Origin of the sequence: Streptomyces sp. NPDC046716 (assembly GCF_040645755.1) — a bacterium.
Taxonomy (GTDB): Bacteria; Actinomycetota; Actinomycetes; order Streptomycetales; family Streptomycetaceae; genus Streptomyces.
On the sequence record NZ_JBEYYU010000016.1, the window covers coordinates 1 to 110,869 of the forward strand.

Below are 110,869 nucleotides of genomic sequence, written 5' to 3' on the forward strand. Positions count from 1 at the left end.
AGGAACGGACGCTTCCTTTGTACTCACCCTCTCGGGCTTTCCTCCGGGCGCTTCCCTTCGGTATTTCGTGTTTCCAACCTTACCAGATCCGTTTTTCGTTCCGTTTCCGGTCCGAATTTGTTTCCAGTGGCCGTTGGAGGGCCTTTGCCTTTCGGCGTGTTCACTACGTTAGCGGATTTTCTCGGTGACTCATAATCGAGTTCCGCGGGCTTGAATTCCTGCGTGCAGGCACGCCGAAAAGACCCCGCCGAGGGAAATCGTAGTAGTGGTTTGGCCGCTCTCGGGTGGTGGCTGAACGCCCTACCCGGGTCAAGCGGCTCGGGCTACATTACGGATCCCGCAAGGGCGCGTCAAGTTCGTCGGCGAGGGGTGTGCGGGCGATAAGGGCTCACCGTCGGGTCGTTGGGGATCCAGAAGCGCCACGGGTGGACTCCGCCGGGGCCCGAGACGCCGGTGCGCGGCCCGTTCGACACCTGGTCGGCGGGGGTGGCGGTGCCGTGCAGAACCGTCAGGGGCGCCCCGGGGCCTGCGCAGGCGTCGGTGCCGTTCAGGGAACGGTCCACGTCCAGGGCCGTGGCCAGCCGGGCCGGGCCCTTGGCCAGCTCCCTGTCGTTGCGGGCCGAGAGCCGGCGCTTGCGGGCGAGCTCGGCGCCGCGGGTGATCTCGCCGGCGCGGAGCAGCACGGCGCTCGCTCTGCCCTCCTCCCCGCAGACGAGGTTCATGCAGTGCCACATGCCATAGGTGAAGTAGACGTAGACGTGCCCGGGCTGACCGAACATCACGCTGTTGCGGGCGGTGCGGCCTCTGTAGGCGTGGGAGCCGGGGTCGATCGCACCGTCGTACGCCTCGACCTCCGTGAGACGGAGTTCGATCGGGCCGTCGGGGGTACGGCGTACCAGGACGCGTCCGAGGAGGTCGGGGGCGACGTCCAGGACAGGGCGATCGAAGAAGTCACGGGGCAGGGGCGTACGGTCAGGGGCCGCGATCATGCCGCCCGAGGGTAATGGAACCGGCGGAGTGGGCACGTGCGGAACCGGGCGCGGGTGTACCGCGTTTGTAGTCAGCAGTATTAAGCAGTGTCGTCGTCTAGCGCGCTCGTTCGCGTACGGAGGGAATCGGGACATGGGGTTCAAGCGGCTGTTGGCGAGTCTTGGGGCGGGCGGGGCTTCTGTGGAGACCGAGCTCATCGAGCCCAATGTCGTGCCCGGCGGTGTCGTGCAGGGTGAGGTGCGGATCCAGGGCGGGTCCGTCGATCAGGAGATCGAGGGTCTCTCGGTCGGGCTGCAGGCGCGGGTCGAGGTCGAGGGTGCGGACCAGGAGACCAAGCAGAACATCGAGTTCACCAAGACGCGACTGGGCGGTGCCTTCACCCTTCAGGCCAACGCCGTGCACGCGGTGCCGTTCGGTCTCGAGATCCCGTGGGAGACGCCGGTCACCACGATCGACGGACAGCAGCTGCGCGGCATGAACATCGGGGTGACCACCGAGCTGGCGATCGCGCGGGCCATCGACTCGGGCGACCTGGACCCGATCAATGTGCACCCGCTGCCGTCGCAGCAGGCCATCCTCGACGCGTTCATCGGGCTCGGGTTCCGCTTCAAGAGCGCCGACATGGAGCGCGGGCACATCCGCGGCACCCGGCAGAAGCTGCCCTTCTACCAGGAGATCGAGTTCTACCCGCCGCAGCAGTACCGGGGGCTCAACCAGGTCGAGCTGAGCTTCGTCGCCGACGACCGCGAGATGGACGTCGTCCTGGAGATGGACAAGAAGCCGGGGCTGTTCAGCGAGGGCAGCGACACCTTCCGGTCGTTCGTGGTCGGGCACCACGACTTCCAGGGCACCGACTGGTCGGCGTACCTCCACCAGTGGCTCTCCGAGGTCGGCAGCAAGCGGAACTGGTTCTAGGGTTTGTCTGTCTCTGCAGGCTTGTCCAACATGGAGGTGTCGTTGTGACCGAGCAGCCCGGGCGTGCTCCGCTGCCTCACGACTTTCATCCGCAGGTGCCGTCGTTCAGCGTGGTGAGCGAGGACTTCGAAGCGGGTGGGGTGCTCGACGATGCTCAGGTCTACGCGGCCGGGAACACCTCGCCGCAGCTGCGGTGGGAGGGTTTCCCCGCCGGGACCAAGAGCTTCGCCGTGTCGTGCTTCGACCCGGACGCGCCGACCGGCAGCGGGTTCTGGCACTGGTCCGTCTTCGACATCCCGGTCTCGGTGACCGAACTGCCGACGGGAGCGGGCACCGGCAAGTTCGAGGGGCTTCCCGAGGGCGCCGTACAGGTGCGCAACGACTACGGGACCAAGGACTTCGGCGGCGCCGCGCCGCCGGCCGGGGACCCCGCCCACCGGTACGTGTTCACGGTGTACGCCGTGGACCAGGAGAAGCTGGGGCCCGACTCCGACGGTTCGCCCGCCTTCGTGGGGTTCAATCTGCGGTTCCACACGCTCGCGCGCGCCCAGGTGGTCGCCGAGTACGCGGCTCCCGCCGGGAGTTAGCAAGAGTCAGCGTTCACGGAACGTTTGCCCGCCTCTGGTCTTGGAATTGATCAGGGGCGGGCATTTTTTATTGCGTTGTCCATCTCGGCGTGCACGGCCAGAGTTGACGCACGGACGCCGAGGGGTGATCCGGTGCGCACGGGAGGTGGGCAGGATGCGGGACACACTGGTGCTGAACGCGAGCTTCGAGCCGCTCTCGACGGTGACGCTCAACCGAGCAGTGGTGCTGGTGCTGACGGACAAGGCCGTCGTCGAGCAGGCCCATCCCGAACTGCGCATGCGCGGTGCCGCGATCGAGATGCCCGTACCGCGGGTGATCAGGCTGTGCAGGTACGTACGGGTGCCGTTCCGAAGACGCGCGCCGTGGTCGAGGCGGGGCGTGCTCGTGCGGGACCAGCACCGGTGCGCGTACTGCGGAAGGCGTGCGACGACCGTGGACCACGTCGTGCCGCGCTCGCGGGGTGGCGCGGACTCGTGGCTCAATACGGTGGCTTCCTGCGCCGAGGACAACCACCGGAAAGCGGACCGGACGCCCGAGCAGGCCGGAATGCCGCTGCTGCGGGAGCCTTTCGAGCCGACTCCCGCCGACGCGATGCTGCTGTCGCTCGGGTCGGGCGGTGACGTGCTGCCGGACTGGTTGAGCAGGGGCGCTGCCGCGTAGGCACTACGTGCGGAGGCGGGTCCATCGGCCTTGGGGTCGATGGGCCCGCCTTTTGTCTTGCGGTTCGCTGTGGTTGCTCGCGCAGTTCCCCGCGCCCCTGACGGGGCGCTCTAGTCGATCGGGGGCTGCTCGCGGCGCTCCTTGCTCATGGACGGGCTCGGGGCGCCCGCCATCGGGCCGAAGTTGCCCATCGCGCCGGACAGGCCCTTGAGGGCGTCGCCGATCTCGCTCGGGACGATCCAGAGCTTGTTCGCGTCGCCCTCGGCGATCTTCGGGAGCATCTGGAGGTACTGGTACGAGAGCAGCTTCTGGTCCGGGTCTCCGGCGTGGATGGCCTCGAAGACGGTACGGACCGCCTGCGCCTCACCCTCGGCGCGCAGGGCCGCCGCCTTCGCCTCACCTTCCGCGCGGAGGATCGCGGACTGCTTCTCACCTTCGGCGGTGAGGATCTGGGACTGCCGGATACCTTCGGCGGTGAGGATCGCGGCGCGCTTGTCACGGTCGGCGCGCATCTGCTTCTCCATCGAGTCCTGGATGGAGGTCGGCGGCTCGATCGCCTTCAGCTCGACGCGGTTGACGCGGATGCCCCACTTGCCGGTCGCCTCGTCGAGGACGCCGCGCAGGGCCGCGTTGATCTCCTCGCGGGAGGTGAGGGTCCGCTCCAGGTCCATGCCGCCGATGATGTTGCGGAGCGTGGTGACCGTGAGCTGTTCGATGGCCTGGATGTAGCTGGCCACTTCGTAGGTCGCGGCGCGGGCGTCCGTCACCTGGTAGTAGATGACCGTGTCGATGTTGACCACCAGGTTGTCCTGGGTGATCACCGGCTGGGGCGGGAACGGCACGACCTGCTCGCGCAGGTCGATGCGGTTGCGGATGGAGTCGATGAAGGGGACGACGATGTTCAGACCCGCGTTCAGCGTGCGGGTGTAGCGGCCGAAGCGCTCCACGATGGCCGCGCTGGCCTGCGGAATGACTTGGATGGTCTTGATCAGGGCGATGAAGACCAACACCACCAGAATGATCAGGACGATGATGATCGCTGACATCGCGTCTCCTGTGCCCTTCGTGCCGACTTCGTCCGGCGACGTCCCGCCGGAAGATCATGGGATCTTGCTCGTCGAGTCTGTCAGAACAGCCCTGGTGTCGTGGCTGGTTCCAGCCACATCGCGGTGTGCCGAGATGTTCACATGACGATCGCCGTGGCCCCTTCGATGTCGACGACGTCGACCTGCCGGCCGGGTTCGAACTCGGCGTCGCTGTCGAGCGCGCGGGCCGACCAGATCTCACCGCCGAGCTTGATCCGTCCGCCGCCGCCGTCGACCCGTTCGAGGACGACGGCCTGTTTGCCCTTCAAGGCGTCCACGCCGCTGGCGAGTTCGGGCTGCTGGGCGCGGTGACGTGCGGCGACGGGGCGTACGACGGCGATGAGCGCGCACGACACGACGGCGAAGACCACGACCTGGAGGATGACACCGCCGCCCAGGCCTGCCGTCACGGCGCCGGCGACGGCGCCCACGGACAGCATGCCGAATTCGGGCATGGCGGTGAGGACGAGCGGGATTCCCAGTGCGGCCGCTGCGATCAGCCACCACACCCATGCGTCGATGTCTGCCACATGGTCATGGTAGATCCGCTGATGGCCGTGCGGACAGGGGACGTCCGGCCCGCACGGCGGAGATGCGCGGTCAGCCGAGGGGCAGGCCGGTGGCGGTCCACCGGTCGTTCTTCTGCTCGACGACCAGTGGGAGGCCGAAGCACTTGGAGAGATTGCGGGAGGTGAGCTCCAGCTCCAGCGGTCCCGCGGCGAGGACCTTGCCCTGGCGGATCATCAGGACGTGGGTGAAGCCCGGGGCGATCTCCTCGACATGGTGCGTGACCATGATCATCGAGGGGGCGATCGGGTCGCGCGCGAGACGGCCGAGGCGGCGGACCAGGTCCTCGCGGCCGCCGAGGTCGAGGCCCGCGGCGGGCTCGTCCAGGAGCAGCAGCTCGGGGTCGGTCATCAGGGCGCGGGCGATCAGGGTGCGCTTGCGCTCGCCCTCGGAGAGGGTGCCGAACTTGCGGTCCAGGTAGTCGCTCATGCCGAGGCGGTCGAGGAAGGCGCGGGCGCGCTGCTCGTCGACGTCCTCGTACTCCTCCTGCCAGCCGGCGGTCATGCCGTACGCGGCCGTGAGGACGGTCTGCAGGACGGTCTGGCGCTTGGGCAGCTTCTCGGCGAGGCCGTTGCCGGCGACGCCGATGCGCGGGCGCAGTTCGAAGACGTCGGTGCCGGGCTTGCCGAGGGTCTCGCCGAGGATCGTGGCGGTGCCCGAGCTCGGGAAGAGATAGCTCGAGGCGATGTTCAGGAGGGTGGTCTTGCCCGCGCCGTTCGGTCCGAGGATGACCCAGCGCTCCCCCTCCTTCACCGACCAGGAGACCTGGTCCACCAGAGCCCGGCCCTCGCGGACCACGGATACGTCCTCCAGCTCCAGTACATCGCTCATGAGCGCGTTGTCTCCCATTGCAGTCTCGGCTGTCTCGTGCGTCCGCGGACGGTTCGGCTGATTCGCCACTGGACGCAGCCCCCAGATAAACCTACGCCACTGGTGCGACAGTCCTTTCCCGCGGCTGCGGTTTTCGCGTCACGGAGGGCTTCCCGGGGCTTCTAAGGTGGTGCGCATGTTGTCGGAACCACGGTCTGGGCGCCTGGCGTCCTGGGGAAATGCCCTGTTGGGCGGATTTGTCGGACCTGATGACGCGGCGCTCGCCATCGTGGGCGAGGACGCGGTGCACCGGGTGGAGGGGATTCCCGGGGAGGCCGGTCCGGTCGGACTGACGCTCGCGCTCGGCCGGCTGCGCGCGCTCGGGGCGACCGGGCTGCGGGTCGCGCTGCCCGCTCCGGGGCATCCACTGGGGCTGAGCGGGCCGCCCGAGTTCAACGCGCGGGCGTTGGAGGCCGAGGAGGCCGTCGTCTGTCAGGGGGCCGCCCTGGGGCTCGTACCGGAGGTGTACGAGGCCGGGCCGGACGGTGATGTGCATGTCGAGGTGATGTGGCACTGCCTGCCCGTGCGGGAGGCGCCGCCGGCCGATGTGCCGTCCCTGGGCGAGGCCGAGCGGGAGCTGGCGGAGGCGCTTCGGGAGGCGACCGAGGTGCTCACGCGGCTGGACGTGGCCGGGTCGGGTCCGGTGGCCGAGGCGGCCGTGGACGCGTACCGGGCCCGGGCCGAGCGGGGCCGGGAGGTGCTCGCTCCGGGGTATCCGCCGCGGGCCGTGCGGGTGCTGGAGCTGGCCCAGCGGGTCGGGCTGCTGATCTCCGTGGCGTACGGGAGCGGGCACGGCGGGGCTGTCAGCGCCTCCGAGATGGGGGCGCGGTCCGTGGCGCTGCGGCCGGTCGAGCGGACGGCCCGGCGGGCTCAGGTGGCCGCGTACAACGCGTTCGTGGAGGAGCGGGAGCGGGGCTGAGCGGCTGCGGCTCTTCCGGAACGGGCGAGCCCCCGCGGACCTGGTCCGCGGGGGCTCGCCGTGCCTGCTCGGTGTGAGCGTCAGACGTTCGACGCGACGTTGCCGAAGGCGGGGTTCAGGACGCCGATGACGTTGGCCGAGAGGCCCGAGACGTTCACCGGGACGTGGACCGGGACCTCGGCGTGGTTGCCGGAGGCGACGCCCGGGGACATGGCGGCCGCGCCCTCGGCGTTCGCGTCGGCGAAAGCCGCTCCGGCGGACGCGCCCGAGGCGATACCGGCGACGGCGACGGCCAGGGCGGCCTTCTTGGCGATGCTCATGAGAAAAATTCCTCCAGATGTACGGTTCGCCCCCGAACCGCGGAGGCGCACGCTGCGAAACGCGTGGGCCGCTCGGATGACACGGGGCCGGACCGCGATGCGCCCGATCTGGTCAATAAACGGACCATGACATCAATGCGTCCGGGCGGCGCGGGGCCGAAAAAAGGGAGCGGCCCCCCGGGGAGTACCCGGGGGGCCGCCGGTCCTGAGGACCTGGGGCCGCGTCAGCCGTTGAAGCCGTGGTTCCCGAAGGCCGGGTTGAGGGCACCGATGACGGACACGGTGTTGCCCACGGCGTTGACCGGGATGTGGACCGGGACCTGGACCAGGTTGCCCGAGCCGACGCCCGGGGACTTCACGGCCTTGCCGTCGGCGTGCGCACCGTCAGTGGCAGAGGCCAGACCGGCACCGGCGGCGACGAGCCCACCGGCGACGAGGGTGACAGCCGCGGCCTTCTTCAGGTTCTTCACTTCGAGTCCTCCTTGGGATCACCGCGGCCAGCCGCCGCAGCACGCACTGGAGAACGCGGCCGGGCTCGACGGGATGCGCCATTCGGATGACATCCACACGACGGTATGAATCTCACACCGGAGGGGAACCGTCCGCCTTGTGGAGCGTTGAGCCGTCCGGTAGTGCGCCGGAGCGCGTGTGGTCAGCCCGCCGCGCCGTGGCGTACGGCCCAGAGCGCGGCCTGGGTGCGGTCCGCGAGGTCGAGCTTCATCAGGATGTTCGACACGTGCGTCTTGACGGTCTTCTCGGAGAGGACCAGGGCGCGGGCGATCTCCCGGTTCGAGCGGCCGTCGGCGATCAGGCCGAGCACCTCGCGCTCGCGCTCGGTGAGGGAACCGCCCCTCCCCTGCCCGGTGCCGGTCTCCTCCTGGGAGAGCAGGGCGCCCGCCACCTCCGGCTGGAGCAGGATGTGGCCCGCGTGGACGGAGCGGATGGCGCCGGCCAGGGCGTCGGGGTCCACGTCCTTGTACACGTAACCGGCGGCTCCCGCGCGCAGCGCGGGGACGACCGTCCGCTGCTCGGTGAAGCTGGTGACGATCAGGACCTTGGCCGGGTTGGCCAGTTCGCGCAGCTTGCGCAGGGCCTCGACGCCGTCCATGCCCGGCATCTTGACGTCCATGAGCACGACGTCGGGCCGCAGGTCCTCGGCGCGGGCGACTCCTTCCGCGCCGTCGGCCGCCTCGCCGACGACCTCGATGTCGTCCTGGATCTCCAGGAACGTGCGCAGGCCACGGCGGACGACCTGGTGGTCGTCCACCAGCAGGACCTTGATCGCGTCAGCCACCGGGGACCTCCATCTCGACCGTGGTGCCCTTGCCGGGCTCCGATTCCACTGTGAGCCGGCCACCGGCTCCGCTCGCCCTGTCCCGCATGGAGACCAGGCCGAGATGGCGTCCCGCGCGGCGTATCCCCTGCGGGTCGAAGCCCGAGCCGTCGTCGGTGACGCGGAGCACCGCGCCGGCGCCGCGCTTGTGGAGCGTCACCTCGACCAGCTCGGCTCCCGAGTGGCGCAGGGCGTTGTGCAGGGCCTCCTGGGCGACGCGCAGCACCGCCTCCTCCTGGGCGGCCGGCAGGGCGCGGATGCCGCCGGTCGTGAAGGTGACGTGGGCGCCGTGGGCCCGGTCGAGGACCTGGATCTGGGTGCGGAGCGTGGCCACCAGGCCGTCCTCGTCGAGGGCGGCGGGGCGCAGCTCCACGACGGCCGCGCGCAGCTCGTCGGTCGCCTCCGCCGCCAGGTCCACGACGTGCCGCAGCTCTTCCTTGGCGCGGTCCGGGTCGCGGTCCACCAGCTTGGCCGCAGCCTGTGCCGTGAGGCGGAGCGAGAAGAGTTTCTGGCTGACGGCGTCGTGCAGTTCGTGGGCGAGGCGGGAGCGCTCCTCGGCGATGGTGAGCTCGCGGCTGCGCTCGTACAGGCGGGCGTTCGTGAGGGCGATCGCGGCGTGCTGGGCGAGGATGCCGAGCAGTTCCTCGTCCTCCTGGGTGAAGCCGCAGCCGCCCTGGGGCTTCGGGCACCTCTTGTTCGCCAGGAACAGGGCGCCGATCGTCTCGTCGCCGTCCTTGACGGGCAGGCCGAGGAAGTCGGACATGTCGGGGTGGGCGGCGGGCCAGCCCTCGAAGCGGGGGTCCTCGCGGACGTCGGCGAGGCGCTCGGTGCGGGCCTCGCGCAGCATCGCGGCGAGGATGCCGTGCTGGCGCGGGAGGGGGCCGATGGCCTTCCACTGCGCGTCGCTGACGCCGTCGACGACGAACTGGGCGAAGCCGCCGTGGTCGTCGGGCACGCCGAGCGCCGCGTACTCGGCGTCGAGCAGTTCGCGCGCCGAGGCGACGATCGTCTTGAGGACGTCGCGCACCTCGAGATGCCTGCTCATGGCCAGGAGCGCGGCGCTCACCGCGGCCAGGCCAGTCCGTGGACCGTGACTCATGCGCTCACCGTACCGGTGAGGTGTGACAGTCCGTATCGGTCCAGTGGCGGCCTTCGCCTAGGGCCCCGGGACTAGGGCGAAGGGCCCTGGGGCGTCGCGACCCGCGCCGGAGGTGCCTGGTCCCCCGCCGTTCCTACGTTGAGGACGTCGAAGGCGTTGATGGCAGAACGCAGGAATGCCGGAGCAAGGGGACGGTTGTCATGGCAGTAGCGATCATCACGGGGGCGTCGCGGGGGTTCGGCCGGGCGCTGGCGACCGTGCTGGCCGGGCGGGGCTGGGATCTCGTCCTGGACGCGCGGAACGCGGGACCGCTGGAGGAGACCGCGGCGCGGCTCGCGGGGCACGGTGGGAAGGTGCGGGCCGTGCCGGGCGATGTGACGGACGGCGGGCACCGGGCGGGGCTGGTCGCCGCGGCGCGGGAGCTGGGCGGGCTCGATCTGCTGGTGAACAACGCGGGTGTGCTCGGGGTGGAGCCGCTGGTGACGCTGGAGGAGCTGCCGGCCGACGCGTTCCGCCGGGCCCTCGAGGTCAATGTGGTGGCGCCGCTGGCGCTGGTCCAGGAGGCGCTGCCGCTGCTGCGGCGGGCGCCGGCCGGTGCCGTCGTGAACCTGACGTCGGACGCGGCCACGGAGGCGTACCGCACCTGGGGCGGCTACGGGGCGACGAAGGCGGCGCTCGACCAGGTGTCGGCGGTCCTCGCCGTGGAGGAGCCGGAGCTGCGGGTCTGGGCGGTCGATCCGGGCGGGATGCGGACGGACATGCTGGCGGCGGCGGAGCCGGACGAGGATCTCGGTGAGGTGCCGCGGCCCGAGGACGTGGTGCCCGCCTTCGTGCGGCTGCTCGACGAGCGGCCCGCCAGCGGCCGGTACGCGGCGCCCGCTCTGCTGGAGGTGCGATGACACTCGCGCTGCGGGTCCCGGAGGAGCTGCTGGCGCGGGTCCCGGCCGAGCAGCGGGGGCCCGGGCGGGACAGATCGTCGGTGCGGATGCTGGTGTCGCGCGGGACGGCGGTGGCCCATCACCGGTTCACGGAACTGCCGGACGTCCTGCGGGCCGGGGATCTGCTCGTCGTCAACACCTCCCCCACGCTGGCGGCCGCCGTGGACGGAACGCTCGGGCACGCGCGCGTGGTCGTGCATTTCTCGACGCGGGGCGACGGCGGGCGCTGGGCGGTCGAGCTGCGGGAGCCGGACGGGCGGGGCACCACACGCCCGCGCGCGGGCGGGCCGGAGGGTGCGGTCGTGGCGCTCCCCGACGGCGTACGCCTGGAGTACGAGGAGCCTCTCTCGGCGGACGGTGAACGGTTGTGGTGGGTCCGGGCGAGCGGGGACGTGCCGGCTCTGCTGCGGGCGCATGGGCGGCCGATCCGCTACTCCTACACGGAGCGGGACCAGCCGCTGTCGGCGTACCAGACCGTGTTCGCGCTGCCCTACGCGGACGGGGCGGGCAGTGCCGAGATGCCGAGTGCGGCGCGGCCGTTCACGGATCGCGTCGTGGCGCGGCTGGTGAGCCGGGGTGTGCAGTTCGCGCCGATCACGCTGCACACGGGGGTGGCGTCGGCGGAGTCGCACGAGCCGCCCTACGGGGAGCGGTTCGAGGTGCCCGAGGCGTCGGCCCGGCTCATCAACGCCGCGCGGGCCGGGGGCGGCCGGGTCGTGGCGGTGGGGACCACCGCGGTGCGCGCCGTGGAGTCGACCGTCGGCGGTGACGGGGTGGTGCGGGCGGCGCGCGGCTGGACGGAGCTGGTGGTGACGCCGGAGCGCGGGGTGCGGGTGGTGGACGGGCTGGTCACCGGGCTGCACGAGCCGGAGGCGTCCCATCTGCTGATGCTGGAGGCGATCGCGGGGCGGACGGCGGTGAGCCGTACGTACGAGGAGGCGCTGCGGGGGCTCTATCTGTGGCACGAGTTCGGGGACGTGCACCTCATCCTTCCGGAGGAGAAGCCTCACTCCGCGCGTTGCGGCAGCAACTTTCAGTGAGATGACAACCCTCCGGATGTGACCCCGCACATAGGGCACAGGTCACGTACGAAGGTCTTTAGTGGAACGGCCCGGGACTTAAGTCCCGTGGCCACGCGGGGGCTGGGGGTCGGGAGCGGCCTCCCGGCCCCCGTTTTCCGCGCCCCGGTCCACTACCCGGCTTCGTACGTCACACCTTTGCCACGGTTTTTTGCGGCCGCTAAGAATGGCCCCCGTCGCTCAGCGCCGCGGGGTTGTACCCGCGGCGTTCGTGTCCCAAACACGGCATCCGTATCCCGGACCTGTGGGCGGCTTCCGTTCTTCGAGAGGTCCCCGTCTCCATGTCCAGGCACCGCACCTTCGGTCATAGTCCGCTGACCCGCACCCACAAGCTCTCGGTGGCGGGTGTCGCCGCGCTCGGCGCCGCCGCGCTCGCGGCCACGCTGGTTCCGGGTCACGACACGCAGGCCTCGGCGCAGGACGAGACCGTGGCCGCCGCCCCGGTCGCCTTCACCTCGAACGCCGGCGCCCAGCAGATCAAGACCGTGCAGGCCGGTGTCGCCCACCAGCAGGCCACCGCCGACGCGCAGGCCAAGGCCGCCGCGAAGAAGGCTGCCGAGGACAAGGCGAAGGCCGACGCCGCCGCCAAGGCCAAGGCCAAGGCGGACGCCGAGGCGAAGGCCAAGAAGGAGCGCGAGGCGAAGGCGGCCGCGAGCCGGTCCACCCAGCGCACCGCCACGGCGACCCAGGCGGCCGCTCCGACGTACGCCAACAACCTCGACGGCTGGATCCGGCAGTCGCTGGACATCATGAAGTCCAAGGGCATCCCGGGCAGCTACGACGGCCTGTACCGCAACATCATGCGGGAGTCGACGGGCAACCCGAGCGCCGTGAACGGCTACGACGTCAACGCGCAGAACGGCACGCCGTCGATCGGCCTGCTCCAGGTCATCCAGCCGACGTTCTCCGCGTACCACGTGTCCGGTACGTCGACGAACATCTACGACCCGGTCGCCAACATCACGGCCGCCGCGAACTACGCGGCCGACAAGTACGGCTCGATCGACAACGTGAACAGCGCGTACTGAGACCCGTTGCCGGGACCTCCGGGTCCGGAACACGCTGACCCCCACGGCAGAGAAGGGCGGCACCCCCACGAGGGTGCCGCCCTTCTCTGTCGTTCCGGTCGTTCAGGGACCGGTCACTTGCGCATGACCTCGGGCTCGTGGCGGCGCAGCAGGCGCGCGACCGCGAAGCCGCAGATGATGCCGAGGACGATCAGGACCGTGAGGTCGATGCCCCACTGGGTGACCGAGTGCTCCCACAGCGGGTCGAGGTTGTTCGGGTTCTTCTCGTCCCAGGGCGGCATGACGTGCGACAGGTCGAGCGTGGCACCGGCGGCGCCGACCGCCCAGCGCGACGGCATCAGCCAGGCGAACTGCTCCAGGCCGATGGAGCCGTAGATCTGGAACAGCACACCGGTGAAGACGACCTGCACGATGGCGAACATGACGAGCAGCGGCATCGTCTTCTCGGAGGTCTTCACCAGCGAGGAGATGACCAGGCCGAACATCATCGAGGTGAAGCCGAGGGCGATGATCGAGACGGTCAGCTCGATCGCCGGCGGCATCAGCAGCCCCTCCTTGGGCAGCTTGCGCGGCGTGAAGGCGATGGCGCAGATGATGACGCCCTGGATGGCCGTGATGAAGCCGAGGACGATCACCTTGGACATCAGGTACGCGGAGCGGGACAGGCCGGTCGCCCGCTCCCGTTCGTAGATCACGCGTTCCTTGATCAGTTCACGGACCGAGTTGGCCGCGGCCGAGAAGCACATGCCGACCGCGACGATGAGCATGATGGTGCCCGCGTCGCTGTTGAACTTCTTCGGCGGCTCGGGCGGGCCCAGGCCGAAGTCGGCCGGGATGACCACGGAGACGATGCCGAGGACCGCGGGCAGGATCACCATCAGTCCCATGAAGCCCTTGTCGGACGCGATGACCGACACATAGCGGCGGATCAGCGTGATCAGCTGGGCGCCCCAGGGCTGTGGCTTGGGCGGCCGGACGGCCGCGGGCGGCGGCATCTGCACGGACTGCGGGGCGACGGCGTCGATGTCGGCGGCGTACATCTGGTAGTGCTGCGAGCCCTTCCAGCGGCCCGCCCAGTCGTAGTCGCGGTAGTTCTCGAAGGCGGAGAAGACATCGGCCCAGGTGTCGTAGCCGAAGAAGTTGAGGGCTTCCTCGGGCGGGCCGAAGTACGCGACCGAACCGCCCGGCGCCATCACGAGCAGCTTGTCGCACAGCGCCAGTTCGGCCACCGAGTGGGTGACGACCAGGACGGTGCGGCCGTCGTCGGACAGGCCGCGCAGCAGCTGCATGACGTCGCGGTCCATGCCCGGGTCGAGGCCCGACGTGGGCTCGTCCAGGAAGATCAGTGACGGCTTGGTGAGCAGCTCCAGGGCCACGGAGACGCGCTTGCGCTGGCCGCCGGAGAGGGAGGTGACCTTCTTCTCCTTGTGGATGTCCAGCTTGAGCTCGCGCAGCACCTCGTCGATGCGCTGCTGGCGCTCCTGCTCGCTGGTGTCCGCGGGGAAGCGCAGCTTGGCCGCGTACTTGAGCGCCTTCTTGACGGTCAGCTCCTTGTGCAGGATGTCGTCCTGCGGGACCAGACCGATGCGCTGGCGCAGCTCGGCGAACTGCTTGTAGAGATTGCGGTTGTCGTAGAGGACGTCGCCCTGATCGGCGGGCCGGTATCCGGTGAGCGCCTTGAGGAGCGTCGACTTACCGGATCCCGACGGGCCGATGACGGCTATCAGGGACTTCTCCGGGACGCCGAAGGAGACGTCCTTGAGGATCTGCTTGCCGCCGTCCACGGTGACGGTCAGGTGGCGCGCCGAGAAGGAGACGTCACCGGTGTCGACGAACTCCTCGAGCCGGTCGCCGACGAGGCGGAACGTGGAGTGGCCGACGCCGACGATGTCGTTCGGGCCCAGCAGGGCGGTGCCGCTCTTGGGGATCGGCTGGCCGTTGACGTACGTGCCGTTGTGCGAGCCGAGGTCGTGGATCTCGAAGCGGCCGTCGGGCGTCGCGTGGAACTCGGCGTGGTGGCGCGAGACCTGGAGGTCGGAGACGACCAGCTCGTTCTCCAGCGCGCGGCCGATGCGCATGACGCGGCCGAGGGAGAGCTGGTGGAAGGTGGTGGGGCTGCGGTCGCCGTAGACCGGCGGCGCCCCCGCGACTCCGCCGGGTCCCTGCTGCTGCGGCACCTGCTGCGCCGGCGGCTGCTGCCACTGCTGCTTCTGGGGCTGCTGTTGCTGTGGTGGCGCCTGCTGCGGTGTCTGCTGTTGCCAGGCGGGCTGCTGGTACTGCTGGGGCGGCGGCTGCTGGGCGAGGCCCGCGGCCTGCTGCTGTGCCTGGTGCGGTGCGGCCTGCGCGGCCTGCGCACCCTGTCCGGCCTGCGCCGGGACGGCGGCGGCCCGGGCGCTTCCCTGCACGTTCAGGCGCGGCCCGTCCGTGGAGTTGCCCAGATGCACCGACGAGCCGGGCCCGATCTCCATCTGATGGATCCGCTGGGCCTGCACGAAGGTGCCGTTGGTCGATCCGTGGTCCTCGATGACCCAACTGCGGCCGCCCCAGCTGATCGTGGCGTGCCGCCAGGACACCCGTGCGTCGTCCAGCACGATGTCTCCCCCCGGGTCGCGCCCGAGGGTGTACGACCGGGACGGATCGAGCGTCCAGGTCCTGCCATTCAGTTCCAGTACGAGTTCAGGCACTCCACGCCCCACTGAGTTGTCCCCCGAGTTTTCCCCCGACATGCGAAGTCTAGGGATGTCGAACATCGTGAGGAACTATTTCAGGAACGCCCCCGCGGCCGAAAGTTGGGCCCCGCACGAAGGGTGGTGAAGTCCCCTCCGCACCTCCTGCGGAGCGCCGGTGGCCGCCCCGTTGACGGGGTGCGGCCGACACCCGGAGAGTGGTGGGAGCCCACAGGGCGAAGCCGTAAGGATCGGGGGGTCCTGATGGAGAGCGGCCGGCAGGGGACACGGAGCGGCGCCGCGCCCGCGGTGCGGTGGGGCGATGTGGTGCTGTCCGCCGTCGCCGCGGTGAGCTGGGCGTTCATCGGGATGGCGGGGGTCGCGGCGCTCGGGCTCCATCTGCTGGACGCGGACGCGTCGGGCTCGCTGGGGCCCATGACGGCCGCGGTGGTGGCGGCCGGTGTCGGGGGGCGGGTGACGCCGTCCGGCGATGTCTCGGCGTTCGGTCTGGACAGTGCGCAGGCCCACACCTCGATCGACGTCGCGCCGCTGGGCGTGGGTCTGGTGGGGGCGCTGTTGCTGAGTTGGTTCTTCCTACGGTCCCTGCGGGCGGCGGGAGTTGAGATCTCGGCGGGCGAACTGCTCGCGCGCGTGGGTGCGGTGGTGGTGCTGTTCCTGGGGATGCTGGGCGGGCTCGTCTGGGCGGGTCACGACATCATCACGATTGACGGTTCGAAGCTGGGTCTCAACGACATTCCGGGCGCGGGGAGTCTGCCGGGCGGTATCGCGGACAAGCTCCCCGGCGGCATCGGGGACGCGCTGCCGGACCGGCTCGGCGATCTGGTGAAGGCCGAGGCGAAGGTCGGCTTCACGGTGCAGACGGGTGCGACGCTGCTCGGCGGCGCCGTGTTCGTGGTCGGCGTGCTGCTGATCGCGCTGCTCGCGTCCCGCCGTACGCCGTTGCCACCCGCTCTGGGAGCGGTCCACCGGGTGGTGCGGCCCGCCGTGTCGGCGCTGGTGACGGTGTTGCTCGTGGCGGTTCTCGCGGGGCTGGCCGCGGCGGTGTACGCGATGATCGGCGACGACCATCCCCGGCGGATCGCGGGCGCCGCCCTGCTGGGGGCGCCCAACGGGGTGTGGATCGGGGTCCCCCTCGGCCTGTTCGTGCCCTGGGACGGCTCGGCGACCGGGGCGCTGACCAAGGTGCTGCCGGATCCGCTGGACGATCTGCTGCGGGTGTCGTCGGACCGGCCCGTGACGCTGGGCCGGCTCGCCGAACTCGACGGCAGGGTCTGGCTGCTGGCCGTCGCCATGGCGCTGATGATGCTGTTCGCCGGGGTGCTGACGGCGGTGCGCTCGCCGGTGGTGCGGGCGCCCTGGGGCTTCGCCGGGCGCTGCGCGCTGCGGCTCGGGGTCGTCACCGCGCTCGCGCTGCCGCTGCTGGTGCGGCTGACGGACGTCTCGGCCGACGCCTCCCTGTCCGTCCTGGGCTTCGACGCGTTCGGCGCGGGCCTCGACCTGCACGGCAGTCTCGGCATGGCGCTGCTGCTCGGGGCGGCGTGGGGCGCGGGCGCGGGGGCGCTCGGGGCGCTGCTCGCGTGCGCGGCCGGGGCCGCGGGCAGCCGGGTGGCGCCCCTCGCCCTGCCGGCGCCGGAGCGGCCGGGCACGCCGACGGGCCCGTACCGGCCGAGCCGCCCGTACCGCCCGGCCAACCCGGACACGAACCCGTATCTGAAGAACCCCTTCGACCGGCGCGGCGGGGACGGTGTGGACGCCGCGCCGACGGTGGCGAGCCCGGTCAGGCCCGAGTCCCGCCCCCGCGGGCAGGGCCCGGACTGGCCGTCCCCTCCCCCACCCCCGCCCCCACCGGGCCCGACCAGGGACCGACGCCGGCCACCGGAGCAGCCGGGGGGCTGAGAGGCGGGGTGCGCGCGGCGTGTTCCGGCAGTCGGAACCGCCCCGGCGCCCCGCACACCGCCGTGCGGCCAAAGGCCCGGCCGTCACCCCTCCCCCGCTCGCCGCGGGGACCGGCAGCGACCGCCGCCGCACCTTCCCGGCGACCGAACGACGGGATGCGGGCCGCACACGGCACACAAACCACCCCGCCCACACCGGGAACCGGACGCGACGACCACCCCAACCACCCCGCGACCGAACGACGGGCACGAGGTATCGGCGGGGCCTGGTGTGTGCCGGGGATGGGGCGGCGGTTGGTTCTTTGGTGGCGCGGTGGTGAACACCAGCAACCGCCACCGCGCCCCCCGGCGGCCGAGGCGCGGGCGCGCGGTGTGTCCGGCAGTCGGACCACCCCCGCGGTTCCGGGCGGGGGCCGGATACCGTAAGGGCATCATGAGCGCCTCGCAGCCCCAGCACCTCGCTGATGCCCCGACCGACACCCCGACCGTGCCGGCCGACGTCCCGACTCTCCTCGTCAAGATCTTCGGCAAGGACCGGCCCGGCATCACCGCCGGCCTCTTCGACACCCTTGCCGCCTACTCCGTGGACGTCGTCGACATCGAGCAGGTCGTCACCCGGGGGCGCATCGTTCTGTGCGCCCTGGTGACCGAACCGCCGGCCGGTCTCGCAGGAGACCTGCGGGCCACCGTCCACAGCTGGGCGGAGTCCCTGAAGATGCAGGCCGAGATCATCTCCGGCATCGGTGACAACCGGCCGCGCGGCCTCGGCCGCTCCCTGGTCACCGTGCTCGGGCACCCGCTCACCGCGGAGTCGACCGCCGCGATCGCCGCGTCGATCACCGACACCGGCGGCAACATCGACCGTATCTTCCGGCTCGCCAAGTACCCCGTCACGGCGGTGGAGTTCGCGGTCTCCGGCACCGAGACGGAGGAACTGCGCACCGCGCTCGCCATAGAGGCGGCGAAGCAGGGCGTGGACGTGGCGGTCGTCGCGGCCGGGCTGCACCGGCGCGCGCAGCGGCTCGTCGTGATGGACGTCGACTCGACGCTGATCCAGGACGAGGTCATCGAGCTGTTCGCGGCGCACGCGGGCTGCGAGGACAAGGTCGCCGAGGTGACGGCGGCGGCGATGCGCGGCGAGCTGGACTTCGAGCAATCGCTGCACGCGCGCGTGGCGCTCCTCGAAGGGCTCGACGCGTCGGTCGTCGACAAGGTCAGGAGCGAGGTGCGGCTCACCCCCGGCGCCCGCACGCTGATCCGTACGCTCAAGCGCCTCGGCTACCAAGTGGGTGTGGTGTCGGGCGGGTTCACCCAGGTGACGGACGATCTGCGGGAGCGGCTCGGCCTTGACTTCGCGCAGGCCAACACGCTGGAGATCGTCGACGGGCGGCTGACCGGCCGGGTCACCGGCGAGATCGTGGACCGGGCGGGCAAGGCGCGGCTGCTGCGCCGGTTCGCCGAGGCGGCCGGGGTGCCGCTCGCGCAGACCGTGGCGATCGGCGACGGCGCCAACGATCTGGACATGCTGAACGCGGCGGGGCTCGGTGTCGCCTTCAACGCCAAGCCGGTGGTGCGCGAGGCGGCGCACACCGCGGTGAACGTGCCGTTCCTCGACACGGTCCTCTATCTGCTCGGCATCTCGCGCGAAGAGGTCGAGGCGGCGGACGCGCAGGGCGCGTAACCCCTCGTACGACGGAAAGAGGGGGCCCGGCGACAACGCCGGGCCCCCTCTTCGTGTCGGCGGGCGGCTACTCGCTCGGCGCCCAGTAGTCGACGAGCGTGGCCGTGCCGGGCTCCAGGCCCTTCCAGGGTCCGGAGAAGGTGAGCACGGAGAAGGCGGCCGTCGGGAACCCGCGCTGGTCGAGCCGCTTGCGCGCGTCGCCCTCGGCGTCCTTGGTGAGGATCTCGGTGAGGGCCTGCACTCCGGGGTTGTGGCCGATGAGCACGATGTTGTTCACGTCGTCCGGCGTCTCGTTCAGCACGGCGATCAGCTCGCCCGGCGACGCCTCGTAGATCCGCTCCTCGTACACGGTCTTCGGGCGATCGGGCAGCTCGGCGACGGCGAGCTTCCAGGTCTCACGGGTGCGGGCGGCGGTCGAGCAGAGGGCCAGGTCGAAGGGGACTCCCGAGTCGGCCAGCTTGCGGCCGGCGACCGGGGCGTCCCTGCGGCCCCGCTCGGCCAGCGGGCGCTCGTGGTCGGAGACCTGGGGCCAGTCCGCCTTGGCATGCCGGAAAAGGACAATCCTGCGGGGTTCTGCGACGCTCATGGTTCCCAGCTTCGCATGAAACCGGGCACGGGGCGCAGGGAGTTGACGGGCTCGCCCGGCAGGAGTGAACGGCCCTGTACACGGCCTACGGGAGCAGCAGCTCCTTGGCGCGGGACAGGAGGTGCGCGACGGACGGATCGCCCGCCGCGGCCTGCCCGTCGGCCGGGTTGAGGATCAGCAGGAGCAGCGTCACGAAGGCGATGGCCGGCAGCACGACGGCCCACCAGGGCAGCCGGATGTCGACGCCGCCCGTGGCTGCCGGGTGGGACCGGGTGTGCGAGGGGGCCGACATGAATGCCTCCGGGATCCGTGACGCCGTACGACCGTGCGACCCGGTCGTGGGCGTCTTCTTCGTCTGTCGCGTCGCCGTTCTCGGCGACACTTCGACGGTACGGACCGGACGGCCCCGGGCCCATCGGGTGATCCACCCAGTTGACCCTGAGCCTGGCCCCCTAGGGGATGGTGGAGTTAACCCCACCCCCGCCCGGCCATCGGGTCACCGGGTCACGGTGAGGCGAGGGTGGCGATGACGGCGACGACGACGGTGACGAGCAGCATCAGGCCGAGGACTCCGAGGAGCTTCTTCTGGCCGTTCTGCGGATTGGGTTCGAGCACTGGCGACATGCGGCAAGTGTCGCACCCGTCCCCGAACGTCAGGACGCGGGGGCCAGCTCGTCCTCGACCGTCCGGTTGCGGCCCGCGAAGACGCCGATCACGATCTGCGGCACCATCAGCGCGGCCATGAGCGCGATCGGCACGCCCCAGCCGCCGCTGTGCTGGTAGAGGACGCCGACGAGCAGCGGTCCCGGGATCGAGATCAGGTAGCCGGTGGACTGGGCGAACGCGGAGAGCTTGGCGACGCCGGCGCCGGTGCGGGCGCGCATGCCGACCATGGTGAGGGCCAGCGGGAAGGCGCAGTTGGAGATGCCGAGGAGGATCGCCCAGGCCCACGCGCCGGAGGCCGGGGCGAGGTAGAGGCCCGCGTATCCGGCCAGGCCGCACACGCCGAGGGCGATCACCATCGGGCCCTGGCTGGGCAGCCGGGCGGCGACGCGCGGGATGACGAAGCCGAGCGGCACGCCCATCACCATCGTGACGGCGAGCAGAATGCCGGCGGTCGACGCGGAGACGCCGGCGTCGCGGAAGATCTGCGCCATCCAGCCCATCGTGATGTACGCGGCCGTGGCCTGGAGCCCGAAGAAGACGGCGAGCGCCCAAGCGGTGCGGCTGCGGGTGATGCGCAGGCCGTCCTCCGCCGTGCCGCCCTGCGTGCGCGCGGGTTCCGCGGGGCCCCGGTCGCGCACGAGCGGGATCCACGCCAGCAGGGCGACGGCGCCGAGCGCGGCCCACACGGCGAGGCCGGTCTGCCAGTTGCCGCCGAGGCCGTCGGTCATGGGCACGGTCGCGGCGGCGGCGAGCGAGGTGCCGGCGGCGAGCGCCATCGAGTAGAGGCCGGTCATGGAGCCGACGCGGTCGGGGAACCAGCGCTTGACGATGACCGGCATCAGGACGTTGCTGACCGCGATGCCCATGAGCGCGAGGGCGCTGGCGACCAGAAAGCCGACGGTGTTGCCGGTGTACGGGCGGATGATCAGGCCCGCGGTGATCGCGGCCATGCCGAAGCAGACGACCGCGCCGGCGCCGAACCGCTTGGCGAACCGCGGTGCCATCACGCCGAAGACGGCGAAGCAGAGCGGCGGCACGGAGGTGAGCAGCCCGGCGAGGCTTCCGCTCATGCCGAGCCCGTCGCGGACCTCTTCGAGGAGGGCGCCGAGGCTGGTGATGGCCGGCCGCAGGTTCAGGGCGGCGAGGACGATGCCGACGGTGACGAGACGTATCGCCCACGCGCGCGGGGCGGCGCCTTCGTCCTTCTTTTGAAGAACGTCCTGTTCAGGTGCGTCGCGGGGGATCGGGGAATCGGTGCTCGGCGGCGCCATCGTCGGGGTGTCCTCACTAGCCATGAGACCCATCTTAGAATCATGGGATGATTGACTGTCCAATCGGTGCCGTCGGTTGTTCCGTCGGTTCGCTACTGTTCACAGTCCGTCCGCACGAAGGAACGCCATGCCGCTGACCTCTCCCAGGCGCTCGGCCCTCTCCGAGCAGGTCATCTCCGCCCTGCGCGCCCAGATCTCGTCGGGCGAGTGGCCGGTGGGCTCCCGGATCCCGACGGAGCCGGAGCTGGTGGAGCAGCTGGGTGTGGCGCGGAACACGGTGCGGGAGGCGGTGCGCGCCCTCGCGCACAACGGACTCCTCGACATCCGGCAGGGCTCGGGCACGTACGTCGTGGCGACGAGCGAGCTGGCCGGGGTGATGCAGCGCCGGTTCGCCGAGGCCGATCCGCGGCACATCGCCGAGCTGCGCTCCACGCTGGAGTCCAGCGCGGCGAAGCTGGCCGCGGTGCGGCGCACGGAGCGCGACGTGAAGCAGCTGGACGCACTGCTCGTACGCCGTGAGGAGGCGTGGGAGTCGGGCGACACGGAGGCGTTCGTGACGGCGGACGCGACCTTCCACATGGCCGTGGTGGCGGCGTCCCACAACGACGTGATGACGGCGATGTACGCGGACCTCGGCGAGGTGCTGCGGGACTGGCTGCGCGAGGACGTGGGCGAGCGGCTGACCGCGGAGAACCACATGGACCACGCGGGGCTGGTCGACGCGATCCGGGACGGGGACGCGGAGGCCGCGGCGACGGAGGCGGCGGGCTATCCGTTCCTGTGCCGTCCGGGGCGCCTCACCGGGCCACCTTTCGGTGGCTGACCCACACGTCCCGCACCTTCTTCCAGCACCGCCCGTCGAGCCGGACCGTCTCGGCGGGGTTCACCTCGCGCGGCGCCGAGTCGGTGTCGATGTCCCACCACGGGGCGCACTCGATGTGCAGGGCGACGGCGTCGACACCCGGGTACGGGTTGTGGCAGACGGCGCGCACGCGTGAGCCGTCGATCTGGGTGCGGCACTGGGCGCCGAACAGTTCACGCTCGGGTTTGCCGGGCTTTTCGTCGGACGCGGCGTCGTACGGGAGTACGGCGATCAGGAGTACGACGGCGAGGGCTGGGGTTATGCGTCGGGGCAGGCGCACAAAGGGACCTCCTCGCACCCAGGGTGCAAGAAGGTCCCTCGTGTGCGCCCGGCCGGTGGGCCGAACGGGGGTACGTGCTCAGGCGCCGATGGCGTGCAGCCCGCCGTCCACGTGGACGATCTCGCCGGTCGTCTTCGGGAACCAGTCGGACAGCAGGGCGACGATGGCCTTGCCGGCCGGCTCCGGGTCGTCCAGCTTCCACTCGAGCGGGGAGCGCGAGTCCCAGACCGCCGCGAGGTCGCTGAAGCCCGGGATGGACTTGGCGGCCATGGAGCCGAGCGGGCCCGCCGAGACCAGGTTGCTGCGGATGTCGTGCTTGCCGAGGTCGCGCGCCATGTAGCGGCTGGTGGCCTCCAGGGCGGCCTTGGCCGGGCCCATCCAGTCGTACTGCGGCCAGGCGAACTGGGCGTCGAAGGTGAGGCCGACGACGCTGCCGCCTTCAGTCATCAGGGGCAGCAGCGCCATCGTCAGCGACTTCAGGGAGAAGGCGGAGACGTGCATGGCGGTGGCCACGGACTCGAACGGCGTGTTCAGGAAGTTGCCGCCGAGCGCGTCCTGCGGCGCGAAGCCGATGGAGTGCACGACGCCGTCGAGACGGTCGCCCAGGTGCTCACGGACCTGGCCCTCCAGGCGCGCGAGGTGCTCGTCGTTCGAGACGTCGAGCTCCAGGACCTTGACCTTCTCCGGCTGGGGCAGCTTCTTGGCGATGCGCTCGGTCAGCGTCGGCCGCGGCCAGGCGGTGAGGATGATCTCCGCGCCCTGCTCCTGCGCCAGCTTCGCGGCGTGGAAGGCGATGGAGGACTCCATCAGCACACCGGTGATGAGGATGCGCTTGCCCTCGAGGATTCCGCCAGTACTAGTCATCGTTCTCAGTGACCCATGCCCAATCCGCCGTCAACCGGGATGACGGCTCCAGTGATGTACGAGGCGTCGTCGGAGGTCAGGAACTTCACCACTCCGGCGATCTCCTCGACCTGCGCGTACCGGCCGAGCGGCACCTGCGACACGATGCCGGCGCGCTGCTCGTCGGTCAGGGCCTGGGTCATGTCGGTGTCGACGAAACCCGGGGCGACGACGTTGAAAGTGATGTTGCGCGACCCCAGCTCACGGGCGAGGGAGCGCGCGAAACCGACCAGACCCGCCTTCGAGGCGGCGTAGTTCGCCTGCCCCGCGGAGCCGAGCAGGCCGACGACGGAGGAGATCAGCACGACGCGGCCCTTCTTGGCGCGCAGCATGCCGCGGTTGGCACGCTTCACGACCCGGAAGGTGCCGGTGAGGTTGGTGTCGAGGACGGACGTGAAGTCCTCCTCGGACATGCGCATGAGGAGCTGGTCCTTGGTGACGCCGGCGTTGGCGACGAGCACCTCGACGTTGCCGTGCTTCTCCTCGATCTCCTTGTAGGCCTGCTCCACCTGCTCGGTGACGGTGATGTCGCACTTCACGGCGAGCGCCCCGGCGTCGATGAGCTCCTTGGGCGGCTCGCCCGAGCGGTAGGTGAACGCGACCTTGTCGCCTGCCTCGACGAAAGCACGGGCGATGGCGAGGCCGATGCCCCGGTTTCCTCCGGTGACGAGAACCGAGCGGCTCAACGGATCACCCTTTCGATAGCGGTGGTGGTCTTCGAAACCTATCGGTACGACCCTTGGTACGGAGAATCGACCACCGACAGTGGCGTACGCGACTCACTGTGGGGTCCCTACAGAAAGGTCTGGCCGCGCACCCCTGTCCCGCGACATGATCAGAGCCCGCCCGAGGCGACGAACCGCGACGAACAGGGAGGCCTTGTGCCCCATACGATCGATGAAGCCTTCACGGCGCTGCCGCTGCGGGCCCTGGCCGACGCGGCGCTCGCCCGCGCCCGGGCCCTGGGCGCCGAGCACGCGGACTTCCGCTTCGAGCGGGTGCGCGGCGCCGCGGTCAGGCTGAGGGACGCCCGGCCGGCCGGCTCCTCCGACACCACGGACCTGGGGTACGCGGTGCGGGTGGTGCACGGCGGCACCTGGGGCTTCGCCTCCGGGGTCGACCTGACGATGGACGCCGCGGCGAAGGTCGCCTCGCAGGCCGTGCAGATGGCCAAGCTCAGCGCGCAGGTGATCAAGGCGGCCGGCTCCGACGAGCGCGTCGAACTGGCCGCCGAGCCGGTCCACGCCGAGAAGACCTGGGTCTCCGCGTACGAGATCGATCCCTTCTCGGTGCCCGAGCAGGAGCGGGCCGGGCTGCTCGCCGACTGGAGCGCGCGGCTGCTCGCGGCCGACGGGGTCAGCCATGTCGACGCCTCGCTCCTGGCCGTGCACGAGAACAAGTTCTACGCGGACACGGCGGGGACCGTGACGACCCAGCAGCGGGTCCGGCTGCACCCCCAGCTGACCGCGGTCGCCGTGGACGACTCCAGCGGCGAGTTCGACTCGATGCGCACCATCGCGCCGCCGGCCGGCCGGGGCTGGGAGTACCTGACGGGGACGGGCTGGGACTGGGAGGGAGAGCTGGCCGAGCTCCCCGGGCTGCTCGCCGAGAAGATGCGGGCGCCGAGTGTCAAGGCGGGCAGTTACGACCTGGTCGTGGACCCGTCCAATCTGTGGCTGACGATTCACGAGTCCATCGGGCACGCCACCGAGCTGGACCGCGCGCTGGGCTACGAGGCGGCGTACGCGGGCACCTCCTTCGCCACCTTCGACCAGCTCGGGAAGCTCAAGTACGGCTCCGAGATCATGAACGTGACGGGCGACAGGACCGCCGAGCACGGGCTCGCCACCATCGGCTACGACGACGAGGGCGTGGCCGGGCAGTCCTGGGACCTGGTGAAGGACGGCACGCTGGTCGGGTACCAGCTCGACCGCAGGATCGCCCGGCTCACGGGGTTCGAGCGGTCCAACGGCTGCGCGTACGCCGACTCCCCCGGGCACGTGCCGGTGCAGCGGATGGCGAACGTGTCGCTCCAGCCCGATCCGGGCGGTCTGTCGACCGAGGACCTGATCTCGGGCGTGGACAACGGCCTGTACCTGGTCGGCGACCGGTCCTGGTCCATCGACATGCAGCGGTACAACTTCCAGTTCACCGCGCAGCGGGCGTACGCGATCCGTGGCGGACGGCTCGCCGGTCAGGTGCGGGACTTCGCCTACCAGGCGACGACGACCGACTTCTGGGGTTCCATGGCGGCGGTCGGCGGCCCGCAGACCTATGTCCTGGGCGGCGCCTTCAACTGTGGCAAGGCCCAGCCCGGCCAGGTCGCGGCCGTCTCGCACGGCTGTCCCAGCGCGCTGTTCAAGGGCGTCAACATCCTCAACACGACGCAGGAGGCGGGTCGATGAGCCCTCGTAGCAGCAAGCCCCACGAGACCGTCGAGCGCGCCCTGGAGCTGTCGCGGGCCGACGGGTGCGTCGTCATCGCCGACGAGACCTCGACCGCCAATCTGCGCTGGGCGGGCAACGCGCTGACGACGAACGGGGTGACGCGGGGCCGCACGCTCACCGTCATCGCGACCGTCGACGGCAAGCAGGGCACGGCGACCGGTGTCGTGTCCCGGTCCGCCGTGACCGCCGCCGACCTCGAACCGCTGGTCCGCGCCGCCGAGGAGGCCGCCGCCGAGGCGGGCCCCGCCGAGGACGCCCAGCCGCTGGTCGACGGCGTACCGCAGGACCCCGGTTTCACGCAGGCGCCGGCCGAGACCTCGTCGGCGGTGTTCACGGAGTTCGCGCCCGCGCTCGGTGAGGCGTTCGCGCGGGCCAAGGCGGGCGGGCGCGAGCTCTACGGCTTCGCCAACCACGAGCTGACCTCCAGCTATGTCGGTACGTCGACGGGTGTGCGGCTGCGCCACGACCAGCCGAACGGGACGCTGGAGCTGAACGCCAAGTCGCCGGACCGCCGCCGCTCGGCGTGGGCGGGGCGCTCCACGCGGGACTTCAAGGACGTCGACCCGGCCGCGATGGACGCCGAGCTGGCCACCCGTCTCGGCTGGGCGGAGCGGCGGATCGACCTGCCCGCGGGCCGGTACGAGACGCTGCTGCCGCCGACCGCCGTCGCCGACCTGCTGATCTATCTCCTGTGGTCGGCGGGCGCGCGGGACGCCGCCGAGGGCAGGACCGTGTTCAGCAGGCCGGGTGGCGGCACCCGCGTCGGCGACCGGCTCAGCGAGCTGCCGCTGACGCTGCGCAGCGACCCGCACGCGCCGGGCCTGGAGTGCGCGCCGTTCGTCCTTGCCCACACCTCGGGCGACGACGCGTCCGTCTTCGACAACGGGCTGCCGGTCTCCGCCACGGAGTGGATCTCCGGCGGGGAGCTGAAGCACCTGACGACGACGCGGCACAGCGCCGCGCTGACCGGGCTGCCGGTCGCGCCCTCCGGGGACAACCTGATCCTCGACGGCGGCTCGGGCAGATCGCTCGATGAGATGGTCGCCGCCACGGAGCGCGGGCTGCTGCTCACCTGCCTCTGGTACATCCGCGAGGTCGATCCGGCGACGCTGCTGCTGACCGGGCTGACCCGCGACGGCGTGTACCTGGTGGAGAACGGCGAGGTCGTGGGCGAGGTGAACAACTTCCGGTTCAACGAGTCGCCGGTGGACCTGCTGCGGCGGGCCACCGAGGCCGGGCGCACGGAAAAGACGCTGCCGCGCGAGTGGGGCGACTGGTTCACTAGGGCTGCGATGCCGGCCCTGCGGGTGCCGGACTTCAACATGAGCTCGGTCAGCCAGGGCGTCTGAGCGCTTTCCGATCGCCCATAGACTGGTCGGGCCCCAATAGAACTGTGCAAGGAGACCCGGAACCGTGACGGACATCGTCGACGAGCTGAAGTGGCGCGGGCTGTGGGCCCAGTCCACTGACGAGGACGCACTGCGCAAGGCGCTCGCGGACGGTCCGATCACGTTCTATTGCGGTTTCGACCCGACCGCGGCCTCCCTGCACGTCGGCCACCTGGTGCAGGTGCTGACCATGCGCCGCCTCCAGCAGGCGGGCCTGCGCCCGCTGGCGCTGGTCGGCGGCGCCACGGGCCAGATCGGCGACCCGCGCCCGACGGCGGAGCGCACGCTGAACGACCCGGAGACGATCGCGAACTGGGTGACCCGGCTGCGCTCGCAGATCGAGCCCTTCCTCGACTTCGAGGGCGAGAACGCGGCGGTCATGGTGAACAACCTGGACTGGACCGCCGGGATGTCCGCGATCGAGTTCCTGCGCGACATCGGCAAGCACTTCCGGGTCAACAAGATGCTGACCAAGGACTCCGTGGCCCGGCGCCTGGAGTCGCAGGAGGGCATCAGCTACACGGAGTTCAGCTACCAGCTGCTCCAGGGCATGGACTTCCTGGAGCTGTACCGGCGCTACGGCTGCACGCTCCAGCAGGGCGGCTCCGACCAGTGGGGCAACCTCACGGCCGGTCTCGACCTGATCCACCGCCTGGAGCCGGAGGCGACGGCGCACTGCATCGCGACGCCGCTGATGGTCAAGGCCGACGGCACCAAGTTCGGCAAGACCGAGGGCGGCGCCGTCTGGCTCGACCCGGAGATGACGTCGCCGTACGCCTTCTACCAGTTCTGGCTGAACGTGGACGACCGCGACATCTCCACCTACATGCGGATCCTGTCCTTCCAGTCCCGCGAGGAGCTGGAGGCGCTGGAGGCGCAGACCGCGGAGCGCCCGCAGGCCCGTGCGGCGCAGCGCGCGCTGGCCGAGGAGCTGACGACGCTGGTGCACGGCGCCGACCAGACGGCCGCCGTGATCTCCGCGTCGAAGGCGCTGTTCGGTCAGGGCGACGGCAAGCTGGCGGACCTGGACGAGGCGACCCTCGCGGCCGCCCTGTCGGAGCTGCCGAAGGCCGAGGTCAGCGAGCTCGGCCCGGTCGTCGACCTGTTCGCCGAGGTCGGCCTCGTGGCCAGCAAGTCCGCCGCGCGGCGGACGGTGAAGGAGGGCGGGGCCTACGTGAACAACGTCAAGGTCGCCGCCGAGGACTTCGTGCCGGGCACGGAGGAGCTGCTGCACGGGCGCTGGCTGGTGCTGCGCCGCGGCAAGAAGAACCTGGCCGCCGTCGAGGTCAAGGGCGCCTGACGCCCCACTGCGACGCCCGAGGGTGCTGTTCACCCTCGGGCGTCCTGCTCTAGGCCCGCTTCTTGTTGCCCCTCAGTGCCGTCCACGCCATGTCGCCCACCGCGACGACCACGACGGCGCCGATCAGCTGGAGCAGATGGCGGATCCAGTCGATGCCCTTGGTGTCGTTGACGCCGAGGCCCGTGGCCGCCCAGTTGCCGAGCACGCTGCCGATGATGCCGAAGACCGTCGTCAGCCACAGCGGGATCTGCTGCTTGCCCGGCAGAATCGCCTTCGCGATCAGGCCCAGCACCAGACCCACGATGATCGCCCACAACCAACTCATGACATCGCCTCCTCAAGCGGCGCGGAGTGCGCGGCCTGCGCCACTCACGTGCGATCAGTCTCCGGCCGTACTCCGTACGGCGCATGTCGGGGCACCCCATACGTGGTACGGCGCAGGGTGCACGCCCAGGTCAGGGCTGCCCCGGTCTCGTAGCCGACGCAGCCCCGGCGTAACGTGGTTGCGGTCCGGTCCGGGGAGAGTCCGGCGAGCTGGCGGGTGGTGGAATGCGATGCGGAAGCACAGTGACAACGGCGGAGCACAGGTTTTCCGGATCACCGGAGCCCGGCAGGGGCTTGCCGAGGACGTGCGGGGGCGGCAGCGCCGGTACGTCATCTCGATGGCGATCCGCACACTCGCGGTGATCGCCACGGCGGTGCTGTGGGACATCGAGCGGCCCGTCGCCATCGTGACCCTGGTGCTGGGCGCCTTCCTTCCCTACGTGGCCGTGGTCATCGCCAACGCCGGCCGGGAGAACGCGCCGAACCTGCCGTCGACCTTCGTGCCGGCCCCCTCGCGTCCGATGATCGCTCCGACGCCCGCGGCGGGTCCCGCGGAATCCGTCCCGGAAGACCGGGCGTAGCCCTCGGCGGCGTCCACCGACGTCATCGGCCCGCGGTACGACTGGTCGATAAAGCTCAAGAAAAGCTCAGATCAATCATGTGGTTCCGGTGCCGGGTACGGGGTCGCGCGTGACATACTGCGTACGCGCTCCGCATCCCCCGTCGGAGCGACGGACCGACGCCGGGCAGCTCCCCCCGTGGCTGCTCGGCGTCGCCTTTTCCCGGGCCTTTCCGACGGGTTTTCCGGGCCGTTTAAGGTTGAGGCGTGAATCTCGCGAACCTGTCCGGACCGACCCCGTCGTCCCCCACGACCCCGCAGTGCTCGGCCAAGGGCTGCCGTGCCGACGCGGTGTGGGTGCTGGCGTGGAACAACCCGAAGCTGCACACGCCGGAGCGCCGCAAGACCTGGCTCGCGTGTGACGAGCACCGCGAGCATCTCTCCCAGTTCCTCGGCGTACGAGGGTTCCTGAAGGACGTCGTGACGCTGGCCGAGTGGGAGTCCGCCGAGCGGCAGGACTGACCCACCGGTCAGCAGGCGGTGCTCCGCCGGTCAGCCGCCGATCGCCGACATCGGGCGGTCGGGCTGCAGGAACGTCGGGTCGTCGAGGCCCGAGCCCGCCTTCTTGCCCCACATCGCGAGCTTCCAGATGCGGGCGATGGCCTCGTCGTCGCCCTCCGGACCGTCCGCGCGCAGGGCCGCGCGCAGATCCGTCTCCTCCCGGGCGAACAGGCAGGTGCGGACCTGGCCGTCGGCGGTGAGGCGGGTGCGGTCGCAGGCCGCGCAGAACGGGCGGGTCACCGAGGCGATGACGCCGACGCGGTGCGGTCCTCCGTCGACGGTCCAGCGCTCGGCCGGGGCGGAGCCGCGCTCCCCGGACTCCTCGGGGGTCAGCTCGAAGCGGGTGCGCAGGGAGGCCAGGATGTCACCGGCGGTGACCATGCCCTCGCGCTTCCAGCCGTGCTGGGCGTCCAGGGGCATCTGCTCGATGAAGCGCAGCTCGTAGTCGTGCTCGACGGCCCAGGCGAGGAGGTCGGGGGCCTCTTCCTCGTTCAGCCCCGGCATCAGGACCGAGTTGATCTTCACCGGGGTCAGGCCCGCCTCGTGGGCCGCGGCGAGGCCGTCGATGACGTCCTTGTGGCGGTCGCGGCGGGTCAGCGTCTTGAAGACGTCGGGGCGCAGCGTGTCCAGCGACACGTTCACCCGGTCCAGGCCCGCCTGCTTGAGTGCGGCGGCGGTGCGCTTCAGCCCGATGCCATTCGTCGTCAGGGACATCTGGGGGCGGGGCTCCAGGGCGGCGACCCGCTCGACGATGCCGACCAGGCCGGGCCGCAGCAAGGGCTCGCCGCCGGTGAAGCGGACCTCGGTGATGCCCAGGTGCGTGACGGCGATGCGGATGAGACGGACGATCTCGTCGTCGGTCAGCAGATCCGACTTGCCGAGCCACTGCAGTCCCTCTTCGGGCATGCAGTACGTGCACCGGAGATTGCAGCGGTCGGTCAGCGAGACCCGCAGGTCGGTGGCCACCCGGCCGTAGGTGTCGATGAGCACGTGGGCCCCCTCCCTCTTGTCGTGCGTGTAAGGCCTGACACTGACCGAGCCTACGTGACGGGTCCGACACCGACCCTCCGGTGATCCCACGAGCGTGCCGCGCCCCCGTCGTAGAGAGCTACCAGCCGACTGCGACGGGGGCACGGTACGAAGCGGGGTCAGTGGGCGCCGGTGCCCGTGAGGGAGCGCACCTCCAGCTCCGCGTACTTGCCCGCGTCGGCCTTGTCCTTGGCCAGGTAGGTGCCGATGATGCCGAGCAGGAATCCGACGGGGATCGAGATGAGGCCCGGGTTCTCCAGCGGGAACCAGTCGAAGTCGGCGTTCTTGAACATCGACGTCTCCTTGCCGGAGACGACCGGCGAGAAGAGCACCAGGAAGACGGCGGTGAACAGGCCGCCGTAGATCGACCACAGCGCGCCGTTGGTGTTGAAGCGCTTCCAGAAGAGGCTGTAGAGGATCGTCGGCAGGTTCGCGGAGGCGGCGACGGCGAAGGCCAGGGCGACCAGGCCCGCCACGTTCAGGTCGCGGGAGAGCGCGCCGAGGGCGATCGAGACGATGCCGATGAAGACCGTGGCCCAGCGGGCGGCCCGCATCTCCTGCTTCTCGGTCGCCTGGCCCTTCTTGATCACGTTGGCGTAGATGTCGTGCGCGAAGGACGACGACGAGGCCAGCGTCAGGCCCGCGACGACCGCGAGGATCGTGGCGAAGGCGACGGCCGAGATGGACGCCAGCAGGATCGCGCCCCAGCTGGAGTCGACGCCGCCCAGATGGAGGGCGAGCAGGGGTGCCGCGGTGTTGCCCGCCTTGTTCGAGGCGATGATCTCTTCCGGCTTGATGAGCGCGGCGGCGCCGAAGCCGAGGGCGAGGGTCATCAGGTAGAAGACGCCGATGATGCCGATGGCCCAGTTGACCGACTTACGGGCGGCCTTGGCGGTCGGCACCGTGTAGAAGCGGATCAGGATGTGCGGCAGGCCGGCGGTGCCGAGGACGAGCGCGATGCCCAGCGAGATGAAGTCGATCGTCGAGGTGGCCGTGACGCCGTACTTGAGACCCGGCTCCAGGAACGGCGTGCCCTTGCCGCTGTTCTCGGCGGCGGTGCCGAGCAGGTCCGAGATGTTGAAGTTGAACTTCAGCATGACCAGGAAGGTCAGCAGGACGGCGCCGGCGATGAGCAGCACCGCCTTGACCATCTGCACCCAGGTGGTGCCCTTCATGCCGCCGATGGTGACGTACACGATCATCAGGACGCCGACGAGAGCGACGATGCCGATCTTGCCCTCGTCCGAGGTGATGCCGAGCAGCAGCGAGACCAGGACGCCCGCGCCCGCCATCTGCGCGAGCAGATAGAAGATCGAGACGACGATGGTGGAGGTGCCGGCGGCGGTGCGCACCGGGCGCTGGCGCATCCGGTAGGCGAGCACGTCGCCCATCGTGTAGCGGCCGGAGTTGCGCAGCGGTTCGGCGACCAGGAGCAGGGCGACGAGCCAGGCGACCAGGAAGCCGATCGAGTACAGGAAGCCGTCGTAGCCGAAGAGGGCGATGGCGCCCGCGATACCGAGGAACGACGCGGCGGACATGTAGTCGCCGGAGACCGCGAGGCCGTTCTGGAAGGCGGTGAACTGCCGTCCGCCCGCGTAGAAGTCGGACGCGCTCTTGGTCTGGCGGCCCGCCCATACGGTGATGACCAAGGTGGCCACGACGAAGACCGAGAACAGGGTGATGATCAGCGGACGGTGGTCGCTCGCCTCGGCGGCGGCCAGGGTGATCTGTGACGTGACGGGGCTCATGCGCCGCCCTCCATACGGGACTTGATGGCCTCGGCCTTGGGGTCGAGCTTCGTCGCGGCGTGCCGCGAGTACCACCAGGCGATGAGGAACGTGGTGAGGAACTGGGCGAGACCGAGGACGAGGGCGACGTTGATGTTGCCGACGACCTTGGTGCCCATGAAGTCGCCCGCGTAGCTGGAGAGCAGGACGTACACGAGATACCAGGCGATGAACGCGATGGTGAGCGGGAAGGCGAACGAGCGGTGCGCGTGGCGCAGTTCGCCGAACTCCGCGCTCTGCTGCACCTCGGTGAACTCCTCGGTGGAGGGCAGCGCGCGGGGCTCGTCCGGACTGCCCTTCTGCGGTGGTGGTGCGTCGGTGGCCACGGAGTCTCCTCGTGGTGCGGGTACTTTCGGGGACTGATCAAGGGGAGTTGCTCGAGTCGCGGGCGACTCTGGCTGTGCGGGCATACGTGTTCTCGGACCTCATGGTGACGTGGATCACGTGGGCCGGGTCGCGATGGTAGAGCGAGCCGACGTGATCCGACAGGGGGGTGGATCGTGCTCCTTGCCCCCTGCACAACGGCACGGCGGCGCGTACGGAGCGGTTCAACTCCCTTGATTTCTTTCGGAACTCGTTGATGACCTGCGGCGACTAGAGATACGTTCGCACCGCACCACGCGTCATGTACCTGCCCGAGCACCACATGTGTTCGGGCTTTCCGCATATGCCCCCAGATATGCCCCCATTCGCCCTTGAACGACGGATGATGTGGAGATCCCATGGCTCATCTTCGTGCCAGACGACGTATGGCCCTCGCGCTGCCGATCGGCCTCGCGCTCACGGCGTCCTTCGGCTTCCTGCCGGCCGCGTCCGCCGCGCCGGCCGACTCCCCCGTGGTGAACGCCGGTTCGGCCTCCGACACCTCGCTCGCGTACGTCGTCAACACACGGAGCACGGACGCGCGCACGATCGCTTCCGTCCGCAAGGCGATATCCGCGTCCGGTGGTTCCGTCGTGGAGACGTACGCCAGGATCGGCGTCTTCGTGGTCCACTCGGCCAACCCGGACTTCGGCAAGCAGGTCCGCGCCACCAAGGGCGTGGCCTCGGCGGGCGCCACCCGCACCACGCCGCTCAGCGCGGCCGGCACCACCGACGAGGGGCGTGTCCAGAAGCTGACGGCGGCCGAGGTCAAGGCCGCCTCCGCGAAGGCGACTTCGGGCGAGGAGCCGCTGGAGGCCAACCAGTGGGACCTCAGGGCGATCGGCGCCGACAAGGCGGCGAAGATCGACCCGGGCAGCAGAAACGTCACGGTCGGGGTGATCGACACCGGCGTCGACGACACCCACCCGGATCTCACCGCGAACTTCTCCGCCTCCCAGTCGGCCAGTTGCGTCGGCGGCAAGGCGGACACCTCGTACGGCGCCTGGCGGCCCGCGACCCCGGACCACTACCACGGCACGCATGTCGCGGGTGAGATCGCAGCCGCCCGCAACGGAGTCGGCGTCGCGGGCGTCGCGCCCGGCGTGAAGGTGGCGGGCATCCGGGTGGCCGATCCGCAGACCGAGCTGTTCTACCCGGAGAGCGTCGTCTGCGCCTTCGTCTTCGCCGCCGACCATGGCGTCGAGGTCACCAACAGCAGCTACTACGTGGACCCGTGGCTGTACAACTGCCTCGACGACCCCGACCAGCGGGCCATCGTGGACGCGGTGAACCGGGCGCAGCTCTACGCCACCCACAAGGGCACCCTGAACCTGGCCTCGGCGGGCAACTCGTCGCACGACCTCGACTCGGACGCGATCGTCGACGACTCCAGTCCCGACGACTCGACGCCGGTCACCCGCACCATCGACCCGCACAAGTGCTTCGACGTGCCGACCCAGTTGCCGGGTGTCGTCACGGTCAGCGCCACGGGCGTGAACAAGGCCAAGTCGTACTACTCCAGCTACGGCAGGGGCGTCATCGACGTCGCGGCGCCGGGCGGCGACAAGCTCCAGATCCCGGGCACCCCGGACGCCAACGGCCGCATCCTGTCGACGCTGCCGGGCAACACGTACGGCTATCTCCAGGGCACCTCGATGGCGTCCCCGCACGCCGCCGGCGTCGCCGCGCTGCTGAAGTCCAGCCACCCGAGGGCGACTCCGGCCCAGTTGCAGGCGCTGCTCAAGGCGCAGGCGGACCCGCAGGCGTGCCCGGCCTCGTACGACCCCGACGGCACCGGCACGTACAAGGCGACCTGCACCGGCAGCGCGCGGAACAACAGCTTCTACGGCCACGGCATCGTCAATGCGCTCGACGCCGTCAAGTAGTGCCGCGTCCCGCGCCGTCGATCCCCACCATGACGTACGTCCTCGGCCCGACATCAGTCCGAACGGAGACTTCATGACGCCGCCCCACTCCCGCCCGCGTCCGCGCGGCGCCCGCCGCCCCTTGGCCCTGCCGCTCGGCATCGCGGCGGTCACCGCGCTGGCCTTTCTGCCGAACGCGACCGCGTCGGCGGCCGACACGGAGGGCAACACCCCGGCGAGCGCACCGGTCGCCACCGACGGGCCCGACCTCAGCTACGTCGTCAACGTCCGCCCCGGCAAGGGCGGTTCGGCGGCGGAGAAGGCCATCGGCAAGGCCGGCGGCACCGTCGTCATCGCGTACGACAAGATCGGTGTCATCGTCGCCCACTCCAAGAACCCGGACTTCGCGAAGACGATGCGCACCGTGCGCGGGGTCGAGTCGGCCGGGGCCACGCGCACCGCGCCGCTGGCCGCGCAGTCCAGCGACGACCTCGCCACCCGGCAGGTGCTGACCGCGGCGGAGGCGAAGAAGGCGGCCGCCTCGGCCACGGCGGACCAGGACCCGCTGGAGCCGTTGCAGTGGGACCTGCCCGCGATGAAGGCGGACAAGGCCCACAAGGTGTCCCTCGGCAGCCCGAAGGTGACGGTCGGCGTGCTCGACTCCGGCGTCGACGACACCCACCCGGACCTGGCCCCCAACTTCGACAAGAAGGCGTCGGCCAGCTGCCTGGGCGGGGTGCCCGTGCAGAAGGACAGCGCGTGGCGGCCGGTGGAGGGCGAGTCCGGGCACGGGACGCACGTCGCCGGTGAGATAGCCGCCGCCAAGAACGGCGTCGGCGTCACCGGGGTCGCGCCGGGCGTGAAGGTCGCGAGCCTGAAGGTGGCGGAGCCCGCCACCGGCATGTACTACACGGAGGCCGTGGTCTGCGGCTTCGTGTGGGCGGCCGACCACGGGGTGGACGTCACCAACTCCAGCTACTACACCGACCCCTGGCTGTTCAACTGCACGACGGACGCCGACCAGAAGGCGCTCGTCACGGCCGTCACCCGGGCCTCGCAGTACGCCGAGCGCAAGGGCGCGGTGAACGTCGCGGCGGCCGGCAACGCGGCCACCGACCTCGCCCAGGACGAGATCGTCGACGACTCCTCGCCGGACGACTCGACGCCGACGCACCGGGTCGTCAGGACCAAGGACTGCTTCGACATCCCGTCGCAGCTGCCCGGTGTGGTCACCGTCGCGGCGACCGGCGCCAAGGGCCTCAAGTCCTCGTTCTCGAACTACGGCAAGGGCGTCATCGACATCGCGGCCCCCGGCGGCGACAGCACCGCCTACCAGACGCCCGCTCCCCCGGCGACGAGCGGACTGATCCTGTCCACGGTGCCGGGCGGCAAGTGGCAGTACATGGCCGGTACGTCGATGGCGTCGCCGCACGTCGCGGGCGTCGCCGCGCTCATCAAGTCGACGCACCCGAAGGCCTCGGCGGCGCAGGTCAAGGCGCTGCTGTACAAGGAGGCCGACGCGACCGCGTGCACCGACCCGTACGACATCGACGGCGACGGCACGGTCGACGCGGTGTGCGTGGGCGGCAAGAACAAGAACAGTTTCTACGGTGCCGGTGCGGCGGACGCGCTGGACGCCGTGACCAAGTAGGGCGCTGAACGGTGGGGGCGGGGCCCGGCCGGGTCCCGCCCCCCACCGCTGCGGCACACTGCCCGCATGACCCACGCAACCGGCGCCTCCCCGGCCACCGCCGCCGCCTGGGACGCGCTCGGCGGAGACCCCGCCCTGCTGTCCCGCGTCTCGCACCTCACGCGCGCGGGCGCGCTGCCCGCCCGTCTCCCCGTACGCGAACTGGCCGCGGCCTGCGTCGGCGCGTGCTCCCTCGCGGCCGCGGAACTGGCCGCCACGCGCGCGGGGCGGGACGTGGGCGCCGTCCGGGTCGACGACGGCGCGGTGGCGACGGCCTTCACCAGCGAGCGGCATCTCCTCGTCGACGGGCGCGCCCCGGTCAGCTTCGCCCCGCTGTCGCGCTTCTGGCGCACCCGGGACGGCTGGCTGCGCACCCACGCGAACTACCCGCACCACCGGGCCCGGCTGCGCGCGGCGCTCGGGGCCGGTGCGGACGCGTCCGTGGCGGACGTGGCGGCGCTGCTCGCCGAGCGGTCGGCGTACGAGGTGGAGGAGACCGTGTACGCGGCCGGCGGCCTGGCCGTCGCGCTGCGCACCCCCGACCGGTGGGCCGCGCACCCGCAGGGAGCCCAGGTGGCCGCCCGCCAGCTCCTGACACGGGAACGGCTCGACGACGCGCCGCCCCGGGACCCGCGGCGGCCCCTGCGGGTCCTGGACCTGACCCGGGTCATCGCGGGCCCGGTCGCCACCCGCACCCTGGCGCTGCTCGGCGCGGACGTGCTGCGGGTGGACGCGCCGCAGTTGCCGGAGGACCCGGACGCGCACGCCGACACCGGCTTCGGCAAGCGCTCGACCCGGCTCGACCTGGGCGCCGGTGCGGACCGGCGCGTCTTCGAGGAGCTGCTGTCCGGCGCGGACGTGGTGGTCACGGGGTACCGGCCGGGCGCGCTCGACCGGTTCGGGCTCGCCCCCGAGGCGCTGGCGGAGCGACGTCCGGGCCTGGTGGTCGCGTCCCTCTCGGCCTGGGGCGGGTACGGGCCGTGGGGCGGGCGGCGCGGCTTCGACAGCCTCGTCCAGGTCGCCACGGGCATCGCGGGGATCGAGGGCGACGGCGCGGAGGGGGACTCGCCCGGGGCGCTGCCCGCGCAGGCGCTCGACCACGGCACGGGGTATCTGCTGGCGGCGGCCGTGCTGCGCTCGGTCACCGAGCAGGCGGCGGAGGGCGGTTCGCGGGTGGTCCGGCTCGCGCTCGCGCAGACGGCGCACTGGCTGGTGCACGGGGTGCGGCCGGAGCCCGCGGCCCCCGGCGGGGCACCGGATCCCGACGTCCGGCTCGCGGAGACGGACAGCCCGCTGGGGCGGCTGCGGTACGCGCTGCCCCCGGTGTCGTTCGAGGGCGGGCCCGCCGACTGGCGGCGGCCACCCGGGTGCTGGGGCACCGACGCGCCGGAGTGGCCGACACCGTGACGCCCCGGCGGTCCGGGCGAACCGGAGCCGCCGTCCGCGCGTCTTCCCGGCCATGGATGACCGTGTCCATCGGCCGGACCTGGACTTGCCCGCACACGGAACTGCTGGTCAAGATCCTTTGGTGAGTTCCATGCCGCCGACCACCGAACTGTCCGCTGCGGCGGACGTACCCGTCCGCAGACCCGGCGCCGGGCGCGCCGTCGCCGTCCTCGTGCTCGTCGCCGCGGCGGCCCTGATCCCGATGTTCGGGCCGCGGGCCGCCCTCGACGGCACGGGTGAGGCCGCCGCGCCCGGCACCGGCGGGATCGCGCTGCTGCGGACCGTGCTGTTCGCCGCGCTGTGCGTCCAGGCCGGCGAGATCTTCGCCGGGTTCCTCGCCCGCAGGGTCGAGCCCGCCGCGCGGCAGCCGCGCCGCTGGTCGCCGTACGCGCCGTGGGCGGGGTTCGCGGCGGCCCTGGGGCTCGCCTCCGTGGTGGCCTCCGGAAATCTGGTCCCGGACAGTCTCGCGGCGCTCGACATCGGCGGCCTGTACGGGACACGGGACGGCACGCTGGCCCTCGTCGAGGTGAACGCGTTCCTGGTGGCGGCGCTGTGCGCGCGGACCCGGCGCCCCGGCACGGCGCTGCTGCCGCTGGCCGCCGTGGCGGTCGCGGAGGCGCTGCGCGCCCACCCGCCGTCCGAGGACACCCCGCTCATCGGCGCGGGTCTGACCCTGGTCCACGTCACGAGCGCGGCTCTCTGGGTGGGCGGCCTGCTGTACGTACTGCGCACCACGCACGCGTGGCGGACCCCGGCTCCCGGGGCGGGCGCGGCGCTTCTGGGGCTCTACGCGCGCGTGGCCGCGGTGCTGCTCGCCGCGATCACGGCGACCGGGGTGTGCAGCACGCTGCGCCGGATGCCGGTGAGCACGGTGCTCGACCAGCTGACCTCGACGGCGTACGGGCGCACGCTCCTCGCGAAGGTGCTCCTCGTGGTGGTGGTCGCCGTGCTGGCGCTGGTGGCGCGGCTGCGGCTGTCCCGCGCGCGGGACCGTACGCGGGCGTACGTCCCCGCGCGCGCGGAGGTCGTGGTGCTGGGGGTCGTGGTCGCGGTGTCGGCGGTCCTGACGGCGCTGCCGCTGCCGATCCGCTGGAGCTGACCCCGGTTCCTTCGGGCGTCAGTTGGTGACGAGCACCTTCAGGGCGGTGCGCTCGTCCATCGCCTTGTAGCCGCCCGGGACGCCCTCCATGTCGACCGTCATGTCGAAGACGGGCGAGGGGTCGATCGTGCCGTCCAGGACGTCGGGCAGCAGGTCGGGGATGTAGCTGCGGACGGGGGCGACGCCGCCGCGCAGCGCGATGTTCCGGTTGAACATGACGCTCAGGTCGAGGCCGGTGCCGCTGCCGTGCGGGACGCCGACGAAGCCGATGGCGCCGCCGTCGCGGGTGATGTTCACCGCCGTCCGCATCGACTGCTCGGTGCCGACGGCCTCGATCACGGCGTGCGCGCCCTGGCCCCCGGTCAGCTCGCGGACGGCCGCCACGGCCGCTTCGCCGCGCTCGGCGACGACGTCGGTGGCGCCGAAGGTGCGGGCGATGTCGGTGCGGACCTGGTGGCGGCCGAGCGCGATGATCCGCTCGGCGCCGAGCCGCTTGGCCGCGAGGACGCCGCACAGGCCGACCGCGCCGTCACCGACGACGGCGACCGTGGCGCCCTTGCGGACGCCCGCGCCGAGGGCGGCGTGGTGGCCGGTGCCCATGACGTCGGAGAGCGTCAGGAGGGCGGACAGCAGGTGGTCGTCGGACGCGGCCTCGGCGGGCAGCTGAACGAGGGTGCCGTCGGCGTAGGGCACGCGGACGGCCTCGCCCTGTCCGCCGTCGTAGCCGACCGAGCCCCAGAAGCCGCCGTGCTCGCAGGAGGTGGTCAGGCCCTCGCGGCAGTAGTCGCACACGCCGTCGGACCACATGAAGGGCGCGACCACCAGGTCCCCGCGGCGGACGCCCGACACCTCGCCGCCGGTCTCCTCGACGATGCCGAGGAACTCGTGTCCGATGCGCTGCCCCGGCTGCCGCGCGGCCTCGCCGCGGTAGGCCCACAGGTCGCTGCCGCAGATGCAGGCGCGCAGGACGCGCACGACGGCGTCCGTGGGGAGCACGACGACGGGCTCGGGGACGTCCTCCACCCGCATGTCGTACGGGGCGTGGATGGTGGTGGCGCGCATAGGGGGGTGTTCCTTTGTGCAGGTCAGTGAGGGGTGCGCCGGGTTTCGGCGCTCTCTTCACGGTACGCCGCACGGGGCGCGGGGCGCGCATCGAGAACTCCCTGGGCCAGCAGGAACTGGGCGGCCACGTAGGTGAGCATGATCCAGAAGTCGGGGCGCGGCAGGGTCGGCCAGTCGGCGAGGCCCATGGCGATGAGCGAGTCGGACAGCAGGAACAGGGCGCCGCCGACGCCCGCGGTCGGACCGAGGCGCGAGGCGCCGTAGGCCATCGCGGTCAGCAGCAGGCTGTATCCGGCGACGGGTCCGCGCAGACCGGCGGGCAGGTCGGGCCAGAGCGCGCCGACCGTGGCGGCCAGGACGACGCCGTAGCCGAGCGCGAGCAGCCCACCACGCGCGCGTGCCGTTCCGTCCCGCTTGAAGAGCAGCAGGTAGCAGATGTGTCCGGCGGCGAAGCAGCCCATCCCCGCGAGGAACGCGGTGTCGTCGTCGAACAGCAGCAGGACGTCGCCGCCCCACCCCAGCAGCAGCGCGCCGCACAGCAGCCGGGGCCCGCCGCGCGCGACGACGTACGCGAGCAGGGCGGGTATGAGCAGCGGTTTGAGGACGATGTGGACGGTGTGCGCCCCGGCGAGGAGCGCGACGAGATCGGCGGCGCACACCGCGAGGAAGGCGGTGCGCAGGGCCCGGGGCAGGGTCACGCGGCGCCCTCGACGGCCTGCGGGGCGGGGGCGGGCTCCGGCGCCGGCTGCGGCGCGGGCTGCCAGCCGGGGCCGCGGAACAGCCGCCCGGCCCGCTCGCGCCAACCGGTCGCCGCCCTGAGGTCCCTGGCGATGGCGGCGTACTCGTGGGTGGCCACGCGCAGCGGGTTGTGCGTGCTGATGTTCTTGGTGAGGCCGAAGACGGGCCGCTCGACCTCCGCCACCCAGGAGCCGAAGAGGCGGTCCCAGACGATGAGGATGCCGCCGAAGTTGCGGTCCAGGTAGCCGCCCTGGGAGGCGTGGTGGACGCGGTGGTGGGAGGGCGTGTTGAAGACGAACTCGAAGGGCCGCCACATCTTGTCGATGCGTTCGGTGTGGATCCAGAACTGGTAGACGAGGTTGACCGACGAGCAGAACGCGAGCGCCGCCGGATGCACTCCGCAGGCGATGAGCGGCAGGTAGAAGGGCCACGAGGTGACGCTCGTCCAGGGCTGGCGCAGCGCCGTCGTCAGGTTGAACTTGCGGCTGGAGTGGTGCACCACGTGGCACGCCCACAGGATGCGGATGACGTGGTGGCCCCGGTGCGACCAGTAGTAGAAGAAGTCCTGCGCGAGCAGCATCAGCGGGATCGTCCACCAGAGCACGGGCACGCGCAGCGGCGTGAGTTCGTACACCGCCGTGTAGATCGCGACGATCGGGATCTTCCACAGGAAGTCGAAGACGAGGCTGCCGAGCCCCATGGTGACGCTGGTGGTCGCGTCCTTGGTGTCGTAACCGGCGGCGGCGCCCTCGTCATCGGGATGGAGCCGCACGCTCACGATCTCCACGATCGTGAGCAGCACGAAGGCGGGGATCGACCACAGCACGACATCGGGCAGGTTGGGCGTCGACATGCGTGCACCGTACGGGCGTGAACCGAGCCCCGGCTAGATGTTGTTACCGACAAGTATTACCGGGGGTAGAGGGTCAGACTCCGGCGGCTCCCAACAAAGATCCCGCCGCGTACGTCACCGCCATGGCCAGCGCGCCCCCGCACACGTTCCGCGCGATCGCCCGTCCCACCGCCGCGTTGCCCGTGCGCGCGCTGCTGTAGCCGGTGAGGGCGAGGGCGGCGAGGACCGAGACGACCGTGACGGGCAGCCGCAGGTCGGGGGGCGGGAGGACGATGGCGAGCAGGGGAAGCAGGGCGCCCACGGTGAACGCGAGGAAGCTGGCCCAGGCCGCGTGCCAGGGGTTGGTGAGGTCGTCGGGGTCGATGCCGAGCTCCACGCTCGCGTGGGCGCGCAGCGCGTCGCGCTCGGTGAGCTGTTCGGCGGCCTCGCGGGCCACGTCACGGCTGAGTCCGCGCGCCGCCAACAGGTCGGTCAGTTCCTGGAGTTCGGCCTCCGGCTGTTCCTTCAGCTCGCGCTTCTCCATGTCCAGCGCGGCCTTCTCGGAGTCGCGCTGGGTGGAGACGGAGACGTACTCGCCGGCCGCCATGGACATCGATCCGGCGAGCAGCCCCGCGAGTCCGGCCGTGAGCAGGGTGGAGCGGTCGTCGGTGGCGCCGGCGACGCCGACGACGAGGCCCGCGGTGGAGACCACGCCGTCGTTGGCGCCGAGGACGGCGGCGCGCAGCCAGTTGAGCCGCGAGCCGAGCGCGCCGCCGTGGGCCTCGTCATGGCCTGTCGTCGTGTCTGGTTCCGTCACGGGGTGAGCATGGCACCCCGCACCCTCACCAGACCCGGACCGACGCTCCGGGCGCGAAGACCGGGCTCGTGGCGTCCGCCGGGGGCTCCTTGAGGGGTTCGTCGATCTCGGCGACGGTGGGGCCCACGCGGGCCGCGATCGGATCGAGGAGGCCGAGGTCGAATCCGTAGACGCGGGCGGTGTTGCCGCCGACCATGGCGGCGATCTCGTCGCGCGGCAGTCCCGCGTAGGCGATGCGCAGCCCTTCGCGGGTGTACGGGTAGGTGCCCTCGTCGTGCGGGTAGTCGCTGCCCCACATGATCTTGTCGAGGCCGATGCGGTCGCGCAGCGGCACTTCGTGGGGGCGCATGAAACTCGCGCCCACGAAGCAGTTCTCCCGCCACACCGTGGAGGGGCCCTTGCCCATCGAATCGGCGAGCCCCGCGCCGAACTTGGACTCCGCGGTGTTCGCCTTCGTCGCGGCCCGCACGAGGCGCGCGTGGTAGTAGTCCAGCATGTCGAGGACGCCGGGTATCCAGCCGGAGCCCTGCTCGGTGAGGACGAGTTTCAGGTCGGGGTGCTTGCGGAAGGCGCCGCCGAAGACGAGGTGCCACAGGGCGCGGTGCGAGAACCAGGTCGTCTCGACCATGAACACCGCGCGGGCGGCGGGTTCGTCGCCGAGCGGCGGGGAGGCCGAGCCCGCGTGGTGGTTGACCGGCACGCCCAGTTCGGCGCAGACCCGCCAGATCGGGTCGTACGTCGCCGAGTACAGCTCCGGGAGGCCGGAGCCCGGCGGGGTGCCGGGCAGCAGCAGACCGCCCTTCAGGCCCGCGTCCGCCGCCCAGCGGATCTCCTTGACGGCCTCCTCCACGTCGTTGAGGAGGATCTGGAAGACGCCCGCGCGGCGGCCGGGGGCGGCGGCGCAGAAGTCCGCGAGCCAGCGGTTGTGGGCGCGCAGCCCCGCCCAGCGCCGCTCGAACTCCTCGCGCGTGGGCGCGGGTGCCATGAGCGACGCGGACGGGAAGAACGGCGGGATGGTGTTCGGGAAGACGACCTCGGCGACGATGCCGTCCCGCTCCAGCTCCTCGATACGGCGCTCGGAGTTCCAGTTGCGGTCGGCGGTGTCGGCGAGCAGGTCCGCGTAGGGGTTCACATAGGTGGCGGCCCAGGCGTCGAACGCGTCGTGGTGCCGGGACTCCAGATAGGGCCGGTAGTCCAGGAGGTCGGCGCCCGCGTGGCAGTCCGCCGAGATCACCGTGTACCGGTCCGCGGGAGTGGTCATGGGGTCGCCCCGATCGTCGGGAAGTCGTGGTCGGTCAGCCAGTGCCGGCCCACGTCGCGCGAGCGCGCCCAGGACGCCTCGACGGCGCTCTGGTCGGCGTCCTGGCCGAGGTCGGCCGGGGTCGGGCCGATGCGCCGGGCGAGCGGGGCGAGCTTGTCCGTGTCGAAGCCGAACACCTCGGCGGCGGCCAGGCCCAGCATCCGCCGGGTCTCGGCGACCGGGATGTCGTGGAAGGTCTTCTTCAGCCACGCGCGCGTGTCGGGCCACGTTCCCTCGGGGTGCGGGAAGTCGCTGCCCCACAGGATGTTGTCCACGCCGATCTCGTAGCGCTGGGCGAGTTCGCGGCGCTTGGTGTTGGTGGCGCAGACGAAGACCTGCCGGTCCAGGTACTCGTGCGGCGGGCGCTTCAGCTCGGCGAACGGCGACAGCTTCTTCCCGCCGTGGGCGCCCAGGTAGAGGCGGTCCATGAACCAGAGCAGGTTGGGCAGCCACCAGCAGCCCGACTCGGCGACGCCGAACTTCAGGCCGGGGTGCCGCTCGAAGACGCCGGACCACAGCAGGAACCAGAGCGGGCGGGCCGGCCACCAGGTCACCTCGCTGACATAGATGCCGAGGTGGTCGCCGTACTCGTGGCGCGGCGCGGCGCCCGAGTGCGTCACGACCGGCATCCCGCACTCGGCCGCCGCCGCCCACACGGGGTCGTAACGGCGCGCGTGGTACGGGTCCTTGTCGACCCACATGGAGGGGATCATCAGGGCGCCGAGCCCCGACTCCTTGGCCCGGTGCACCTCGGCGACGACCTTGTCCGGATCGGCCGTGATGGGCAACAGGGCGACACCGCAGTGCCGTTCGGGATTCTGTCCGACGAACTCGGCGAGCCAGCGGTTGTGCGCCTGGGCGCCGGCCATGCCGAGTTCGGGGTCCTGGTCGCCGGAGAGGCCGAGCCCGACGCCGAAGGGGGCCGCCGTCTGGCTGTCCACGGCGTCGGCGTCGGGGAAGACGACCTCGGCGGCCACCCCGTCGCCGTCGAGCTCCTTGAGTCGCTGCGCGGCGTCCCAGCCGCCGCGCAGGCCCTCTTCGTTGTCCTGGAACCACTTCGCCGCGAACGCGTCGTTGCGGATGCCCAGCCGCGTCGCCTCCTCGCGGCGCTTGTCCCGCTCGCCGAGGAAGTCGTCGAAGGCGCGGTGGAACCGGGAGTCCAGATAGGGCCGGTACTCCTCGGTGGGCAGTCCGGCGTGGCAGTCGGAGGAGATGATCAGGTAGGGGTCGTCCTGGTGGCTCATCGTGCGTCCCTCCTAGGAGGAGTCGTCGCAGGAGTCAGTCGAGAATGAAGCTCTCCAGATACGCCGGGTTCGCCCGGTCCAGCATCGACCGCGAGCGCGCCCGGATCTGCCGGTCGCTGTGCTCGCTCTCGGGCAGCAGCCAGAACCGGTCCGCCGCGATGCCCTCCGCGACGAGGTCGGCCACCTCCTCGACGGGCGTGAACGCGACCTCCTTGCCGGCCGCCTTCATCGCCGCCTCCCACTGGTCGAGGCTGCGGTACGGGGTCTTCCGCGGGCGCTCCTTGGCGAACCGGTCGGGCCGGTTGCGGTGCGACTCCCACAGCCCGGTGCGCAGCATGTGGGGGCCGGGGAAGAGCACGGAGGCGCCCACGCGCGCGTGCTCCGCCCTCAGATGCGCGTACAGCGACTCGGTCATCGTCACGACGGCGGCCTTGGTGACCGCGTAGACCGAGGCCGTCGGCAGCGGGGCGATGCCGCCGTCGCCGGAGGAGGTGTTGACCACGTGCCCCGGCTCGCCGCCCGCGATCATGCGGGGCAGGAACGCCTGGATGCCGTGGAAGACACCCCACACGTTGACGTCGAACGCCCACTTCCAGTCGTTGGGTTCGTGCTCCCACATGCGGCCCTCGGCGCCCGAGCCGACGCCCGCGTTGTTGCACAGCACATGGCAGCCGCCGAACGTGGCGTACGTGTCCTCGGCGAGCGCGACGACCTGCTCGCGCTCCCCGACGTCGACCACGCGCGCGTGCACGCTCGCCCCGTCCGCCCGCAGCTCGTCGGCGGCCGCTTCCAGGGCGCCCTTCTCGACGTCGGCGAGGACCACCTTCAGGCCGTCCGCCGCGAACCGTCGTGCCATCGCGAGCCCGATGCCGCTCGCCGCGCCCGTGACGACGGCGACCTGTCCCTCCCGCAGCTCCATGTCAGACGCTCCCCTCGGGCGGGCCGTCGAGGATCTGCTGGGGGTCGTCGTAGCGCTGGTGGATGTACGGGAGCAGGGCCTGGGCGCTGACCCGCTCGACGACCCTGCCCTTCTGGTCGGTGGTCTTCTCGCCGATGGTGATCTCGACCAGGGTGCGCACCGGGAGGTCGGCGACGGGGTCGTACATGGACTCGCGCAGGACGACGTCGCCGGTGATCCGCTCCAGCTTCCTGACCTTCTCGTTGCGCAGGCAGTGCACGAGCACCGGGTCCGCGTCGAAGCCCGAACCGTCCACGGCGGGCAGGAACTTGAAGTAGAAGTCCGTCTTCTGCGACGGCTCCGGCACCGGCAGGGTGCCGCTGACCGCGCCGCGCACCTCGACGAACGCGATGCCGTGCCGGGCGAGCGCGGCCCGCACCACCAGGCCGTCGCGCTCCACGGTGACCTCGCCGAGCTTCTTGGGTTCGCCGAAGACCTCGCGGCCCCCGATGAGGGCCCGCTCGTGCGTCATCGGCATGACGAGCGGATACCAGCCCCGCACTCCCCCGTGCTCGGCGGCGACGGCGACCGAGCCCGCGCCCAGCGGATAGCCCGGCAGGTCGACCTTGCTGATGTTGGCCCGCACCAGGGGCCGCTCGGCGGGCTTGAGCGGCGGCGGCAGGACCGCGGCCACCGCGTCCGGATCGGACTCCCACACGGCGACCACGCCGGTGGACCAGATGTCGGGGAGCTTGCTGCTCGCGGTGCGCGCTGCGGCGATCTCCGCCTCCGTGCGCGCTCCGTACCGTACGCGTGCCATGTCGTACCGCCCTTCGTCCGTGACGTGTCGGGGGTCGTTCGCTCGGCGCCTGTAACACAGTTACACCGGCGGCGATGAAGGGTAAAGACACGTGCACCGACGGGAGTTGAGGGGGCCGGGGCCATGGCACGCACACCGCTCACCCGGGACGAGGTGCTGTCCGTCGCGGCCGACCTGGTCAAGCAGCACGGTCCCGAGGCGCTGTCCATGCGCAAGCTGGCCGCCGAGCTCGGCACGGCCGTCACGTCGATCTACTGGCACGTCGGCAACCGCGAGTCGCTGCTCGACGCCCTCGTCCGGCGGACCGTCGCCGACCTCGGCACGATCCGGCCCCGCGGGAGCACCCCGCAGGAGCGGGTCGTGTCGATCGCCCGGACCCTGCGCCGGCAGCTGCGCGACCGTCCCCACCTGGTGGCGATGGTGCACGAGCGTGGCCTGACCGAGCACATGTTCCTGCCGGTGCAGCGGGCCCTGGTGCACGAGACGCACGCGGCGGGGCTGCGCGGGGGCGCCGCCGCCGAGGCCGTGCGGGCGGTGCTCTTCCAGGTGGTCGGGCACGTCCTGGTGGAGCGCAACAGGGAGCGCGCGCCGGTGCAGCGGCCCGGCGAGGAGGAGCTGTGGGCCGGGGGGAAGACGGAAGCCGCCGAGGACGACCCGGCGCTCGCCCGCGCGCTCGCCGCCCCGGTGGACCCGGAGCGGCTCTTCGACACATCGGTCCGCGCCCTGGTGAAGTCCTTGCTCGGTCCGGCCACTTGAGCCGGGGTGGGTCCGGCCGGTGTCCGGAAGGCGCGCGAGGGAGGACGGCGGCGACCGGAGTGTCAGTGAGGGCCCGTATCCTCAGGGACCATGCTCGAAGACCGACCGACCGCAGCGTCCGCAGCCCCCTGGCCGGCCGCGTATCCGCAGGGATACGCGGTCGTCGACGTGGAGACCACCGGCCTCTCCAGGGACGACCGGATAATCTCGGCCGCCGTCTACCGCCTGGACGCGCGCGGCGAGGTCGAGGACCACTGGTACACGCTGGTCAATCCGGAGCGGGACCCGGGCCCGGTCTGGATCCACGGCCTCACGACCGACGTGCTGGCGGGGGCGCCGCTCTTCCCGGAGATCGCCGAGGAGTTCGCCGCGCGCCTGGACGGCCGCGTCCTGGTCGCGCACAACGCGGTGTTCGACTGGTCGATGATCTCGCGCGAGTACGCGCGGGCGAAGTCGGCCGCGCCGGTCCGGCAGCGGCTGTGCACCATCGCGCTGTCCAAGGAGCTCGGGCTGCCGCTGCCCAACCACAAGCTGGAGTCGCTGGCCGCGCACTTCGGCGTCGTCCAGGAGCACGCGCACCACGCACTGGACGACGCGCGGGTGCTCGCGGAGGCGTTCCGCCCGAGCCTGACCGCGGCCGCCACGCGGAACATCCGGCTGCCGCTCCTGGAGTGCCGCCCGCTCACCGAGTGGGCCGAGCAGTCCGTGCCGCGCCAGCAGCAGTCCTCGTACCGCGGGGGCGGTGCCTCGGCCGGCTGGCGTCCCTCGCGCAAGCGGCCGGCGTGCCCGTACCCGAACCCGGGCCGCTACGAGCCGGGCAGCCCGCTCAAGCAGGGCATGCGGGTCGCGTTCTCCGGCGACACCTCGGTCGACCGGGAGCTTCTGGAGGACCGGGCGGTCGACGCGGGCCTGCACGTGGCGACGAGCCTGTCGCGGCTGACCAGCCTGCTGGTGACCAATGACCCGGACTCGTACACGTCGAAGGCCGTGAAGGCGAAGCAGTTCGGGACGCCGGTCGTGGACGAGGCGGCGTTCGGCCAGCTCCTCCAGGACGTGGCCGACGCGGACAAGCAGTAATTCCCGCAGACCACCTGCGGACCGCCCACAGGCAGTCCGCAGATCGTCCGTAAATCGGGGGAGATTGGCGACAGACGGGTGATTTCCGGGGCGAATCGCCCCGCACTCGCTCGCCCGCCGGGTCCCGCGCCCGCACCCTGTGGCGCATGGCACGTTGCGAGGTCTGCGGAAACGACTACGGCATGTCCTTCGAGGTGCACGCGCAGGGCGCGGTGCACGTCTTCGACTGCTTCTCCTGCGCCATCCACCGCATGGCGCCCATCTGCGAGCACTGCCGCTCGCGGATCATCGGGCAGGGCGTCGAGGTGGAGGGCCACTGGTACTGCGGGGGTCACTGCTCCCGCGCCGAGGGGCGGGTGGGCATCGTCGACAAGGTCTGAACCCCTACAGCATCCCGGCGCCCAAGCCGGGCACACCCCCCTGAAAGCACCCCATGGCCGAGCGGTACCGTCATGGGGTGTACCGCTTCCTGTTGACTCGGCAGTGGGTGATCCTCACGCTGGTCGCCCTCGTCCTCATCCCCACGATGATCCGGCTGGGCATCTGGCAGATGCACCGGCACGACGAGCGCGCCGCCCGCAACCAGCTGGTCACCGACGCCCTGAAGGCGAAGCCGGTCCCCGTCGAGGAGCTGGCGTCCGCCGGGCACACCGTCACCAGCAAGGAGCGCTACCGCACCGTCACGGCCACGGGCCGCTTCGACACCGACGACGAGATCGTCGTGCGCCGCCGCGTCAACTCCAACGACGAGGTCGGGTACCACGTCCTGACCCCGTTCGTCCTCAGGGACGGCAAGACCCTGCTGGTCAACCGGGGCTGGGTCCCCGACAGCGGCAGCCAGACCTCCTTCCCGAAGATCCCCGCGCCACCGGCCGGCGAGACCACCCTCCGGGGCCGGCTGATGCCCGACGAGACGACCGAGGCCAGCGGCATCAAGAACCTCGAGGGCCTGCCCGACCGGCAGGTCATGCTGATCAACAGCAAGCAGGAGGCGAAGCGCCTCGGCGGCGGCACCGAGGTACTCGGCGGGTACGTCGCCCAGACCTCGCCCCCTCCCGAGGGCGACGTCCCGGAGCAGCTCGGGCAGCCCGGCAAGGAGGACGCCGCGCTGAACCTCGCGTACGCCTACCAGTGGTGGCTGTTCGCCGCCGCGGTGCCCGTGGGCTGGGTGGTCCTGCTCCGCCGCGAGCTGCGCGAGCGGCGGCGCAAGGAGGAGGACGAGCCCGTGGACGAGGTCGCCCCGGCCGCCGTCTAGGGCCTGTCCGGTACGGCCCGCGCTCGGCCGCCTGGTTGATGCCCGTCGCGCGTACCGGTTGTGTGTGACCGTCCGCGCAGTTCCTCGTGCCCTCGACGGGGCAACCGCAACTCTATGCATCGACCCATCGAGGACTACGCGCTCGTCGGCGACGAACAGACCGCCGCCCTGGTCTCCCGGGGCGGTTCCGTCGACTGGCTGTGTCTGCCGCGCTTCGACTCCCCCGCCTGTTTCTCCGCGCTGCTCGGCGACGAGGAGAACGGGCACTGGCGGATCGCCCCGAAGGACGCCACCGGGGAGTGCACGCGGCGCGCCTACCGGCCCGGCTCCCTCGTGCTCGACACCGAGTGGGAGACCGACGACGGCAGCGTCCGGGTCACCGACTTCATGCCGCAGCGCGACCGGGCCCCCGACCTGATCCGCATCGTCGAGGGGATCGGCGGCCGGGTCACCGTCCACAGCGAACTGCGGCTGCGCTTCGACTACGGCTCCGTCGTGCCGTGGATGCGCCGCGTCGACGGACACCGGGTGGCCGTCGCGGGACCCGACTCGGCATGGCTGCGCAGCGAACCCGATGTGCACAGCTGGGGCGAGGACTTCGCCACCCACGCCGAGTTCACCGTGGAGGAGGGCGAGCGGGTCGCCTTCGTGCTGACCTGGCATCCCTCCCACGAGGAACGCCCGGCCCTGGTCGACCCCTACGAGTCCCTGGAGCACAGCCTGGAGGACTGGCGGGCGTGGGCCGACCACTGCCGCTACGACGGGCCGCACCGGGACGCCGTGCTGCGCTCCCTGCTGACGCTCAAGGCGCTGACGTACGCGCCGACCGGCGGCATCGTGGCCGCGCCCACCACCTCGCTGCCCGAGGAGATCGGCGGCGTCCGCAACTGGGACTACCGCTACTGCTGGCTTCGCGACTCCACCCTCACACTCGGCGCGCTGCTCTCCGCGGGCTATCTGGAGGAGGCCCAGGCCTGGCGCGACTGGCTGCTGCGGGCCGCCGCGGGCAACCCCGCCGACCTCCAGATCATGTACGGGCTCTCGGGCGAACGCCGGCTGCCCGAGCAGGAGCTGCACTGGCTGGACGGCTTCCGCGGCTCCCGTCCCGTACGCACCGGGAACGAGGCCGTACGGCAGTTGCAGCTCGACGTGTACGGCGAGGTGGTCGACTCGCTGGCGCTGGCCCGCCGCTCCGGTCTGGAGGCCGGACCGCACGCCTGGCGGCTGCAACTGGCGCTGCTCGACTTCCTCCAGGAGGCGTGGTCCGAGCCCGACGAGGGGCTGTGGGAGGTGCGCGGACCGCGCCGTCACTTCGTCCACTCGAAGGTGATGACGTGGGTCGCGGTCGACCGCACCGTGCGGTCGATGGAGGAGGACCCGGGGCTGCCGGGCGACGTCGACCGGCTGCGCAAACTGCGCGACACCATCCACCGCGACGTGTGCGAGCGCGGGTACGACGCCGAGCGGGGCACCTTCACGCAGTACTACGGATCCCGGGAACTCGACGCGGCCCTGCTGCTCCTGCCCCGGGTGGGGTTCCTGCCCGCGGACGATCCGCGGATCGTCGGTACGGTCGACGCGGTACGGGACGAGCTGTCGCACGACGGCCTGCTGCGCCGCTACAGCACGACGGGCTCGGAGGTCGACGGCCTGCCGGGCGACGAGGGCGCCTTCCTCGTCTGCTCGTTCTGGCTGGCCGACGCGCTGCACATGACCGGCCGTACGCAGGAGGCGCGGGAGCTGTTCGAGCGGCTGATGGCGCTGCGCAACGACGTGGGGCTGCTCGCCGAGGAGTACGACCCCGCGGCCGGCCGCCAGCTGGGCAACTTCCCGCAGGCGTTCAGCCACATCGGGCTCGTGAACACCGCGATGACCCTGTTCGCGCCCGCACCGGACGGAGAGGCAGGATAGATCCATGGATCTTGGACTGAAGGACCGTGTCTACGTAGTCACCGGCGCCACCCGCGGCCTCGGCAACGCCGCCGCGCGCCAGCTCGTCGGCGACGGCGCGAAGGTGGTCGTCACCGGGCGCGACGAGCAGAAGGTCAAGGACGCCGCGGCCGAGCTGGGCCCGAACGCGTACGGGGTCGCCGCCGACAACGCCGATCCGGCCGTCGCCGAGCGGGTCATCGGCGCCGCGCGCGAGCAGTTCGGCCGGTTCGACGGGATTCTCGTGAGCGTGGGCGGGCCCGCGCCCGGGTCCGCCGCGGACAACACGGACGAGCAGTGGGAGTCGGCGTTCGAGTCGGTGTTCATGGGCGCGGTGCGGATCGCGCGGACCGCGGCGGCCGAGCTCGGTGACGGCGGCGTCATCGGGTTCGTGCTCTCCGGGTCCGTGCACGAGCCGATCCCGGGGCTGACCATCTCGAACGGGCTGCGGCCCGGGCTCGCCGGGTTCGCCAAGTCGCTGGCGAACGAGCTGGGGCCGCGCGGCATCCGGGTCGTGGGGCTGCTGCCGGCCCGGATCGACACGGATCGCGTGCGCGAGCTGGACGGGTACTCGGCGGACCCGGTGGCGACCCGGACCGCCAACGAGTCGCGGATTCCGCTGCGGCGGTACGGGACGCCGGAGGAGTTCGGCAGGGCCGCGGCGTTCTTCCTTTCGCCGGCCGCGTCGTATCTGACCGGGGTCATGCTGCCGGTCGACGGTGGGTTCCGGCACGGGTTTTAGCCGGTGCGGGGGGGGTGGGGCACGGGGCTGCGCCCCGTCGATCGCCCTGCGGGCTCGTCCTCAAACGCCGGACGGGCTTGTTCTAGCTCACCCGTTCCGCACGGTGCTTGACCGCCTTCAGTCTGACCTCGGCCGGGAGTGACTTCAGGCCCGCCGATTCCCTCGCCTGGGTCAGGGCCTCCTCGCCGAGGCGGTCCAGGGTCGCGCCGGGGGCGGCGTGCGGGGCGAGGGTGAGGGACACCCTCGCCTGCGGGGCCGAGCGGCGGCCGGTCAGCATCGCGCCGGCCCGCTCCACGCCGTCCAGCGCCTCGGCGCCGCTCACCAGGACGCTCTCCAGGGCCCGGCCGCGCAGCAGCGCGCCCTCGCCGTCGCCCGTGTCGACCAGGATCTCCGCGAGCCGACGCCTGCGGAACTGGGCGACCAGCCACCACAGCGCGAGCAGGACGACGACGCCGAGCACGGCGATCACCACCGGCCACCACCAGCCGTCGTCGCGCCAGCGCTGCCGGTCGGCGACGCTCAGCAGGACGTCCTTCTTCCCGTCGTGGATCCACCAGGACGGCGGCTTCACCCCGAGCCCCACGGCGAGCACCGAGCCGCCGCCGACGACCAGGAGCAGGCCGAGCAGGCCGAGCACGATCCGGTTCACGGTCCTGAGCACGCCGTCATCCCTTCCGTCCGGGCCGGGCCACATGCACCGAGAGGCCGGGCGCGGAGCCGAGGCCGAGACCGGTGATGCCGTCGCTGAGCGCGCCGTCCAGGTCGGCCCGTACGTCGTCGAGTTCGCGGAAGTGCGAGACCGCCCGCACATCCACCTTGGACCGCTTCATCCGGACGCGTACGGACTGCACGCCCGCCACCTCCATGGCGCGGTCGCGCAGCACCATGGCGGCGGCGTCCCGGTGCAGGCCCGCACGGATGTCGCCGTGGGTGCGGCGCATCGGAAGGACCGCGCGCAGCCCCGGCGTCACCGCGAGGACGATCAGCCACAGGCCGAGCGCGGCGGCGACTCCGGCGCCGATCAGCACGGCGGTGTCGTCGAGCGGGCGGGTGGCGAGGTCGTCGGCGAGGGTGCGGCGCCACTGCATGGCGTCGCGTCCGGCCCGCACGGCGGCGATGTCGTACAGCAGCACGCCGACGCCGCCGAGCAGCACCAGGGCCGCGAGCCCCGCCGGGATCCGCCGGCCCGACCAGAACCGGGAGGACTTCTCCTCGCCCTCGAGCGTGGGGTGCGGCTCGTAGGAGGCCGCGGACGCCGACTGATCGAGGCCGTCGGCGGCGTCCGGAGCGCTTTCGACCACCGGCGTCCGCTGGGTGGGCTCGCTCATCGGATCCTCCCGCGGTCGGTGTCTGCCGAGTGCAGCCGCTCCACCAGGACGGCCACCTCCGGCACCTCCATTCCCGCCAATGTCCTTACCCGCTCGGCCACTTGGCGACGCACGGCACCGCACTGGGCGCCGATGTCCGCCGGGAAACCGAGTTCCAGGCTGATGCGGACACGCGCGGTGTCCTGGTGCACGGTGACCGCGGCGTGCGGGGGCGCGCCGCCGTCGGGAATCGTGTCCAGCGCCTCACGTGCCGCGTGCGCGGCGATCTTCGCGACGACCCGGTCGGCGATCCGGGTCGCGCCGCGCTCGGCCGGCGCGACCTGTGCCGCCACCGGTCACCGCCGCCGGTCGCCGCGCGCGCGGAAGAACTCGCCGGGCTCCAGGTCCCCTTCGAGGAACCGGCCCGCGACGAAACCGATGGCGCCGAGCGCCGCCACCAGCAGGAAGGCCCCGAAGCCACCGAAGTATCCGGCGAACCCGAGGGCCATGCCGGCGATCATGCCGATCACGGCCAGATTCATCGTGCGCTCCTTCTCCGGGGCCTTCTGCCAAGCCCGCTACACGTAGCCGTCACTGGAGCCGTGACTCCGGCTCTTCTTCTTCCTCGTCGGGCAGCTTCACATCGCTGACGGCGATGTTCACCTCGACGACCTCGAGGCCCGTCATGCGCTCGACGGCCGCGATCACGTTCTCCCGTACGGCGCGCGCGGTGTCCGCGATCGACACGCCGTACTCGACGACGATCTCCAGGTCGAGCGCGGTCTGCACCTCGCCGACCTCGGCCTTGACCCCGCGCGAGACGGACTTGGTGGATCCGCCTGGCACCCGGTCGCGAACGGCGCCGAAGGTCCGCGAGAGGCCGCTGCCCATCGCGTGCACTCCGAGGACGTCGCGTGCGGCGAGTCCGGCGATCTTCTCGACCACGCCGTCGGCGATGGTGGTGCGGCCGCGGCCCGCGGGGTCGCCACCGCCCTTCTTGGTCACGTTGGTCCGGCCGGCGGACGCCGATGCGGACATGTCGCCCGGCTTCTGTGCGGTGTCGCTCATCGGGGGTTTCCCCTCTTGTGAGGTGCGGGCTCCCAGCGGGATCCTGCCTTCTTTTGCCCACACTAAGTGCGGTTACCCGACCCCGCGCCCGGTATGAGGCAGCCTGGGTGGATGACGGCAGACCGATGGGCACAGGCAGTGCGGCAACAACTGGGATTCGGCAGGCTGCTGCCACTGGGCGGACCGGGTGACGGCGCGTGGATCACGGAGGGCGCGGCGGAAGCGGCGCTGCGCAGGTCCGTGGCAGCGGTGAGCGGGGTGCGTCTGGGGTCTCTGAGGATCGCCCTGGCCGATCCGAACGGCTCGTACTCGTCCGTGGTGCCGGCTCCGCCGAGCGCGCTGCCGCCGGGGCCGCTGCGGATCGGGGCGGAGTGCGCGGCGACGGCCGACGAGCCGTTGCCGGTGGCCGCGGCGCGGCTGCGGGAGGCGCTCGCGCAGGCGGCGCGGGACGGGCTCGGCCTGGTGGTGGCCGAGGTGGATCTCCAGGTGACGGCGCTGCTGGACGCCGATCCGGCGCCCGCGGAGAAGCCCGAGCCCGCCGACGCCCCGGCCGAGAAGTCCGCTCCGGACGGTGACGAGGGGCGCGCGGCACGGGCGGCACTGGGGGTCGCCGGGGTGGTGCGGCTGACGGGCGCGCTGGGCGGTCTGGGCCGGGCGGTGCACATCGAGGAAACCTCGGCGCCGGCGGCGCTGGCGCACCGGCACGTGCGTGTGGAGCTGGCGGTGGCGTCGTCGCACCGGGCCCTGGACGTGGCGCGGGCCGTCCGCGAGGCCGTGTCCACGGCACTCACCGACGGCCCGAGCGTCGCGGTGCTGGTCACCGAAGTGACCCCCTGAGTCTCCCGGCGGTGTCAGTCGCCGATGCCGGCCAGGTTCCGCAGCCGGCGCCCCTGTGCCTCGCGCTCGGCGGTGCGCTGCTTGTCGAGGGTCCGGCCGGACGCGCCCTGGAGCAGCGCCTTGGTCTCGATCACGGCGTCGCGCGGCGCGGCCAGCAGGGCGCCGGCCAGGTCGGAGACGGCCGCGTCCAACTGGTCCGCGGGCACGGCGACATTGGCGAGGCCACTGGCCACGGCCTCGTCGGCGTGCACGTAGCGCCCGGTCACGCAGATCTCCAGGGCGCGCGCGTAGCCGACGAGCGAGACGAGCGGGTGCGTGCCGGTCAGGTCCGGTACGAGGCCGAGGCTGGTCTCGCGCATGGAGAACTGCACGTCGTCGGCGACGACGCGCAGGTCGCAGGAGAGGGCGAGCTGGAAGCCCGCGCCGATCGCGTGGCCCTGGACCGCGGCGACGGACAGGATGTCGCTGCGCCGCAGCCAGGTGAAGGCGTCCTGGTACTCGGAGATCGTCGCGTCCAGGACGTCGTCGTCACCGCGCGCCAGGTCGAGGAAGGACGGCTCGCCGTCGAAACCCTCGGGCGTGAACGCCTGACGGTCCAGGCCCGCGGAGAAGGACTTGCCCTCGCCGCGCACCACGACGACGCGCACGGAGCCCGGCAGCGACCTCCCGGCTTCGGTCAACGCCCGCCACAGAGCGGGAGACTGAGCGTTGCGCTTGTCCGGGTTGGTCAGGGTCACCGTGGCGATCGCGTCGTCGACGGTGAGCCGGACCCCGTCCTTGTCGAGCAGGGGTTCGAGCGTAGCCATCTGGGCCTCCGAGTCTGCGCAGTCGTGTCCACGAAACGCCGTGAACGACCTAAGTGACTGCACAGTAACCACCCGGCCGATCGGGGAACCGACCGGGTGGTCACCGCAGGAGCCGGTGCGGCCCGCCGCCCGGGGGCGGACGGGCCGGCCGCGTCAGCTTGCCGCGGCCTTCTTGCCTCGCGTGGCCCCGCCGCGACCGCGCAGCGTGACCCCGGACTCACTGAGCATCCGGTGGACGAAGCCATACGAGCGGCCGGTCTCCTCGGCCAGCGCCCGGATGCTCGCACCGGAGTCGTACTTCTTCTTCAGGTCTGCCGCGAGCTTGTCGCGCGCGGCGCCGGTTACCCGGCTGCCCTTCTTCAGAGTCTCGGCCACCCGTGCCTCCTCGTGGGAAGTGCGCTCTGGATTTCCCATGATCACCCCTCCCGGCCGTCCTGGCCACCCATTCGGCAAGGTCCGTAGGCCGGGAATTCCCGGGGCGAAGGCGATCCACACGAGCGGAATTCGCGGTTCCGGAGGCTTTTCACACCCCCCGGAACCACCCCCTCGAAAAAACCGGCAGGTCAGCGACTGCCCAGGCGCCCCAAGGGCTCCAGGGGCGAGAAGCGGGTGAAATCCGTGTAGGACACACCTCGGTACGAGGCGATCTCACTCAGATGAAGGATCACGACTCGGCCGAATGATCCATACCGAGTGGATCATCTCTTCGATCACGCTGTGCTGACGTCTCCCGGACGGCGCGGAGCCGGTCAGGCGAGCGCGACGAGGTCCGCGTAGGTCTGGCCCCACAGGTCCTCGACGCCGTCCGGGAGCAGGATGATCCGCTCCGGCTGCAGCGCCTCGACGGCGCCCTCGTCGTGCGTGACGAGGACGACCGCGCCCTTGTAGGTGCGCAGCGCGCCGAGGATCTCCTCGCGGCTGGCGGGGTCGAGGTTGTTCGTGGGCTCGTCGAGGAGCAGCACGTTCGCCGACGAGACCACCAGGGTCGCCAGCGCGAGGCGGGTCTTCTCGCCGCCGGAGAGCACGCCGGCGGGCTTGTCGACGTCGTCGCCGGAGAACAGGAACGAGCCGAGGGTCTTGCGGACCTCGACGAGGTCCAGGTCGGGCGCGGACGAGCGCATGTTCTCCAGGACGGTGCGCTCGGGGTCGAGGGTCTCGTGCTCCTGCGCGTAGTAGCCGAGCTTGAGGCCGTGGCCCTCGATCACGTCTCCGGTGTCGGGCTTCTCGGTGCCGGCCAGGAGGCGCAGCAGCGTGGTCTTGCCCGCACCGTTCAGCCCGAGGATGACGACCCGGGAGCCCTTGTCGATGGCCAGGTCGACGTCGGTGAAGATCTCCAGCGAGCCGTAGGACTTCGACAGGCCCTCGGCCATCAGCGGCGTCTTGCCGCAGGGCGCGGGCTCGGGGAAGCGCAGCTTGGCGACCTTGTCGTTCTGGCGCACCGCCTCCAGGCCCGCGAGGAGCCGGTCGGCGCGCTTGGCCATGTTCTGCGCGGCGACCGTCTTGGTGGCCTTGGCGCGCATCTTGTCGGCCTGCGCGTTCAGGGTCGCGGCCTTCTTCTCGGCGTTCTGGCGCTCGCGCTTGCGGCGCTTCTCGTCGGCCTCGCGCTGCTGCTGGTAGAGCTTCCAGCCCATGTTGTAGACGTCGATCTGGGAGCGGTTGGCGTCCAGGTAGAAGACCTTGTTGACGACCGTCTCGACCAGGTCGACGTCGTGGGAGATCACGATGAAGCCGCCGCTGTACGTCTTCAGGTAGTCGCGCAGCCAGACGATCGAGTCCGCGTCCAGGTGGTTCGTGGGCTCGTCGAGGAGGAGGGTGTCCGCGTCCGAGAAGAGGATGCGGGCCAGCTCGATGCGGCGCCGCTGACCGCCGGAGAGGGTGTGCAGGGGCTGGCCGAGCACACGGTCCGGGAGGTTGAGCGCGGCGGCGATGGTGGCGGCCTCGGCCTCGGCGGCGTACCCGCCCTTGGTGAGGAACTCCGTCTCCTGGCGCTCGTACTGCTTGAGGGCCTTGGCCTGGGTGGCGCCCGAGCCGGTCGCGATGCGCTGCTCGTTCTCGCGCATCTTGCGCATCAGGGTGTCGAGGCCGCGGGCGGAGAGGATGCGGTCGCGGGCGAGCACGTCGAGGTCGCCGGTGCGCGGGTCCTGCGGCAGGTAGCCGACCTCGCCGGAGCGGGAGATGGTGCCGCCGGCCGGGATGCCCTCACCGGCCAGGCACTTGGTGAGGGTGGTCTTGCCCGCGCCGTTGCGCCCGACGAGGCCGATGCGGTCGCCCTTGGCGACGCGGAAGCTGGCGTTCTCGATGAGGATGCGGGCGCCTGCGCGCAGTTCGATACCGGATGCGGTGATCACGGGTGGGTCTCCAGGGCAGTGAACGGCTGATTGACGGGTCGGGGGCCGGTCTGCGCCGCTAATGCACCCAGAGAAGAAACGTCATACAGCCCAGCTTACCGGTGTGATGCAAGGGCTTTTCCCGCGCGTCCCGGTAGCCCGTTGCCCAGGGGCGTCCGGTGCGGGGCGATCCTGCCGAGGTCGTCGACCGCGATGATCTGGTCGCTCCAGTCGGTGTCGTGTCCCGCGCAGGGCTGGGCGATCAGCAGCGCGGTGCCGCGCCGCAGGGCGCCGGCCGGGGCGAACGCGCAGCCCGCGCGCGCGGGCAGCACCCAGCGCAGGTCGCCGTCGGCGGTGCGGTAGGCGGCGATGCGGTGCGGGGTGACGACGGCGAGCATCCGGGCCGCCGGGTCGAGCGGCCGGAGGACCCCGGCGCCGCCGTGCGCCCCGGGGGTGCGCAGCCAGGGCGCGGCGTCCGGGACCGCGCGGTGCCAGCGCACGGCGGCCGCGGTGCCGCGCTCGGTGTCGGTGACCAGGCCGTCGCTCCACAGCGCGAAGGCGTGCCCGGCGACGGGCAGCACGGCGAGCGCCCGCCGCCCCTCGCGCGCGTGGCGCCAGCGGGTTCCCTCGGCGTCGTACGCCTCGACGGCGCCGCCGCTCGTGCGCAGGGCGGGGGCGCCGGGCCGGTCGGCCCCGCGCGCGAGGTGGTCGCCGAACGGGTGCGGGCGGGTGCCCTGGGCCGCGCCGATCAGCAGCAGCGCGAGCAGGGTGGCGAGCAGCGGCGGGAGGGACCCGGCGCGGGTCCTGCGGGACGGGTGCCCCGGCGGACGTACGGGGTGCTCCTCCTGCCGTGCGGGGCCCTGCCCTGCCGTCGTGTCGAGCGGCAGCACCGCCATCGCACGCCCCCTCATTCCTCACCACAGGCCACGATTCAGGCGCAGAGCGTAGCCGTGGGCCGGACGGGCGGGTCGGCGGGCGGCGGCGACACGGCGTGCGCGGGCGTGCGCGTCCCCCGTTCGGCCGTCGGATCAGGGCCCGGCCCCCCATCACGTAACAGGATGAACCGGGTGGGTTCCGGTGAGAGGGCGGTACGAGCATGCAGTTCGACGACGACGCCAACCTGGACACGTCGGAGGTCCAGGACCAGCGGAGCAGCCGGGTGCCCGGCGGGCGGGCGACGATCGGCGGCGGTCTCGCCGGTCTGCTGGCGCTGGTGCTCGGCCTGTTCTTCGGCACGGACCAGTTCGGCCTCTCCTCGGACGGCTCCGGCACGCCCGCGACGTCGGTGTCGAGTGCGGCGCAGGTGCAGCAGCAGTGCCGTACGGGCTCGGACGCGAACAGCAAGGACGACTGCCGGATCGTCGCGGTGGTCAACAGCGTGCAGGACTTCTGGCAGCAGGAGTTCGCGCGCCGCAGCGCCCGGTACAGCGGTGCCTCCACGGTGTTCTTCACCAACCGGGTGGGCACGGCGTGCGGGGCGGCGACGTCGGCGGTGGGCCCCTTCTACTGCCCGGGCGACCGCAAGGTCTATCTCGACCTCGGGTTCTTCGACGAGCTGCGCACGAAGTTCGGTTCGAGCGGCGGGCCGTTCGCGCAGGCGTACGTCGTGGCGCACGAGTACGGGCACCACGTGCAGAACCTGATGGGCACCCTCTCGCGCTCGCAGGACGGCCGCACGGGGCAGAACAGCAATGCCGTGAAGGTGGAGCTCCAGGCCGACTGCTACGCGGGCGTGTGGGCCAGGAACGCGACGCGGACGCCCGACGAGTCGACCGGGCGCCCGCTGATCACCAGCCTGACCGACGCCGACATCCGGGACGGTCTGGACGCGGCCGCCGCGGTCGGCGACGACCGGATCCAGGAGCGCTACCAGGGCCGGGTGACGCCCGAGTCGTGGACGCACGGCTCGGCCCAGCAGCGCCAGCAGTGGTTCTACCAGGGCTACAGGACCGGCGACATGGCCCAGTGCAACACCTTCAAGTAGGCCGTCAGGCCCCGCCGGTGTGGACCTGGAAGGCGGCGCGGCGGACGGCCTTGGCGAGGGCCGGGTCGGGGTGGGCGGCGGCGAGGGCGACGAGCACCTGCACGGTGCGGGGGTGGCCGACGGCGCGGACCTCCTCGATCAGCGCGGGCACGGTGGGCTGCACGGCGGACTCCAAGTGGCGCACGAGGAGCGGGGCTTCACCGTGGTCGGCGACGGCCGCGGCGGTGTCGACCCACAGCCAGGTGGCCTCCTCGCGGGTGAGGACCGTGTGCACGTCCTCGGGGTCGGCGCCCTCCGCCTCGGCGAGCCAGAGCAGCGCGTAGGGGCGCAGGCCCGGTTCGTCGGCGGCGCGCCGCACCTCGGGCTCGGCGGGGCCGCCGACGACGCGCAGCGCCTCGAAGGCGAGGCCGCGCAGCAGGGCGTCCTCGCCGCGGGCCGCCTCGATCAGCTCGATGACGGCGGTGCCGACGTCGCGCGCGGCGAGCCAGGCGCGGTACTCGGCGCGGGCCGCGTTGGGCCGCAGGCGGGCGCAGCCGCGCAGCATGTCCTCGGCGCTGACCTCGATGTTGCCCGCCGGGGACTGGGCGGCGACGCAGATCTGCTCCAGCTTGACCCAGACCGCCCAGTTGCCGAGCGGGGTGAGGGTGGCCTGGCCGTCGGTGTAGGTGAGCGCGCCGACGGAGGCGAGGCCGTCCAGGGACCAGTCGAGCAGCGGGCGCAGCGGGGTGTCCTCGGGCGGCGTCGGCTCCGGCTGCGGTCCGAAGGGGATCTCGCAGCGCTCGGTGCGCAGTTCGGTGACCCGCTGGTCGAGGAGGTCCAGGAGCTGGGCCGCCGCGACGGGGCCCGCCATCAGCTGGAGGAAGGACAGCAACTGCGGGACGGCCTCGACCACTTCGGCGACCGCGGCGGGCTCCAGGGCGTCCGGCGCCGGGTGGACCAGCGACCAGGCGTCGAACAGGGCGACCCAGCCGCGCAGCACGGCGGTGTCGTCGCGGTCCCAGGCGCGCAGCCGCCAGCCGGGGCGGGCGCTGTCGCCGTGCACCTCGACGAGGCCGGCGAGGCGTGCGGTGTCCCAGTCGGCGCGGACCTGGCCCACGGCCAGACCGAGGTCGTCGGCGGCGCGGCGCGCGGTGACGTCGGAGAGGGTGCCCTTCCCGTCCCCGGCGGAGGTGTTGCCGCCGGGGTTGAGCGTGGTGTCCGCCCAGCGCGCCACGCGGACGGCGGCGGCCAGGCCCTCGCGCGCGGTGCGGGCGAGTTCGGCGGGGGGCGGGGTGCCCTCCGGGGGGCGCGGGGCGGGACGGGCCACTCGGCGCGGGGCAGCGGGGGCCAGCGGCTGGCGGCGGGGGCGGACTAGTCGGAGCCTGGAGTCGCGCGGGGTACGGGACGTCACTGGAGCAGTCTCCAGGGTGACCCCGTGAATTCCCAAACGCGGCCCTGTGTTCGGCGCTCGTCCCGGGGTGCGGGGCCTGCCGTCCGGGCCCCGCACCGGCGTTCACATCAGCGGCGTCAGGAAGCGGCGGAGGGTCTCCTCGTACCGCTTCGGGTCCGCGTTCCACATGCCGTTGTGCGGGGCCTCGTCGACGGCGTGCAGGGAGACCAGGTCGGGGCGGCGGGCGGCCAGCCGGCGGGAGAGGGCCCAGGGGGCGACCTCGTCGTCGGGGCCGTGCAGCACGAGGGTGGGGACCTTGAGCAGCCGTGGGTCCGCGGCGTCCGCGAGCCGGTCACCGGTCAGGCCGGTGCGCCCCTGGGCGGCGCGCACCGCCAGCGGCAGCAGCGCGCCCGGGGTGCGGCGGGCGGCGGCCAGCGCGCGCAGGGTGGCCTCCCAGGACAGCACCGGGCTGTCCAGGACCAGGCCGGCGATGCGGTCGCGCAGCGCGGAGTGGGCGGCGGCGTGCAGGGCCATCGCGGCGCCGGTGGAGAAGCCGATGACGACGACGCGGCGGGCTCCGTAGCGCACGGCGTAGCGCAGGGCCGCGTCCAGGTCGCGCCACTCGGACTCGCCGAGGTGGTTCAGGCCGTCCGGGGAGCGGGGTGCGCCGAGGTCGCCGCGGTAGGCGAGGTCGAGGACGGGGAACTGCTGGTGGTGCAGGAACTCCATGAGGTTCATGGGGTGTTCGCGGGTGGTGCCGAGTCCGTGCACCGTGATGATCCAGGTGTCGCGGACGCCGGGCACGAACCAGGCGGGCAGTGCGCCGAGTTCGCCCGGGACGTCGATGTCGGCGTGGTCGAGGCCGAGCGCGGCCTTGGGGTCGCCGATGTGCACCTGGGGCGTGAGCCAGGCCCTGGCGCCGGGTCCGAGGGTGCCGTGGGTGACCCGCTCCAGGCGGCGTACGACGGTGTCCGCCGCGTGCGGGGCCGAGTCGACGACCGGTCCGACGACGGCGTGGAAGCCGTCGCCCGCGAGCCCGTAGGTGCCGGGGTACTGGGAGGCCAGGTCGCGGGTGAGGGTGATGTGCCCCGCGGCGACGGCGTGGACGGTGAGCCGGGGCTCGGTGGGCAGGGGGCGTCCTGCGGGCGCCTTGAGCGCGGCGTCGCTGGCCAGTCGGCCGGCGGCGATGGCGGCGGCCGAGGCCCCGATGACGGCGGTGACGGCAGCGGCCGTCGCTTTGGCGGTGCGCACTCGTCCAGTGTCGGCGCCCGGGCGCGCCCGGGCCAGCGGGACGGAGGATGCGAGTGACGGGCGTACCGGACGGGGCGGAAAGTGCGTACGGGTTCTTCTCACCGGGCCTCCTCGCTTCGCTGGGTCCCCCTACGAGTGCTCCGCGCGGCGTTTCGTACGCCTCCCGCGGGGCGAGGGGCGCCCGGCGGCGGTCAGCGCGTCGGGGCGGGCCGGCCGTATCCGTCGAGCCGCCGGGCCGCTTCCGCCATCTGTGTGTCGCTCAGCAGTGAGGGGCGCAGACCGGGGACGGAGTGGGCCGTGAGCCAGAGGCGGCACATCCATTCCAGCTGGGCGGTGCGGTCGTAGGCCTGGGCGAGGGAGTCCCCGTGGGCGACGGTCCCGTGGTTCTGCAGGAGACAAGCGGTGCGCCCGGTCAGAGCGGCGAGCATGTTCTCGGCCAACTCCTCCGTGCCGTAGGTCGCGTAGGGGGCGACCCGGACGGTGCCGCCGAGGGCCGCGGCCATGTAGTGGACGGGCGGGAGTTCCGGGACGAGCGTGGAGACGGCGGTGGCGTGCACCGCGTGGGTGTGCACGACGGCCCGCGCGGAGGTGTTCCGGTAGAGGGCGAGGTGCATGGGCAGTTCGCTGGTGGGGGTGAGGGTTCCGGCGCGGTGGGTGCCGTCGGGGCCGACGGCGACGAGATCGTCCGGGCCGAGCCGGTCGTACGGGACGCCGCTCGGGGTGACGAGGATCAGATCCTCGTCGCGGTCGCCGTCGCCGACGCGTACGGAGACATTGCCGGAGGTGCCGACGACGAGCCCGTCGGCGACCGTTCTGCGGGCCGTGGCCAGCAGCTCTTCCCAGGCCTGTGCGTGATCTGCCGGATCCGTCATGGCGGCATCCTGCCAGCCGGGGAGGGTCCCGGCCGAGTGCGGAACGAAGGAGTCCGGTAGCTCCGTTATGGGCACGTATCCCCCTACTGAGGGTGATTGGCTGGGGTTCGACGGGCACGTCGGGATCTTCCGGTAATCTCTGGGGGATTTGTCATGCACGTCGCCATTCGGGGGGAAATATGGCTCGTGACAGCAAACCGTCCCGTCGTCGTGCGCTCCTGTTCGCGACGGTGACCGTCACCGCACTGACCATGGGGGCGACGGTCCTGACGGAGCTGCCGGTCCAGGCGGCGGCGAGGCCGAGGGGTCACGACGTCTCGTCGCACCAGAAGCATGTCGACTGGTCCAAGACGAAGAGGAAGGGGGCCAGGTTCACCTATGTGAAGGCGACCGAGTCCACGACCTACAAGAATCCCTACTTCTGGAAGCAGTACGACGGTGCCCGCGGCGCCGGCATCATCCGGGGCGCCTATCACTTCGCGGTGCCCGACAAGTCCTCCGGCCGCGCCCAGGCCGCGTACTTCGTGCGCAACGGCGGGGACTGGAAGGCGGACGGCTGGACTCTGCCGCCCGCGCTCGACATCGAGTTCAACCCGTACGACTCGCACAAGTGCTACGGCATGAGCAAGCGCAAACTGGTCGCGTGGATCTCGTCGTTCAGCGTCGAGGTGCTGCGGCTGACCGGCCGGCACCCGGTGATCTACACGAACTACCACTGGTGGAAGATCTGCACCGGCAACAGCGGTGCCTTCGCGGTCAACCACGCCCTGTGGCTCGCGCGCTACGACCAGAGCGCGGGGGCGCTGCCCAGGGGATGGTCGTACTGGACCTTCTGGCAGTACGACAACCGCGGCGGACTGCCGGGTGACCAGAATCTCTTCAACGGGTCGATGGCCCAGCTGAGGAGGTTCGCCCTGGGCTAGCCGGAACAGGGACCAAAGTCCCACGGAACCCGGTATTCCGGGGCTCCGAGGGGTCTCGTCCCGGGCCGATCCGGAGTCAATGCCACCACCACGCGCCAAGCGGAGTGACGGCGCTCCGGATCGGGTCACCGCAACGCCCAGCCCAGTTCATCTTCCGTTCACCCGGCGTGCTTACGTTCGAACCGCCACTGACGTCCAACCGAAGCCTGGGTAAATGGAACACATCACGCTGCTCCTTGCGATCGTGATCGTTACCGCACTGGTTTTTGATTTCACCAACGGTTTCCACGACACAGCCAACGCGATGGCGACGACCATCTCGACCGGCGCCCTGAAGCCGAAGACGGCGGTGGCCATGTCCGCCGTGCTGAACCTCGTCGGAGCGTTCCTCTCGGTCGAGGTCGCCAAGACCATCTCCGGCGGCATCATCAATGAGGACGGCCTCAGAACAGAGGTCATCTTCGCGGCGCTCGTGGGCGCCATCCTCTGGAATCTGCTGACCTGGCTGCTCGGTCTGCCGTCCAGCTCCTCGCACGCCCTGTTCGGCGGCCTCATCGGCGCCGCGGTCATGTCGATGGGCTGGTCCTCGGTCGACGGCGGCACCGTCGTCACCAAGATCCTGCTTCCCGCGGTCGCCGCGCCGATCGTCGCCGGCCTCGCCGCGATGCTCGCCACGCGCCTGACCTACCGGATCAGCGCCAAGACCGACGCGAAGGCCACCGCCAAGGGCTACCGCGCCGGCCAGATCGCCTCGGCCGGACTCGTCTCGCTGGCGCACGGCACGAACGACGCGCAGAAGACGATGGGCATCATCACCCTCGCCCTGATCACCGGCGGAGTCATCGCCCCGGACGCCGACCCGCCGCTGTGGGTCATCGTCTCCGCCGGCACGGCCATCGCCCTCGGCACCTACCTCGGCGGCTGGCGGATCATCCGCACCATGGGCAAGGGCCTCACCGACCTCGCGCCGCAGCAGGGCTTCGCCGCCCAGACCTCGGCCGCGACGGCGATCCTCGCCTCCTCGCACATCGGCTTCTCGCTCTCCACCACCCAGGTCTGCTCCGGCGCCGTCATGGGCTCCGGTCTCGGCCGCAAGGGCGGTGTCGTCCGCTGGTCGACCGCGACCCGGATGTTCGTCGCGTGGGGTCTGACCCTGCCGGCCGCCGGTCTGGTCGGCGCGGGCGCCGAGTTCCTCACCAAGCAGGGCCCGTGGGGCGTCGGTCTCACCGCCGCGCTGCTCGTGGTCGGCTCGGGCGTCATCTGGAAGCTCTCGCGCCGTGACTCCATCGACCACACGAACGTCACCGATGACGAGGTCGGCAGCGCCGCGGCGCCGGCCGCGGAGCCCGCGGGCGTCGTGACCACGGCCATCGCGGCGGTCACCCCGCCGCCCGTCGGCACCCTGGTCACCGGCGAGTCCGAGGAAGTCAAGGCGACCATCCCGGCCCCCGCGCCGGCCGACCCCGCGCGCCCCGCCGGCGCCACGCTGTAAGGAAGCAGGACCAGCTATGAAGATCGACTGGGCAGCTCTCGGCTCCGTGTTCGGAGTCAGCCTCGTGGTCACCGTGGCCCTGGTGGGCCTGTTCACCCTCGGCATCGTCGGACTCTCCAAGAAGGAGTCGGCGGCGCAGCGGGGCGACTCGGCGACGCTCGTCGTCTCCGGCGCGTACGCGTGCTTCGCGGCGTGCGCGGCGGCCGTGGCGTACGGGATCTTCCTGATCGTGGCCTGATCCACGGCAGTCATTTCGGCGGGCCCGGACCTTTCTGGTCCGGGCCCGCCGTGTCTGTGTGCGGTGCGGCCTGTCGTGTGTCGGGTGCCGCTCTCGTCGTGGCCGGTCGCGCAGTTCCCCGCGCCCCTGAAACGAGCTTCGCTCGTCCAGGGGAACTGCACGGCCGGCCACGGCGGTGGCAAGCGGGGCGCGAACCGCTGTGGACCTCCCCACACTCTCCCGCCCCAGGTCAACAGCAAGTTGACGCACCTTCGCGGAGCGTGGTGCACTGCCAACGCCATATACGGCAGCAGGTGAGGAAGCCGGTGCGAATCCGGCGCGGTCCCGCCACTGTGAGTCCCCGGTCACCCGGGGACGAGCCAGGAACTCCCGCTGCCGGTCTCGTCGAACCAGGGCGTGGACACCCTGAGTGAGGACAACTACCGCCATGTTCGCCCCGCGCGGCGTCATGCGGCCCGGGCGCGTGTTCGCGTACGGGGCCGCCACAGGACTGTTGAGCGATCTGCTCGTCGGTGATCCGCGCCGTGGGCATCCTGTCGCCGGGTTCGGGCGGGCCGCGGGCGCCGTCGAGCGGGTGCTGTGGCGGGACCACCGCGGCTGGGGCGCGCTGCACACCCTGGTCTGCGCCGGTGGCGCCGCCGCCGTCGGAGCCGCCGCCTCGCGCGCCGTACGCCGCTCCCCCGCCGCCGCCGTCGCGCTGACGGCCGCCGCGACCTGGGCCGTGGTCGGCGGGACCTCGCTGGGCCGGGAGGCGCGGGCGATCGGCTCCGCGCTGGAGGCCGGGGACGTCGAGCTGGCCAGGGAACTGCTGCCGCGGCTGTGCGGGCGCGACCCGCAGGGCCTGGACGCGGACGGGATCGCCCGGGGCGTCGTCGAGTCGGTCGCCGAGAACACCTCCGACGCCGTGGTGGGCGCGCTGGTGTGGGGCGCCGTCGGCGGGGTGCCGGGGCTGCTCGCCTTCCGCGCCGTGAACACGCTCGACGCGATGGTCGGGCACAAGTCCGTGAAGTACCGCCGGTTCGGCTGGGCCTCGGCGCGCTTCGACGATGTCGCGGGCTGGCCGGGGGCCCGGCTCACCGGCGCCCTCGCCGTCCTGGCCGGCGGGCGGCCCCGCGCCGCGCTGGCCGCGTGGCGGGCGGACGCCGGCCGGCACCCGAGCCCCAACGCCGGGGTCGTCGAGGCCTCCTTCGCGGGCGCGCTCGGGGTACGGCTCGGCGGCACCCTGTCGTACGCGGGACGGGTCGAGCACCGGCCGGTGCTGAACGCCGCGGGGCGGGCGGTCCGGGTGACCGATGTGGAACGGGCCGCGCGGTTGTCGCGGCGGGTGAGTGTGCTGGCGCTGGGAGTCTGTGTGGGCGGGCGGTTGCTGTGGGGTCGTCGATGAACCGGGGCGGGCTGCTCGTCGCGGGCACCACCTCCGACGCGGGAAAGAGTGTCGTCACCGCCGGGATCTGCCGGTGGCTGGTGCGGCAGGGCGTGAAGGTAGCGCCGTTCAAGGGGCAGAACATGTCCCTCAATTCGTTCGTCACCCGCGAGGGCGCCGAGATCGGGCGGGCGCAGGCGATGCAGGCGCAGGCCGCCCGCGTCGAGCCGACCGCGCTGATGAACCCGGTGCTGCTCAAGCCCGGCAGCGATCGCAGCAGCCAGGTCGTGCTGATGGGCAGGCCGGTGGGCGAGATGAGCGCGCGCGGCTATCACGGCGGGCGGCAGGCCGCCCTGCTGGACACCGTCGTGGGATGCCTGGAGGAGTTGCGGGGCAGTCATGACGCTGTGATCTGCGAGGGCGCCGGGTCCCCGGCCGAGATCAATCTGCGGCGGACCGACATCGTGAACATGGGCGTCGCGCGCGCCGCCCGGCTGCCGGTGCTGGTCGTCGGCGACATCGACCGGGGCGGGGTCTTCGCCTCGTTCTTCGGTACGACGGCGCTGCTCGCGCCCGAGGACCAGGAACTGCTCGCCGGGTATCTGGTGAACAAGTTCCGCGGTGACGTGAGCCTGCTGGAGCCCGGCCTCGACATGCTCAAGTCCCTCACGGGGCGCGACACTTACGGCGTTCTGCCGTATCAGCACGGCCTCGGCATCGACGAGGAGGACGGGCTGCGGGTCTCCCTGCGGGGCACCGTGCGGGAGTCCGTGGTCGCGCCGCCGGTGGGCGAGGACGTGCTGCGGGTCGCGGTGTGCGCGGTGCCGCTGATGTCGAACTTCACCGACGTGGACGCGCTGGCCGCCGAGCCGGGTGTCGTCGTGCGATTCGTGGACCGGGCCGAGGAACTCGTCGACGCGGACCTGGTGGTCGTGCCGGGCACCCGCGGGACCGTGAAGGCCCTGGAGTGGCTGCGCGAGCGCGGGCTCGCGGACGCGCTGGCCCGGCGGGCCGCCGAGGGGCGGCCGGTGCTCGGCATCTGCGGTGGCTTCCAGGTGCTCGGTGAGCGCATCGAGGACGACGTCGAGTCGCAGGCCGGGGTCGTCGACGGGCTCGGACTGCTGCCCGTACGCGTGCGGTTCGCCGCCGAGAAGACCCTCGCCCGGCCCGTCGGCGAGGCCCTCGGGTCGTCCGTCGAGGGGTACGAGATCCATCACGGGGTCGCCGAGGTGCTGGGCGGGGAGCCCTTCCTCGACGGGTGCCGGGTGGGGGCCGTGTGGGGGACGCACTGGCACGGGTCGCTGGAGTCGGACGACTTCCGGCGGGCTTTTCTGCGGGAGGTCGCCTCGGCGGCCGGGCGGCGGTTCGTTCCGGCGGCGGGCACGTCGTTCGCCGATCTGCGCGAGGAGCAGTTGGACCGGCTCGGGGATCTGATCGAGCGGCATGCCGATACGGACGCGTTGTGGCGGTTGATCGAGGGGGGTGCGCCGGTGGGGTTGCCGTTCGTGCCGCCCGGAGCGCCGTCGTGAGTGCGGTGGCGGGAGGTCGCCCCCGCCGCCCCTTCCCGTCCCGTCCCCGGGGGCTCTGCCCCCGGACCCCCCATGGTTCGTTTTCGTGTGCGCGTTCGGTGGGGCTTCCCGCGCAGTTCCCCGCGCCCCTGACGGGGCGCCCCAAGTCAACGGAGGATCACGGCTGATGTCTGTCCCTTATCCGTTCACCGCCGTCGTCGGGCAGGACGATCTGCGGCTCGCTCTGCTGCTCAACGCCGTGTCGCCCGCCGTCGGGGGTGTGCTCGTGCGCGGGGAGAAGGGGACCGCCAAGTCCACCGCCGTGCGGGCCCTTTCGGCGTTGATGCCCTCGGTCGACGTGGTCGCCGGGTGCCGGTTCTCGTGCGATCCCGCGAGCCCCGACCCGCAGTGCCCCGACGGGCCGCACGAGGAGGGCGGCGGGGGCGAACGCCCGGCCCGGATGGTCGAGTTGCCGGTCGGCGCCTCCGAGGACCGGCTCGTCGGCGCGCTCGACATCGAGCGGGCGCTGGCAGAGGGCGTGAAGGCCTTCGAGCCGGGGCTGCTCGCCGACGCGCACCGCGGGATCCTGTACGTCGACGAAGTGAACCTGCTGCACGACCACCTCGTGGACCTGCTGCTCGACGCCGCCGCCATGGGTGCCTCGTACGTGGAGCGCGAGGGCGTCTCCGTACGGCATGCGGCGCGCTTCCTCCTCGTCGGGACCATGAACCCCGAAGAGGGCGAACTGCGGCCGCAGTTGCTCGACCGGTTCGGGCTGACCGTCGAGGTCGCCGCGTCCCGGGAGCCGAAGCAGCGCGTCGAGGTCGTGAAGCGGCGGCTCGCCTACGACGACGGCCCCGACGCCTTCGTCGCGCAGTGGGCCGGCGAGGAGGCCGACGTGCGGGCGCGGATCGTCGCCGCGCGCGCCCTGCTGCCCGAGGTACGGCTCGGCGACGACGCGCTGACGCAGATCGCGGCGACCTGTGCCGCGTTCGAGGTGGACGGCATGCGGGCCGACATCGTGATGGCGCGGACCGCGTCCGCGCTCGCCGCGTGGGCCGGGCGCACCGAGGTGCTGTCGGAGGACGTGCGGCAGGCCGCGCTGCTCGCACTGCCGCACCGCAGGCGGCGCAACCCGTTCGACGCGCCGGGGCTCGACGAGGACAAGCTCGACGAGACGCTGGACGAGTTCGGCCCCGACCGGCCGGACGACGACCCGGAGCCCGACCCGGACCCGAACGGGCCGGACGACGACGGCGGTGGCGGTGGCGGCGGGGTTCCGCCGCAGAGCGGCCCGGCGGACGACGGCGGCGCGGCGCAGGAGGAGGCCCCGGCCGAGGCGCCCGCGCCCGGTGGCGGGGCGCCCCAGGAACAGCGGGCCGTGTCGGCCGGCGAGCCGTTCCGTACGAAGATGCTGAGCGTGCCGGGCCTCGGCGAGGGCGCGGCCGGGCGGCGCTCCCGGGCGCGCACCGAGCACGGCCGCACGACGGGCTCCGTACGCCCCCGGGGGAATCTGACCAAGCTGCACCTGGCGGCCACCGTGCAGGCGGCCGCACCCCATCAGCGGGCCCGGGGCCGCAGCGGGCCCGGGCTCGTCGTGCGCCGGGACGATCTGCGGCAGGCGACCCGGGAGGGGCGCGAGGGCAACCTCGTGCTTTTCGTGGTCGACGCCTCCGGGTCGATGGCGGCACGCAAGCGGATGGGCGCCGTGAAGGGCGCGGTGCTCTCGCTGCTCCTCGACGCCTACCAGCGCCGGGACAAGGTGGGGCTCGTGACCTTCCGGGGCACGGGCGCCGAGGTGGCGCTGCCGCCGACGTCCAGCGTGGACGCCGCCGCGGCCCGCCTCGAATCGCTGCCGACCGGTGGGCGTACGCCGCTGGCCGCCGGGCTGCTCAAGGCGCACGAGGTGCTGCGCGTGGAGCGGCTGCGGGACCCGGCGCGGCGGCCGCTGCTCGTCGTCGTGACCGACGGGCGGGCCACGGGCGGTCCCGAGCCGGTCCAGCTGGCCGCGCGGGCCGCCGGACTGCACGCCGCCGAGGGCACCGCCAGCGTGGTCGTGGACTGCGAGAGCGGCCTGGTGCGGCTCGGTCTCGCCGGGGAGCTGGCCGGCCGGCTCGGCGGGCAGGTCGTGACGCTGGACGAGCTGCGGGCGGATTCCCTCGCCGGTCTCGTCAAGGACGTACAGGGAACCAACACCACCAGCAGGAGGGCCGCCTGATGCCGCAGGGACAGCCGAGTGTCGTACCGGACGACGGACTGACGACCCGTCAGCGCCGCAACCGTCCGCTGGTGTTCGTGCACACGGGCATCGGCAAGGGCAAGTCGACGGCCGCCTTCGGTCTCGCGCTGCGCGCCTGGAACCAGGGCTGGCCGATCGGGGTGTTCCAGTTCGTGAAGTCGGCGAAGTGGAAGGTCGGCGAGGAGAACGCGCTGAAGGTGCTGGGCGCCTCCGGCGAGGGCGGCACCGTCGACTGGCACAAGATGGGCGAGGGCTGGTCCTGGGTCCAGCGGGACGATCAGGCGGACAACGAGGAGAAGGCCCGCGAGGGCTGGGAGCAGGTCAAGCGGGACCTGGCCGCCGAGACGTACAAGCTGTACGTGCTCGACGAGTTCGCCTACCCGCTGCACTGGGGCTGGATCGACGTCGACGAGGTCGTCCAGGTGCTGCGCGACCGGCCCGGCACCCAGCACGTGGTCATCACGGGCCGCAACGCGCCCGAGAAGCTGGTCGAGTTCGCGGATCTCGTGACCGACATGTCGAAGGTGAAGCACCCCATGGACGCGGGTCAGAAGGGCCAGCGAGGCATCGAGTGGTGACGAACGTCCCCCGGCTCGTCGTCGCCGCACCCGCGTCCGGGTCGGGCAAGACGACGGTGGCGACCGGTCTGATGGCCGCGTTCGCCGAGCGCGGGCTCGCCGTGTCGCCGCACAAGGTCGGCCCGGACTACATCGACCCGGGCTACCACGCGCTCGCGACCGGCCGGCCCGGCCGGAACCTGGACGCGTACATGTGCGGTCCCGAGCTGATCGGCCCGCTGTTCGCGCACGGCGCGCAGGGCTGTGAACTCGCGGTCGTGGAAGGCGTGATGGGCCTGTTCGACGGCGTCTCGGGCGCGGGCGAGCTGGCGTCCACGGCGCATGTCGCCAAGCTGCTCAAGGCGCCCGTCGTGCTGGTCGTCGACGCGTCGTCGCAGTCGCGGTCGGTGGCGGCGCTGGTGCACGGCTTCGCGTCGTTCGACCCTGAGGTGCGCCTCGCGGGCGTCATCCTCAACAAGGTCGGCTCCGAGCGCCACGAGCAGTTGCTGCGCGAGGCCCTGGAGGAGGTCGGCGTCCCGGTGTACGGGGCGCTGTACCGCACCCCGCAGGTGGCCACCCCGTCCCGCCACCTGGGCCTGGTCCCGGTGGCGGAACGCAGCACGGAGGCCCTCGACTCGGTCCGGGCGTCGGCGGCGATGGTCAGGGAGGGCTGCGACCTGGAGGGCCTGCTGGCGCTGGCGAGGACAGCTCCCCCGCTCGTGACGGAGGCCTGGAGTGCAAGCGCCCCGTCGGGGGCGCGGGGAACTGCGCGAGAGGCGGCGACCGGGCCGCACACACCCACGAAACCGATCGTGGCAGTGGCAGCAGGCGCAGCCTTCACCTTCTCCTACGCCGAACACACGGAACTCCTCACGGCGGCCGGCGCGGAGGTCGTCCCCTTCGACCCCCTCCACGACGAACACCTCCCGGAGGGCACCGCGGCGCTGGTCATCGGTGGCGGCTTCCCGGAGGTCTACGCCCCGGACCTGTCGGCCAACGAACAGCTCCGCAAGGACGTGGCCACGCTGGCCGCCACCGGCGCCCCGGTCGTCGCGGAATGCGCGGGCCTGCTGTACCTGGCCCGCTCCCTCGACGGCAAGGCGATGTGCGGGGTCCTGGACGCCGATGCCCGGATGTCCGGGCGTCTCACGCTCGGCTACCGGGACGCGGTCGCGATCGGCGACAGCGTGCTGGCCCCTGCGGGGACCCGGATGCGCGGCCACGAGTTCCACCGCACCGTCATCGAACCGGGCGCGGGCCCGGCGCCCGCGTGGGGCATGCGGCTGCCCGCTCCGCGCGTCGAGGGGTTCGTGCAGCAGGGCGTGCACGCCAGCTATCTGCACACGCACTGGGCGGCGCTGCCGGACATCGCCCACCGGCTGGTGGAGCGGTGTCCGGGGTGAGCGGCGGCTCAGCCCGCTATGCCCACGACGAGCCAGATGAAGGCCGCGCCCGCCACCGTGGCGGCCAGGGTCGAGCGCGCCGGGTGGTCGTGGTGGGCCTCGGGCAGGATCTCGGCGGCGGCCAGGTAGAGCAGGACGCCGCCGAAGAAGCCGAGATAACCGCCGAGCAATTGCTCCGGAATGGTGAACAGCAGCGTCGAAGCGGCGCCCACCACCGGGGCCGCCGCGTCGGCGAACAGCATCATCAGCGCCTTGCGGCGGGCGTTCCCGTACAGCCGGGTCAGCGTGTACGTGTTGAAGCCGTCGGCGAAGTCGTGGGCGATCACCGCGAGCGCCACGGCGAGGCCCATCCCGCCGCCCACCTGGATCGCGGCGCCGATCGCCATGCCGTCCATGAGGCTGTGCCCGACCATCGCGGACGCGGCGGTGAGGCCCACCTCGGGGGCCCGGCCGTTCTCGGTCTCCGCGGCGCCGTGGGCGGCCTTCCGCTGGGCGAGGAGGTGTTCCAGGACGTGCGCGCCGAGGAATCCGGCGACGAACAGCAGCAGCGCCGCGGGCACACCGAAGACCGGCCCTCCCGCCGCTTCCAGGGCCTCCGGCAGCAGGTCGAGGCCGACCACGCCGAGCATGAGACCGCCCGCCAGTCCGAGCACCAGATGGCGCCGGTCGGTGACCCTCTGCGCGGTCCAGCCGCCGATCAGGGTCATCAGAAAGGCGCCGAGCGCCACGAACACCGCCATAAGCCCTTGCTAACTCATCCGACCCCCGAGACGCACATCATGACCTGCGGCCCGGACCGGCTCGTCGGCGGGGTCGGGGCCCGCGCCGGAGTCACCGCCGACGAGGTGCTGGCCCTGGTGCGGGAGGTGCTGGCCGAGGCGGGGGCCGCCCCCGGCGCGCTGACCGCGCTCGCGACGGCCGAGGCGAAGGGGCGGGAGCCGGGGATCGTGCGGGCCGCCGCGCTGCTCGGGGTGCCGCTCGTGACGTATCCGGCGGCGCGGCTGGCCGCCGTACCGGTCCCGCACCCCTCGAAGGAGGTGCGGGACGCCGTGGGTACGCCGTCCGTCGCGGAGGCGGCCGCGCTCGCCGCCGGGGGTGAGCTGCTGGTTCCCAAGAGAACGGCGCGCGGGGCCGCCGGAGGGCGCGGGAGGGTGACTTTCGCGCTGGCGCGCGCCGGGTAGGGTCCGGACCCTCCCTCCACCCGCCCGTCCCGTCCGTACCCCGCTAGGAGTCCGTCCCGTGCTCACCCCTCCCCCGGCCCTGCTCGCCGCGCTCGAACAGCGGCTCGACGAATCCGGCGGCACCGGTGCCCGCACCCCGCACGACCGGGCCGACACGACCGTGCTGCTCGTCGGGCACGGCTCGCCGGACCCGGCCGTGAACGCCGAACTCACCGCCACCGCACGGCTGTTGTGGGAGGGCAGCGGTTACGCGGGAGTGGAGACGGCGTTCGTGTCGGGGGCGGCGCCCGATGTACCGGCCGGGCTCGACCGGTGCACGGCGCTCGGGGCGCGGCGCGTGGTCCTGCTGCCGTACGAGGCGTCGGTGGCGGGTCGCTGCCGGGCCCAGGCCGCGGGGTGGAGCGCCGCGCATCCGGAGGTGACGGTGGTGCGGTGCGAGGCGCCCGAGGTGCCGGGCGCCGATGCGGACGGGCCCGATCTGCGTCATCACGGGGACGCGGAAGTCCGCGACGAGGGCGAGAAGTTGACGGATCTCGCGGTGAACGTCCGTACGGGGACACCGCCCCTGTGGCTGCGGGAGCGGATCGGCGCTGCGCTGGAGGGGCTCGCCGCGTATCCGGACGGGCGGGCGGCGCGGGCGGCGGTGGCGGCGCGGCACGGGGTCCCGGTGGAGCGGGTGCTGCTGACGTTGGGCGCGGCCGAGGCGTTCGTGCTGATCGCGCGGGCGCTCGGGGCGCGGCGGCCCGTCGTGGTCCATCCGCAGTTCACGGAGCCGGAGGCGGCGCTGCGGGACGCCGGGCACGCGGTGCGGCGGGTGCTGCTGCCGGAGGAGGACGGGTTCCGGCTCGATCCCCGGCTGGTGCCGGGCGACGCGGATCTCGTCGTGCTCGGCAATCCGACCAATCCGACCTCGGTGCTGCATCCCGCCGACACGGTGGCGCGGCTCGCACGTCCCGGCCGGGTGCTGGTCGTGGACGAGGCGTTCATGGACGCGGTCCCGGGCGAGCGGGAGTCCCTCGCCGGGCGCACGGACGTGCCGGGTCTCGTCGTGCTGCGGAGCCTGACGAAGACCTGGGGGCTCGCCGGGCTGCGCATCGGGTACGTGCTGGCCGCGCCGGACGTCGTCGCGGCGCTGGAGCGGGCCCAGCCGCTGTGGCCGGTGTCGTCGCCCGCGCTGGTCGCGGCCGAGGCGTGTGTGTCGGCGCGCGGGGTCGCCGAGGCCGAGGCGGCGGCGCGGGACATCGCGGACGACCGGGCCCATCTGGTGGACCTGCTCGGGGAGTTGGCCGCCTTCGGGGTGCGCGTGGCCGGGCCCGCGCAGGGGCCCTTCCTGCTCGTCCGGGTGCCGGACGCCGCCGGGGTGCGGGAGCGGCTGCGGGCGGCCGGGGTCGCGGTGCGGCGCGGCGACACGTTCCCGGGGCTCGGGCGGGACTGGGTGCGGGTGGCCGTGCGGGACCGGCGGACCGGCGCGGCGTTCGTCACGGCGCTGCGGGAGGTGCTGACCGCGGAGTGACGCGCGCCGCGCCCGCTCCGGCTACTCGCCCTGGACGATCTGCTGCTTGAGCGGTGTCAGGCGGTCCGCTATCGCCGTGATGAGCGACTGTTCCACGCCCGCCGTCTCCAGGGAGTCGGCGAGGTGGGTGACCACGCGGTCGAAATCCGCCCCGGTCAGGCCGAGCCGGGCGTGCGCCTCGCCGAGCGGGCGGCCCCGGTACGCTTCGGGGCCGCCCAGTGCCGCGGCGATGAAGGTCCGCTGATGGGCCTTCAGTGTCGGGAGGTCGGTGGTGCGGAAGTGCGGCGACAGGTCGTCGTCCGCCAGGACCTTGGCATAGAAGAGGTCGACCACGGCTGCCACCGCGGGGGCTCCGCCCACCGCCTCGTAGACACTCTGCTCACTCATGGCGATCGAACGTATCTGCGGAACCGGACATTCGGTACCGCTGTGACGGATGCTACGCGCGCGAACGGCGTCCCTTGCGTGCCATCGCGACCGCGCCGCCGCCCGCGACGAGCAGCACGATCGCGCCGCCCGCGATGTACGGCGTGTTCGAGTCGCCGCCGGTCTCCGCCAGGTCGGCCTTGGTCTCGGTCTTCGGCTCCGTCTTGTTCTCGACCGGGGCGGCCTCCACCGGCTTCTCCGGCTTGCCGCCCTGCGGCTTCGGGTCCTCCGCCGGGGCCGCCTTGGGGGCGGTGCAGGTGGCGCCGGCGAGGGTGACCTCGCCGTTGACCTCCGCGACGTTCAGCTTCAGCGGGTTCACCGAGACCTTGAGGTGCAGGGCCGAGGCGGCCGCCGTGGTCGACGTCGTGGAGGTCTCGGACAGGGCGAGGGAGACCTCGCCGATCTGCGGGACGTCGACGCGGGTCGTGCCGCCCGCCGTCAGCGTGACCTTCTTGCCGAGGACGGTGACCGAGCCGAGCAGGTTCGACTCCGCGACCGGCTTCTTGCCGGCCTCGCACAGCGCCTTCGACGTGACCTGGTCGACCTGGATGAGGGAGAGCACGGGCAGGCCGGGGACGTGGACCTTGGCGTGGACGAGCTGCGTGAAGCCCTCCGCCTTCTTGTCGTCCACGGTGGCCCTGGCCTTGGCCACGTCGGCGCGGAGCACGCTGAACGGCTGTCCGCCGTCGACGCCGTCCAGGCGCGCGGTCAGCGCGGTCTTCTCGGCGCTCGCGGGGGCCTGCACCTCGTTGAGCGCGACCCTCAGCGGGACGTTCACCGTCTTGTTGAGGAGCGAGACGTCCAGGCCCGTGCGCAGGACCACCGCGCCGGCCTTGCCGCCGTGGTCGCCGGTGGCCGCCGCCGGGCCAGCGGTCGCGAGCGCGGCGGGGCCGGCGGCGAGGACGGCGGCGGTGGCCGTCACGGCGAGTCGGTGGGTGCGACGAGTACGGCGGGACGGGGCGTTGCTGGTGCTGGACATGCTGGAAAGACCCCCCAGGGGTGGGACTGCGGAAACGGGACGTGGTGTCGGCGGCGGGCGGGGCGGGCCGCGTCACGGGGACATCGCACGGCACCGCGCCGGGATCACCGTCGCCGACGAAGGAATCTTTACGCACTGAGAGTGAACAAGCAGCAACCAGGCGTGAGTTCACTCCAAAGGGGGGTTTCCGCGCAGGTCTTCGAATCTGATGGCGCTGTTGTTCCCTGGCGTCCCTCTTGTCGCCCGTACGCCGGGGGATCGCCGGTGTCAGCGCGGGCGCGAACAAGTTGTGTGCAACGAGCACGCGCGACCGCGGGTCACGCTGCGTGTCAACACCGGCCCGCAGCCGCGAGAGGAGCTCAGCCCACCACCCGGCCGCGGAGCACCACGCGGCGCGGCGCCGCCAGAACGCCGACGTCCGCCCGGGGGTCGGCCCCGTACACCACCAGATCGGCCGGGGCCCCCTCCTCCAGGCCGGGTCGCCCGAGCCACTCCCGGGCCCCCCACGCCGTGGCCGACAGCGCCTCCCGCGCGGGGATGCCCGCGCGGACCAGCTCGGCGACCTCGGCGGCCACCAGACCGTGGGCCAACGAGCCACCGGCATCGGTGCCGACGAACACCGGGATCCCGGCGTCGTACGCGGAGCGCACCGTGTCGTAGCGGCGTTCGTACAGCCGCCGCATGTGCGCGGACCAGCGCGGGAACTTCTGCTCGCCCCCGGCCGCGAGGTCCGGGAACGTCGCGATGTTGACCAGGGTGGGCACGATGGCGACCCCGCGCTCGGCGAAGAGCGGGATCAGCTCGTCGGTGAGGCCGGTGGCGTGCTCGATGCAGTCGATGCCCGCCTCCACCAGATCGCGGAGCGAGTCCTCGGCGAAGCAGTGGGCCGTCACCCGGGCCCCGAGCCGGTGCGCCTCCGCGATCGCGGCCTCGACGGCGTCGCGGGGCCAGCACGCGCCGAGGTCCCCGGTGCCCCGGTCGATCCAGTCGCCGACCAGCTTGACCCAGCCGTCGCCGCGCCGGGCCTCCTGGGCGACGTACGCGACGAGGTCCTCGGGCTCGATCTCATGGGCGTAGTTGCGGATGTAGCGGCGGGTGCGGGCGATGTGCCGGCCGGCCCTGATGATGCGCGGCAGGTCCTCGCGGTCGTCGATCCAGCGGGTGTCGGAGGGCGAGCCCGCGTCGCGCAGGAGGAGCGTGCCCGCGTCCCGGTCGGTCAGGGCCTGCTTCTCGGCGGTATCGGCGGGGACCGGGCCGTGGGCGTCGAGGCCCACGTGACAGTGCGCGTCGACCAGACCGGGCAGCACCCAGCCGTCGACCGTCGTCACGTCCTGGCCCGCCGTGACCGGCCGGTCGTAGGTGACGCGGCCGCCGACCACCCACAGCTCGTCGCGTACGTCGTCGGGCCCGGCCAGCACCCGGCCCCTCACATGCAGCACCCCGCCATCGGTCATGGAACGAAGCCTAGAGGCGCGATGGGTACGCTCGTCATCGGCATCCTGTCCGAACCCGTGAGCGAAGAGAGCACCACCGTGACGCATCCGTTTCTCGACCTGGCACCGTTGAGCGCCGAGCATTTCGCCTCCATCGAGGAGCGTGTGGCTCGTCTCATGGACACGTCACAGGATGTCGTGATCATGCAGGGTGAGGCGCTGCTGCCGCTGGAGGGCGCGATCCGCGGGACGGCGGCGCCCGGGACCGTCGCCCTGAACGTGATCACCGGCCCGTACGGGCAGACCTTCGGCGACTGGCTGCGCGACTGCGGGGCGACCGTGCACGATCTGGCGGTCCCCTTCCACACGGCGGTCACCGCGGAGCAGGTGCGGGCGGCCCTCGCCGAGCACCCCGAGATCGACTTCGTGTCGCTGGTGCACGCGGAGGCCGCGACCGGCAACACCAACCCCGTCGCCGAGATCGGCGAGGTCGTGCGGGCGCACGGCGCGCTGTTCTACCTCGACGCCGTCGCCTCGATCGCCGCCGAGCCGGTGCTGCCCGACGCGTGGGGCGTGGACCTGTGCGTGATCGGCGCGCAGAAGGCGATGGGCGGCCCGGCCGGCGTCTCGGCGGTGTCGGTGAGCGCCCGCGCCTGGGAGCGGATGACCGCCAACGAGCAGGCGCCGCGCCACTCCTATCTGTCGCTGCTCGACTGGAAGCAGCGGTGGATCGACGGCGGCCGGAAGGCGCTGCTGCACGCGCCCGCGCAGCTGGAGATGCTCGCGCTGGAGGCGTGTGTCGAGCGGATCGAGAGCGAGGGGCTCGATGCACTGATGGCGCGGCACGCCGGTGCGGCGGCCGCCACCCGCGCCGGGGCGCTGGCCCTGGGCGGCGGTCTCGAGCCGTACGTCCACGAGGCGCGGGACGCCGCGCCGGTCGCCACGACGCTGCGGGCGCCCGCCGGCACCGACGCCCGCGAGCTGGTCGCGAAGGCCCTCGCCGTGGACCCGGTGCTGCCGCTGGTCGCGGGCGGCGGGGCCCTCGCGCAGGAGATGATCCGCGTCAACCACTACGGTCCGCAGGCCACCCGCGGTGTCGTGCAGTCCTCGCTGGCCGCGCTCGGCGGCGCGCTCGCGGAGGCCGGGCACACGGTGGACCTGGAAGGCGCGCGCAAGGCGGTCGCGGCCGCCTGGAGCTGATTCTCCGCACGCAAACGCAGCGCCGCCCTTTCCCAGGGCGGCGCTTTTCTTTATTCTTCTCCGACATATTCTTCGTGGAATTCCCGGAGTAGCTTCCCGTATTACTTCTGCCCGCTTTTCCGGGACGTAAACACTAAGGTTTCAACAACGGGAAGCGACCTAATTCGGGCGGGAGTCCGAGCAGTTACAACGTTGTGACGTACTCCACAAGTACCGCGTTTTGCCCCTTATGATCGCCTCAAATCGCCATATTACGCGGCTGTTTCATGCGCGCACCCACCCGCGCGTGGTAACACACTTCGGCCGAGTACGTAACCCCTCCCCCGGATGCAATCCAAGAAATAGGTCGGTAAATTCAATTTGCATGACCGCCGCACAAGCGCAATTCCAGCTCGATCATCCAGGCGTCGCCGACGGCGCTGCGATCTGGCGTATCGCACGTGACTCGAAGGTGCTCGACCTCAACTCCTCGTACAGCTATCTGCTGTGGTGCCGTGATTTCGCGGCCACCTCCGTGGTGGCCCGCGACGAGCGGGGCGAGGTCGCCGGGTTCGTCACCGGCTACATCCGTCCGGAGCGCCCGCGCACCCTCGTGGTGTGGCAGGTCGCCGTGGACGAGGCCCACCGCGGGCACGGTCTGGCCGGCGAGCTCCTGGACGGACTGACGGCCAAGGTCCTGGGCGCCGGGCGGCCGGTCAGCACGGTCGAGACCACCATCACCCCGGACAACTCGGCGTCCCAGGCGCTGTTCCTGTCCTATGCCCGCCGGCACGGCGCCGGGGTGGCTCGAGAAGTCCTGTTCGACGCCGGCCTGTTCCCGGACGACGGGCACCTGCCCGAGGAGCTGTACCGCATCGGTCCCATCGGACCCGGCAGCACTCCCGCCTGACCTCGATCCCACCCACCGCGAACCCCCCTCAACTCGCTTCCCCAGAGGAGCTATTGCTGTGACCATCACCCAGCCGGACCTGAGCGTCTTCGAGACCCTTGAGTCGGAGGTGCGCAGCTACTGCCGCAGCTGGCCCACCGTCTTCGACCGGGCTCGGGGCAGCCGCATGTACGACGAGGACGGCCACGAGTACCTGGACTTCTTCGCGGGTGCCGGATCCCTGAACTACGGGCACAACAACCCGGTGCTGAAACGCGCGCTCATCGACTACCTGGAGCGGGACGGCGTCACGCACGGCCTCGACATGTCGACGTCGGCGAAGCGCAACTTCCTGGAGTCGTTCCAGAACATCATCCTGCGCCCGCGCGACCTGCCCTACAAGGTCATGTTCCCGGGCCCGACGGGCACCAACGCCGTCGAGTCCGCGCTGAAGCTGGCCCGCAAGGTCAAGGGCCGCGAGTCGATCGTGTCGTTCACGAACGCCTTCCACGGCATGTCGCTCGGCGCTCTCGCCGTGACCGGCAACGCCTTCAAGCGGGCCGGCGCCGGCATCCCGCTGGTGCACGGCACCCCGATGCCGTTCGACAACTATCTCGACGGGCAGACGCCGGACTTCATCTGGTTCGAGCGCCTGCTCCAGGACTCCGGCTCGGGTCTGAACACCCCCGCGGCCGTGATCGTCGAGACGGTGCAGGGCGAGGGCGGCATCAACGTGGCGCGCGCCGAGTGGCTGCGCAAGCTGGCCGACGTGTGCAAGCGCTGGGACATGCTGCTGATCGTCGACGACATCCAGATGGGCTGCGGCCGCACCGGTGCCTTCTTCTCCTTCGAGGAAGCGGGCATCACTCCGGACATCGTGACTGTTTCGAAGTCCATCAGCGGGTACGGACTCCCTATGTCCCTGTGCCTGTTCAAGCCGGAGCTGGACGTCTGGGAGCCGGGCGAGCACAACGGCACGTTCCGCGGCAACAACCCCGCGTTCGTGACGGCCGCCGCCGCCCTGGAGACGTACTGGACCGACGGCGCCGCGATGGAGAAGCAGACGCTGGCCCGCGGCGAGCAGATCGACGAGGCCCTGCGGGCGCTGCGCGACGAGTTCCCCGGCGACACCGTCGAGTACCGCGGCCGTGGCCTGGTGTGGGGCCTGGAGTTCAGCGACAAGGAGCGGGCGGGCAAGGTCGCCAAGCGCGCCTTCGAGCTCGGCCTGCTCATCGAGACGTCCGGCCCCGAGAGCGAGGTCGTCAAGCTGCTTCCGGCGCTGACGATCACGCCCGAGGAGCTGGAGGAAGGCCTGCGCACGCTCACCCGGGCTGTGCGCGAGACGGCCTGACACCTATTCAGTAACACTAGAGAGGCAGCAACTCACCGTGATTGTCCGTTCGTTCAAGGAGATCGAGAACACCGACCGGCACATTAAGTCGGCGACCGGTACCTGGGAGAGCAAGCGCATCGTCCTGGCCAAGGAGAAGGTCGGCTTCTCCCTGCACGAGACGATCCTCTACGCCGGCACGGAGACCGACATGTGGTATGCCAACCACATCGAGGCCGTGCTGTGCGTCGAGGGCGAGGCCGAGCTCGAGAACAGGGAGACCGGCGAGAAGCACTGGATCGAGCCGGGCACGATGTATCTCCTGAACGGCCACGAGCGCCACACGCTCCGGCCCAAGACGGACTTCCGCTGCGTGTGCGTGTTCAACCCGCCGGTCACCGGACGGGAGGACCACGACGAGAACGGCGTCTACCCGCTGCTGACCGAGGAGGGCTGAGCCAGATGACCACTGACCTGTATCCGACCCGTGGGTCCTCGGAAGTGGCGACGCCCCGGGTCGACCCGGTCGTCTGGTCAGCACCGGGCACGCGAGGCCCGATCCGTGAGTCGGACCTCGCGTGCTTCGAGCGGGACGGCTTCCTCGCGATCGACGAACTGATCGGCCCGGACGAGATAGGCATCTACCAGGCCGAGCTGAACCGCCTCGTCAACGATCCGGCCATGCGCGCCGACGAGCGCTCCGTCGTCGAGAAGAAGACGCAGGAGATCCGCTCGGTCTTCGAGATCCACAAGATCAGCGAGGTGTTCGCGAAGCTGGTCCACGACGAGCGCGTCGTGGACCGGGCCCGCCAGATCCTCGGCTCGGACGTCTACGTCCACCAGTCGCGGATCAACGTCAAGCCGGGCTTCGGTGCGAGTGGCTTCTACTGGCACTCGGACTTCGAGACCTGGCACGCCGAGGACGGCCTCGCGAACATGCGGACGGTGTCCGTCTCCATCGCCCTGACGGAGAACTACGACACCAACGGCGGGCTCATGATCATGCCCGGCTCGCACAAGACGTTCCTCGGCTGCGCGGGCGAGACGCCGAAGGACAACTACAAGAAGTCGCTGCAGATGCAGGACGCGGGCATCCCCTCGGACGAGGCGCTGACCAAGTTCGCCGACGCGCACGGCATCAAGCTGTTCACCGGCAGCGCGGGCTCGGCCACCTGGTTCGACTGCAACGCGATGCACGGCTCCGGGGACAACATCACCCCGTTCCCGCGGAGCAATGTCTTCATCGTGTTCAACAGCGTGGAGAACACGGCGGTGGAGCCGTTCGCGGCGCCCGTGCGGCGGCCGGACTTCATCGGGGCGCGGGACTTCACTCCGGTGCGGTGATCCCCGTACGCGGATGAGCTCCGCACGCGCACGAGTGGGGCGGGACCGGTCACGGTCCCGCCCCACCGGTGTGTCACAGGGCCGGGTAGTCCGTGTAGCCCGCCGCGCCGCCGCCGAAGAACGAGGACGAGTCGGGAGTGTTGTACGGGCCCTCGGTGCGCAGCCGGGCCGGCAGGTCCGGGTTGGCGAGGAACAGGGCGCCGAAGGTCAGGGCGTCGGCGAGGCCGTCCTCGATCAGGGTGAGCGAGGTGTGGTCGGTCGGGGTCTCGGTGAACGGGTTGAGGAAGAAGGGGCCGCTGAACCGCTTGCGCAGATCGGTGGTGATCTCGCGGGCGTCCGCGGTGGCCTCCAGGACGTGCAGGTACGCGAGGCCCAGCGGCTCGATCTCGGCGAGGAGGGCCTGGTAGGTCTCGGCGGTGTCGGTGGCCGGCATCGAGTTGTACGGGTTCAGCGGCGAGACGCGCAGCGCGGTGCGCTCGGGGCCGATGGCCTCGGCGACGGCCTTGACCACCTCGACGGCGAACCGGATCCGGTTCTCGACGCCGCCGCCCCATTCGTCGGTGCGCTCGTTGGAGCCCGGGGCGAGGAACTGGTGGATCAAGTAGCCGTTGGCCCCGTGCAGTTCGATGCCGTCGAAGCCTGCCTCGATCGCGCCGCTCGCGGCCGCGGCGTAGTCGGCGATCGTGGCGCGGACCTCGTCGCCGGTGAGCTCGCGCGGCGCGACGAAGTCCTGGAAGCCGTCGTTCGTGAAGGCCTTGCCCTCGGGAGCCACCGCGGACGGCGCCACCGGCAGGCCGCCCTCCGGCTGCAGCGACGGGTGGCTGATCCGGCCCGCGTGCATGATCTGGGCGAAGATCGTGCCGCCCGCCGCGTGCACGGCGTCGGTGACCTCGCGCCAGGACGCTATCTGCTCGGCGCTGTGCAGGCCCGGGGTCCAGGCATAGCCCTGGCCCACGGCGGAGGGCTGGATGCCCTCGGTGACGATCAGGCCCGCGGAGGCGCGCTGCGCGTAGTACTCGGCCGTCAGCCCGGTGGCGGTGCCACCGGCGCCTGCCCTGCTGCGGGTCATCGGGGCCATCACGATGCGGTTGGCGATCCGGGTGCCGGGGAGGTCGAACGGGTCGAAAGCGGTGGTCATGACTGCTCCGATCAACATCGGTACGGGTCCGCCACGGAAGATGTGTGGTCGGCCAATCAATTGCGCTGACGTCACTGTAGCTCATTACTTGGCCGACCAAGGTAATATTTGTGTGACGTCGGAAATCAGCCGCAGGAGCAGCCATGGAGTCCACACCCAAGGACGGCGAGCCCGTCTGTACCGCCCCCGTCCCGGCCGCCGCCCTCGGCGGCCCGGTCAGCCTCGCGCTGGCACGGGTGGCCCGGCTGCACCGCGCCGCGGCGGGCCGCAGTCTGCGCGGGCTCGGGCTCTACCCGGGGCAGGAGTTCGTGATGATGCACCTGTGGGACAAGGGGCCCGTACGGCAGTCGGAGCTGATCAAGGCGGTCGAGCTCGACCCGTCGACGGTCACCAAGATGCTGCAGCGGCTCGAACAGGCGGGACACGTGCGGCGCTCCCCCGACCCGGACGACCGGCGCGCGGTACGGGTGGAGGCGACGGAGCAGAGCTGCGGGCTCCGGAAGGACGTGTCCGACGCGTGGTGCGCCCTGGAGGAGCGGACCCTGGCCGGGCTCTCGGAGGCGGAGCAGACGGAGTTCGTGCGGCTGCTGGGGCTGGTGGAGGGCGGCCTCTGCCCCGAGGCCGGGGACTGCCGCTGACCGGTTTCCCCCGGATGACCGGTCACAGCCAGGCGAGCCGGGCCGCCTGGTCGAGGACGGCGCGGGCGGCCTCGGCGTCGCCGCCGGTGCCGCGGGGGACGGTGCCGGGATGCGCCCGTCCGCCGATCAGGAGGCAGAAGTCGACCGGATCCAGGGCGAGTTCGGCGCGGACCGGTTCGCCCTCCGCGCCGAGGATCCACTCGGTGCTGCGCGTCTCGTCGGTGACGGTGAGCGCGACCGGCGGAGCCTGCGGTCCCAGTGCCTGGCCGAGGATGCGCACCGCGAGACGGACCAGCCGCCACAGGTGGGCGACGGGCGGCGGGGGCACCGGCAGGGTCAGGGCGCGGCCGATGTCGTCGGTGTGGATCCAGGTCTCGAAGGCGCGGACCAGGAAGTGTTCGGCGACGGGCAGCCGGATGCCGAGCAGGGTGGTGACGCGGGCGGCCAGTTCGGGGTCGCGGGCGGCGTCGGTGCCGAGCAGTGCGGTGGCCTGCTCGCGCCAGGCCGCCACGGTCCGCCGCGGGGCGCGGCCGCGCTCGTGGGCGATCACCCGGTGGGTGCGGTCGGCCCAGGCGTCGCGCCAGCGGGTGCCCTCCGGGGGCTCGGCCGCGACCGGGGGCGTGCCCGGCGGCAGGCCCAGCCGGGCCGCGAGGTGCGCGTCGGCGGCGATCAGATGGGCGACCGTGTCCTGCACCGTCCAGTCGTGGATCACCGGGGTGTGCCAGGACGCGGCACCGTCCTGCTCCAGCTCGGCCAGCAGCGCCTGGAGGCCGGCGACCGCGGCGGCGTAGGGCTCGGCGTGCGCGGTGGTGGCGCGGGGCACGGGCGGGCGGCGGGCCAGGGTCCGGGTGAGGGCCGCGGGCAGACCGGCGGGCTCCGGGGACGGCGGCGGGCCGGGGTCCGGGCGGGGCCCGTCGAGGAGGCGGACCGTCTCCCGCAGCCGCTCCGCCTCCGCCGCGCACTCCTCGCAGTCGGCCAGGTGCACCGGGACGAGCCGCGCCTCGTCGGGCGGCAGGGCGTGTGCGGCCCAGGCGCCGAGCAGCTCACTCACCGTGGCGTGGTCCGGCGCGTTGCCGTGGGCGTCCTCCGCCGTCATGCGCGCGCTCCCTTCCGTGCGCCGCCCCGGGCGCGGGCGGTCGTCACGCACCCCTTTCATAGGCGGGATCGGGCGGATCCGCCAGGGTTTCGGCCAGGCGGTGCAGGGCGGTGCGCAGCCGGGTCTTGGCGGTGCCCTCGGGGATGCCGAGTTCCTGGGCCGCCTGCCGGTAGGTGCGGCCCGCGAAGTAGGCCAGGTGCACCACCTCCCTTTGCGGGAGCGGGAGTTCGGCCAGGGCGGAGTGGAGCAGCAGCGCGCGCTCTCGGTCGACGACCCGCTCGTCGGGTCCCGGCTCGTCGGCCGGGATGGCGTGCAGGGTCTCGTCGTCGGCGCCCGCCGCCTTGCGGTGCCGGGCCTCGCCGCGCACCCAGTCGACCGCCCGCCGGTGGGCGAGCATGCCGAGCCAGGTGCGCAGCGAGCCGCGGCGCGCGTCGAAGGCGTACGGGCGGGCCCACAGCTGGGCGAAGACCTCCTGCGCCACGTCGTCGGCGGCGCCCGCGGTCCGGGTCACCCGGACCGCGACCTGCCGCACGAACCCGGCGTAGGCGTGGTACAGCTCGGCGAGGGCCGCCTCGTCGCCGTAGACCAGGCGTCGGTGCAGTTCCGCGTCGGACGTGCGCCCGCCGGTGCGGTCCGCGGGATCGGTCGGGTCCGTGCGAGCCACCGGCACCACCGCCTCAAGAAGGCTCTGGTGCCTTCCTAGCGTCCGGCGGGCGCGGACGCCAGGGTTCAGCGCGACAGTGCGGCGAGCAGCCGGTCGACGTCCTCGGCCGTGTTGTACAGATGGAAGGACGCCCTCAAGTTGCCCGCCCGGTCGGAGAGTTCGACACCGGCGTCGTGCAACTCCGGCCGGCGCACGCCGAGGCCGGGGACGGAGACGATGGGTGAGCCGGGGGCCGGCACCGGCTCGTGGCCCAGTCCGGCGAGGCCCGCGCGGAAGCGGTCGGCGAGCGCCAGGTCGTGGGCGCGGATCGCCTCCGGTCCCAGCTCCTCGATCAGCTCCAGCGAGCGGCGGGCGCCCGTGTACGCGATGAGGCCGGGGGACTCGTCGAAGCGGCGGGCGGAGCGGGCGAGCTCGGTGACCGGTCCGTAGCAGGAGTCCCAGGGCTTCTCCCCCGCGACCCAGCCGCCGAAGACGGGGATCAGTTCGTCCGGGTCGCCCGGACCGATGAAGAAGGCTGCGCCGCGCGGGCAGGTGAGCCACTTGAAGGCGACGGAGGAGACGTAGTCCGCCGCGGCGGCGTGCTCGGCGAGGGGGAACCAGCCGGCCGCCTGGGACGCGTCGACGTAGAGGCGGGCGCCGTGCGCGCGGGTGGCGGCCCGCAGGTGGGTCAGGTCCGCGATCCGGCCGTCCGCCGACTGGGCGGCGCTGACCGCGACCAGGGCCGTCCCGGGCCGCACCGACTCGGCGAGCGCGTCCAGCGGGACGGTGCGCACCTTGAGGTCCTGCCGTACGTGGAAGGGGTTGATGGTGGAGCTGAACTCGCCCTCGGCGACGAGGACTTCGGCACCCTCGGGCAGCGAGGCGGCGATCAGCCCGGTGTAGACGGCGACGGACGCGCCCGTCGCGACCCGGGAGACCGGGACCCCGGCGATCCGGGCGAAGGCCGCCCGCGCCTCCTCCGTGTCCGTGAAGAGGGAGTCGAGGGGGCGGCCTTCGGCCATCGCGGTGATCGCCGCGTGCATCGCCCGCACCGCGCGGGCGGGCAGCAGGCCGGAACTGGCCGTGTTCAGGTAGCTGGTGGCAGGGGTGTACTCGGCGCGGACCAGGTCCGTGTCGAGCTGTCGGGACGCACCGGAGGTCTCCATGCCCCCCACTGTGCCCCGCCGCCAACTACCCGTCCATTGCGTATGTTTGAGCAGTACCTCTAAGAGGCCCTTATCAGTGCAGGTCAGGCCTGCGGGACCGCGCACCCGTCGGGGCCGCAGGCGTCGCCGCCCGCGGTGTCGATGACGGTCAGCGGGGAGCGGGCGTCCCACGCCTGGGTCAGCGCCTGGGTGAAGACCTCGGCGGGCTGGGCGCCGGAGACGCCGTACTTGCGGTCGAGGACGAAGAACGGCACGCCGGTCGCGCCGAGCTCGGCCGCCTCGCGCTCGTCGGCGCGCACCGCGTCGGCGTAGGCGTCGGGGTCGGCGAGGACGCCGCGGACGTCGGCCTCGGCGAGGCCCGCGCCGACGGCGAGCCGTACGACGTGCTCCTCGTCGGCGAAGACCGACTCCTTGTCGACGAAGTTGCCCTTGTACAGCGCGTCGATCAGGGCGTCCTGGACGCCCTTGTCCCGGGCCAGGTGGAGCAGGCGGTGCAGGTCGAAGCTGTTGCCGTAGTCGCGGCCCTCGGTGAGGTAGGGCAGGCCGAGGGAGGCCGCCTGCTGGCCGAGGCCCTGCTCGTTCGCCGCGGCCTGGGCCTCGCTGATGCCGTACTTCTTCGCGATGTGCGGGACGACGAGACCGGTCTCGCCCTTCTTGACGGTCGGGTCCAGCTCGAAGGAGCGGTGGACGACCTCGACCTCGCCCTTGTGCGGGAAGGCATCGAGGGCCTGCTCGAACCGGGACTTGCCGATGTAGCAGAAGGGGCAGTTGATGTCGGTCCAGATCTCGACGCGCATGAGGGTCTCTCGCTCCAGCTGATCGGCGTGTTCACGTCCTGACGGGCAGGGGGTGCCCTGCGCCGTACCAGTACAACCGGATGCCGCCTCCGGTCATTCCCGGGGCAGGTCGAGCCGCAGCTCGCGGTGGTGGCCGGAGCCGGTCCCGGCGCCGTGCCAGCCGTGCGCCGCGTAGAAGGCCTGGGCCCGCTCGTTGTCCCGGTGCACGTCCAGCAGGGCCTCGGTCATCCCGTCCACCTGCCACTGCTCGACGCAGGCGGCGTGCAGTTCCGTACCGATGCCGTGGCGCCAGTGGGCGGGGTCGGTGTGCAGCTGGAAGAGCTTGACCGTGGTGCCGTACGGGGCCTCGTCCGGGCGGCGGAAGGAGGCGATGCCGACCAGCTCGCCGCCGCGCACGCAGACCAGGACGTGGGCGCGGGGCCGGACGATGGCCTCCGTCCACCGCTCCTGCCACAGCTCGGGGCTGTCGCCGTCCGGGAATCCGTCGGGGTAGTAGGTGGCGCGGGCCCGCTGGTGCAGGGCGGTGATGGCGGGGGCGTCGGCGGGCACGGCGGTACGGATCATGCCCGACAAGACGGCCGCCCCACCCCCACGGTTCCGCCCACCTCGCTCGGAGTCACTGCGATCACGGCCTGCGGCCCGCCTCGCCGGGCCCGCTGTGCACGCGGCCTGCTGTCAGCCCCGCCAGGGGCACTGTGATCGCGGGTCACCACCCGCCCCGCCAGGGGCGCGGGGAACTGCGCGAGAAGCCCCACCGGGGCGCACCCGCCAACGGCGCTGCACCGACCCCCCTCTGAAGCGCTCACCCCGCACCGGGGTGCCGCCTTGCCCACCCTGCCGCCCTGGGGGTCCCCCCGGACGGAGTCTGGGGGATGGCAGACTGCCCAAGGCGGGGCGGGACGGCGCACCCGGCGTGATTCAGGACCCGTCGCGGAGGTCCTCCGGAAAGCCCGGCCGGAACTCGATGTGGTCGAAAGAGACCTCGCACCCGTCACCGGTCGGCGACTGCGCCAGAAACCCGACCAGCGGCGGCGCCGACGCCTCGTCCCCGAGCGCGAACACCCGCACGAAGGTCCACGTCTCCCCGTCGACGGAGGCGTGGAACGCGAAGGCCGACCCGGTACGACTGACCCGCAGCCACACCGTGCGCCCCGGCACCACGAAGGAGTTGGCGTCGTCGGAGCGCCCGCGCGTGACGACCGTGCAGATGGTCGGCTCTGCCGGTGAGCGCTCGTAGCAGAGCTTGGCCCATTCCCGGTCGCCCACATGGACGTAGAGCACACCGGCGTCGAAGTCGCCCGCGAACCCGACGGTGACCCGCGCGCTGAACCTGAAGTCGCCGTCGGGCGCGCCCAGCAGCCGCGGCGCGTCGGACGCGGGGTCCAGCGCGTCGCCGGCCGGCGGCACGAAACGGTCCTGGCGGGCACCGGCCCGGCCGGTGAGCACGCCGTCCTCGTACGACCAGTGGCCGTCGGGTCCGTAGGCGTTCAGGGAAAAGGGCAGTTCGGGGAGGTGCAGTTCCATGGCGGTCAGTTTTCCAGCCGTCCGTTGAAGCGCCGCGGCAGCCCCAGCGGATTGCCGTCGCGCAGCTCGGGCGGGAGCAGGGCCTCCGGCGCGGTCTGGTACGTGACCGGGCGCAGCCAGCGCTCGATCGCCGTGCCGCCGACGGAGGTGGAGGTGGAGGTGGTCGCCGGGTACGGGCCGCCGTGGTGCTGGGCGGGCGCGACGGCGACGCCGGTCGGCCAGCCGTTGACGAGGACGCGGCCCGCGATGGGCGTCAGCTCGGTGAGCAGCTCGGCTCCCCGGCCCTCGCCCGCGGCCTCGGCCGAGGACAGCTGGACGGTGGCGGTGAGATTGCCGGGCAGCCGGGAGACGACGGCGGTGATCTCGTCGGCGGTCTCGTAGCGGGCGACCACCGTGACCGGGCCGAAGCACTCCTCCAGGAGCAGATCGTGGGCGCCGCCCGCGACGGCGAGGCGCGCGGCCGGGACCGTGAGGAAGCCGGGCGAGACCGTGTGGTCGCCGCCCGCGCCGGGCGTGACCGGGGCGGACACGTCGGGCAGCTCGGCGCGCTCGGCGACACCGGCGATGAAGTTGTCCCGCATGCGGTGGTCGAGGAGGACGCCCCCGGCGGTGTCGCTGACGGCCGCGGTGAGCGCCTTGACCAGGGTGTCGCCCGCCTCGCCCGCGGGGGCCAGGACCAGTCCGGGCTTGACGCAGAACTGGCCGACGCCGAGGGTCATGGAGCCCGCGAGCCCGGCGCCGATCGCCTCGGCGCGCTCGGCGGCGGCGGCCTCGGTGACGACGACGGGGTTGAGCGACCCCAGCTCGCCGTGGAACGGGATCGGGGTGGGCCGCGCGGCGGCCGCGTCGAAGAGCGCCCGGCCGCCGCGGACCGAACCGGTGAAGCCGGCGGCCGCGACCAGCGGGTGCCGGACCAGCTCGACCCCGGCGTCGAAGCCGTGGACGAGACCGAGGACGCCCTCGGGGATGCGGTGCTGCGCGGCGGCCCGGCGGATCACGGAGGCGACCAGCTCGGAGGTGCCGGGGTGGTCGGGGTGGGCCTTCACCACGACCGGGCAGCCGGCCGCGAGCGCGCTCGCCGTGTCGCCGCCGGGGACGGAGAAGGCGAAGGGGAAGTTCGAGGCGGAGTACACCGCGACGACGCCCAGCGGGATCTTGTAGCGGCGCAGGTCAGGGATGGGCGGGGTCGCAGTGTCGTCGGGGTGGTCGATGACGACGCCCAGGAAGGCGCCCTCGTCGACGATGTCCGCGAAGGCCCGCAGCTGGAAGCAGGTGCGGGCGAGTTCACCGGTGAGCCGGACCGGGCCGAGGGCGGTCTCCGCGTCGGCCGCCTCGACCAGGTGTTCCTTGGCGGCGTCGAGCAGCTCGGCCGCGGTGCGCAGGAACGCGGCGCGCGCGGTGCGGTCGGCGAGGGCCGGCCGGGCGGCGTCGGCGGCGCGGACCGCCTGGTCCACCTCCTGGGCCGTGGCTTCGACCGCGACCTGCTCCCGCTGCTTCCCGGTTCGGGGGTCCACACTCCAGACTGGTGCTGCTGCGTCTGCCACGTCTCCCACGGCTGATTCCTCCAGCTTTTCTCGCGGCTCGGCGGACGAGTCCCGAGGGTCGTTCGATATACTGAACGCTGTCTCTGTTGATGAACAATACGGAGACTATTTCTCGTCGAACGAAGGGGTCAAGGGCGATGTCGGCAGGCGAGACGGGGGCCGCGGCGGGTGGCGCGCAGGTCAAGTCGGCGGTGCGCACGGTGGAGTTGCTGGAGTACTTCGCGGGCCGTCCCGGGATGCACTCCCTGGCCGCGGTCCAGGAGGCCGTGGGCTATCCCAAGTCCAGCCTCTACATGCTGCTGCGGACCCTCGTCGAGCTGGGCTGGGTGGAGACCGACGCGACCGGCACGCGGTACGGGATCGGGGTGCGGGCGCTGCTCGTGGGCACCTCGTACATCGACGGCGACGAGGTCGTGGCCGCGGCCCGGCCGACCCTGGACCGGCTCTCCGACGACACCACGGAGACGATCCACCTGGCGCGCCTCGACGGCACGAACGTCGTCTATCTCGCGACCCGCCAGTCGCAGCACTATCTGCGCCCCTTCACGCGCGTGGGCCGCCGGCTGCCCGCGCACTCCACCTCGCTCGGCAAGGCGCTGCTGGCCACCCACACCGACGAGCAGGTCCGCAAGCTGCTCCCCGAGGCGCTGCCCGCGCTGACCGAGCACACGATCACCGACCGCGAGCAGCTCATCGAGGAGCTGCACACGGTGCGCGAGCAGGGCTTCGCGGTGGACCGCGAGGAGAACACGCTGGGGCTGCGCTGCTTCGGCGTCGCGATCCCGTACCGGACCCCGGCCCGGGACGCGATCTCCTGCTCGGTGCCGGTGGCCCGGCTGACGCCCGCGCACGAGCAGATGGTCAAGGACGCGCTCTTCGACGCCCGGGACCGGCTGACCCTGGCCACGCGCCGCCTCTGACCGGACACCACCGGTGGCCGCCGCGGGGCGTTGGGTGAGAGCTTCCTGAGAAAGTCTGTGAAAAGCGTCGCTATCGGAACGAAACCCTTCGCTCCGCTCGTCCTCTGGGCGGGATGAACAAGACGATCAGACGAGCCTCCGTCTTCTGTCTGCTGCTCGTGCTCGCCCTGCTGGTCAGGGTGACATGGGTGCAGTTCTACGACGGCCAGGCCCTCGCGGACGACAAGAACAACCGGCGGACCGTGATGCAGCAGTACGCGCATCCGCTGGGCGACATCATCGTGGGCGGAAAGGCGGTGACCGGCTCCGCGAAGACGGATACCGACAGCGATCTCGCGTACAAGCGGACCTATACGGACGGCTCGCTGTACTCGGCGGTGACCGGATACACGTCACAGGTCTACGGCTCCACCCAGCTGGAGTCCCTCTACCAGGGCGTGCTCGACGGCACCGACAACCGGATCAAGAACCCCGTGGACCTGCTCACGGGGAAGAGCACCAAACCCGGTGACGTGATCACGACGGTCGACCCGGGTGTGCAGAAGGCCGCGTACAAGGCGCTCGGTGACAAGAAGGGCGCCGCCGTCGCCGTCGACCCGGAGACCGGGAAGATCCTCGGCATGGTCTCGACGCCGTCGTACGACCCGTCGACGATCAGCGGTTCGGGCTCCTCGGACGCCTCGGCGTGGAAGAAGCTGGCGGCCGACAAGGACCAGCCGACGCTGAACCGCGCCCTGAAGCAGGCGCTGCCGCCCGGCTCGACGTTCAAGCTGGTGGTCGCGTCGGCCGCGCTGGAGAACGGGCTGTACAAGTCGGTCGACGAGCGGACCGACTCCCCGAACCCGTATCTGCTGCCCGGCACGCGCACGTACCTGAAGAACGAGAGCGCGTCGGCCCCCTGCGAGAACGCGACGCTCAGGACGGCGCTCCAGTACTCCTGCAACAACGTCTTCGGCAAGATCGCCGCCGAGCTCGGGGAGAAGAAGCTCAAGGCGATGGCCGACAAGTTCGGCTTCGACAACGCCAAGCAGGACGTGCCGGTGCGGGCCGCCCAGAGCGTCTACCCGTCCGGCATGGACGACGCGCAGACGGCGCTGACCGGTATCGGCCAGTTCGACGTCACCGCCACCCCGCTGCAGATGGCGATGGTGTCGGCCACGCTCTCCAACGACGGCCTCCAGGCGTCGCCGCACATGGTGTCCGAGGTGACGGACGCGGACGGGGACACGGTCAAGTCGTTCGCGGACTCCGACACCGAGCGGGTCGTCAGCGCGTCCACCGCGAAGCAGTTGCGGTCGGCGATGGAGACGGTCGTCGACGAGGGCACGGGAACCAACGCCCGGATCTCCGGGGCGACCGTGGGCGGCAAGACCGGTACGGCGCAGCACGGCGAGAACAACAGCCAGACGCCGTACGCCTGGTTCACCTCGTACGCGAAGGACGACTCGTCGGGGAAGTCCGTCGCCGTCGCGGTGGTCGTGGAGCAGTCGGACGCGGCCCGCTCCGAGGTCAGCGGCAACGGGCTGGCGGCGCCGATCGCGCAGGCGATGATGAAGGCGGCGCTGAAGAGCTGACGCCTAGCGGCGGCGCTTCATGAGCGCCCGCAGCGGCCCACGGCGGACCGGGGCCGGGGACGACGGGTCCCCGGCCCCGGTCGTCGTTTCCAGCGGCAGGGGCCGCTTGTACCAGCGGTAGACGACCCAGGTGCCGCAGGGTTCCCAGCCCTCGGGAGCGGCGTCGCCGGGGCGGGCCGGCTCCCTGCGGTACTCCCAGCGCCCGGGGCGCTCGGGGTCGCGCCGGCAGACGAAACGGCCGAGGTCGTCGATCTCCCGCAGCTCCCAGCCGTCGGCGCCGAAGCGGTCCAGGAGCGCGGCGTCGGCGTAGGTGTCGGCGGTCCAGCGCCAGATCTCGACGTGCTCGTCGGGCGCGGCCGGCCCGGGGGCCAGCCGACGGGCCAGGTCGGCGGCCGGGCCGTACGCGTCCGCCGGGTCGGTGCCGCCGGACCGCGCGGCGAGCTCGGCGACCGTCTCGGTGACATGACCGGGCGGCAGGCCGTGGCCACGCAGGTGCCGGGAGAGCTCGTCCCAGTACGCCGCCGTCGCCCCGTCACCCACGCGCTCCCGCCCTCCCTGCCGTTCCCGCACACCTGGTCGGACCATCAATCTAGACGGGCCGCGGCCGAATCCCGCCCCCGCATGTCCGATATCACGGACGACCTTCGAATCCCCGTACGTCACGCTGGTACGCTCTCGCATCCCGCCGAGCCGCACTGTGAGGGAGGATTCAGCGTGAGTACCGTCGTGGACTTCGAAGACGGCCCCGCCTCCGCCGAGTTCCACGCCTTCTTCGAACGGCATCACGCAGAACTCGCCCGCCTCGCCCATCTGTTGACCGGTGAGGCGGACGCCGCCGACGACCTCGCGGCCGATGCGCTGCTGGCGCTCTGGCACCGCTGGGACCGGGTGCGCGCGGCCGAGCATCCGGTGGCGTACGCGCGGGGCGTCGTCGCCAATCTCGCCCGCACCCGGATCCGCAGCGCCGTCCGTGAGCGGCGGCGGGTGGCGCTGTTCTGGTCGGGCCGGCAGGACCGGACCGAGGGCCCCGACGTGCCGGCCGTCGTCGATGTGCAGGACGCGCTGCGCGAACTGCCGTTCCGCAAGCGGGCGTGCGTGGTGCTGCGGCACGCGTTCGACCTGTCGGAGAAGGACACGGCGCTCGCCCTCGGGATCTCGGTGGGTACGGTGAAGAGCCAGACGTCCAAGGGCATGGCCGAGTTGGAGCGACGCCTGGGGCAGGGCGGGGTGCACGGCATCGCGCCCCGGCGCGTCCCCGCGGTCGGGGCGCCCGCGCTCGATGCCACGGAAGGGGGCCGGCGATGAGCGACGAGCTGCGCCGTCGGCTGCGCCACGCCGCCGACGCGCACCGGCCCGACCGGGAGCGGATGCTGGCCCGGATCGAGCGCGGCATGGCCGAGCCGCCGGCCGCCGACGCTCCCCCCGAGGGGCGTGGGCCCGCCGTCGGCTGGGTGCGGATCGCCGGGGTGACCGCGGGTGTCGCGGGGGCGCTCGCGGTGGGCGGCTTCGCGGTCGGCGCGGCGCTGCGGCCCGACGACGGGCCCCGGCAGACGGTCGCGGTCTCGCCGTCGCCCGGCACGGCGTCGCCCGACGCCACCGCGCGTGAGCGCACGCCCACCGCATCGCCGACCGGCAGCCCGTCGGCGTCCGCGCCGCAGCGGCCCCCGGCCTCGTCGGCCCCCGCGAAGCCGTCGGGCGGCACCGGCACCACGACGCCGGCCGCGCCGGGCCCGGAGACCACCTCGGACGGCCCGCTGTGGTCGGACGGCTCGGTGGACCCGGGATCGAGCGAGTACTGGAGCCAGAGCGATGTCACCTTCAGGACCCGGGAACAACTCGACTCCCTCACCGTCGAGTTGCGGGTCGCCCAGACCGGCGGCGTCGCGGACACCGGCAACTGGCGCACACTGCCCGCCGAGGACTTCACGGTGTCCGTCGCCGAGCACGACGGGTTCCTGGTGTTCCGCTGGCGGTTGAAGCCCGGGAGGACCGTGCCGAGCGGGGAGTTCGTCTTCGCCGGGCAGTACAACCACAGCGCGGGCGGCCGGGACGCCGGGAAGGACACGTACACGGTGTCGGCGCAGACGGCCGACGGTGAACGGGCCGCGGTGGGCGGCGACTTCGCGTAGCCCGCGGCGACCCGGCAACCTTTCCGCGCGGGGCGACCACTCCTGGGCATGAGACGAAAGCTCCAGCATCCCCCACGCCACCGTCGCCGCCTCAGCAGAAGGCGTACGACGATCGGTGGCCTCGCCGCGCTCGCCCTGACCGGCGGCGCCCTCGCCACGACGACCTTCATCGGGTCCGCGGGCGCCGCGACCGCCTGGCCGAGCGCCAAGGGCGAGCAGGCCGTGAGCAGCACCATCGCCGTGTCCGGCACGCTCGACGGCGGGTACAAGCGCTACTACGGCTCCGGCGACCTGGGCGGCGACGGCCAGGACGAGGGCCAGGACCCGATCTTCAACCTGGCGGACGGCGCCACCCTGAAGAACGTCATCATCGGCTCCCCCGCGGCCGACGGCGTGCACTGCGCGGGCAGTTGCACGCTCCAGAACGTGTGGTGGGAGGACGTCGGCGAGGACGCGGCCACCTTCAAGGGCAAGTCGACGTCGTCCGTGTACACGGTGTACGGCGGCGGCGCGAAGAAGGCCTCCGACAAGGTGTTCCAGTTCAACGGCGCCGGAAAGCTGGTCGTCACCAAGTTCCAGGTCTCCGACTTCGGCAAGCTGGTCCGCTCCTGCGGCAACTGCTCGACGCAGTACAAGAACCGGAACATCATCGTCAACGACGTCGACGTGACCGCGCCGGGCAAGTCGATCGTCGGCATCAACTCCAACTACGGCGACACGGCGGCGCTGCGCAACGTCCGGATCCACGGCGACAGCAGCAAGAAGATCAAGCCGTGCGTCCGCTACAACGGCAACAACACCGGTGCCGAGCCCACCGAGGTCGGCAGCGGCCCCGACGGCACGTACTGCAACTACACGGCCTCGGACCTGACGTACGACTGACCCGAACCGGGGCGCCCCGTCGGCGGGGCGCCCCCGTCCCCTACTCGACGAAGTACGTGGGGTTGGGGAACTTGAACGTCTTGTCGGCGTAGCCGCCCTGGAGGTCGGAGTACTGGTCGCCGAAGTTGCCGACGATGTCGTAGCCGAGGGACTCGATGTGGTGCCGGGTGCCCGACTTGTACTGCACCGTGGTGCAGTTCCAGGCGGCCGCGGTGGCGCAGTCGCTCAGGTAGGCGGGCGGGTTGGCGGTGTCCTTGAGGAAGAGGTGACCGGCGTCGAGATTGACGTCGATGCCGACCTTCTTCAGGTTCTCCACGGCCCCGGCGCGCTGCGACTCCTTGAGCCCGGAGTTGTAGAAGACCGTGACACCCTTGCGGGCCGCGTACCGGACGAGCTCCGGGGTCCCGGGCACGGCGGGTCGGTCGGCCTTGGCCACATAGTCGGCCCAACTGGCACTGTTGTACGTGTAGTTGGTCTTGATCTCGTAGTCGAGGCTGAGCAGCAGCGTGTCGTCGATGTCGAAGACGACGGCGGGCTTCTTCCCGTGCCCGCCGTGCCCCTTGCTCACCTTGGCCGCCTTGTCGATGGATCGCTCGGCCTTGGCGGTGACGCGCGCCATGTCGTCGGCGTACGCGCTGTCCGGCGCGGCCTGCCACACGCCGTCGGCGTCCTGGGTGGCGCCGTAGTAGCTCTTGATCTCGTTCACGAGCTCGCCGATGTTGTGCGGTTCGGCGGTCGTGTTCCCGTTCGGGTGATCAGCGCTGGCGGCACCCGTCCCGTAGACGACGCCGCCCGCGAGGGCGCAGGCCGCGGCGAGGCCCGCGATTCTGATGGAACTCCGCATGTGATGTCTCCCCAATCCGGCCCGAGGCACGCGGGGGCGTGCCAGATCACGCACTGTCTACGCGCATCACACGCGCAGGGCGAGCCCCTTTACTCGATCGATATCCGACCCACAGGCGACGAGGCCGCCACCGCGTCGTTTTCAGGGCCATTGCCCAGGTGTGAACCGCACTTGACCTGGTGTTGAACCCAGGCACCTAAGGTCGACTGACACAGCTGAAACCGATGGAGCAAGGACGGATCACCGTGACTTCCGGAGTCACCCTCGCCACCGCGGGACACGGCCCGTCCCCCGTGATCCTCGGCGCCTTCCTGGTGGGCGGCATCATCGCGATCTGGACCGGAATGAACTGGGCGCTCGACCTGCGCGGGATCACCACCCGGCGCTGGGAGCGCATCCGCCACAGGCAGCACGGCCCCTGGGACGTGACGGGCACGGCCGGCGACCTCGACGCCACGGGCGACCTGCTCGCACGCCCCGGCTATCTGCGTCTCCTGGGCGCGGTGATGGCCCTGGCCGGGCTGCTGCTGATCCTGGTCGCGTACGCGTTGTGGCAGCTGGGCTGAGGGGCCGGGACCGCGGGCCGGGCTCTAGGGAGTCCCGGTCATGACCCTGGCGGGCGCCACGGGAGCGTCCGCCTCCCACCAGACACGGGCCGCGCCCACTCGGCCCCGCACGCCCAGCTTCGCGTAGGCGCTGTGGAGATGCCCCTTGACCGTCGCCGACGTGACATGGAGCTTGCGGGCGATCTCCCCGTTGGAGAATTCACCGACCACCAGGGCGACGATCTCGCGCTCGCGCGGCGTCAGCCCGTCGACGAGCAAGCGAGACTGCCGCTCGCTGGGCCGCCCCGCCCCCGCTCCCGACCGGTTCTCGGCCATCCACGCGAGGACGTCCGGTGAAGCGGCGAAGGAACCCGCCGCCGAGGCCCGCACCGCCCACCCGAGGTGCTTGTCCAGGCTCCGGCCGCTGAGAATCCCTCCCGCCGGACAGTGGAACGAAGAAAGCGACGTCTTGAAATTCGTCTCGTTCGTGACAACGAGAACAGCACAGTCACCCACCGCGCGAGCGACGGAATCCGCTACCCGTCCGATCTCGCCCCCTTCACTCGAGACGCAGATCAAAACGTCCGGGCGAAATTCCCAGAGAAGATCCGAAACGGCCGATACGACGCCGACGGACACCACTTTGATCTGTGGATCGGCCGCGCAGACAGCCAGGACCCCATAACGCATCAATTCGTCATCCGCCAGGACTCCGACTCTGATGCGCCCAGGCCCAAACACTTCGCACCCCATCGTCCCCCCTGAAGCATCACGCCCATGGCGTCCCCCACAGATGCCATGATCAACAATCATTGACGACAGGTTCACGGCAAGTCAAGTCATGGCAAAGTAGGGGTGATTCAATAGCACCCACATCACCTTGGGTCCACCCTCCGGACGGCTGGATTCCGTTCGCGTTCCCACCTCCGGGCGGGGTCACGGACACCCGCCGCGCTCCCCACGATGGTCGCGCAAGCACGCCACTACCGAACCCGTGGAGGTTCCCGTGAGACGACTCAAGTACGTCGCGACGATCTGCACCACCGTGATCGCCCTGTCGAGCGCCGCGCCGGCGTTCGCCGGATACCGGCTGTCGCCGACCGGCTATGCCAGGTCGTACGGCCAGGTCCATGCCTATATCGAGCAGTTGACCAACGGTGGCTCGGGGGTGTCGAAGGTGCAGTACGTCCGTGAGGCGAGCCAGGGGACGCTGCGCACGATCTGGAACAAGAGCGGCGCGGGCACGACCGTGAGCAGCGGCTCGGGCAGCACGCTCGTGCAGCACCGGACCTGCGAATGGGTTCCGGACAACGACGACAAGTGCAGCTCTTACCACGTCCACTGATCCACCGGCCGGCCCACTCTCCGTTCCACCCGGGGCGCGCTCCGCACAAGGGATGTACGTACGTGAAAACTGGAAATACCGGACCTGGGAGAAAACCCCTCGAAGTCCGGGGGTTGCACTACTCCCTGGCTGATCGCGCCCTGCTCTCCGGGATCGAACTGGCCGTGGGGCGGGGCGAGTCGCTCGCCGTGGCCGGGGAGAGCGGCAGCGGAAAGAGCACGCTGCTCAGCTGCATTCTCGGTCTCATCAAGCCCGGCAAAGGAGAGATCAGGGTCAACGGGAGCAATATCGCCGCGCTTTCCGGGAGGCGGCTCGAGCGGCACCGCGCCCGGAACGTCGGCATGGTTTTCCAGTTCGGTGAACTTCTTCCCGAGCTGACTCCCGTGGAGAATGTGAGCCTTTCCGCGCTGCTGGCGGGCACCGCACCGCACACCGCGTACGAGAAGGCCGAGCGGCTCCTCGGCCAGCTCGGTGTGCCGTACGGGACGACGCCCACCTCACGGCTCTCCGGCGGGGAGCGGCAACGCACCGCCGTGGCACGGGCGCTGATGAACGAACCCGCCGTCCTGCTGGCCGACGAGCCGACCGGCGCCCTGGATTCCCGTACGCGCGACGAGGTCGCCGACCTTCTGTACGGGGTCCCGGGGCAATGGGGCTGTGCGCTCGTCGTCGTCACCCATGACGAGGACGTGGCGCAGCGGGCGGATGCCCGCCGCACGCTCCGCGGGGGCACACTCGATCCGCTGGCCGAGGTGGGTTCGTGAACACGACCACCGCCCGGCAGCTCCTGCGCATCGGGCGCCGCTCCGCGCGCACGGCCGCGGGCTTCTCGACCCGGCTGGTCGCCCTGTTCCTCGCCGCCGCGTCCCTCGCCTTCGGGCTGTCGGTGTTCGCCGCGATCCGCGCCGGATACGACGGAGTCGACCAGCGCCTGGAGGACCGCCGCCGGTTCGCCGCTCTCGTGCGGGCGGAACAGAAGAAGGCCGAGCCCGCCCTGCTGGCGCGCGACGGCTTCGGCGTCACCGACGGCAGGCAGCACAGCCTCATCTGGGTCCGGCCGGGTACGGCGGACCCGCTCCTGCCGCCCGGCGTCACCGCCCTGCCGGGTCCCGGCGAGGCCGTCCTCTCCCCCGGGCTGCTCGAAGCCCTCACCGAGGAGGGCGCGCGGGACCGGTACGGCCGGGTCGTCGGCACCATCGCCCCGGACGGCCTGGCCAACCCGGGTGAGCATCTCGGTTACGCCCACCCCACCGACACGCAGTACAACGCCGAGTTCATGTCCCGGTCGCTCGGCGACTACGGCGATCCGCTCTGGATCCAGGGCGAGGACCGCTTCCGTCAGCTGATCTACCTGCTCCTCGCCCCCGCCGCCGTGCTCACGGTCGTGGCGGCCCGCACGGGCTCGGCGTCACGGGACACCCGGACCGCGCTGGTCAGCGCGCTCGGCGGCCGGGCCCACCATCGGCTGCTGCTCCACCTCGGGGAATCGGCCGTGCCCGTGGCGGCGGGGGCCGTGGCCGGTCTGCTCCCGGCGGTGGCCCTGCTCGTCGCGGGCGAGATCCGGCTGCCGTACACGGGCTACCGGCTCTCGGCGCACGATCTGCTGCGCTGGTGGTGGACGCTGCCCACCGCCGCGGCGGCCTCGGTGTTCGTCGTGCTCGCCGCGGTCTGCCTGCTGCACCGCACGCCGGGCCGGCGGACGCACACGAGCACGCGCCTCGCCGCCCGCCGCCCTCAGTTGCTGCGCCTGGGCGGTTGGCTGTGTCCGCCGCTGCTCGCGGTGACCGTATGGGTGCCCCAGTTCCTCGATCCGCTGACGCAGGGGCCGCTGCGCGATCAGATCCGTATCGCCGGGACGGTCGGCGTGCTGCTGACCCTTCCCTGTCTGATCGCCGTGGCGGCGGCGGCCTTCGGCGACCGGCTCGCGACCGCGGCGGGGCGCAGGGGTTCCGCCGCCGCGCTGATCGCGGGCCGCTATGCCCACGCGCACCCGGCCCAGACCGCACGCCTCGTGGCGGGGGTGGCCGCGGCCCTGGTGGTCGTGACCCAGGTTCAGCTGGCGACCTCGGCGACCGGCGCGACGACGAAGCAGCTCACGGCGGTCCAGGACAGGATCGGCTCGGGCGTCCTCAGTCTGTCCGTGCACACGCACAGCCTTCCCCGGGAGAAGGCGCGCCGCATCGTCGGCGCACTCGAGCTGCCGGCGGGCACGGCCGTCGTCGCCGTCGTCCCGACCGGGAACAAGGGGCTGACCTCCGTGCTGCAGGCGCCCTGTCCGACGCTGCGCAGCATCCGTCTCGACTGCGGGGACGGTCGTCCCCTGGCTGCGGACGCTCCCGAACACGTCCGGCTGGCCGCCGCGTGGAGCAGCCGGACGGTGCCCGACAGCCGGACGGGCACGGTCTGGCCCGACTCCGTGTGGGGAGGCGGCGGACGCAAGGCCCACGAGGAGGCGCAGTTGCTCCTCGTCTCCCCCGACGGCTCCGCCCTGCCGTTCGTCTCTCTCGACCGGCAGTTGCGCGCGGCGGTGCCCACCGCCGCGACGAACCTTTCGCCGCCCGGCGACGAGTGGCTGGCCGGTACCCGGCACAGCACCGCTCAGGGACGTTGGGTCCCGCTCTTCGCGCTTCCCGGCGTCCTCATGATCGCCGCGGCCGTCATGCTGGCCAACCTGGCCGGGTTCCTGCGCTTCGGCGGCGCCCTCGCCCCGGTGAGCGTGCTGGCCGGGAACCGTCGAGTCCATCGCGGTGCGGCGGCCTGGGCCCTGCTCGCGCCCATGGTGGCCACCGTCGTGGTCAGCACGGTCGTCGCCTTCTGGCTGGCGGTGCCCAAGGAACTCCCGCAGGAGGGCATCGAACTCTCCCCCGGCCTCGCACTGTCGGCCGCCGGCGCCCTGACCGTCCTCGCCGTGGTGACCTGGTGGTGGGGAAGCCGTTCGGCGATCCGGCAGGCCTCCGTGTGGCAGCCGTCGGGTGGCTGACGCACCGGGGTGCGGCGGTCTGTCAGTTCATCGTCGCGCCGATGGTGGAGCTGCCCGTCGTCAGGAACGTCGTCGCGGGGAGCGTGCCGCTGGACGAGCGGGCGTTGTACGTCGTCGTCGCGTTCGTCGAGAGGAAGGAGGGCGTCGCGATTCCCGAGTCCCAGTTGTTGCCCGCCGACGTCACCGACCCGCTCTTGCTGACCGAGCCGGAACCGTTGCCCACCGCGAGGTTCTTGCCGAGCTTCGCGGAGCCGGTGGCGAAGTAGTAGCCCCACTTGGCGTTGGCGTAGGCGGTGGTGCGGTTGATGACGATGGCGCCGGTGTTGGAGTTCTCGGTGAAGCCGTTGCCCTTGTTGTCCCAGGCCGCGGAGTTGTTGACGACGTGAGCGACGGTGTCGCCGTCGCCGCCGAGCTTGTAGCCGTTGCCGTCGCCCGCGAACGCGGAGTCGGACCAGCGGTTCTGGCCGTTGCCGAACGACCAGGAGTGTTCGATCGTCACCGGTGAGGCGAAGGACCACAGGTCGATGCCGTCGTCCGAGTTGTTGTACATGCGGGCGCCGGTCACCAGGTTGCCGGAGCCGGAGCCGTACTTGACGGCGATGCCGTCCGCGTTCTCGCCGTGGTTGGCGGGGTCGTAGTTGCCGTAGGAGTCGATGTTCTTGACCGTGTTGTTCACGGTGGCGTCGCCGGTGAGCGTGAAGCCGGAGTCGCCGTTGTTGATCGTCTTGATGTTGTTCCAGGTCGTGCCCGTGCACGACTGGCAGACGACGGCGCTGTCCGGGGAGTTCTGGAAGGTGATGCCGGAGACGTTCCAGTAGTCGGCGGTCAGCTTGAAGATCCAGTCGCCGGAGGGCAGCGAGGAGCCGTCGATCTTGACGGTCTCGCTGCCGTACGCCTGGAGGGTGACGGGCGACGAGGCCGTGCCGTTGGCCGTCGACTGGAGGGTCTCGGTCGGGTAGTAGGTGCCCGCCCTGACCTGGATCACGGTGCCGGCCGACGCGGCGGAGATCGCCGCGTCCAGTTCGGCGGTGGTGTCGACGACGACGGTGGCGGCCTGGGCGTGGCCGGGCAGGACGAGGACGGCCGCGCCCGTGGTCACTGCGCAGGCGAGGGCGAGCCGGAGGGTACGACGGAACATGTGCGGGTCCTTTCGTCGAACGGGGTGGGGTTGCGTGCTGGGTGACGTACGAAGTGGCCGCGGTGCGACCGGCATCGGCGAGCTCGCTAGAGGGTGGCGTCCAGCCAGTCGAGGACCGCGTTCTGCATGGGCTCGGTGAAGACGTGGCCGAGGCCGGGCCAGGTCTCTGTGCGCAGCCGGTCCCCCGCCTTCCGGGAGCGCCACACCGTGCGCATCCGCTCGTACGCGGCCTCGACGCCCTCGGCGGTGAACAGGGTGTCGTCGGCGCCGTCGAGGAAGTACATCGGGCGGGGTGCGGCGATGCTCGCGACGTCCGGGATGTCGAGACGGCGGGCGAGGCCGGGGTGGAGCACGGGCAGGTTGCCGCCGACCGGCTCGGCCGCGCGGGCCGGGCCCGCGCCGCCCGTGACGAGCGCCGCGGCTGCGGCCCCCGTCACGAAGCTGCGGCGCCCGATGGGCGTCTCAGGCATGGGGCCGCCAATCGCCGAGGTAGGTGGCGCGGGTGTGCTCGGCGGCCCGGTCGGCGGTGAGCTGCGGCCGGTTCCCGGGCACCGAGATCACCGCTCCAGGACCGGAGTTGCGGTACTCGGCGAAGCGCATGCTCTGCCACGGATAGGCGTCGCGCATGGTGGTGTACGGAGTGACCGGGTCGATCCCGGGACCGATCCACGTGTCCCGCACGACGAGCGAGGGCCAGGCCGTCGTCTCGTACGTGGGGACCCACGGCCGGGCGATCTTGTACGCGGCGTCCTCCGCGCCGGAGGTGATCCGGCAGCGCGCGGCGAGGAAGCCGTAGGGGTTCGCGCGGGCCGTGGCCGGGGCGAACACCATGCCCTTCGGTGTGAAGTCGACGTCGCGCGCGAGAGTGTGGAGGCGGCAGCGCTCGAAGACGGCCCGGGCCCGCCCGAAGACGAAGTCGACGTCGCCCTCGATGTGGCAGTTCCGGTAGTACTGCCGGTCGAAGGAGTCCAGGGCGGTGGTGTCGGCGAACAGAGTGTCCTGGTGGGCGAGGAACCGTACGCCGTCGAAGAGCGACCGGTCCCCCGTGACGTACGCGGCGACGGCCTGGGTGCCGGTGATGTCGGGGTGGTCGGCGCGCAGCCAGTCGTTGGCGAGGGTCAGGCCGCGCACGGTGAGGCCGGGTGCGGCGGAGGTGAAGGTGGCGGAGCCGGCGGTGCCGTACGTTCCCGAACCGTCGGGTTTGACGGTCCCGTTGGCGTTGTCGTGGACGATGACGGCGTCGGAGGCGGTGGTGCGGTCCGCTCCGCGGATCGTCAACTCGGCAGCATTGGCGGGGATGTTGACGACTTCCCGGTACGTTCCCGGATGGACGACGATCGTCCAGCCGGGGCCGCCGACCGCGTCGACGGCGGCCTGTACGGAGTCGCCGGGACGGACGTGCAGGGTGCGCCCGCGGTGAGGCGTCGCGGCGAAGGCGGTCGCGGCGAGCACGCCCGCGGCGGCGGCGAGGACGGTGCGGCGGCGCGTCACGGCCGTACCCGCCGTGGCGTCCAGTCGCCGAGATAGGCGGCGGGTGTCGCGGACTCGCCCTCCTGCCGGGTGAGTTGAGGCCGGTTCTCCGGGACGGTGACGGTCGCGCCGGGGCCCGTGTTGCGGTACTCGGCGAACCGCATGCTCTGCCACGGGTGGCTGTCCGACATGTTGGCGTAGGGCGCCACCGCGTCGATGCCCGCGCCGAGCCGGCTGTCCCGGACGACGAGGGACGGCACGGCCGTGGTGTCGGAGCTGGGCACCCAGGGGCGGGCCAGCTTGTAGTACGCGTCCGGGGCGGTGCTCGTGATCCGGGATCGCGTGACGAGGTAGCCGCGCGGGTTCGCGCCCGCCGTGGAGGGCGCGAAGACGAATCCGTACGGGGCGGCGCCCAGGTCGGTGCGGTCGAGGGTGCGGAAGTGGCAGTGGTCGTACACCGCCGTCGCCCGCCCGAAGACGAAGTCGACGTCGCCCTCGGCGTAGCAGTCGCGGAAGTACTGGCGGGCGAAGGCCGTCAGGGCGACGGTGTCGGCGTAGAGGGTGTCCTGGTGGCCGAGGAAGCGGCAGTCGAAGAACGCGGACCTGTCCCCCATCACCTTGAGGGCGACGGCCTGGGTGCCGGTGATGCCGGGGTGGTCGGCGCGCAGCCAGTCGTTGGCGAAGGTGATGCCCTGGGCGGTGAATCCGTCGCCGCGCAGGGTGACGGTGGCCGAGCCGGTGGTGCCGTAGGTGCCCGAGCCGTCGGGCTTCTGGGTGCCGGCCGCGTTGTCGTACACGACGACGGTGTCGCGGGGGTTGCCGGTCGCGCCGATCCAGGTCATGTCGGCGACCGCCGCGGTGATCGTCTCCCGGTAGACGCCGGGGGCGAGGACGAGGGTGTGGGCGGCGGTGGCTGCCGCCTGCACCGTGGTGAAGTCGCCGCGGCCGTGGGGGTCTACGTAGACGGTGTCGGGGTCTCTGCGGTGGGTGGGGGTGCCGTAGGGGCCGAAGGGGGTGCCGTTGCCTGCGGCGCGGGCGGGGGTGGTGGTGGCCAGGGCTGTGGTGACGCCGATGCCCGCGGTGATGAATCCGCGGCGGGTCAAGGGGCTCAAGGGGGCTCCTTCGTGGACGGGTGCGGGTCCGGTGGGGGCTGGTCGCGCAGTTCCCCGCGCCCCTGTCGGGTTGTCGGTCGGCTGTCGGCCGGTGGCCGCTTCTCGCGCAGTTCCCCGCGCCCCCGAGGCAGGCGCTTCGCGCCGCCTCCCCCTGAGCGAGCGGAGCTCGCTTCAGGGGCGCGGGGAACTGCGCGACCAGCCACGACGAAAGGCGCGCGTGAGAGACGACCCGGGGACGCGGGGAACTGCGCGAGAAGCCCCACCGGGCCGGCGGGCAGGAAGTCCGGTCAGCGGAGCCGAGCTGCTCCGGCGCCCCGGGCGACGAGCCGGCTCACGGACTTGGCCGCATCCACGTGAAGCCGCAGCTCGGGCGTCCACCCGGCATCGGCCCTCAGCGGAGCATCGGCGTTCGCCGCGTTGTAGGCCGCGATGACGTCGGTGCCGACGCCGTTGACGACGTTCCCCTTCGCGGTGAGGGGATAGTCGTTCCAGCGATGGAGGATCGCGCCGGCGCCGACCCCGTCCGGCAGGGTGAAGGAGTTCTTCTCCGCGTAGAGCTGCGACTTGAACCCGATGCCGAACGAGTAGCCGTAGTCGGCGTTCGCGACGTAGGAGTTGTTGTAGGCGTCGACCTGGCCGAAGCGGACCCGCGGCGCGCGCTCGACGAGGTTCTTGAAGAGGTTGTGGTGCAGGGTGACGCGCAGCCTGCCCTCGTCGGTGGCGGCGGCGCCGTCGCTGTTGCCGATCATCAGGGTCTTGTCGTGGTCCTCGAAGACGTTCCAGGACGCGGTGACGTAGTCGGCGCCCTTGACGATGTCGAGTTCGCCGTCGTGCTGCTGGTAGAGGCGGCCGTAGTAGGTGGGCAGCGTGGAGTCGGGGTGGTCGCCGTCCGTGAAGGTGTTGTGGTCCAGCCAGACGTGGGTGGAGCCGTAGACGACGGCCGCGTCGTACTCGGAGTTCCAGTTGCCGGTGTCGCCGTCGGTCGGGTCCCACTGCGGGAAGCAGTCGAGCGGTGATTCCAGGGTGAGTCCGCGCACGATGACGTTGTCGACGCCGGTGATCTGGAGGCTGCCGCCGACGATGCCGGCGTTCTTGCCGACGCCCACGAGGGTGGTGTTGGCGGGCACGTTGGCCTTGATGGCCTGGGCCTGGGCGGTGGCGGAGGTGGCTCTCAGGTCCTCCTGTTCGCCGCTGACCTCGTTCTCGTAGCCCCAGACGGCCGGGTCGTAGTCGGCGAGGTACTGGTCGAGGTCGTAGCCGTCGGCGGCGAAGTCGTCGCAGGTCGAGCCGTCCGCGTCGAGCGTCCCCCTGATCTTGATGATCTTCGGGGCGGTGCCGCCGGCGGCGAAGGCGGCCTTCAGTCCGGCCCAGGTGGTGACGGTGTAGACGTGCGCGGCGTCGGCGGCGGCGCCCCCGGTGGTGCCGGTGGTCGCCGAGGCCCAGCCGTCGCCCGCGGCGAGGGTCTGGCGGCCGGTGTCCCTGCCGTGTGCCTGGGCGGTGCCCGTGGTGCCGGTGACGAGGAGGACCAGGGCCGTGCAGCCGACCAACCCAGATATGACGCGTCCATGACATTTGTATGTGTTCACTGTGGGCTCCTTGCCGAATCAGGCGGGTGTCGTGCCGGGCAGCCAGGTCAGTCGCGACTGCCAGGTGTCGGAGAGCTCGTCGATCTCGTCGCCGGTGCGGCGCACGTCGCGGGCGGGCAGCACCCGGGCGCGCAGCAGTTCGCGGGCGACGAGCCGGGCCAGGGCGATGGCGCCGGGCGGATTGCTGTGGGTGTTGTCCTGTTCGGTGGCGGTCCAGTTGAAGTAGACCTTCGTCTCCTCGACGCCCAGCCGCTGCCACAGCGCGAGCGACAGGGCCTGGATGTCGAGCAGCGCGACGCCCTCCTCCTTCGCGAGGGCGCGCATCGCCGCCGGGTAGTCGCCGTGGGTGGGCAGCGCGTTGCCGTCGGCGTCGAACCTCCTGCGCTCGACGGGGGTCGCGAGCACCGGCCGGGCGCCCCGGGCGCGGGCTCCGTCGAGATAGAGCCGCAGATACCGCTGGTACGTCGACCAGGGCTCGGTGTAGCGGGTGGGGTCGGCGCTCTTCTCGTCGTTGTGGGCGAACTGGACGAGGAGGAGGTCGCCGGGGCGGATCGCCGCGAGGACGGTGTCGAGGCGGCCCTCGTCGAGGAAGCTCTTCGAACTGCGCCCGTTGACCGCGTGGTTGGCGACCCGGACGCGCTCGCCGAGGAAGAACGGCAGGGCCGTGCCCCAGCCCGTCTCGGGTGCGGCGTCGGCGTACTTCTGGGCGGCGGTGGAGTCCCCGGCGATGAACAGGGTGCGGTGGTGCGCCGGACGGGGGCGGGCGGCGGCGCGGCTCGCCGCGGCCGCCGTGAGCGGAAGGGCCGCGAGCGCGGCCAGGGTGGTTCTTCGGGTGGTCGGCACGACGGTGCGCCGTCCTTTCGTGACGTGCGTGCGGGTCGTGGTGGCCGGGCCGGCGGAGGGCGCTGCCGCCACCGGCCCGGCGTGCGACGGCTAGTTGGCCTGCTGCTTCCAGTCGTCCTGGGCCTTGTTCAGCTGGTCGGCCATGGTGTCGAGGAAGTCCTTCGCGGACTGCTTGCCGAGCAGGACCTTCTGGAAGTTGGCCTCGTTGTCGGCCTTGGAGATGGTGTTCCAGTCGGGCAGGTAGTACGGCAGCTGCACGATCTTGGTGGAGCCGGACTCCAGCGCCTCGGCGGCGAGCCGGGTGGGCTCGGCCTTCTGGACCCAGGCGTCCTTGGCGGCGTCGGTGTTGGCCGGGATCTGGCCCGCCGACTCGTTCCACTTGCTGTTCTCGCTGTGCGAGGCGGCGAACTCGATGAACTTCCAGGCGGCCGTCTTGTTCTTGCCCGCCTTGAACAGGCCGAGCCCGTCGACCGGGTTGGAGACCTGGACGCGGGTGCCGTCGTCACCGGTCGGGTTCGGCAGGCCCTTGAACTTGTCGGCGCCCAGCGCCTTCACATGGCCGGCGTAGGAGCCCAGGTTGTGGTTGA

Annotated in this window: 113 protein-coding genes, 2 pseudogenes and 1 riboswitch (1 of these 116 cut by a window edge); of the genes and pseudogenes, 53 read left to right on the plus strand and 62 right to left on the minus strand. The window is 71.9% G+C overall.

The window, feature by feature from the left end; genetic code table 11:
* Positions 1-350 precede the first annotated feature (350 nt).
* Entirely contained in the window at positions 351-989 is a 639-nt protein-coding gene (locus ABZ930_RS14555) for a DNA-3-methyladenine glycosylase (RefSeq protein ID WP_361546852.1), read from the minus strand.
* Between the two features lie 133 nt (positions 990-1,122).
* Here ABZ930_RS14555 and ABZ930_RS14560 point away from each other — a divergent pair, with 133 nt between their 5' ends.
* From ABZ930_RS14560 to ABZ930_RS14570, 3 genes are all read left to right on the plus strand, one after another.
* Complete coding sequence (locus ABZ930_RS14560) at positions 1,123-1,905, plus strand: sporulation protein (RefSeq protein WP_361546855.1); 783 nt, start codon at positions 1,123-1,125, stop codon at positions 1,903-1,905.
* Positions 1,906-1,949: 44 nt separating this feature from the next.
* Positions 1,950-2,492: a YbhB/YbcL family Raf kinase inhibitor-like protein gene (locus ABZ930_RS14565; protein WP_361546858.1), complete on the plus strand. Its 543-nt coding sequence runs from the start codon at positions 1,950-1,952 to the stop codon at positions 2,490-2,492.
* A gap of 154 nt (positions 2,493-2,646) precedes the next feature.
* On the plus strand, positions 2,647-3,153 hold the full coding sequence (locus ABZ930_RS14570; protein ID WP_361546861.1) for an HNH endonuclease: 507 nt from the start codon (positions 2,647-2,649) through the stop codon (positions 3,151-3,153).
* Between the two features lie 110 nt (positions 3,154-3,263).
* Here ABZ930_RS14570 and ABZ930_RS14575 read toward each other — a convergent pair whose 3' ends face one another.
* The 3 genes from ABZ930_RS14575 to ABZ930_RS14585 form a co-directional block, all read right to left on the minus strand.
* On the minus strand, positions 3,264-4,199 hold the full coding sequence (locus ABZ930_RS14575) for an SPFH domain-containing protein (protein WP_361546864.1): 936 nt from the start codon (positions 4,197-4,199) through the stop codon (positions 3,264-3,266).
* Positions 4,200-4,336: 137 nt separating this feature from the next.
* Positions 4,337-4,768 carry an NfeD family protein gene (locus ABZ930_RS14580; RefSeq protein WP_361546867.1) on the minus strand — a complete coding sequence of 144 codons (432 nt, stop codon included), beginning with the start codon at positions 4,766-4,768 and terminating at the stop codon, positions 4,337-4,339.
* Between the two features lie 70 nt (positions 4,769-4,838).
* On the minus strand, positions 4,839-5,636 hold the full coding sequence (locus ABZ930_RS14585) for an ABC transporter ATP-binding protein (RefSeq protein ID WP_361546870.1): 798 nt from the start codon (positions 5,634-5,636) through the stop codon (positions 4,839-4,841).
* Positions 5,637-5,811: 175 nt separating this feature from the next.
* Here ABZ930_RS14585 and ABZ930_RS14590 point away from each other — a divergent pair, with 175 nt between their 5' ends.
* On the plus strand, positions 5,812-6,594 hold the full coding sequence (locus ABZ930_RS14590; protein ID WP_361546873.1) for a hypothetical protein: 783 nt from the start codon (positions 5,812-5,814) through the stop codon (positions 6,592-6,594).
* 80 nt (positions 6,595-6,674) lie between these two features.
* Here ABZ930_RS14590 and ABZ930_RS14595 read toward each other — a convergent pair whose 3' ends face one another.
* The 4 genes from ABZ930_RS14595 to ABZ930_RS14610 all read right to left on the minus strand — a co-directional run bounded on the left by ABZ930_RS14595 (position 6,675) and on the right by ABZ930_RS14610 (position 9,346).
* Positions 6,675-6,914 (minus strand): chaplin, encoded by a 240-nt coding sequence (locus ABZ930_RS14595; protein ID WP_361546876.1) that lies wholly within the window; start codon positions 6,912-6,914, stop codon positions 6,675-6,677.
* Between the two features lie 224 nt (positions 6,915-7,138).
* Positions 7,139-7,384: a chaplin gene (locus tag ABZ930_RS14600; protein WP_361546879.1), complete on the minus strand. Its 246-nt coding sequence runs from the start codon at positions 7,382-7,384 to the stop codon at positions 7,139-7,141.
* 182 nt (positions 7,385-7,566) lie between these two features.
* The gene (locus ABZ930_RS14605) at positions 7,567-8,208 is read right to left on the minus strand and encodes a response regulator transcription factor (RefSeq protein WP_361546882.1); all 642 of its coding nucleotides are present in this window, start codon (positions 8,206-8,208) and stop codon (positions 7,567-7,569) included.
* Positions 8,201-9,346 carry a GAF domain-containing sensor histidine kinase gene (locus ABZ930_RS14610; protein ID WP_361546885.1) on the minus strand — a complete coding sequence of 382 codons (1,146 nt, stop codon included), beginning with the start codon at positions 9,344-9,346 and terminating at the stop codon, positions 8,201-8,203. Before ABZ930_RS14610 ends, ABZ930_RS14605 begins: the two co-directional genes overlap by 8 nt.
* Before the next feature lie 200 nt (positions 9,347-9,546).
* Between ABZ930_RS14610 and ABZ930_RS14615 the strand changes: the two genes are divergently transcribed.
* From ABZ930_RS14615 to ABZ930_RS14625, 3 genes are all read left to right on the plus strand, one after another.
* On the plus strand, positions 9,547-10,245 hold the full coding sequence (locus tag ABZ930_RS14615; RefSeq protein WP_361546888.1) for an SDR family oxidoreductase: 699 nt from the start codon (positions 9,547-9,549) through the stop codon (positions 10,243-10,245).
* Positions 10,242-11,324: an S-adenosylmethionine:tRNA ribosyltransferase-isomerase gene (locus ABZ930_RS14620; protein WP_361546891.1), complete on the plus strand. Its 1,083-nt coding sequence runs from the start codon at positions 10,242-10,244 to the stop codon at positions 11,322-11,324. The genes ABZ930_RS14615 and ABZ930_RS14620 overlap by 4 nt, the downstream gene beginning before the upstream one ends.
* 320 nt (positions 11,325-11,644) lie before the next feature.
* Positions 11,645-12,391, plus strand: coding sequence for a transglycosylase SLT domain-containing protein (locus tag ABZ930_RS14625; RefSeq protein ID WP_361546894.1), 747 nt, complete (start codon positions 11,645-11,647; stop codon positions 12,389-12,391).
* A gap of 113 nt (positions 12,392-12,504) precedes the next feature.
* Here ABZ930_RS14625 and ABZ930_RS14630 read toward each other — a convergent pair whose 3' ends face one another.
* On the minus strand, positions 12,505-15,075 hold the full coding sequence (locus ABZ930_RS14630) for an FHA domain-containing protein (protein WP_361546897.1): 2,571 nt from the start codon (positions 15,073-15,075) through the stop codon (positions 12,505-12,507).
* 246 nt (positions 15,076-15,321) lie between these two features.
* Between ABZ930_RS14630 and ABZ930_RS14635 the strand changes: the two genes are divergently transcribed.
* Entirely contained in the window at positions 15,322-16,974 is a 1,653-nt protein-coding gene (locus tag ABZ930_RS14635) for a streptophobe family protein (RefSeq protein ID WP_361546900.1), read from the plus strand.
* Positions 16,975-17,406: 432 nt separating this feature from the next.
* The gene (serB, locus tag ABZ930_RS14640) at positions 17,407-18,654 is read left to right on the plus strand and encodes a phosphoserine phosphatase SerB (RefSeq protein WP_361546903.1); all 1,248 of its coding nucleotides are present in this window, start codon (positions 17,407-17,409) and stop codon (positions 18,652-18,654) included.
* A 67-nt stretch (positions 18,655-18,721) separates the two neighbouring features.
* On the opposite strand, the gene ABZ930_RS14645 is transcribed toward serB, so the two are convergent.
* The 4 genes from ABZ930_RS14645 to ABZ930_RS14660 all read right to left on the minus strand — a co-directional run bounded on the left by ABZ930_RS14645 (position 18,722) and on the right by ABZ930_RS14660 (position 21,210).
* Positions 18,722-19,240, minus strand: coding sequence for a histidine phosphatase family protein (locus tag ABZ930_RS14645; protein ID WP_361546906.1), 519 nt, complete (start codon positions 19,238-19,240; stop codon positions 18,722-18,724).
* An 85-nt stretch (positions 19,241-19,325) separates the two neighbouring features.
* Positions 19,326-19,532 (minus strand): hypothetical protein, encoded by a 207-nt coding sequence (locus ABZ930_RS14650; protein WP_361546909.1) that lies wholly within the window; start codon positions 19,530-19,532, stop codon positions 19,326-19,328.
* Between the two features lie 212 nt (positions 19,533-19,744).
* Positions 19,745-19,864: an SGM_5486 family transporter-associated protein gene (locus tag ABZ930_RS14655; RefSeq protein ID WP_258395194.1), complete on the minus strand. Its 120-nt coding sequence runs from the start codon at positions 19,862-19,864 to the stop codon at positions 19,745-19,747.
* A 29-nt stretch (positions 19,865-19,893) separates the two neighbouring features.
* Positions 19,894-21,210 carry an MFS transporter gene (locus ABZ930_RS14660; protein WP_361546912.1) on the minus strand — a complete coding sequence of 439 codons (1,317 nt, stop codon included), beginning with the start codon at positions 21,208-21,210 and terminating at the stop codon, positions 19,894-19,896.
* A gap of 94 nt (positions 21,211-21,304) precedes the next feature.
* Here ABZ930_RS14660 and ABZ930_RS14665 point away from each other — a divergent pair, with 94 nt between their 5' ends.
* Positions 21,305-22,000 (plus strand): FadR/GntR family transcriptional regulator, encoded by a 696-nt coding sequence (locus ABZ930_RS14665; protein WP_361546915.1) that lies wholly within the window; start codon positions 21,305-21,307, stop codon positions 21,998-22,000.
* Here ABZ930_RS14665 and ABZ930_RS14670 read toward each other — a convergent pair.
* The 3 genes from ABZ930_RS14670 to fabG form a co-directional block, all read right to left on the minus strand.
* The gene (locus ABZ930_RS14670) at positions 21,975-22,319 is read right to left on the minus strand and encodes a hypothetical protein (protein WP_361546918.1); all 345 of its coding nucleotides are present in this window, start codon (positions 22,317-22,319) and stop codon (positions 21,975-21,977) included. The genes ABZ930_RS14665 and ABZ930_RS14670 overlap by 26 nt on opposite strands.
* A 78-nt stretch (positions 22,320-22,397) precedes the next feature.
* Positions 22,398-23,183 carry an enoyl-ACP reductase FabI gene (gene fabI / locus ABZ930_RS14675; protein ID WP_361546921.1) on the minus strand — a complete coding sequence of 262 codons (786 nt, stop codon included), beginning with the start codon at positions 23,181-23,183 and terminating at the stop codon, positions 22,398-22,400.
* A gap of 5 nt (positions 23,184-23,188) precedes the next feature.
* Positions 23,189-23,908, minus strand: coding sequence for a 3-oxoacyl-[acyl-carrier-protein] reductase (gene fabG, locus ABZ930_RS14680; RefSeq protein WP_361546924.1), 720 nt, complete (start codon positions 23,906-23,908; stop codon positions 23,189-23,191).
* A 195-nt stretch (positions 23,909-24,103) separates the two neighbouring features.
* Between fabG and ABZ930_RS14685 the strand changes: the two genes are divergently transcribed.
* The 3 genes from ABZ930_RS14685 (at position 24,104) to tyrS (ending at position 28,357) form a co-directional block, all read left to right on the plus strand.
* Positions 24,104-25,627, plus strand: a complete 1,524-nt coding sequence (locus tag ABZ930_RS14685) for a TldD/PmbA family protein (protein ID WP_361546927.1) — start codon at positions 24,104-24,106, stop codon at positions 25,625-25,627.
* Positions 25,624-27,018, plus strand: coding sequence for a metallopeptidase TldD-related protein (locus ABZ930_RS14690; protein ID WP_361546929.1), 1,395 nt, complete (start codon positions 25,624-25,626; stop codon positions 27,016-27,018). Before ABZ930_RS14685 ends, ABZ930_RS14690 begins: the two co-directional genes overlap by 4 nt.
* 64 nt (positions 27,019-27,082) lie before the next feature.
* Positions 27,083-28,357 (plus strand): tyrosine--tRNA ligase, encoded by a 1,275-nt coding sequence (tyrS, locus tag ABZ930_RS14695; RefSeq protein WP_361546932.1) that lies wholly within the window; start codon positions 27,083-27,085, stop codon positions 28,355-28,357.
* 49 nt (positions 28,358-28,406) lie between these two features.
* Here the strand turns inward: tyrS and ABZ930_RS14700 are convergent, their stop codons facing one another.
* The gene (locus tag ABZ930_RS14700; protein ID WP_361546934.1) at positions 28,407-28,682 is read right to left on the minus strand and encodes a GlsB/YeaQ/YmgE family stress response membrane protein; all 276 of its coding nucleotides are present in this window, start codon (positions 28,680-28,682) and stop codon (positions 28,407-28,409) included.
* A gap of 229 nt (positions 28,683-28,911) precedes the next feature.
* On the opposite strand from ABZ930_RS14700, the gene ABZ930_RS14705 reads away from it, so the two are divergent.
* Positions 28,912-29,262: a DUF3099 domain-containing protein gene (locus ABZ930_RS14705; protein ID WP_361546937.1), complete on the plus strand. Its 351-nt coding sequence runs from the start codon at positions 28,912-28,914 to the stop codon at positions 29,260-29,262.
* 245 nt (positions 29,263-29,507) lie between these two features.
* Positions 29,508-29,762 carry a hypothetical protein gene (locus tag ABZ930_RS14710; protein ID WP_361546940.1) on the plus strand — a complete coding sequence of 85 codons (255 nt, stop codon included), beginning with the start codon at positions 29,508-29,510 and terminating at the stop codon, positions 29,760-29,762.
* A 30-nt stretch (positions 29,763-29,792) separates the two neighbouring features.
* On the opposite strand, the gene moaA is transcribed toward ABZ930_RS14710, so the two are convergent.
* From moaA to ABZ930_RS14725, 3 genes are all read right to left on the minus strand, one after another.
* Positions 29,793-30,791 carry a GTP 3',8-cyclase MoaA gene (moaA, locus tag ABZ930_RS14715; protein WP_361546943.1) on the minus strand — a complete coding sequence of 333 codons (999 nt, stop codon included), beginning with the start codon at positions 30,789-30,791 and terminating at the stop codon, positions 29,793-29,795.
* A gap of 158 nt (positions 30,792-30,949) precedes the next feature.
* Positions 30,950-32,578 carry a cation acetate symporter gene (locus ABZ930_RS14720; protein WP_361546946.1) on the minus strand — a complete coding sequence of 543 codons (1,629 nt, stop codon included), beginning with the start codon at positions 32,576-32,578 and terminating at the stop codon, positions 30,950-30,952.
* The gene (locus tag ABZ930_RS14725) at positions 32,575-32,943 is read right to left on the minus strand and encodes a DUF485 domain-containing protein (protein ID WP_361546949.1); all 369 of its coding nucleotides are present in this window, start codon (positions 32,941-32,943) and stop codon (positions 32,575-32,577) included. Before ABZ930_RS14725 ends, ABZ930_RS14720 begins: the two co-directional genes overlap by 4 nt.
* Positions 32,944-33,339: 396 nt before the next feature.
* On the opposite strand from ABZ930_RS14725, the gene ABZ930_RS14730 reads away from it, so the two are divergent.
* From ABZ930_RS14730 to ABZ930_RS14745, 4 genes are all read left to right on the plus strand, one after another.
* The gene (locus tag ABZ930_RS14730; RefSeq protein WP_361546952.1) at positions 33,340-34,866 is read left to right on the plus strand and encodes a S8 family serine peptidase; all 1,527 of its coding nucleotides are present in this window, start codon (positions 33,340-33,342) and stop codon (positions 34,864-34,866) included.
* Positions 34,867-34,939: 73 nt separating this feature from the next.
* Entirely contained in the window at positions 34,940-36,496 is a 1,557-nt protein-coding gene (locus ABZ930_RS14735) for a S8 family serine peptidase (protein WP_361546955.1), read from the plus strand.
* 66 nt (positions 36,497-36,562) lie between these two features.
* On the plus strand, positions 36,563-37,942 hold the full coding sequence (locus ABZ930_RS14740) for a CoA transferase (protein ID WP_361546958.1): 1,380 nt from the start codon (positions 36,563-36,565) through the stop codon (positions 37,940-37,942).
* A gap of 130 nt (positions 37,943-38,072) precedes the next feature.
* Positions 38,073-39,080 carry a CopD family protein gene (locus tag ABZ930_RS14745; protein WP_361546961.1) on the plus strand — a complete coding sequence of 336 codons (1,008 nt, stop codon included), beginning with the start codon at positions 38,073-38,075 and terminating at the stop codon, positions 39,078-39,080.
* A gap of 18 nt (positions 39,081-39,098) precedes the next feature.
* On the opposite strand, the gene ABZ930_RS14750 is transcribed toward ABZ930_RS14745, so the two are convergent.
* The 8 genes from ABZ930_RS14750 to ABZ930_RS14785 form a co-directional block, all read right to left on the minus strand.
* Positions 39,099-40,142 (minus strand): zinc-dependent alcohol dehydrogenase family protein, encoded by a 1,044-nt coding sequence (locus ABZ930_RS14750; RefSeq protein WP_361546964.1) that lies wholly within the window; start codon positions 40,140-40,142, stop codon positions 39,099-39,101.
* A 23-nt stretch (positions 40,143-40,165) separates the two neighbouring features.
* Complete coding sequence (locus ABZ930_RS14755; RefSeq protein ID WP_361546967.1) at positions 40,166-40,840, minus strand: lysoplasmalogenase; 675 nt, start codon at positions 40,838-40,840, stop codon at positions 40,166-40,168.
* Positions 40,837-41,733 carry a sterol desaturase family protein gene (locus ABZ930_RS14760; protein WP_361546970.1) on the minus strand — a complete coding sequence of 299 codons (897 nt, stop codon included), beginning with the start codon at positions 41,731-41,733 and terminating at the stop codon, positions 40,837-40,839. Before ABZ930_RS14760 ends, ABZ930_RS14755 begins: the two co-directional genes overlap by 4 nt.
* 73 nt (positions 41,734-41,806) lie before the next feature.
* On the minus strand, positions 41,807-42,529 hold the full coding sequence (locus ABZ930_RS14765; RefSeq protein ID WP_361546973.1) for a VIT family protein: 723 nt from the start codon (positions 42,527-42,529) through the stop codon (positions 41,807-41,809).
* A 25-nt stretch (positions 42,530-42,554) separates the two neighbouring features.
* Entirely contained in the window at positions 42,555-43,790 is a 1,236-nt protein-coding gene (locus ABZ930_RS14770) for an amidohydrolase family protein (RefSeq protein ID WP_361546976.1), read from the minus strand.
* Entirely contained in the window at positions 43,787-45,073 is a 1,287-nt protein-coding gene (locus tag ABZ930_RS14775) for an amidohydrolase family protein (RefSeq protein WP_361546979.1), read from the minus strand. The genes ABZ930_RS14770 and ABZ930_RS14775 overlap by 4 nt, the downstream gene beginning before the upstream one ends.
* Positions 45,074-45,107: 34 nt before the next feature.
* A complete protein-coding gene (locus ABZ930_RS14780) occupies positions 45,108-45,992 on the minus strand; it encodes an SDR family NAD(P)-dependent oxidoreductase (protein ID WP_361546982.1) in 885 nt (294 codons plus the stop codon).
* 1 nt (position 45,993) lies between these two features.
* The gene (locus ABZ930_RS14785) at positions 45,994-46,791 is read right to left on the minus strand and encodes an acetoacetate decarboxylase family protein (RefSeq protein WP_361546985.1); all 798 of its coding nucleotides are present in this window, start codon (positions 46,789-46,791) and stop codon (positions 45,994-45,996) included.
* A gap of 123 nt (positions 46,792-46,914) precedes the next feature.
* Here ABZ930_RS14785 and ABZ930_RS14790 point away from each other — a divergent pair, with 123 nt between their 5' ends.
* The 6 genes from ABZ930_RS14790 to ABZ930_RS14815 all read left to right on the plus strand — a co-directional run bounded on the left by ABZ930_RS14790 (position 46,915) and on the right by ABZ930_RS14815 (position 52,550).
* Positions 46,915-47,547, plus strand: coding sequence for a helix-turn-helix domain-containing protein (locus ABZ930_RS14790; RefSeq protein WP_361546988.1), 633 nt, complete (start codon positions 46,915-46,917; stop codon positions 47,545-47,547).
* A gap of 90 nt (positions 47,548-47,637) precedes the next feature.
* Positions 47,638-48,624 carry a DEDDh family exonuclease gene (locus tag ABZ930_RS14795; protein ID WP_361546991.1) on the plus strand — a complete coding sequence of 329 codons (987 nt, stop codon included), beginning with the start codon at positions 47,638-47,640 and terminating at the stop codon, positions 48,622-48,624.
* A 146-nt stretch (positions 48,625-48,770) separates the two neighbouring features.
* Positions 48,771-49,004 carry a hypothetical protein gene (locus tag ABZ930_RS14800; protein ID WP_361546993.1) on the plus strand — a complete coding sequence of 78 codons (234 nt, stop codon included), beginning with the start codon at positions 48,771-48,773 and terminating at the stop codon, positions 49,002-49,004.
* Positions 49,005-49,081: 77 nt separating this feature from the next.
* Positions 49,082-49,879 carry an SURF1 family protein gene (locus ABZ930_RS14805; protein WP_361546996.1) on the plus strand — a complete coding sequence of 266 codons (798 nt, stop codon included), beginning with the start codon at positions 49,082-49,084 and terminating at the stop codon, positions 49,877-49,879.
* Positions 49,880-49,993: 114 nt separating this feature from the next.
* A complete protein-coding gene (locus ABZ930_RS14810) occupies positions 49,994-51,790 on the plus strand; it encodes a glycoside hydrolase family 15 protein (RefSeq protein WP_361546999.1) in 1,797 nt (598 codons plus the stop codon).
* 4 nt (positions 51,791-51,794) lie between these two features.
* Positions 51,795-52,550 (plus strand): SDR family oxidoreductase, encoded by a 756-nt coding sequence (locus ABZ930_RS14815; protein WP_361547001.1) that lies wholly within the window; start codon positions 51,795-51,797, stop codon positions 52,548-52,550.
* Positions 52,551-52,632: 82 nt separating this feature from the next.
* Here ABZ930_RS14815 and amaP read toward each other — a convergent pair whose 3' ends face one another.
* The 5 genes from amaP to ABZ930_RS14840 are packed head-to-tail and all read right to left on the minus strand — an operon-like array spanning position 52,633 to position 54,895.
* Entirely contained in the window at positions 52,633-53,211 is a 579-nt protein-coding gene (gene amaP, locus ABZ930_RS14820; RefSeq protein WP_361547004.1) for an alkaline shock response membrane anchor protein AmaP, read from the minus strand.
* A 4-nt stretch (positions 53,212-53,215) separates the two neighbouring features.
* Positions 53,216-53,878 carry a DUF6286 domain-containing protein gene (locus tag ABZ930_RS14825; protein ID WP_361547007.1) on the minus strand — a complete coding sequence of 221 codons (663 nt, stop codon included), beginning with the start codon at positions 53,876-53,878 and terminating at the stop codon, positions 53,216-53,218.
* Positions 53,875-54,210: a hypothetical protein gene (locus tag ABZ930_RS14830; protein WP_361547010.1), complete on the minus strand. Its 336-nt coding sequence runs from the start codon at positions 54,208-54,210 to the stop codon at positions 53,875-53,877. The genes ABZ930_RS14825 and ABZ930_RS14830 overlap by 4 nt, the downstream gene beginning before the upstream one ends.
* 3 nt (positions 54,211-54,213) lie before the next feature.
* Positions 54,214-54,399, minus strand: coding sequence for a hypothetical protein (locus ABZ930_RS14835; RefSeq protein ID WP_353941762.1), 186 nt, complete (start codon positions 54,397-54,399; stop codon positions 54,214-54,216).
* A gap of 49 nt (positions 54,400-54,448) precedes the next feature.
* Complete coding sequence (locus tag ABZ930_RS14840) at positions 54,449-54,895, minus strand: Asp23/Gls24 family envelope stress response protein (protein ID WP_361547230.1); 447 nt, start codon at positions 54,893-54,895, stop codon at positions 54,449-54,451.
* Positions 54,896-55,036: 141 nt separating this feature from the next.
* Here ABZ930_RS14840 and ABZ930_RS14845 point away from each other — a divergent pair, with 141 nt between their 5' ends.
* Positions 55,037-55,762: a nucleopolyhedrovirus P10 family protein gene (locus tag ABZ930_RS14845; protein ID WP_361547013.1), complete on the plus strand. Its 726-nt coding sequence runs from the start codon at positions 55,037-55,039 to the stop codon at positions 55,760-55,762.
* Between the two features lie 14 nt (positions 55,763-55,776).
* Here the strand turns inward: ABZ930_RS14845 and ABZ930_RS14850 are convergent, their stop codons facing one another.
* The 4 genes from ABZ930_RS14850 to ABZ930_RS14865 form a co-directional block, all read right to left on the minus strand.
* Positions 55,777-56,568: an enoyl-CoA hydratase/isomerase family protein gene (locus ABZ930_RS14850; RefSeq protein ID WP_361547016.1), complete on the minus strand. Its 792-nt coding sequence runs from the start codon at positions 56,566-56,568 to the stop codon at positions 55,777-55,779.
* A 153-nt stretch (positions 56,569-56,721) separates the two neighbouring features.
* Positions 56,722-56,943, minus strand: a complete 222-nt coding sequence (locus ABZ930_RS14855; protein ID WP_018533414.1) for a helix-turn-helix domain-containing protein — start codon at positions 56,941-56,943, stop codon at positions 56,722-56,724.
* Between the two features lie 374 nt (positions 56,944-57,317).
* Positions 57,318-58,916 (minus strand): ABC-F family ATP-binding cassette domain-containing protein, encoded by a 1,599-nt coding sequence (locus tag ABZ930_RS14860; protein WP_361547020.1) that lies wholly within the window; start codon positions 58,914-58,916, stop codon positions 57,318-57,320.
* Between the two features lie 95 nt (positions 58,917-59,011).
* Entirely contained in the window at positions 59,012-59,791 is a 780-nt protein-coding gene (locus ABZ930_RS14865; protein ID WP_361547023.1) for a hypothetical protein, read from the minus strand.
* Between the two features lie 200 nt (positions 59,792-59,991).
* On the opposite strand from ABZ930_RS14865, the gene ABZ930_RS14870 reads away from it, so the two are divergent.
* Positions 59,992-60,879: a neutral zinc metallopeptidase gene (locus ABZ930_RS14870; RefSeq protein WP_361547026.1), complete on the plus strand. Its 888-nt coding sequence runs from the start codon at positions 59,992-59,994 to the stop codon at positions 60,877-60,879.
* 4 nt (positions 60,880-60,883) lie between these two features.
* Here ABZ930_RS14870 and ABZ930_RS14875 read toward each other — a convergent pair whose 3' ends face one another.
* From ABZ930_RS14875 to ABZ930_RS14885, 3 genes are all read right to left on the minus strand, one after another.
* A complete protein-coding gene (locus tag ABZ930_RS14875; protein ID WP_361547029.1) occupies positions 60,884-62,269 on the minus strand; it encodes a hypothetical protein in 1,386 nt (461 codons plus the stop codon).
* A gap of 102 nt (positions 62,270-62,371) precedes the next feature.
* On the minus strand, positions 62,372-63,499 hold the full coding sequence (locus tag ABZ930_RS14880; RefSeq protein ID WP_361547032.1) for an alpha/beta hydrolase: 1,128 nt from the start codon (positions 63,497-63,499) through the stop codon (positions 62,372-62,374).
* Between the two features lie 191 nt (positions 63,500-63,690).
* The gene (locus tag ABZ930_RS14885) at positions 63,691-64,371 is read right to left on the minus strand and encodes a class II aldolase/adducin family protein (RefSeq protein ID WP_361547035.1); all 681 of its coding nucleotides are present in this window, start codon (positions 64,369-64,371) and stop codon (positions 63,691-63,693) included.
* 179 nt (positions 64,372-64,550) lie between these two features.
* Between ABZ930_RS14885 and ABZ930_RS14890 the strand changes: the two genes are divergently transcribed.
* The 8 genes from ABZ930_RS14890 (at position 64,551) to ABZ930_RS14925 (ending at position 74,094) form a co-directional block, all read left to right on the plus strand.
* A complete protein-coding gene (locus tag ABZ930_RS14890; RefSeq protein ID WP_361547037.1) occupies positions 64,551-65,294 on the plus strand; it encodes a lysozyme in 744 nt (247 codons plus the stop codon).
* A 214-nt stretch (positions 65,295-65,508) separates the two neighbouring features.
* Positions 65,509-66,786: an inorganic phosphate transporter gene (locus tag ABZ930_RS14895; protein ID WP_361547040.1), complete on the plus strand. Its 1,278-nt coding sequence runs from the start codon at positions 65,509-65,511 to the stop codon at positions 66,784-66,786.
* A 16-nt stretch (positions 66,787-66,802) separates the two neighbouring features.
* Positions 66,803-67,024, plus strand: a complete 222-nt coding sequence (locus tag ABZ930_RS14900) for a hypothetical protein (RefSeq protein ID WP_361547043.1) — start codon at positions 66,803-66,805, stop codon at positions 67,022-67,024.
* A gap of 257 nt (positions 67,025-67,281) precedes the next feature.
* A riboswitch (cobalamin riboswitch) is annotated at positions 67,282-67,414 on the plus strand.
* Positions 67,415-67,472: 58 nt separating this feature from the next.
* Positions 67,473-68,408, plus strand: a complete 936-nt coding sequence (locus tag ABZ930_RS14905) for a cobalamin biosynthesis protein (protein ID WP_361547233.1) — start codon at positions 67,473-67,475, stop codon at positions 68,406-68,408.
* On the plus strand, positions 68,405-69,916 hold the full coding sequence (locus ABZ930_RS14910; protein WP_361547046.1) for a cobyric acid synthase: 1,512 nt from the start codon (positions 68,405-68,407) through the stop codon (positions 69,914-69,916). The genes ABZ930_RS14905 and ABZ930_RS14910 overlap by 4 nt, the downstream gene beginning before the upstream one ends.
* Before the next feature lie 166 nt (positions 69,917-70,082).
* Positions 70,083-72,113, plus strand: a complete 2,031-nt coding sequence (locus ABZ930_RS14915; protein WP_361547049.1) for a putative cobaltochelatase — start codon at positions 70,083-70,085, stop codon at positions 72,111-72,113.
* Complete coding sequence (cobO, locus tag ABZ930_RS14920) at positions 72,113-72,712, plus strand: cob(I)yrinic acid a,c-diamide adenosyltransferase (protein ID WP_351458788.1); 600 nt, start codon at positions 72,113-72,115, stop codon at positions 72,710-72,712. The genes ABZ930_RS14915 and cobO overlap by 1 nt, the downstream gene beginning before the upstream one ends.
* Entirely contained in the window at positions 72,706-74,094 is a 1,389-nt protein-coding gene (locus tag ABZ930_RS14925) for a cobyrinate a,c-diamide synthase (protein WP_361547052.1), read from the plus strand. The genes cobO and ABZ930_RS14925 overlap by 7 nt, the downstream gene beginning before the upstream one ends.
* Before the next feature lie 8 nt (positions 74,095-74,102).
* Here ABZ930_RS14925 and ABZ930_RS14930 read toward each other — a convergent pair whose 3' ends face one another.
* Positions 74,103-74,834, minus strand: coding sequence for a ZIP family metal transporter (locus tag ABZ930_RS14930; RefSeq protein WP_361547055.1), 732 nt, complete (start codon positions 74,832-74,834; stop codon positions 74,103-74,105).
* Positions 74,835-74,873: 39 nt separating this feature from the next.
* Between ABZ930_RS14930 and ABZ930_RS14935 the strand changes: the two genes are divergently transcribed.
* The 3 genes and pseudogenes from ABZ930_RS14935 to cobC all read left to right on the plus strand — a co-directional run bounded on the left by ABZ930_RS14935 (position 74,874) and on the right by cobC (position 76,788).
* Positions 74,874-75,275 carry a cobalamin biosynthesis protein gene (locus tag ABZ930_RS14935; protein WP_361547058.1) on the plus strand — a complete coding sequence of 134 codons (402 nt, stop codon included), beginning with the start codon at positions 74,874-74,876 and terminating at the stop codon, positions 75,273-75,275.
* 160 nt (positions 75,276-75,435) lie between these two features.
* Positions 75,436-75,618, plus strand: a pseudogene (locus ABZ930_RS14940) (CbiX/SirB N-terminal domain-containing protein); the annotation flags it as partial.
* Positions 75,619-75,702: 84 nt separating this feature from the next.
* Positions 75,703-76,788, plus strand: a complete 1,086-nt coding sequence (cobC, locus tag ABZ930_RS14945; protein WP_361547236.1) for an Rv2231c family pyridoxal phosphate-dependent protein CobC — start codon at positions 75,703-75,705, stop codon at positions 76,786-76,788.
* A 21-nt stretch (positions 76,789-76,809) separates the two neighbouring features.
* Here cobC and ABZ930_RS14950 read toward each other — a convergent pair whose 3' ends face one another.
* The 3 genes from ABZ930_RS14950 to ABZ930_RS14960 form a co-directional block, all read right to left on the minus strand.
* Positions 76,810-77,175 (minus strand): group 1 truncated hemoglobin, encoded by a 366-nt coding sequence (locus tag ABZ930_RS14950; protein WP_361547061.1) that lies wholly within the window; start codon positions 77,173-77,175, stop codon positions 76,810-76,812.
* A gap of 52 nt (positions 77,176-77,227) precedes the next feature.
* Positions 77,228-78,193: an SCO1860 family LAETG-anchored protein gene (locus ABZ930_RS14955; protein WP_361547065.1), complete on the minus strand. Its 966-nt coding sequence runs from the start codon at positions 78,191-78,193 to the stop codon at positions 77,228-77,230.
* Positions 78,194-78,552: 359 nt separating this feature from the next.
* The gene (locus ABZ930_RS14960; protein WP_361547068.1) at positions 78,553-79,647 is read right to left on the minus strand and encodes an amidohydrolase family protein; all 1,095 of its coding nucleotides are present in this window, start codon (positions 79,645-79,647) and stop codon (positions 78,553-78,555) included.
* A gap of 78 nt (positions 79,648-79,725) precedes the next feature.
* On the opposite strand from ABZ930_RS14960, the gene ABZ930_RS14965 reads away from it, so the two are divergent.
* From ABZ930_RS14965 to thpD, 5 genes are all read left to right on the plus strand, one after another.
* Entirely contained in the window at positions 79,726-80,826 is a 1,101-nt protein-coding gene (locus ABZ930_RS14965; protein WP_361547239.1) for an aminotransferase class V-fold PLP-dependent enzyme, read from the plus strand.
* Positions 80,827-81,190: 364 nt separating this feature from the next.
* Positions 81,191-81,715 (plus strand): diaminobutyrate acetyltransferase, encoded by a 525-nt coding sequence (ectA, locus tag ABZ930_RS14970; protein ID WP_351458365.1) that lies wholly within the window; start codon positions 81,191-81,193, stop codon positions 81,713-81,715.
* A 58-nt stretch (positions 81,716-81,773) separates the two neighbouring features.
* The gene (ectB, locus tag ABZ930_RS14975; RefSeq protein WP_361547071.1) at positions 81,774-83,045 is read left to right on the plus strand and encodes a diaminobutyrate--2-oxoglutarate transaminase; all 1,272 of its coding nucleotides are present in this window, start codon (positions 81,774-81,776) and stop codon (positions 83,043-83,045) included.
* A gap of 37 nt (positions 83,046-83,082) precedes the next feature.
* Positions 83,083-83,481, plus strand: coding sequence for an ectoine synthase (locus tag ABZ930_RS14980; protein WP_018533388.1), 399 nt, complete (start codon positions 83,083-83,085; stop codon positions 83,479-83,481).
* Between the two features lie 5 nt (positions 83,482-83,486).
* Complete coding sequence (thpD, locus tag ABZ930_RS14985; RefSeq protein WP_361547074.1) at positions 83,487-84,368, plus strand: ectoine hydroxylase; 882 nt, start codon at positions 83,487-83,489, stop codon at positions 84,366-84,368.
* Positions 84,369-84,441: 73 nt separating this feature from the next.
* Here the strand turns inward: thpD and ABZ930_RS14990 are convergent, their stop codons facing one another.
* Complete coding sequence (locus ABZ930_RS14990) at positions 84,442-85,506, minus strand: alkene reductase (RefSeq protein WP_361547077.1); 1,065 nt, start codon at positions 85,504-85,506, stop codon at positions 84,442-84,444.
* 143 nt (positions 85,507-85,649) lie between these two features.
* Here ABZ930_RS14990 and ABZ930_RS14995 point away from each other — a divergent pair, with 143 nt between their 5' ends.
* Positions 85,650-86,144 carry a MarR family winged helix-turn-helix transcriptional regulator gene (locus ABZ930_RS14995; protein WP_361547080.1) on the plus strand — a complete coding sequence of 165 codons (495 nt, stop codon included), beginning with the start codon at positions 85,650-85,652 and terminating at the stop codon, positions 86,142-86,144.
* 22 nt (positions 86,145-86,166) lie between these two features.
* Here ABZ930_RS14995 and ABZ930_RS15000 read toward each other — a convergent pair whose 3' ends face one another.
* The 7 genes from ABZ930_RS15000 to ABZ930_RS15030 form a co-directional block, all read right to left on the minus strand.
* Entirely contained in the window at positions 86,167-87,240 is a 1,074-nt protein-coding gene (locus ABZ930_RS15000; protein WP_361547083.1) for a maleylpyruvate isomerase family mycothiol-dependent enzyme, read from the minus strand.
* Positions 87,241-87,283: 43 nt separating this feature from the next.
* Positions 87,284-87,904, minus strand: a complete 621-nt coding sequence (locus ABZ930_RS15005) for a sigma-70 family RNA polymerase sigma factor (protein ID WP_361547086.1) — start codon at positions 87,902-87,904, stop codon at positions 87,284-87,286.
* Positions 87,905-87,969: 65 nt separating this feature from the next.
* The gene (locus ABZ930_RS15010; protein WP_361547089.1) at positions 87,970-89,049 is read right to left on the minus strand and encodes an aminotransferase class V-fold PLP-dependent enzyme; all 1,080 of its coding nucleotides are present in this window, start codon (positions 89,047-89,049) and stop codon (positions 87,970-87,972) included.
* Between the two features lie 83 nt (positions 89,050-89,132).
* Complete coding sequence (locus tag ABZ930_RS15015) at positions 89,133-89,846, minus strand: DsbA family oxidoreductase (protein ID WP_361547092.1); 714 nt, start codon at positions 89,844-89,846, stop codon at positions 89,133-89,135.
* A 93-nt stretch (positions 89,847-89,939) separates the two neighbouring features.
* Positions 89,940-90,410, minus strand: a complete 471-nt coding sequence (locus tag ABZ930_RS15020; protein ID WP_361547095.1) for a GNAT family N-acetyltransferase — start codon at positions 90,408-90,410, stop codon at positions 89,940-89,942.
* Between the two features lie 354 nt (positions 90,411-90,764).
* Positions 90,765-91,370 carry a DUF1349 domain-containing protein gene (locus ABZ930_RS15025; RefSeq protein WP_361547097.1) on the minus strand — a complete coding sequence of 202 codons (606 nt, stop codon included), beginning with the start codon at positions 91,368-91,370 and terminating at the stop codon, positions 90,765-90,767.
* Positions 91,371-91,375: 5 nt separating this feature from the next.
* Positions 91,376-92,884, minus strand: a complete 1,509-nt coding sequence (locus tag ABZ930_RS15030; protein WP_361547100.1) for an aldehyde dehydrogenase (NADP(+)) — start codon at positions 92,882-92,884, stop codon at positions 91,376-91,378.
* 167 nt (positions 92,885-93,051) lie between these two features.
* Here ABZ930_RS15030 and ABZ930_RS15035 point away from each other — a divergent pair, with 167 nt between their 5' ends.
* Both ABZ930_RS15035 and ABZ930_RS15040 read left to right on the plus strand, forming a co-directional pair.
* Positions 93,052-93,834 carry an IclR family transcriptional regulator gene (locus ABZ930_RS15035; RefSeq protein ID WP_361547103.1) on the plus strand — a complete coding sequence of 261 codons (783 nt, stop codon included), beginning with the start codon at positions 93,052-93,054 and terminating at the stop codon, positions 93,832-93,834.
* 113 nt (positions 93,835-93,947) lie between these two features.
* Complete coding sequence (locus ABZ930_RS15040) at positions 93,948-95,408, plus strand: penicillin-binding transpeptidase domain-containing protein (RefSeq protein ID WP_361547106.1); 1,461 nt, start codon at positions 93,948-93,950, stop codon at positions 95,406-95,408.
* 3 nt (positions 95,409-95,411) lie between these two features.
* Here ABZ930_RS15040 and ABZ930_RS15045 read toward each other — a convergent pair whose 3' ends face one another.
* The gene (locus ABZ930_RS15045) at positions 95,412-95,948 is read right to left on the minus strand and encodes a hypothetical protein (RefSeq protein WP_361547109.1); all 537 of its coding nucleotides are present in this window, start codon (positions 95,946-95,948) and stop codon (positions 95,412-95,414) included.
* 174 nt (positions 95,949-96,122) lie between these two features.
* Between ABZ930_RS15045 and ABZ930_RS15050 the strand changes: the two genes are divergently transcribed.
* The 3 genes from ABZ930_RS15050 to ABZ930_RS15060 are packed head-to-tail and all read left to right on the plus strand — an operon-like array spanning position 96,123 to position 98,419.
* A complete protein-coding gene (locus ABZ930_RS15050) occupies positions 96,123-96,713 on the plus strand; it encodes a SigE family RNA polymerase sigma factor (RefSeq protein ID WP_361547112.1) in 591 nt (196 codons plus the stop codon).
* Positions 96,710-97,537 (plus strand): hypothetical protein, encoded by an 828-nt coding sequence (locus ABZ930_RS15055; RefSeq protein WP_361547115.1) that lies wholly within the window; start codon positions 96,710-96,712, stop codon positions 97,535-97,537. The genes ABZ930_RS15050 and ABZ930_RS15055 overlap by 4 nt, the downstream gene beginning before the upstream one ends.
* A 48-nt stretch (positions 97,538-97,585) precedes the next feature.
* Complete coding sequence (locus ABZ930_RS15060) at positions 97,586-98,419, plus strand: pectate lyase (protein ID WP_361547118.1); 834 nt, start codon at positions 97,586-97,588, stop codon at positions 98,417-98,419.
* A gap of 40 nt (positions 98,420-98,459) precedes the next feature.
* Here ABZ930_RS15060 and ABZ930_RS15065 read toward each other — a convergent pair whose 3' ends face one another.
* Entirely contained in the window at positions 98,460-99,263 is an 804-nt protein-coding gene (locus tag ABZ930_RS15065; protein ID WP_361547121.1) for an HAD family acid phosphatase, read from the minus strand.
* Positions 99,264-99,508: 245 nt separating this feature from the next.
* Here ABZ930_RS15065 and ABZ930_RS15070 point away from each other — a divergent pair, with 245 nt between their 5' ends.
* Positions 99,509-99,829 (plus strand): hypothetical protein, encoded by a 321-nt coding sequence (locus ABZ930_RS15070; RefSeq protein WP_361547124.1) that lies wholly within the window; start codon positions 99,509-99,511, stop codon positions 99,827-99,829.
* Between the two features lie 24 nt (positions 99,830-99,853).
* On the opposite strand, the gene ABZ930_RS15075 is transcribed toward ABZ930_RS15070, so the two are convergent.
* Positions 99,854-100,498 carry a LuxR C-terminal-related transcriptional regulator gene (locus ABZ930_RS15075; RefSeq protein ID WP_361547127.1) on the minus strand — a complete coding sequence of 215 codons (645 nt, stop codon included), beginning with the start codon at positions 100,496-100,498 and terminating at the stop codon, positions 99,854-99,856.
* Between the two features lie 316 nt (positions 100,499-100,814).
* Between ABZ930_RS15075 and ABZ930_RS15080 the strand changes: the two genes are divergently transcribed.
* The 3 genes from ABZ930_RS15080 (at position 100,815) to ABZ930_RS15090 (ending at position 104,133) form a co-directional block, all read left to right on the plus strand.
* The gene (locus ABZ930_RS15080; RefSeq protein WP_361547129.1) at positions 100,815-101,153 is read left to right on the plus strand and encodes a hypothetical protein; all 339 of its coding nucleotides are present in this window, start codon (positions 100,815-100,817) and stop codon (positions 101,151-101,153) included.
* A gap of 113 nt (positions 101,154-101,266) precedes the next feature.
* Positions 101,267-101,917 (plus strand): ABC transporter ATP-binding protein, encoded by a 651-nt coding sequence (locus ABZ930_RS15085; RefSeq protein ID WP_361547132.1) that lies wholly within the window; start codon positions 101,267-101,269, stop codon positions 101,915-101,917.
* The gene (locus tag ABZ930_RS15090; RefSeq protein ID WP_361547135.1) at positions 101,914-104,133 is read left to right on the plus strand and encodes a hypothetical protein; all 2,220 of its coding nucleotides are present in this window, start codon (positions 101,914-101,916) and stop codon (positions 104,131-104,133) included. The genes ABZ930_RS15085 and ABZ930_RS15090 overlap by 4 nt, the downstream gene beginning before the upstream one ends.
* Positions 104,134-104,155: 22 nt before the next feature.
* Here ABZ930_RS15090 and ABZ930_RS15095 read toward each other — a convergent pair whose 3' ends face one another.
* The 7 genes and pseudogenes from ABZ930_RS15095 to ABZ930_RS15125 all read right to left on the minus strand — a co-directional run.
* Complete coding sequence (locus ABZ930_RS15095; protein ID WP_361547138.1) at positions 104,156-105,271, minus strand: right-handed parallel beta-helix repeat-containing protein; 1,116 nt, start codon at positions 105,269-105,271, stop codon at positions 104,156-104,158.
* Between the two features lie 86 nt (positions 105,272-105,357).
* Positions 105,358-105,624 (minus strand): annotated as a pseudogene (locus tag ABZ930_RS15100) (hydrolase); the annotation flags it as partial.
* Positions 105,625-105,733: 109 nt separating this feature from the next.
* On the minus strand, positions 105,734-106,723 hold the full coding sequence (locus ABZ930_RS15105; protein WP_361547241.1) for a pectinesterase family protein: 990 nt from the start codon (positions 106,721-106,723) through the stop codon (positions 105,734-105,736).
* 35 nt (positions 106,724-106,758) lie between these two features.
* The gene (locus ABZ930_RS15110) at positions 106,759-107,853 is read right to left on the minus strand and encodes a pectinesterase family protein (RefSeq protein WP_361547140.1); all 1,095 of its coding nucleotides are present in this window, start codon (positions 107,851-107,853) and stop codon (positions 106,759-106,761) included.
* 287 nt (positions 107,854-108,140) lie between these two features.
* Positions 108,141-109,439 carry a pectate lyase gene (locus ABZ930_RS15115; protein WP_361547143.1) on the minus strand — a complete coding sequence of 433 codons (1,299 nt, stop codon included), beginning with the start codon at positions 109,437-109,439 and terminating at the stop codon, positions 108,141-108,143.
* 18 nt (positions 109,440-109,457) lie between these two features.
* A complete protein-coding gene (locus ABZ930_RS15120) occupies positions 109,458-110,282 on the minus strand; it encodes a rhamnogalacturonan acetylesterase (protein ID WP_361547146.1) in 825 nt (274 codons plus the stop codon).
* Between the two features lie 90 nt (positions 110,283-110,372).
* A protein-coding gene (locus ABZ930_RS15125; RefSeq protein WP_361547149.1) for a sugar ABC transporter substrate-binding protein crosses the window boundary here: on the minus strand, positions 110,373-110,869 show its end. The gene runs 853 nt beyond the window's last position; the window shows 497 of its 1,350 coding nt (coding positions 854-1,350); the start codon falls outside the window, past its right edge — the gene reads right to left on this strand; its stop codon occupies positions 110,373-110,375.

Coding starts and splice junctions, on each gene's coding strand:
- ABZ930_RS14850 (WP_361547016.1), bottom strand. CDS start 56,568: ATGGCTACGCTCGAACCCCTGCTCGACAAGGACGGGGTCCGGCTCACC.
- serB (WP_361546903.1), top strand. CDS start 17,407: ATGAGCGCCTCGCAGCCCCAGCACCTCGCTGATGCCCCGACCGACACC.
- ABZ930_RS14655 (WP_258395194.1), bottom strand. CDS start 19,864: ATGTCGCCAGTGCTCGAACCCAATCCGCAGAACGGCCAGAAGAAGCTC.
- ABZ930_RS14610 (WP_361546885.1), bottom strand. CDS start 9,346: ATGAGTCACGGTCCACGGACTGGCCTGGCCGCGGTGAGCGCCGCGCTC.
- ABZ930_RS14915 (WP_361547049.1), top strand. CDS start 70,083: ATGTCTGTCCCTTATCCGTTCACCGCCGTCGTCGGGCAGGACGATCTG.
- ABZ930_RS15075 (WP_361547127.1), bottom strand. CDS start 100,498: ATGCGTTATGGGGTCCTGGCTGTCTGCGCGGCCGATCCACAGATCAAA.
- fabI (WP_361546921.1), bottom strand. CDS start 23,183: ATGACTAGTACTGGCGGAATCCTCGAGGGCAAGCGCATCCTCATCACC.
- ABZ930_RS14620 (WP_361546891.1), top strand. CDS start 10,242: ATGACACTCGCGCTGCGGGTCCCGGAGGAGCTGCTGGCGCGGGTCCCG.
- ABZ930_RS14845 (WP_361547013.1), top strand. CDS start 55,037: ATGACGGCAGACCGATGGGCACAGGCAGTGCGGCAACAACTGGGATTC.
- ABZ930_RS14665 (WP_361546915.1), top strand. CDS start 21,305: ATGCCGCTGACCTCTCCCAGGCGCTCGGCCCTCTCCGAGCAGGTCATC.
- ABZ930_RS14990 (WP_361547077.1), bottom strand. CDS start 85,506: ATGACCACCGCTTTCGACCCGTTCGACCTCCCCGGCACCCGGATCGCC.
- ABZ930_RS15095 (WP_361547138.1), bottom strand. CDS start 105,271: ATGTTCCGTCGTACCCTCCGGCTCGCCCTCGCCTGCGCAGTGACCACG.
- ABZ930_RS15040 (WP_361547106.1), top strand. CDS start 93,948: ATGAACAAGACGATCAGACGAGCCTCCGTCTTCTGTCTGCTGCTCGTG.
- ABZ930_RS14885 (WP_361547035.1), bottom strand. CDS start 64,371: ATGACGGATCCGGCAGATCACGCACAGGCCTGGGAAGAGCTGCTGGCC.
- ABZ930_RS14890 (WP_361547037.1), top strand. CDS start 64,551: ATGGCTCGTGACAGCAAACCGTCCCGTCGTCGTGCGCTCCTGTTCGCG.
- ABZ930_RS14840 (WP_361547230.1), bottom strand. CDS start 54,895: ATGTCCGCATCGGCGTCCGCCGGCCGGACCAACGTGACCAAGAAGGGC.
- ABZ930_RS14575 (WP_361546864.1), bottom strand. CDS start 4,199: ATGTCAGCGATCATCATCGTCCTGATCATTCTGGTGGTGTTGGTCTTC.
- ectA (WP_351458365.1), top strand. CDS start 81,191: ATGACCGCCGCACAAGCGCAATTCCAGCTCGATCATCCAGGCGTCGCC.
- ABZ930_RS14775 (WP_361546979.1), bottom strand. CDS start 45,073: ATGAGCCACCAGGACGACCCCTACCTGATCATCTCCTCCGACTGCCAC.
- ABZ930_RS14935 (WP_361547058.1), top strand. CDS start 74,874: ATGACCTGCGGCCCGGACCGGCTCGTCGGCGGGGTCGGGGCCCGCGCC.
- ABZ930_RS14595 (WP_361546876.1), bottom strand. CDS start 6,914: ATGAGCATCGCCAAGAAGGCCGCCCTGGCCGTCGCCGTCGCCGGTATC.
- ABZ930_RS14690 (WP_361546929.1), top strand. CDS start 25,624: ATGAGCCCTCGTAGCAGCAAGCCCCACGAGACCGTCGAGCGCGCCCTG.
- ABZ930_RS15035 (WP_361547103.1), top strand. CDS start 93,052: ATGTCGGCAGGCGAGACGGGGGCCGCGGCGGGTGGCGCGCAGGTCAAG.
- ABZ930_RS15000 (WP_361547083.1), bottom strand. CDS start 87,240: ATGACGGCGGAGGACGCCCACGGCAACGCGCCGGACCACGCCACGGTG.
- ABZ930_RS15015 (WP_361547092.1), bottom strand. CDS start 89,846: ATGCGCGTCGAGATCTGGACCGACATCAACTGCCCCTTCTGCTACATC.
- ABZ930_RS15020 (WP_361547095.1), bottom strand. CDS start 90,410: ATGATCCGTACCGCCGTGCCCGCCGACGCCCCCGCCATCACCGCCCTG.
- ABZ930_RS14560 (WP_361546855.1), top strand. CDS start 1,123: ATGGGGTTCAAGCGGCTGTTGGCGAGTCTTGGGGCGGGCGGGGCTTCT.
- ABZ930_RS14870 (WP_361547026.1), top strand. CDS start 59,992: ATGCAGTTCGACGACGACGCCAACCTGGACACGTCGGAGGTCCAGGAC.
- thpD (WP_361547074.1), top strand. CDS start 83,487: ATGACCACTGACCTGTATCCGACCCGTGGGTCCTCGGAAGTGGCGACG.
- ABZ930_RS14585 (WP_361546870.1), bottom strand. CDS start 5,636: ATGAGCGATGTACTGGAGCTGGAGGACGTATCCGTGGTCCGCGAGGGC.
- ABZ930_RS14955 (WP_361547065.1), bottom strand. CDS start 78,193: ATGTCCAGCACCAGCAACGCCCCGTCCCGCCGTACTCGTCGCACCCAC.
- ABZ930_RS14960 (WP_361547068.1), bottom strand. CDS start 79,647: ATGACCGATGGCGGGGTGCTGCATGTGAGGGGCCGGGTGCTGGCCGGG.
- ABZ930_RS15065 (WP_361547121.1), bottom strand. CDS start 99,263: ATGCGGAGTTCCATCAGAATCGCGGGCCTCGCCGCGGCCTGCGCCCTC.
- ABZ930_RS14795 (WP_361546991.1), top strand. CDS start 47,638: ATGCTCGAAGACCGACCGACCGCAGCGTCCGCAGCCCCCTGGCCGGCC.
- ABZ930_RS14750 (WP_361546964.1), bottom strand. CDS start 40,142: ATGCGCGCCACCACCATCCACGCCCCGTACGACATGCGGGTGGAGGAC.
- cobO (WP_351458788.1), top strand. CDS start 72,113: ATGCCGCAGGGACAGCCGAGTGTCGTACCGGACGACGGACTGACGACC.
- ABZ930_RS15055 (WP_361547115.1), top strand. CDS start 96,710: ATGAGCGACGAGCTGCGCCGTCGGCTGCGCCACGCCGCCGACGCGCAC.
- ABZ930_RS14650 (WP_361546909.1), bottom strand. CDS start 19,532: ATGTCGGCCCCCTCGCACACCCGGTCCCACCCGGCAGCCACGGGCGGC.
- ABZ930_RS14810 (WP_361546999.1), top strand. CDS start 49,994: ATGCATCGACCCATCGAGGACTACGCGCTCGTCGGCGACGAACAGACC.
- ABZ930_RS14705 (WP_361546937.1), top strand. CDS start 28,912: ATGCGGAAGCACAGTGACAACGGCGGAGCACAGGTTTTCCGGATCACC.
- ABZ930_RS14900 (WP_361547043.1), top strand. CDS start 66,803: ATGAAGATCGACTGGGCAGCTCTCGGCTCCGTGTTCGGAGTCAGCCTC.
- ABZ930_RS15060 (WP_361547118.1), top strand. CDS start 97,586: ATGAGACGAAAGCTCCAGCATCCCCCACGCCACCGTCGCCGCCTCAGC.
- ABZ930_RS14555 (WP_361546852.1), bottom strand. CDS start 989: ATGATCGCGGCCCCTGACCGTACGCCCCTGCCCCGTGACTTCTTCGAT.
- ABZ930_RS14815 (WP_361547001.1), top strand. CDS start 51,795: ATGGATCTTGGACTGAAGGACCGTGTCTACGTAGTCACCGGCGCCACC.
- ABZ930_RS15025 (WP_361547097.1), bottom strand. CDS start 91,370: ATGGAACTGCACCTCCCCGAACTGCCCTTTTCCCTGAACGCCTACGGA.
- ABZ930_RS14785 (WP_361546985.1), bottom strand. CDS start 46,791: ATGGCACGCGTACGGTACGGAGCGCGCACGGAGGCGGAGATCGCCGCA.
- ABZ930_RS14950 (WP_361547061.1), bottom strand. CDS start 77,175: ATGAGTGAGCAGAGTGTCTACGAGGCGGTGGGCGGAGCCCCCGCGGTG.
- ABZ930_RS14590 (WP_361546873.1), top strand. CDS start 5,812: ATGTTGTCGGAACCACGGTCTGGGCGCCTGGCGTCCTGGGGAAATGCC.
- ABZ930_RS14760 (WP_361546970.1), bottom strand. CDS start 41,733: ATGTCGACGCCCAACCTGCCCGATGTCGTGCTGTGGTCGATCCCCGCC.
- ABZ930_RS14735 (WP_361546955.1), top strand. CDS start 34,940: ATGACGCCGCCCCACTCCCGCCCGCGTCCGCGCGGCGCCCGCCGCCCC.
- ABZ930_RS14835 (WP_353941762.1), bottom strand. CDS start 54,399: ATGAATCTGGCCGTGATCGGCATGATCGCCGGCATGGCCCTCGGGTTC.
- ABZ930_RS14905 (WP_361547233.1), top strand. CDS start 67,473: ATGCGGCCCGGGCGCGTGTTCGCGTACGGGGCCGCCACAGGACTGTTG.
- ABZ930_RS14720 (WP_361546946.1), bottom strand. CDS start 32,578: ATGAGCCCCGTCACGTCACAGATCACCCTGGCCGCCGCCGAGGCGAGC.
- ABZ930_RS14790 (WP_361546988.1), top strand. CDS start 46,915: ATGGCACGCACACCGCTCACCCGGGACGAGGTGCTGTCCGTCGCGGCC.
- ABZ930_RS14895 (WP_361547040.1), top strand. CDS start 65,509: ATGGAACACATCACGCTGCTCCTTGCGATCGTGATCGTTACCGCACTG.
- ABZ930_RS14865 (WP_361547023.1), bottom strand. CDS start 59,791: ATGGCGGTGCTGCCGCTCGACACGACGGCAGGGCAGGGCCCCGCACGG.
- ABZ930_RS14995 (WP_361547080.1), top strand. CDS start 85,650: ATGGAGTCCACACCCAAGGACGGCGAGCCCGTCTGTACCGCCCCCGTC.
- ABZ930_RS14910 (WP_361547046.1), top strand. CDS start 68,405: ATGAACCGGGGCGGGCTGCTCGTCGCGGGCACCACCTCCGACGCGGGA.
- ABZ930_RS15010 (WP_361547089.1), bottom strand. CDS start 89,049: ATGGAGACCTCCGGTGCGTCCCGACAGCTCGACACGGACCTGGTCCGC.
- ABZ930_RS14700 (WP_361546934.1), bottom strand. CDS start 28,682: ATGAGTTGGTTGTGGGCGATCATCGTGGGTCTGGTGCTGGGCCTGATC.
- ABZ930_RS14615 (WP_361546888.1), top strand. CDS start 9,547: ATGGCAGTAGCGATCATCACGGGGGCGTCGCGGGGGTTCGGCCGGGCG.
- ABZ930_RS14800 (WP_361546993.1), top strand. CDS start 48,771: ATGGCACGTTGCGAGGTCTGCGGAAACGACTACGGCATGTCCTTCGAG.
- ABZ930_RS14645 (WP_361546906.1), bottom strand. CDS start 19,240: ATGAGCGTCGCAGAACCCCGCAGGATTGTCCTTTTCCGGCATGCCAAG.
- ABZ930_RS14780 (WP_361546982.1), bottom strand. CDS start 45,992: ATGGAGCTGCGGGAGGGACAGGTCGCCGTCGTCACGGGCGCGGCGAGC.
- ABZ930_RS14625 (WP_361546894.1), top strand. CDS start 11,645: ATGTCCAGGCACCGCACCTTCGGTCATAGTCCGCTGACCCGCACCCAC.
- ABZ930_RS14660 (WP_361546912.1), bottom strand. CDS start 21,210: ATGGGTCTCATGGCTAGTGAGGACACCCCGACGATGGCGCCGCCGAGC.
- ABZ930_RS14570 (WP_361546861.1), top strand. CDS start 2,647: ATGCGGGACACACTGGTGCTGAACGCGAGCTTCGAGCCGCTCTCGACG.
- ABZ930_RS14740 (WP_361546958.1), top strand. CDS start 36,563: ATGACCCACGCAACCGGCGCCTCCCCGGCCACCGCCGCCGCCTGGGAC.
- ABZ930_RS14930 (WP_361547055.1), bottom strand. CDS start 74,834: ATGGCGGTGTTCGTGGCGCTCGGCGCCTTTCTGATGACCCTGATCGGC.
- ABZ930_RS14730 (WP_361546952.1), top strand. CDS start 33,340: ATGGCTCATCTTCGTGCCAGACGACGTATGGCCCTCGCGCTGCCGATC.
- ABZ930_RS14745 (WP_361546961.1), top strand. CDS start 38,073: ATGCCGCCGACCACCGAACTGTCCGCTGCGGCGGACGTACCCGTCCGC.
- ABZ930_RS14770 (WP_361546976.1), bottom strand. CDS start 43,790: ATGACCACTCCCGCGGACCGGTACACGGTGATCTCGGCGGACTGCCAC.
- ABZ930_RS14635 (WP_361546900.1), top strand. CDS start 15,322: ATGGAGAGCGGCCGGCAGGGGACACGGAGCGGCGCCGCGCCCGCGGTG.
- ABZ930_RS14825 (WP_361547007.1), bottom strand. CDS start 53,878: ATGAGCGAGCCCACCCAGCGGACGCCGGTGGTCGAAAGCGCTCCGGAC.